Source organism: Rheinheimera marina (assembly GCF_042654345.1).
In the GTDB taxonomy this organism is placed as follows: Bacteria; Pseudomonadota; Gammaproteobacteria; order Enterobacterales; family Alteromonadaceae; genus Pararheinheimera; species Pararheinheimera marina.
On the sequence record NZ_JBHSGB010000005.1, the window covers coordinates 55,641 to 167,461 of the forward strand.

Consider the following 111,821-nt stretch of genomic DNA (forward strand, 5'->3'; position numbering starts at 1 on the left):
AAGCCGGGCCATTGCTTTGTTGCAACAAGAGCGTGAAGTCGACATTGTCTGGACCATGACCTCAAAAGAAAAAGAAGCCAGCTTATTGCCCGTTCGTATTCCGTTAATGAAAGGCTTGGGCGCCTATCGGGCATTGCTGATCCGCCAGGGCAACCAAGAGTTGTTTAGCGAAGAGTTGCCGGTAAAACGCTTTAAGCAGCGTATTCTGGCGCAGGGCCATGACTGGGTAGACACCCAAATTCTGCGCCAGCATAGATTCAGCGTGCAGGCGGCCTCCGATTACCCCACCTTGTTTCAGATGCTGGACAAAGGCCGGGTGGACGCCGTACCGCGTGCCGTCACTGAAATCATCCCTGAATTAAGCCGCTACCAGCAACAAGGCGCCGCATTGGAGGTGGAGCAGCACTGGTTGTTGCATTACCCTGGGGCTGTGTACTTTTTTGTCGCGCCATCACAAGCCACCCTGGCGGCACTGATTGAACAAGGCCTGGAGAAAGCCATCGCCGATGGCAGTTTCGATTTGTTGTTTGTGCAGCATTTTGCTGAGGACATTCAGCAGCTCAAACTCAATGAGCGGCATTTGCTGGAACTGGAAAACCCGCTGCTGCCTGCGGCGACACCGCTTGAACGCAAAGAGCTCTGGTACAAACTTGAGCCAAAGCGGTACACTGAGCTGAACTTGGATCCGATACAGAAATAAACCCGATGGATGTATTTCAGGCCGTACTGTTTTTTGCCTTCTCCGCCACTATTACCCCTGGCCCCAACAATATTATGATTTTATCGTCTGGCCTGAACTACGGCATTCGCGCCAGCATGCCGCATTTATTTGGCATCTGCCTTGGCTTTCCGCTGATGGTGCTGCTGGTGGGTTTAGGTTTTGGTCTGGTGTTTGAACAATGGCCAGCGCTGCATTTTTACATCAAATTAGCTGGTGTGCTGTACCTGCTGTATCTGGCCTGGAAAATTGGCAGTGCCAGCCCGACCCGAATTGAAAGCGGGCATGCCAAACCCTTTGGCTTTTGGCAGGCGGCGGCATTTCAGTGGATCAATGGCAAAGCCTGGATTATGGCTTCAGGTGCTGTTGCGGCCTTTATCTCCCTGCAAAGCCTGCACCCCTTTGGCGATTTATTACAAATTTGCGCTGCCTTTTTGTTGGTGGCTTTTCCTTGCGTCGGGGTCTGGCTTGGCTTTGGTGCCTGGCTGAAACAGTATTTAAATCAGCCACTGTACCGGCGTCTGTTTAATCTGCTGATGGCGCTGTTGCTTGTTGGGTCGGTGTTCCCTGTGATCCAGGAACTGTTACAAGAGGTGCAATGATGAAAGCGATAATTTGCGCGTTACTGCTGTGGTGGGCCGGTTCAGCTTTGGCTGCAGAGGTGGTCTGGCTGGATGTTCGTTCTGTTCAAGAGTTTCAGGCCGGTCATCTGGACGGTGCCTTGAACCTGCCGCATGATCAGATTGAAAAAATCACCACACTGATCGCGGATAAAACAACTCCGGTGAAGTTGTACTGCCGCAGTGGCCGTCGCTCCGCCTTAGCCCTGGAGGCGATGAAAAAGCTGGGTTATACCCAACTGGAAAATGCTGGCGGCTATCAGCAGCTCAAAGCTCAGCATCAACTGGGCTTGCAGGACAAACCGGATGGAGTTTGACGCGAACAGGCCAATTCGTAATGGCAATGACGAGAAGCTGGCACTGGAGCATCAGGCGGCCCGTTATTTTATGCGGGCCTATCAGCGCCGCTTTGCGGTCAAAATGCAGCATATCTGGCATAACGAGCCGGCCAAACCTGATGTGTCCTGTTATTTAGGCGGGCAAAAACTCGATCTTGAAATCGCCCATTTGTACGGCAGCGAAGCCGAAGCTATGCAGTTCCTTGGCCGGCCTTTATCGGCAACTACCCTGCATGAACTTGTAGTATTGCAGCAGACCGAAGTGGCAGATCGTCTGTTAACAGCACTACGCAGGCTGATTCGTAGCAAAGCCAATAAAAGTTATGACAGCCGCCGGGTCTGGCTGGTGATCCGCAATACGCATCCGCAGTGGCAGGCAGACGAGCTAACATTTTGCCCGGCCAAAGTGGCAGTGCCGGCAGGGCACCCCTTTGAACAAATCTGGTTATTGCCGGATTTAACCGCTGAATCCGGCTTAGTACGCTTATGGCCACAATAAATCAGCTGCAACGTATTCATCGTTTTGCGCTTTGGCTGCAGCCCTGGCGTTCGTTATTGCTGCTGTTTGCGCTCTGCGGCCCGCTGGCGTTGGTGCTGCTGTTGATGCAGCCTTACAACGCTGCGCAGGAGTTATGGCTGCAGGTTTGTGTCGCATTGGAAGTCACGTTGTTATTTTTGTTGTTCAGTCATTTTTTAATGCGGCAGTTACCTGTCTGGACTGCGGTGTCCGGTACCTGGCCCCGTTTTAAGCAATGGTGCCACCAAAGCTGGTACCGCGCTTTGGCGTTGCTGTGGTGGTTAATGTTACTGATTTGCCTGTATTTGCTGGCCAAAACGGCAAAAAGCATACTGGCGTTTTATTTAAGTTAAACCAGAGGTTGAATTGTCTTTACGTTGTGATTTATTTTGCGCCGTCGTTGATAACTTTGGCGACATCGGAATTTGCTGGCGTTTGTCCCGCCAGTTGGTGACAGAACACCAGTGGCAGCTCTGCCTGTGGGTGGACGATTTAGTCAGTTTTCAGAAAATTTGCCCCGACGTAGACACCGGATTGACCGATCAGCAGGTGGCTGGCGTTCGTATCCGGCTCTGGAGTAGCCCTTTACCGCCATTGTCTGAAGCAGACAGGCCTGATTTATTGCTGGACGCGCTGGCCTGTGCAGCGCCACAAAGCTATTTGCAGTGGCTGACCCAAGCGGCCATCAAACCGTTATGGCTGAACCTGGAGTATTTATCCGCGGAAGATTGGGTGGCGGATTGCCACGGCTTGCCGTCCCTGCATCCGCAGATTGCGCTGAAAAAGTATTTTTTCTTCCCAGGTTTTACTGACAAAACCGGTGGACTTATTCGTGAACAGCACAAAGTAACGCAATTGGCTGCGCTGACGGCAGACCCGGATGCGCAGCAGCAGTTTTGGCAACGGATAGGCGTCGCGGATGCGATGCAGTACCAACGTAAAATCTCGCTGTTTGCCTATTCGCAGCCGAACATTCAGCACTGGCTTGCGCAACTGGCGCAAGGGCCGCAGTCGCATTTGCTGTTGGTGCCTGAAGGAGTGCTGGCCCGTGAGCTACAGGCGTACTACCCACAACTGGCAGAAGGGCGGATGGACCTGGGGCAGTTATCGCTGCGCATTTTACCTTTTGTGCCGCAGCCGGATTACGATTTGCTGCTGGCCTGTTGCGACATCAATTTTGTCCGTGGTGAAGATTCCATTATCCGGGCGCACTGGGCCGGCAAACCTTTTGTCTGGCAAATTTACCGCCAGCCGGAAAACGCCCACCAGGAAAAACTGCAGGCTTTTTTACAGAAGTTTTTAGTCGGTGCTGCACCGGCCACAGAGCAGGCGATCCGTGGCTTGTATCAGGCCTGGGAGCTGGAGCAGGACATCAGCTTGGCGTGGACAGACTACATGCAACAACTTGAACAGATTCAGTTGCATAGCCTTAACTGGCAGCAGTTTTTAACACGCCAGCAAGATCTTGCCAGCAACCTCGTGCGTTTTGTGGAAAATCAACTTATAATACCGCGCAATTTTTCCTAACAAGAAGATGTTTCAATTATGATGAAGACTGCTCAAGAAGTACGTGCTGGCAACGTGATCATGGTAGACAACGAGCCAATGGTGGTTCAGAAGGCTGAATTCAACAAATCTGGCCGTAACGCTGCTGTTGTTAAAATGAAAATGAAAGGCCTGTTGTCTGGTCAGGGCGCAGAAACTGTGTATCGTGCTGACGACAAGTTCGAACAAGTCATGCTGGACAACAAAGAAGTGACTTACTCTTACTTCGCTGATCCAATGTACGTGTTCATGGACGCTGAATACAACCAATACGAAATCGAAGCGGACAACATGACCGACGCGCTGAAATACCTGGTGCCGGAAATGCCATGTTCAGTCGTATTCTACGGCGAGCGCGCTATCTCTGTTGACCTGCCAACCATCGTTGTGCGTGAAGTGACTTACACTGAGCCAGCGGCTCGTGGCGACACCTCAGGCAAAGTAATGAAAGTGGCTAAAATTGAAACTGGTTTCGAACTGCAGGTTCCTGCATTCGTTGAAATCGGCGACAAGATTGAAATCGATACCCGTACTGACGAGTACCGTAGCCGCGCCAAGTAATTTGGTTGGTTTATTCTGCAAAAGGGCCAGCTCAAACGACTGGCCCTTTTGTTTTATAGCCGTCAACAAGCCTGAATGGACGATAAAGCATGAGCCTGATTTCGACCTCTTTACCTGATGTGCAGTTACGCCTGGCGCAAGCGACTGATGTGCCGGTGATTTTAAGTTTTATCCGCCAACTGGCCGAGTATGAAAAGCTGTCGCACCAGGTGGTCGCTACCGAACAGAGCCTGACCGACACGCTGTTTGGTGCCAAAGCGTACGCCGAAGTGGTGATTGCCGAACATCAGGGCCAGCCGGCTGGTTTTGCCTTGTTCTTCCACAACTATTCGACCTTTTTGGCCAAACCTGGTTTGTACCTGGAAGATTTATTTGTCGCACCGGACAAGCGTGGGCTTGGCCTTGGCAAAGCGCTGATCACTTATCTGGCCAGGCTCGCCGTCGAACGTGATTGCGGCCGGATGGAATGGTCAGTGCTGGACTGGAATCAGCCAGCCATTGATTTTTACCAATCACTTGGCGCTTCGATGCTGGATGACTGGCGTATTAACAGAGTGACAGGCGATAGCCTGATGCAAATGGCTGCGCTTTTTCCAAAAGCTTAACGCTCTGCAGCTTAGGGAGACGCCGGGTAATCCGGATACAGCAGGTAAGGACGGCGACGCAGGCGGAACTGCTGCAGCTCGGCTTGCCAGCTTTGGCGGATTTGTCGTTCGCTCAGGCCCTGTGTCAGCTGTATTCTAAGCGCGTCAGTTCCTGCCAGCTTGTCAAAAAAGGCTGGACTGGTGATCAGCGGTTGACCGGCGTGGCGAAAGGCCTGCTGTGCATCAATCAGGTAACGTAGGGTAAAACCTGATGTCTGTTGCTGCCTTAAGTCCTGGCCATAATGCCGCTGGTCCTGTCCCAAGGGGTTGCTGGCACTGCCTGGGCTTGCGAGCGGCGTAAAGTTAAAATCGCCTAACTTCACTTTGGGATGGCCAAGTTGCTGAAAGGGAGCGGCAGTGCCTCGGCCCACACTAACCTCTGTGGCTTCAAAAAAGCCCAGCGACGGGTAGAGTGCAATTGCTTTGGCATTCGGCAGATTCGGGCTGGGTTTAACCGGCAGTGCATAGGGCATTTCCCTGCGGTACTCTGCCACAGGGATCACTTTGAGCCGCAGCGTATCGGCTTTGTCCAGCCAGCCTTCACCTTTGGCCATCAGCGCCAGCTCGCCCAAAGTCATGCCATGCAGCAGTGGCAGCGGGTAAATGCCCACAAAAGAGCGAAACTCAGGCTTGAGCGTTGGGCCATCCAGATAAGACCCGTTCGGATTTGGCCTGTCGAGCACCCAGACCACAACGCCGGCAGACGCCGCTGCCCGCAGCACATAATGCAGGCTACTCAGATAGGTGTAATAGCGCACGCCAACATCCTGCAGATCAAACAGCAGCACATCGATTCCGGCCAATTGCTCTGCTGTCGGGCCTTTGTGTTTGCCGTACAACGACCAGACCGGAACCGCCAGCGGGGCATAACGGCCGTCTTGCACCACAGCGCCGGCATCAGCACTGCCGCTAATGCCATGCTCAGGCGTAAAAATCGCCTGGATGTTCAAGCCTTGCGTCGGCAGTAAATCCAGCAGGTGACAGCCACCCCATTGCGAACTGGGATTGACCACCACAGCCAATTTTTTGCCTTGCAGTTCGCCCGCCCATTGCTGGTACTGGCCCAAGCCGGTGCGAATCATTTCTGGTTGTGGTGTACAGGCGATCGTCTTTAGAGGGGATAGCAGAAGCCCAATAAATACAAATGCTTGAAGTAATCCGGTTGAAGTTACGCGTGACGATTTTTGTTGATTTTGGTAACCCGTAACCATGAGGGATTTCAGTTCCCACACTGTTTTTGCGCCAGGCTTTACTGATGCATACTGATGGGCGCTGTTAGTGTTCATCGGTCATCAACGCCTCGACCAAAGCGTCCAGCACGGGCCGCCCTTTGTACGACGCATAAGGATGATTCAGCATTGCCACCAGCACCCAATCGCCTTGACCCGGCACTTTCAGGTATCCCGCCAGCGCGACGACATTGCGTAAGGTACCGGTTTTTAGCCGCGCCTGTTGTTTCAGCCCTGGCGCTTTAAAACGGTTTTTCAGGGTACCATCCACGCCCGCCAGCGGCAGGCTGCTGATCAATTCCGGCGCATAAGGCGATTGCCAGGCATGCTGCAACACACTGGCTAACAAGCGTGGGCTGATCCGCTCCTGTCGTGACAGGCCAGAACCATTGTCCAGTACCAGACCCTGGGGTGGCAATCCAATGCTGTGTAACCATTGGGTTAGTTGAGCTTCGGCCTGGGCCTGGCTGTTGTTGCTTTGCTGCTGCGCCAGTGCCAGAAATAGCAGCCGGGTTAATGCATTGTCAGAGTTTTTATTGATGCTGCGAAGCCGCTCCGCTAACGGTGGGTCTTGCTGAGTGGCCAGCAAAACAGAGGTCGCCGGCATCTCTGCGCCTGGCGGCGGGTTGGACGCTTCTATCACCAGCAGCTCAGTCTGACCGCTGATTTGCTGCCAGATTTGCTGCAGCATCAGACGGCTTTGGTCGGCGCGGTTAAACAGCTGGCGGTACAATTGGCGCTGGCAATGCTGCGGGAATTCGCCGCTGACTTTGAGCGCAAAGCCTTCTGGCTGGCGGTTAAGCTGCAGTTTCAGATGGGAGTGATGCCATAAAGCGCAGCTCTGACTGGTCAGCCGGACATCGCTGGCAATAGTGACGCCAGCCATCGCCGGTTGCAGCCGGGCCTCAAAGTGCTGAGCGTCGCTGCTATATTCGAGCAGCGACATGGCCCGCTCTAAAAACAGGGCATCCGGGATCAGGTTGTAATAGGCTTCCGGGCTCTCATCAAAATAACCGGCTTCCAAATCCTGCCGTGCCGGGCTTATCCAGCTACGGTCCAGCCAAAGTGCGGGCATTTGACGCAGACCGGCTTGATAGGCCTGCTGCAGCAGCCACCAGGCTTCAGCATAAGAGAGTTCAGTCGCACCATAACCTTTGAGCACCAGCGGCTGATTTGGCTTGGTAGCAGGAGGGCTGGCCGCACGCAGTTCGGTTTTCGCGCGGTAATCGGTACCAAGCAGCTCCAGTGCAGCAATACTGGTCAGCAGTTTCATGGTGGACGCCGGTTGCATGGCGCGGTCCGGCTGAAAGCTGAGGGTGGCGGACGGATTGTCGAGGGGGGAGGCAATAAAGGCCAGCGCGTCGCTGCTAAAGCCCTGCTGTTGCATAAGCGCCCGGACCTTGAACGGAACCTGAGCAGCGGCGGACGGTGTGGGTTCAGCCGCGCACAGCGGAGCTACTACCAATAGGGCCGACAGCCACTTCAGATGCATCAGACACTCCTGTTAGCCAATCATCCACCAGCCAGCGATCACAAACGCCAGCCAGGCCAAGGCGCCGCAAAATAGCGCATAAGGCAACTGGGTGCGGACGTGCTCCAGTAAGTCACAACCCGACGCCACAGAGCTGACCGCTGTGGTATCCGAAATAGGCGAGCAGTGATCACCCCAAATACCGCCACTTAAAATAGCGGCCAGTACTAAGGACGGCGGCAAACCCAGCATTTCCACTAATGGCATGCCGATTGGGATCAGGATGGCAAAGGTGCCCCAGGAGGTACCGGTGGTGAAAGAGATAATGGCGCCTGCGACAAACAGCATGGCAGGGATCCACATCAGCGGCAGGCTGTCCTGCACAAAGGACGCCACATAAACGCCGGTGCCGAGCTGCTTCATCGCCTGGCCCAGCGCCATCGACAACAGCACGATGGTCACCAGCGGCAGCAGCTCGCTCATGCCTTTAAAGCCCTGGCTGACCAGTTCGTGATGGCCAGCTTTTTTATCCCATAACAACAAGGCATAAGCGACCAGACAGGCCAGGGTGGTAGCATACAAGGCGGCTTTGGCACCTGAGCCGTCGGTCAGGCTGCCGTTACCTGTCCACAGCATAAAGCCCACCATACCGCCCACCAGCGTTAGCAATGGCAGCAGCATGTAGCGTTTTTTACCGGCTGGCTCTTCAATTTCACTGTGTTCATGGTGCAGCTGTTGCAGAGCCAGTTCACTTTGGCGCATGGGCCCATGCACCTTGTCGGTCCAAATGGTGTACAGCACCATCAGCAGGGTGAAAATGGCGTAGAAGTTCAGCACAATACTGCCAATCAGCACAGAGACGGCGGACTCTGGCAGTTGATAATTGCCAAGCAGGCCGAGGATATAAGCACCCCAGCCGTTTAGCAGGACCAGGATACAGACCGGCGCGCTGGTACTGTCAATTACATAAGCCAGCCGGGCCCGGCTCATCTTAAATTTGTCGTACAGGCCGCGTGAGACAATGCCTGCGGTCAATACCGACAGGTTAGATTCAATAAACACCAGGATGCCAATCAGGTAGCTGATGAGGCCGGCCTGGCGTTTACTGCGTGCCACGCCTTTTTGCACCAGGTACTGCACCAGTGCCGACACACCGCCGTAGGCGCGCATATACAGCATCAGGGCGCCAATCAGCAGTGAGAACAGTAAAATACGGCTGTTGTCAGCAGAGCTGGTTACCGTAATCATACGCTCGACTGTGTTCACCGGGGCATGTAGCAGCACGGCCAGCAGACTGTGTTCAGGGTGTTGCAGAAATAACAGGGTTTCAGCACAGGCGATGGCCAGCAATAAGGCCAGAATCACTTCTTTGCGCCATAACACCACAGAAATAGCCAGAATGGCCGGTAACAGGCTGGTCCAGTCGGCCATCTGTTTCTCCTTTCATTTTTGTTCTGTCAGCAGTTTGCCTGAAGCAGGCCGAGGTTGCCAGCGTGAATGCGCTTATCTGACTGATCCTTAGGGTATTTATTGACCAATTACACAGTTACAACTTGTAACTTTTTTCCGAGGTTTGTAATGGTCGACTGATTTATAGTGCAGTCATCAAAAAGGGCTTAGGCTTACCAATAATTTTCGATGGGTACTGATGATGAAAAAACTGACTGTTTCGGCACTAACATTGGCGCTGCTGTGCGGCTTAAGCGCTTGCTCCAAACCCAGTGCGTCGGCAGCGGCGCCAGAAGCTGAGTTACCACTGCAGCTGGTCAGTCAGGACCTGTTACAGCTGACTCAGACCCAACTGGGCTTAGGGCCTATTATTTCGGGCTCACTGCAACCTGTGACCAAAGCAGCGTTAAATGCCGAAGTGTCCGGCATTGTCATGCAGGTACTGAAAGACAACGGCGATGTGGTGCAGCAAGGCGATGTGCTGGCCAAACTGGATCCGACCATTTACCGCGACAAACTGTTGTCGGCGCAAGAAGCGGTGCGCTCAGCCGAAGTGACGCTGGCGCAGGCCAACCGCCAGTTAACACGTATGCAGTCATTATCCAAGCAAAGCCTGGTCACCCAGGAAGGGCTGGAATCGGCTGAAAACAAAGCCAATCAGTCGTTGTCTGATCTGGCTTCTGCCAAAGCCCGCCTGGTTGAGGCCCGTCAGCAACTGGATAAAACCGAAGTGCGGGCGCCTTTCAGTGGCGTGGTCGCGCAGCGTTATGCTTCTGCCGGGGATACGGCGCAGGTTGGCAAAAGCCTGATGTTGCTGATTGACCCCGCCAGTATTCGTTTTGAAGGTTTTATTGCCGCTGACCGCGTCGGTCAGGTCAAAGTCGGCCAGGCGGTGAGTTTCAAAGTGAACGGCTATCAGGGCAAGTTTTTTACCGGCAGTGTTGAGCGCATTAACCCGCTGGCTAACGAAAACACCCGTCAGGTGCAAATTCTGGTGCAGATGGACAAAACCGACGAGCCGTTAGTCGCAGGTTTATATGCCGAAGGCCATATCGAAGCGGAAAACCGTCAGGCACTGATGGTGCCGCAATCGGCACTGGTGAAAGAGGGCGATCACGCTTATTTATGGCAGCTGCAGGACAATGTGCTGAACAAAGTGGCGGTGGAACTGGGCGAACCGGATGAACGTTGGGGCACCCAACAAATTCTGTCTGGCATCAGCGCCGGTGCTACGGTGCTGCGTCACCCGCAAGGGGCATTAAAAGAAGGCGCCAAGGCCCAGCTGGTCCCGGCTGCTGGTGCAGCGGGTCAAACTGCTGTTCAGTCTGGTTCAGGGGTGTAAGCCATGTTTTTGTCTGATTTTAGTATTAAGCGCCCTATGGTGGTGGTGGCGGTCACGCTGGCCATGATGCTGTTTGGTTATTTCGCCATGACCAATCTGAAGACCAACCAGTTTCCCGATGTGCAGCCGCCTGTACTGGTAATGACCATTCCTTACCCAGGCGCATCGCCGGAAACAGTGGAACGGGAAATTCTGAACCGGGTGGAAGATTCGATGGCCACCATTACCGGTATGCGGGAGCTGCGCTCTTATGCGCGTGACTCCAATGCAGTGATTGTCGCTATTTTCGAGTTTGATAAAAACATGATTGAAGCCGCGCAGGAGCTGCGCGACGCGGTGGCTATGGTGCGCGACAAGCTGCCGACTGAAATGAAAGAGCCTTTTATTCAGCGGCAGGACCCAAATGACATGCCGATTTTGTCGCTGGCTTTGTCTGCGACCTCCATTGATGCCATTGAACTGTCGCAAATTGCTGAGCATCAGATTGCCCGTGAAATCCGCGCGGTGCCAGGCGTGGCGCTGGTGAATCTGGAAGGTGAAAAAGAACGCGAGATGACCATTTTCCTGAACTCCAACGCGATGCGCGAAGCCAATGTGTCGGCGATGGAAGTGGTCAACGCGCTGCGGGCACAGAATATTGCAGCCCCTGTCGGCCGGGTGATCAACGGTATGCAGGAGCAGGGTATTCGTATTCAGGGCCGCTTGCGTGATGTGCGTGAATTCGAACAAATGGTGGTCAAACGCAACGGCGACCAGGCCATTCGGTTGTCGCAAGTGGCGCAAGTGGGTGATGGTGCTGCCGAGCAGCGCCGTATCTCTATTTTCAATGGTGTGGCCTCATTGGGTATTAACGTGATTAAAGCCCGCGACGCCTCGACCATTGCCGTCACTGACGAAATTAAAGCCAAGCTTGAGCAATTAAAACAAAGCTTGCCTGCCGACTTTGAACTGGTGGTGGTGCGTGACTCTGGTGAAGATGTGTCAGCCAGCATGCGTAACGTGACCGAGGCGTTGTCCGTGGGCGCTTTGCTGACCATTGTGACGGTGTTTGTGTTTTTAAACAGCTGGCGCTCTACCTTGATCACCTCACTGGCGCTGCCGACCTCGGTGCTGGCGTCTTTTATTGCGGTCTGGATTTGCGGTTTTACGCTGAACTTTATGACCTTGCTGGGGTTGTCGCTGGCGATAGGTATTCTGATTGACGATGCCATTGTGGTACGCGAAAACATTGTGCGTCATATGGAAATGGGCAAAGACAATATGACGGCGGCGCGGGACGGCACCAAAGAAATCGGTATGGCGGTGATTGCCACTACGATGTCGATTATTGCAGTCTTTATCCCTATTGCCTTTATCGACGGCATCACAGGCCAGTGGTTTAAGCCCTTTGCACTGACTGTGGCCTGCTCTGTGCTGGTGTCACTGTTTATCTCCTTTACGCTGGACCCGATGATGTCAGCCTACTGGCATGACCCGGACCACGACAAACACGCCAAACGCCGTGGCATTGGCGCCTTACTGCAAAAATTTAACCTGTGGTTTGACCGGCAGGCCGAGAGTTACTCCCGGGTGATCCGCTGGGCGCTTGGTCACCGCAAATCCATGTGGTTGTTAGCATTCGCCGCCTTTTTTGGCGCCATTGTGGTGCAGGGCAAATACGGTGGTAGCGGCTTTATGCCCGAAACCGACGATGGAGGGGTGATGATTTCGGTGCGGGCTCCTTCAGAAGCCAGCCTGGATTACACCAGCATTAAAGCCGAACAAGCGGCGGCCATGGCGCGCGCCTTGCCTGAAACTCAGTACACTCAGACCACTGTAGGTACCTCAGGTAATATCACCAGGGCGCAGATTTTTGTCCGGCTGAAAAAAGAATATGAGCGCGACCGCTCTTCCCGTGAGATTGCCGCGGAGCTTCGCAGCAAAGTGAAAACTCTGGTTGGCGCTGAATACACGGTGTCGGCTGACTTAAATGGCGGCGGTGGTGACGGTAAACCGTTGCAAATCCAGTTCCGTGGCCCAGACAGTAAAGTGCTGGAAGCGCTGGTGATGGATTTTGTCGGCAAGCTAAAAACCGTGCCTGGCGCCGTTGACGTCGGCTTGTCCGCGCAGGACCCGAAACCAGAGCTGCAAATTGAGTTTAACCGGGGCTTGGCATCCAGCCTGGGCTTGTCAATGGGCGATGCCACCAACGCACTTCGTCTGGCGTTTGCTGGTGCTGAGATTGGTGACTGGATTGATCCGACAGGTGAAACCCGTAACGTCTACGTGCGGATTAAGCCTGAAGAGCGCATGACAGTACAGGACTTAGAGCGTTTGCCGCTGCTGTCGAGCAAAACCGGCGCCATGATCCCACTGGAACAGGTCGCCACCGTATCTGTGGGCAAAGGCCCGGCGGTGATTGAACACTTAGATCGTGAAAGCATGATGGCGGTCAGTGCCAATATCCAGGGCCGTAGTTTTGGTGAAGTGGACGCCGATGCGCGCAAACTGCTGAAGCAGATCCCATTCCCACCAGGTTATGACGTCATTCGTGGCGGGCAGAGCCGTGATCAGGAAGAAGTCTTCGGTGGCATTTTGTCGGCGCTGGGGCTGGCGGTGCTGCTGATGTATTTAATTCTGGTGGTGCAATTCCACAGCTTCCTGGCGCCGGTGTCGATTATGATGTCGCTGCCGTTATCCTTGATTGGTGTGGTACTGGCGCTGTTGATTGCCGGTTCGACCCTGAACCTGATGAGCCTGATTGGTGTGGTAATGCTAATGGGCATTGTGGTGAAAAACGCCATTCTGCTGATTGACTGTGCCCGCAAAAAAGAAGCTGAAGGTTTCAGTCTGGATGAGTCGCTGGTGATGGCGGGGCGTGAGCGTCTGCGGCCTATTCTGATGACCACCTTCGCATTAGTGGCGGGTATGTTGCCGGTCGCTATCGGCTTTGGCGAGGGTTCAGCCTTCTACAAACCACTGGGTATTTCAGTGATTGGCGGGGTGATTACCTCGACCGTACTGACCCTGCTGGTGGTGCCGACCTTCTATGACAGTCTGGAAACGGCCAAACGCAAGTTAAAAGCCCGCTTTAAAAAGCGGGCGGTGACGCCGCAGGCCAGCCACAACAGCGCGCTGGGGTATTAACACCACCCAGTTTTGCCAATAGTGTTATAAAAACAAACCCCGGCTTTTTAGCTGGGGTTTGTTTTTTAATGAGCCGAAAGGTTAGTGACTAAACTGCAGTGCCGCCAGGCGGGCATACAGCTCACTGCTTTGAAGTAATTCAGCATGGGTGCCCTGAGCCACAATTTTGCCTGCGTCCATCACCACAATGCGGTCGGCCGCCAGCACGGTCGCCAGCCGGTGTGCGATCACCAGCGTGGTGCGGTTTTGCGCGGCATTATCCAGCGCCTGCTGCACCTGACGTTCACTTTCAGCATCCAATGCGCTGGTGGCTTCGTCCAACAGCAATACCGACGGGTTACTTAAAATGGCCCGGGCGATAGAAATACGCTGGCGCTGTCCGCCGGATAAACGCACACCTCGTTCACCCAGATAAGTCTGGTAGCCTTCCGGCAATGCCTGAATAAAGTCATGGGCTGCGGCCATTTTCGCGGCCTGCTGCACTTCATGTTCTGTCGCGTCAGGGCGGGCATAACGAATATTATCCAGCACCGAAGCCGCAAAAATCACTGTGTCCTGCAGCACAATACCAAAAGGCTGGCGGGCGTCGGTTAACCGCACGTCTTTTAAATCAGTGCCGTTAAATTTCACCTGGCCGCTTTGTGGGTCGTAAAACCGCAGCAGTAACTGGAACAAGGTAGTTTTTCCGGCGCCGGACGGGCCGACCAACGCAATATGTTCACCGGCTTTGATTTGCAGTGAAAAATTATCCAAAGCCAGGGTGTCCGGCCGCGAAGGATAACTGAAGTTCACCGCGTTAAATTCAATACCGCTGCCTGCCAGGTTGTGTTCCGGTAACGCAAAAGGGAGTGGGTTTTCTTGTTCCAGTACCGGCGATTGCACACTAAGCAGCTGCATTAAACGTTCGGCTGCACCAGCCGCGCGTTGTAAATCGCCCCAGACTTCGGCAATAGCGCCAATGGCGCCTGCGGTGACAACGGCGTACAAAATAAACTGGGACAACTCGCCACCGGTCATTTCATTGGCCAGCACAGCCTGAGCACCGAGCCAGAGCACAAAAGAGATGGCGCCAAATACCAGCACTATAGCTACCAACGTCAGCACCGAGCGGGCACGGATCCGGGATAAAGCTGTGGTAAAAGCGTTTTCAACTGCTGCCGTAAAACGCTGAGTTTCACGCTGCTCCTGCCGGTACGATTGCACCGTTGGGATGGCGTTTAACACTTCACCAGCCACGGCACTGGCGTCGGCAATTCGGTCCTGACTGTCGCGCGACAACTGGCGGACTTTGCGGCCAACCAGCATGATCGGCAGGATCACCAGCACTAAAGTCAGCAATATGTAAGCGGCCAGCTTGGCACTGGTAACAAACAGCATCACCAAACCGCCCAATAACAGGAAGCTGTTGCGCAGGCCCATCGACAAACTGGTGCCAACCACGGCCTGGATTAAGGTGGTGTCTGTGGTGAGGCGCGACAACACTTCACCGGTTTTAGTCAGTTCAAAGAACTGCGGACTCATTTTCACCACATGGGCATAGACAGCACTGCGTAAATCGGCCGTGACCCGTTCACCCAGCCAGGACACATAATAAAACCGCAGCGCAGTCGCCACCGCCAGCAGCACAGACAGAGCAAATAACGCCAGAAAATATTGATCGATATGACCGGCCTGATCGCTGGAAAAACCGGCATCAATCAGATAACGGAATGCCACAGGCAAGGTCAGGGTGGCGACAGCGGCCACAGTCAATGCAATAAAGGTCAGCAGCCATCGGCTGGCATAGGGCGTTAAAAAGGGCAGCAAACTCAATAGCGGGCCTATTTTGTTTTCATGCGCTAAGTTGCCCGGCGCCAATGGTTCAGAGGACGGCTCTGGTGTTACAGCACTCGTGTTGCTCATTTAGACACCTGCCACCATTCGCATCTCCATGCCTACTGCAGAGCCAAGCAGCAGCGCTATGCTGGCAATAAAACTGATGATAAAACCAGGACCGCGGCTTTTCGGGTTTTTGATATAGCTGATTGCATACAAAACCCGGCCAGCCAGCCAGACCACACCCAACAACCCAGCCCAGAGTGGGCTGACATAATGGCTGAATAACCAAAGCGCCGGCAAAAACAGCACCAGTTGCTCCAGCGTATTCATCTGCACCCGATACACCACTTCAAATGCGGCATGGCCTGTGGTTGCGGGGGCCGCCACACCATAGGTCACGCGCGCCTTGCCAACGGCCAGAAAACTATAAACGAATAATAAAAGTGCCAGCACAGTCACCAGTGCAGGAAGATGTAAAGCCATGATAAACCTTCGCTTAGCTAAGGCGGATTGCCTTTGACTGTTATTGGGATGGGTTAGGGCGAAATCAATTGCCCAATAAAGCGGTCACGCGCTCTATGTAGCCTTGGTGCAGGTCATCCGTGCTTTTGTGTATTGCTTTTGCAGAACCGCTTGTTTAAGGTGTCGAAAAATAAGGAGATTAAGATGAAAAAGAAAGATTCAAAGCCAGGCCGGGCACTGGACAAACGGCAATGGAACCGGGAGATGGCAACACTGAAGATGCTGCTGGTGCTGATCCCATTAGTGGTCGTTCTGGTTGGGATAGCTATCGGTACTCTTGTGGCGTATTACCCGCTCAATCAGATGTCGTTCAGCTTCAGCTATCTGTACGCGGTAGCACTGATTATTGCTGGCCTCGGCATGGCCTGCGGTTATCCTGTGATTAAATTAAACCAATTGCTGCGCCAGCAGCCTGTTTAAGCCGAACCAGAGCGCCATGCTGAAACTGAACTGCGATTTAGGCGAAAGTTATTCATTGTACCGGCTGGGCAATGACCAGGCCGTAATGCCTTTAATCGACCAGGCCAATATTGCCTGTGGTTTTCATGCCGGTGACCCTTCGGTGTTACATCAAACCTTGAAACTGGCGATAGCGCATCAGGTCGATATTGGTGCGCACCCCAGTTACGACGATAAACCAGGTTTTGGCCGCCGCTCTGTCAGCATGAGCAGCGAAGAACTGCGTGATTTAATCTGGTACCAGATAGCGGCTGTGGATGGCGTGGCCCGCACTTTGGGTGGGCGGGTCTGTTATGTCAAACCCCACGGCGCTTTATACAACGATATGATGCGCTCGCCACAACTGCTGCAAACCGTGATGCAAGCGGTGGCAGCTTACCATAGCCAACCAGCGCTGATGCTGCTTAGCGACGCCAACAGAGCGCTGCACCAGCAGCGGGCTGACCAGCTGGGGCTAACACTGTATTTTGAAGCCTTTGCTGACCGTCGTTATCAGGTCGATGGCAGCCTGACGCCACGCAGTCAACCTGGTGCTGTATTGACCGAAGCACAGGCACTGGCGCAAGTGCGGTTATTGCTGACTCAAGGTCTGCTCGAAGCGTCTGATGGCAGCAAAATCGCTTTGCAGGCCGACAGCCTCTGTGTGCATGGCGATACGCCGTCTGCTTTAGCCATGCTGCAGCAGATCCGGCAGAGCCTTGGCAGTGATTGAACTCAAAGCCTGTCTGGCGGGTGAGGCGGCGGTCATGCTTTACCTGCAGCAAGCACCAGGGCCTGACTGCCTGAGCACCTTGCATGCCTTTAGTCAGCAACTGCAGCAGCGTTACGCGGATGCCATTCTCGAACTGCTGCCCAGTTACCATTCCTTACTTATTCAGCTTAATCCAGAGCGGCTGGACCCGTTGCAGTTGATGGCTGAACTGCCCAAAGCCATCCCTGAGTACAGCGCTGACGCCACAGGCCGGTTGATTGAATTGCCGGTCTGTTATGGCGACGAGCTGGATGACGGGCCGCTCGATTTAATCGAGGTGAGCCGCTTTACCGGCCTCACCGTGGCTGAGGTGAAGCGGCTGCACCAAAGTCAGACCTATCTGGTGTATGCCATAGGTTTTGCGCCAGGTTTTGCTTACCTTGGCGAGTTACCAGCACCGCTTCGTATGCCAAGACGTGCCACGCCGCGCGCCAGAGTGCCCAAAGGCGCGGTAGCGATTGCCGAGCAGCAGACGGCTGTCTATCCGGCAGCATCGCCAGGCGGCTGGAATTTATTGGGGCTTTGTCCGATACCGCTGTTCCAGCCAGAGCTGGCAGGGCAGGCAGAAGCCATGCCTTTTCGTCATGGCGATCAGGTGCGGTTTTACCCCATCAGCCAGCAGGAGTTTATCCGTCTGGGTGGCGATAGCTGTTGGGCCGAGCTATGACAGGTTTTGTGATTGAACAGCCCGGCATTCTGACCACCTTGCAGGATGCTGGCCGTTTTGGTGCTGGACGTTATGGTCTGACCCAAGGCGGAGCGGCGGACAGTTTCGCTTACCAGGTGGCGGATTTACTGCTGCAACAGCAACCAAGTTGCCAGCTGGAAATCACTTTAGGCGGTTTGCAGTTGCAGGTGCTGCAGCCAATGGTCATTGCGGTCACAGGCGCTGAATTGCCGCTTTGGTGTAACGAAAAGCCGCTCGGCTGGTGGCGCAGCCATCAGCTCAAAGCAGGGCAAAGGCTGCGTTTTGGTATGGCCAGAAGCGGCGTCCGCAGTTATCTGGCGGTGGCTGGTGGCATCCATCTGCCCAAGGTGCTTGGCAGTCACAGCACAGTGCTGCGTGAAGCCATTGGCGGCATTGATGGTAAAGCGATTAAAGCTGGTCAGTTTTTGCCGGTCAAAGCACGTCAACTGCCTTATTGCCTGGCACTGCCAAAAACAAGCTGGCCTGATTACGCTGCGCCCTTAACGCTGCGCTTAGTGCCAGGCTTTCAGGCGGAGCTTTTCAGTGCGGCGCAGTGGCAGCAGCTGACTGAGCAGTCATTGACCGTCAGCCAGGCAGCGGATCGGATGGGTTACCGGCTGCAAGCTGAGCGGCCGCTTGAAATGGATGCAGTATCGCTTTGGTCAGAAGGCACAGTCTATGGCGCCGTGCAATGTCCGCCGGACGGCTATCCGATAGTCCTGCTGAATGACCGCCAGACGTTGGGCGGTTACCCCAAGCCTGGCGCTGTAGTGGCGCTGGATGCAGCCCGTTTGTCACAGCGTCGCGCTGGCCAGGTGTTGCAATTCAGCCGCCTTGATCCCGCCAAATTAGCCGCTGTGCGGCAGCAGCTACAGCATGACTGGCAACAGCTGAGGCTGGAACTTTATTGCTGCTAAGTTTTTTTTATTGCGCTTCGCTATGGTTGCATTACTGTTATAGCGTTGAAAAAGTAATAAAGGAAAAGGACTTATGTGGTTACGACAGTTTAAAATTGGTTCCCGCCTGATGGGGGGATTCGCCGTATTGGGTTTATTGGTGTTGCTGCAGGGCAGCCTGGCGCTGGTCAATATGAAGCAGATGCGAAGCACTGCGGAAGAAATTGAAACCAACATCATTCCAACCCTGAATGCGTTATCCGGTCTCAATATGCAGATGATGCGGGTGCGGATCTTTACCTTTCGATTAATGCAAGCGGAAACCGCAGAGCAGCAACAACAGATCCTGACGACGCTTGAATCAATCAAAGTAGAAGTGGCTGCCGAAGAAAAAGTGTATGAGCCACTGATCTCACTGGATGGCGAGCGCGGCTTATATAACCAGTTTAATGATGCCCGCAGTTTGTACCTGGCTGGCCAACAGCGACTGGTTGAGCAGGTGTTGGCAGGGAATACTGCCGAAGCCAAAAGGATCAGCAATGAAGAGCTGTCCACGCATGCCGACAACATGACCAAGGCCCTGATCGCGCTGAATAAACTGAATACTGAGCATTCAACTTTGCAAACCGAAGTGTCAGGCCGAAACTTCGAAAGTGCCCAATTATTGATTATTTCCGCGATCGTTGTAGCGCTGCTGCTGGCCAGCGTCATTGCAGTAGCGCTGACCCGTAGCATTAACAGGCCCATGCTGCAGGCGGTTGAACTGGCTGAAGTGGTCGCGGAAGGGGATTTAACCCGCACCATCGCCACGGAAGGCCAGGATGAAGCCACTCAGTTAATGGTTGCACTGCAAAAAATGCAGCAGAACCTGCGTGATGCCTTGGCTCATATCAGCTCTTCATCTGCTCAACTGGCCTCGGCCTCTGAAGAGCTCAATTCTGTCACTGAAGATTCCAGCCGCGGTTTACAGCAACAAAACGACGAAATTCAACAAGCCGCCACTGCTATTACCGAAATGAGTTCAGCGGTGGATGAAGTGGCCGCGACTGCCAGCCAGACCGCAGACGCCTCCAATGAGTCGGCAAGGCTGGCGCAGCAAGGCTTGAAACAGGTGAATGAAACTGTGGGGGCGATTGGCCTGATGAATGAAGACGTGGCTCAGACCTCGCAGCTAGTGCAGCAACTGGCGGTACAGGCACAGGATATAGGTAAGGTATTGGACGTGATCCGCGCTATCGCGGAGCAAACCAACTTGCTGGCGCTCAATGCCGCTATTGAAGCAGCACGGGCAGGCGAAGCGGGCCGTGGTTTTGCTGTGGTAGCCGATGAAGTGCGTGGTTTGGCCCATCGCACTCAGGTGTCGACTAAAGAAATTGAAGCCATGATCGCCAGTATTCGCGGCGGGACTGGGGATGCGGTCAATGCGATGCAACATAGCTCAGATAAAGCAGCGCAGGCGCTGCAAGTGGCCAAGGCTGCTGGCGAAGCCTTGTTGGTGATCACCGACCGTATTAACAAGATCAGTGACAGTAACCTGGTGATCGCATCCGCTGCCGAAGAGCAGGCCAAAGTGGCCCGCGAAATAGACCGCAATATCGTGAATATCAGCGACCTGGCAGCGCAAACCGCTGCTGGTGCCAATCAGACCAGTGCTTCTGCCCATGAACTATCGCGTTTAGCCGTCGACCTGAACGGTCTGGTCACCCGATTCAAACTCTGACCATTCTCAAACTTTATTAGTAAAGTGAAAAAAGCTCCCTGCAGGGAGCTTGCTTTTTCGCGGGGCGCCTATTGCGGGCTGGTTAATAACCAGATTTTGCCGTAATGCTTCAGCGCATCGGCACGGTGCTGAGCTTCTGGCCCAACGCCTTGGTACAAATCGATGCGGCCAGGTGTTTTAATGGCTGCGCCTTTATCTTGCGCCAACAACAGCTGGTATTGATGGCGGACCAGTTGCCCCTCAGCGTCCAGCACTGGAATTTGCGCCAGTAACACCGAGCCTAACGGAATGTACGCCGGGTCCACCGCAATGGAGTGCAGTGGCGTCAGCGGCACATTGGCAGCGCCAACAGGCTGGGTGGGACCTTTTTGGAAAAAGGTGTAACTGGGGTTTTGCCGCATCAGTTCACGCTGGCGTTGCGGGTGACGGCTCAGCCAGTCTTTGATAGCGCTCGCGGACATTTGCTCTGGTTTGTATTCACCCATTTCAATGAGTACCTTTCCAAGGCTGCGGTACGGCTGACCATTACCACCGCCATAGCTCAGCAGGTGAAGTTGACCCAGCTCGTCCTGCACCATGCCTGAGCCTTGCACCTGCATAAAAAAGTTATCAATCAGGCTTGCACTGTAAAACAGTTCCAGCCCCTGACCTTGCAAGGCACCGTCAAAATCGATTTGTTCACGGCTTGGGAAAGCGCTGACACCGGTAGGTTTACGGTAAATCGGGTACTTGTACACTGCATCCGATTGGCTTCTGACCTGAAACACCGGCACATAGTAGCCGGTAAATTGCACGTTGCCGCGGCCGTCTTCGCCGGCCAGTTGCCAGGCGGTCATTTTGTTATCGCCAGGTCGTTCCGCCAGCTGCCGTAACAGAGACAGGCTTTGTTGCAGCTGTGTTTTGCTCAGCGTCAGTCCCGGCAAGTTGTAATTGGTGGGCACGGATTTTTTACCAAGGTAAACCAGCTGCTGTTCTATGCCTTGTAATAACTCAGGCGTCAGCCAGTCTGCTTTGACCTCAATGGTGCTGGGCTGGTAGGTGCCGGCCAGCTTGGCTGCTTTGGTGTCCAGCCCATTGTTGCTGAATTGATTGGACTGATGAATTGCGGAGGAGCCGGCACAGCCGGTTAATGCGCTCAAAAAAATCAAAGGAATAATTCGTTTCATATCCGTCTTTTACTACTGAAAGTCAGCAGGCAGTCTAGGGGATTTTGCGCTGGCATGGAATGAATTTGATGGCAAGGCTGCTGCAGCAACAGGTGAATGCGATGCAAAGAGCTGCGCTGGATCAAAGCGGCTGCATGGGTCCCGATGCATACTGCTGGCGCGGTGCCAGAACCACCGCGATACAATAAGGAGCACAACTATGGGTCATCTCGACAGACGTCATTTTTTAAAACTTTCCGCATCCACCTTGATTGGGGTCACCTTAGGCGGTGCGGCCCTCAGGGCTCTGGCGCAAGAACAGGTGAAACCAGATGAACCACTGGCGATGGCAATGAAATACGTTGAAAAGTCAGTGGTGGATGGGGCCAACTGTGGCAACTGCATGCAAGTGCAGGGTAAAGACGGCGACGCCTGGCGCGGCTGTAATATTTTTCCGGGCAAAGTGGTCAATGCCAATGGCTGGTGTGCCGCCTGGGTGAAAAAAGCCTGACCGACTCGTCAGACCACCAAAGACTCTGCTAAGCTGCCCGCCAATGACAGCAATGGAGCAGGTCCGGCATGTGGGAGTCTTTGCTTTATAAACTGATGGGGCGACGTCCGCCTGTCGCCTTGCAGCGTCAGGCGTCGTCTGTATTGCAGCCTGGCTGTTATGGCTATTTCAGCCCGCAGTCCGTCAGCGAACCGGCGTTACCCAATGCTGTTGGCGTGCAGTGGCAGCAGCTGTCGATAACCTCTACAACTGAGCCAGCCCGCCTGGCCGGTCTGTTGATTGATTGCCGTCAACTGCGGCACGTCAGTGAGTTACAGCAATTAATGGCGTTGCAGCAGCAGTTGGCCAGATTGCAAAATCAAAGCCCAATCCTGCTGGTAAATGACAGCGTTCGTGTGCATTGTGCTGAACACAGCGCCTGCCAGTCTGGCTTAACAGGTTTTGTCCGCTCTCTGGCGAAGGAGCTTGGCGGTAAGGCCTGTCGGGTGAACCTGCTCGACCTGGCGGGAGCCGATTGGTCTGCCGCAGAGGCCTCCCTGCAGTTCTTTTTAAGTCCGGCTTCGTGTTACGTCAGTGGTCAACTGCTGCAGCTGAATGCGGCTGAAGCTATGCCGCCATCGTGTGGACACAACAGACCGCTTAGCGGTAAAACGGCCCTGGTGACTGGCGCGAGCCGGGGTATAGGTAAAGCCATTGCAACGCAGCTGGCTGCCGGGGGCGCTTTCGTCATTGGTCTGGATTTGCCTTCAGCCAGCGCGGTGCTTGAGCCGTTGATGCAAAGCCTGCAGGGCCACAGTATCACGCTCGACCTGACGGCAGAAGATGCTCCGGCCGCTTTGCTTGCTGCGCTGGCAGAGCGTCAGCTAAAGCTGGATATTCTGGTGCATAATGCTGGTGTCACCCGTGACAGAACCTTAAAAAATATGACGGTGACCGATTGGCAATTGGTGCTGGAATTAAACCTGGGTGCGCAAATCCGGCTGAACGACGCCTTGCTTGGTTCGGCGCAGTTGGCAGAGCAGGCCGCTTTTGTCAGCCTGTCGTCCATCAATGGGCTGGCCGGTCAACGTGGTCAGTGCAACTATGCCTGTGCCAAATCGGCGTTGACCGGCTATATCCAAAGCATGGCGCAGCGTTATCCGTCGCACCGTTTTAATGCGGTGGCACCTGGCTTTATCCGTACCGACATGACGGCCAAAATGCCATGGTTAATCCGTGAAATTGGCCAGCGTTTTAATTCACTGGGGCAGGCGGGCGAGCCATTGGATGTAGCGCAGGCGGTCAGTTATCTGGCGAGGCCAGACAATAGCGCCTGCAATGCGCAGGTACTGCGGGTCTGTGGTCAAAGTCTGGTCGGCGCCTGAATAACGTCTGTCTGGTTATACGGGGCTTGTGCAGCGCCATTGTTGCGGCGGCGCCCAGTGATGGCGCCACTGTTCAAAATCGGCAGCGGGCATGGGCCTGGCAATACCATAGCCCTGGGCCAACTGACACCCCAGTGCCAACAGCGCTTCGCCATGTTCTGTGGTCTCCACACCTCGGCCACAATGTCCCGTTTAAACTCGTGTGCCAGCACCAAAATGCCTTTGAGGATGGCCAGGTCGTCCGGATCGGTCAGCATATCGCGCACAAAGCTCTGGTCTATTTTCAGTACCTGGGCCGGCAGGCGTTTAAGGTAAGTCAGGGACGAATAACCGGTGCCGAAGTCATCCAGGGCAAAACTGACACCAGCGCGCAGGCAGGCATGCATGACCGCCTGGACATGACTTAAATCATTCAGCGCGCCCGTTTCCAGAATTTCCAGCTGCAACAGTGCAGGGGAGACCTGTTGATAGCGACGCAATAACTGTTGCAACCGGTTGACGAAGTCTGGCTGTTGCAAATGGTAGGCAGAGATATTCACGCTGACGGGCAGCGCCCAGCCTTGTTGCTGCCATTCTGCCAGTTGCTGAATAGCGCGTTCCATCACCCAGTAACCCAGCGTCACACCCAGGCTGTGCTGCTCAATTGCGGGTAAAAATAAACCAGGCGGCACCAGGCCCCGTTCGGGGTGACGCCAGCGGATCAACGCTTCTGAGCCGATCAGTTCGCCGGTACGCATATTTACTTTGGGCTGGTAAAACAGCTCGAATTGCTCCAGCGCCAGTGCCTGGCGGATGTCCTGCAGGGTTTCCTGATGCCCGCGCATACTGCGGGCTTTGTCGACGTCAAACAGGTGGTAGCGGTTTTTACCTTCTTGTTTGGCCTGGTACATGGCGTGATCGGCCTGGCGGATCAGCTGTTCTGCGTCAACTGCGTCTGGCTGGGGTGCGAAGGTAATGCCAATGCTGGCCGACACCGACAGCATCCAATCGTCTATCTGCACCGGGGTGGCAATCTGCGACAATAATTGCTCAATGCGCTGACAGCCTTGCTGGCAATCGGTTTGAGCTGGCAGCAGCAACACAAATTCGTCACCGCCAATGCAGGCCAGGGTTTCATAAGTGGCCAGCTGTTTGCGTAGTTTTTGCGCCATTTGCAGCAGCAGCTTATCGCCTGTGGCATGGCCGTGGCGGTCATTAATTTCTTTAAAACCATCCAGGTCCAGATAAGCAATCGCCAGCCATTCGTCTTTTTCCCGCACATGCAGCAACTGGTGCAGTTGCTGGATCAGCGCGTTACGGTTTGGTAAGCCGGTTAACTGGTCAAACAGAGCTATTTTTTCCAGTTGTTGTTGTTGCTGGTGTTGTTGTGTGATGTCACTGAGCAGCCCGACATAATGCTGCACTTTTTGCTGTTCATCGTGCACCGCGCTAATGGTCATGCTTTGCATATAGTCTTCACCGTTGGCGCGGCGGCTCCAGACCTCGCCAGCCCAATAGCCTTGTGTATGCAGCACCTGCCACATTTGCTGGTAGGTATGCTCGTCCTGGCGGTCTGATTTCAGCAGGCGCGGCGTGCAGTTTTTTGCTTGTTCGGCACTGTAGCCGGTGATCTGACAAAACGCCTGATTAACATCGATAATCAATCCTTCCGGATTGGTGATCATGATGCCTTCCCGGGCATGAGTAAACACACTGGCGCTCAGTCGGAGTTGGTTTTCTGCGTTGTGCTCTACGGTGACATCCCTCGCCGTACCGACGACGCCCAGGCTATGGCCGTTCAGATAAACCGGCGTTTTATAGACATCCAGCCAGCGGGCTTCACCATCCAGCGTTAACTGGCGCTTCAGCTGGTCGGGTTGGTCCATAGTTAACACGTCTTTATCGTGACTGATATGCTGCAGCGCCTGCTCGGGTTCGAACAGGTCGGCATCTGATTTCCCTAAGATCTGCTCAACATTCAGTTGCAGCATCTCAGCGAATTTTCGGTTCACCGCCAGAAAGCGGCCTTGCAAGTCTTTAAACCATACCATCAGGGGTAAACTGTCAAACAGGGCGCGCAGGTATTGCTGTTGTTGCTGCAGTTCAGAAATTAACAGTTGTTGTTGCTGCTCTTGTTGGTGTAAGCGGCTTTCCGTCGCCAGTAACCGGCCAAGAATACTGCCTGGGCGAATATGCTGCGTACGAAGGGGGCGATACGACTGCGTCTGCGCAAAATTTTCCAGGAACACAGCCAGCTCGGATGGCGGTGCACCTAGCAGGCGCTGGTAAAGCAGGCGAATGCGGTAGAGGGTCAGGCAGAGCACAAAAGCAGTGACCATAAAGGCCACCCGCAACCAGAATGCATGGTGGATACTTTGCTGAACCCTCTGTTCGGTGCGGTGGTTTAGTTGCACAAAAGCCTCTGCCAACGGCTGCATAATATGAGTTCTGAGCTGCAGTTGTTCGGCAGAAAGCAGAGTGAACAAGCTGTTCTGTTGTAGTTGCTGACGTTCGGTGCTTGTCAGACCCGGCAGCTCCAATCGGTTCATCAGCTGACGCTCAATACGGATTAATTCTTCCGCACGTTGTTTGGCTGTTGTGACCGCCGTCAGTTCGGCTGAGGTAAAGCCTGCATCCTGCATCAGGGTCAGCAAGGATCGACGCCGGCCCAGCGGCTCTGAAGAGGTTTGCACTTCAGGCATAGCCCAGAACGTTGGCTGTTCAGAGCGGGGGGCCAGGCCATCCCTGACTGCGAGGATTTCGTCATAACGCTGTTTATAGCGAATGTCATTGCTGGCCACGGCTACTAACGCCAGTTGAGTCAATTCGTCGGAGGATTGCCGGAATTCCTGCAGCAGGGCTATCGAAATCACGCGGTTTTCATTGGCCTCGTCGATCTGCTTTTCTGCCCAGACATAAACCACAAACAACAACAGAAAGCAGAGCAACAGCAGGCCAAAGAGCACAAAACAACGGGTTAATGCCCGGCTGGCATAAGAAACAGTGTTGGGCACAATGACTCCACGGCTGACTTCGGGTTGACATTACGGCAAGCTCTTGATAGAGCTGAACTAATAGTTAGTGAGTAGATTCAGGAAAGCAAGTTTCAGCAGCAGAAAGTCGAGATGACGAAAGGAAAGAACATGGCAAGTGAATTTCAGCTGGCGTTAAACCGCTGGCAGCAGCATTGGGCCGGTTTAACTACTGATCAGAAACAGCAGTTGAGGAGCGATGCGGCTGCTGAGGCGCTTGGCCTGGATCAGCAACGCTTCAGTTCGGCGCAAAAAAAGCTATGGCAGCAAGTCCAGGTTGACAAACTGCCTGTCGCTTTACAAATAGCAGGTCGGCTGACGCTGCTGTATCGGGAAATTACCTCACTTCAGGTCAACAGCCAGGCCGCGATGTGGCAACTGGCCGAAAACCTCGTGCCAGGTCAGAGTTTTCGCCAGCAGAGCAGTGCGCTGTATAGCGACCATAAGTTAGTGTTTCAGGCCCCTTCAGCAGATAAAATTCCGGCATTGTTTGACAGCTGGTGCACACGCCAGCCCCGTACCTTGGCCGGTATGGCAGCGAAGTTTCAACACTGGATGCAATTGCAGCCGTTCAGTCAGGGCAACCATCTGTTGGGGCTGCTTTGGCTGAAAGCTGGACTGCGACAGCTGCATCCTTCGTTCTGCGATTTGCCACTGGAGCAGCAATTAAGGAAACAACAATCTGACTATCAGAAGTTGCTGTGGCAACCGCCAGGACAGGAGTGGAGTGACTGGCTTGCGCTGCAACTGCATCAGGCCATTCGTGCGACCTTGCCTGCCGGTGAAGCGCCCAAAGCCGAACGAAACTGGTTTGATACTGAAGACGAGATCATTCGTTATCTGAAAAAAGACAACAGATTAAGTGCCCGTCAGTTGGCGCTGCAACTGGGCTTAAGCTGCAGAGCCATCGAAAAACAGCTGGCCAAACTGAAAGCCCGCGGTCAGTTACAGCGGGTAGGGCCAGCCAAAGGTGGCCGCTGGCTGATCCAGCACTAACGTTGGCTATAGCGCCTTTGTCATAAAGTGTTTGGCTCCGGTAAAAGGGTAATTTTGCTGGGTCCATTGCAGCTGATAGCCGTGGCGTTCGTAAAAAGGTCTGGCCTGAAAATCCAGCGTATCCAGCACCACAAAACGGCAGCCGCGCTGACGCGCTATCTGTTCAGCCTTTTGCAACATCAGGCTGCCCAGCCCCTGGCCCCGTTCTTCCTCCGCCAACCAAAACGATTCCAGATAAAACCACAATCCAAAAGTCCGGCCTGCCAGCACCGCCGTTAACTCGCCTGAAGGAGTCATTTGTTTCAGCCCTAACGGCTGGCGCAAAGAGGCATCCCAGTGCAGGGCGTTAAATTCGGCAATCTTCTGTTTTGCCAACTCAGCCAGTTCAGCGCTGTGTTCTTCAATCAATGTCATAGTCGTTTAACTACTTAATCAAAAAATTTAAAGGGCTAAAATTGATCAATTTGCCCGATGCTAAATAGAAAAGGGGATGCTAGCGTGGTCCGGCAGGGTCTGCAAGCTGTGGCGCGAGCTGATGCATCTGCCTGATCTGGCTGAATTCTCCCAGGCAGACAGTGCTGCTAAGGTAAAAATGCAGCAATAACCAGCAGGGCGTTTAAATTTGCAGCAAACGCACAATGTTTCAGAAAAAATACTTGCAAGCCAATGCGCTGCTGCATAACATAGCCGCCGTTGCCGCAGCAAAGCCTGCCGTAAACGACCTGCGTTCTTAGCTCAGCTGGTTAGAGCACCACCTTGACATGGTGGGGGTCGGTGGTTCGAGTCCACTAGAACGCACCATATTCAAACAAAAACGCCGCTCACTGAGCGGCGTTTTTGTTTCTGCTGTTTATCTGCCTGGCTGGCCAATCAGGCCAGCTATCTCTAGATTCAGTTAAAATCCGCCGCACTGTGCCGCTCCGGCACCTGCTCATGCGGTTCGCCCCAATTGCGGTTGACCTTGATGCCACGTTTAACCGCGGGGCGTTGGTCAATCATTTGCGCCCAGCGCAGCAGGTTGGGGTAGCTCTGCACATCCAGAAACTCAGCGGCACCGTACAGGCGGCCCAGCACTAATGCACCGTACCAGGGCCAGATGGCCATATCGGCAATACTGTAGTGTTCGCCTGCCACGTAGGTATGACTCGCCAGTTGTTTATCCAGCACATCCAGCTGACGTTTGGTTTCCATGGCATAACGGTTAATTGGGTACTCATATTTTTCCGGTGCATAGGCATAGAAATGGCCAAAACCGCCGCCGACAAAAGGCGCGCTGCCCATTTGCCAGAATAACCAGTTCATCACTTCTGCACGTTCAGCCACATCATCCGGTAAGAAGGCGTTAAACTTTTGCGCCAGGTACAGCAAAATGGAACCGGACTCAAACAGCCGGATACCGGTTTCTTCATCAAACAGCGCCGGAATTTTGCTGTTGGGGTTCACCTCAACAAAACCACTGCTGAACTGGTCACCGTCGCGGATACTGATCAGCCAGGCGTCATAGTCAGCAGCGCTGATCCCAAGCTCCAATAACTCTTCCAGCATCACGGTTACCTTGACACCGTTTGGCGTGGCTAACGAATACAGCTGCAGCGCATGCTTGCCTTTGGGCCTGTCTTTCTGATGCGTCGCACCGGAGACTGGTCGGTTAATTGCCGCAAAAGCGCCGCCATTGGCTTGATCCCAGGTCCAGACTTTTGGAGGGGTATAAGTTGTCATCGTCATTCCTTGCTAGGCATTGGTGGGTTTTACTATGGGTATGCGAATGCGCTGTTACAAGTGTCTTGCTGTGACTGAGTTCAGTTATTAGACTGAGCGCTTTTTTGGGGATGGGTGATGCAGCTCTCAGCAGATTTGCGTTCGGTGAAATGGACTGCAGCGCTTCAACAGTTTCCGGCTGAGCTTTATGCCTATACGGACAGTCTGGAACAGATTGATTTGTCAGATAACCAGCTTTCTCAGCTGCCGGAAGATTTGCCTCGCTTTACTCAACTAAAGCGGCTGTTCCTGACCAATAATGCGTTTTGCCATATTCCCAAAGTGCTGGCTGACTGCCCGTCACTTGAAATGCTGAGTTTTAAAGGCAACCAGCTAACGGAGTTTGCCGAGGGCGTGTTGCCAGAAGGCTTGCGCTGGCTGATCCTGACCGACAATCAGTTAGAATATTTGCCACAGGACTTGGGTCGTTACCGTCAGCTGCAAAAGGTTGCGCTTGCGGCCAATAAGCTGAAGGCGCTGCCGGACTCGATGCAGCAGTGCCAGGCGATTGCGCTGATGCGTCTGTCACTTAATCAGCTGGAGCATCTACCAGACTGGCTGTTCCGTTTGCCTAAGCTGGCCTGGCTGTCGGTAGGGGCCAATCCCGCTTGTTTTGCCTCGCCTGCTGAAGCAGAGAATTTGGCGGTTCATCAGGTGTCGCGTTACCAGCAACTGGACTTGTTAGGTCAGGGCGCATCCGGCCAGATTTACCGGGTTGCCGACCTCGAAGACGGCAGCGAATGGGCACTGAAGCAGTTTAAAGGCGAAATCACCACTGACGGCTGCCCGAATGAAGAGCTGTGGAATGCTGTGCGCTGTGCCGGTCACCCCAATTTAATTGGACTGCGTGCCCAAGTGCAGCTACCTGCTGCCAAAGGCCTGGTGATGCAACTGATCCCTGCCGGTTTTACGCCTTTGGGTTTGCCACCGAGTTTTACCAGTATCAGCCGCGATTGTTACGCCGCTGGCTTTACGGTCAGCCGGGCTCAACGCGTGCAGGTTTTGCAACAAGTCGCTTCGGCCATGCAGCATTTGCATCAGCGCGGCGTGTGTCATGGCGACCTCTATGCCCACAATATGCTGCTTGGTCCGGATCATCAGCTGTATTTAGGCGACTTTGGTGCGGCGACTGCGCTTGATTGCCTGACGGAAGCACAGCAACGGGACTTTAAAGCGCTGGATATACGGGCTTTTGGCTATTTAATGCAGGATTTACGGCTTCACTGTGACGGACCCTTGCAGGCAGAGGATCCACTTATTCAGCTTGAAGCACTCAGCCTGAGTTCTGACGCCAACAACAGGCCAGGTTTTGCTGAAATTGCTGAGCGACTTCAAGCTGAGTTGAAATAATTGTTTACGTAGGGCTTTTCAAATTGCAGTTTTTATCGTATTTTTCACTTTAAACCGTTCTAACGCAAAATCAAAGCGCTTTGTAATGCAAGATCAACGGCATATGTTTACAAAGCTGCCATACTGAGCTTGCCAGAAACGGGTAATTCAATTTTATTTGAGGTGACTATGTCCAGTTTTATGAGTTCTGTCGATCAGCGTACCAATATTGTTGGACAAAACAGGCTGGAGTTGCTGATGTTCAGATTGCAGGGCAGCCAACCTTACGGCATTAACGTGTTTAAGGTGCGCGAAGTCATTCAGTGTCCGGACCTGTCCGAATTACCCGGCGCTAACCCCAATGTGCGCGGCATCGCCCATTTGCGTGGCGTCCCAGTGACTGTGATTGACCTCAGCCAGGCGACAGGTGGCAAACGCATCGAAGATTTATCGCACGCCTTTATTCTGGTGACTGAATACAACCGCAACACCCAAGGCTTTTTAGTCGGTGGCGTCGACCGTATTGTCAACGTGAACTGGGAGCAAATACTGCCTCCTCCTCATGGCGCCGGTAAATCACACTATCTGACTGCTGTGACAGAAGTCGATAAAAAGCTGGTGCAAATCATTGACGTTGAAAAAGTGTTTTCTGAGATTTCTCCTGTGGATGAAACCGTCAGCGAATCAGTGAAAGAAAAAGCCAAAGGGCTGGAAGTGCAAAACCTGACCGTGCTGGTGGCTGATGACTCTGCCGTGGCCCGTAACCAGGTGAAACGCGCGTTATCTACAGTGGGCATTCATGTAGAAACCGTCAACGACGGCCGCATGGCGCTGGATTGGTTAAAAGCCAAAGCCAATGAACTGGGCGGCGACATCACACAGGCGGTGCCTTTGATGATCTCCGACATCGAAATGCCGGAAATGGACGGTTACACCCTGACCGCCGAAGTGAAAAAAGACGACCAGCTGAAAAATATTCATATTATTCTGCACTCATCGTTAAGTGGTGTTTTTAATGAAGCCATGGTGCGCAAAGTAGGTGCTGACCAATTTATCGCCAAATTCCACCCGGACGAGCTGGTGTCTGCGGTGCAAAAATGGATGAACGCGGATTAAGTCGAAAAGCTGCTTGGCCAGTAGCTGCAGTTCTCTGCTATCATGCCACGACCAAGGGGGCTGGGCCCCCTGAAACAGTGAAGTGGACCGCATGATTAACTATTTTCGTGTATTAGGCGTCAAAGCAAACGCCACGGAAGACGAAATCAAAAAAGCCTACAAAAGGCTGTCGAACAAATACCACCCCGACAAACTGCGTGATGCCTCAGACGACGAGCTGGAGCAGGCCTCGGTGCAATTGCAGCGGGTGAAAGAAGCCTACGATGTGTTGTCAGACGCTAAAAAGCGCGCCGCATTTATCAAAGATTTAAACAACGTCATAGTCACAGATCCGGCTGCAGCCATGAAAGAGCTGTGGGACAGTTATTATCCGGCTGTCTGAGGTAATCATGAAAAAATTTAGTAATGAACGCTTGGCTCAGCTGAAGGCTGATGCTTTTGAAAATATTGAATCCTACAGTGACCCGGACACCCCCAAAGCGCTGGAGCAATTCACTGCACAAATGAAAAAGGTGCTGCTGGCTGATGTTGAAATGCTGTCCTCCGTGCCTGAATACCTGCCTGTCGCCTTATACGGCAAAGTGAAGTTCAGCCCGCAAGCCAAACTGCAATGGGCTGCCTGGCTAAAAGCCGGCACCGTACCAAGCTGGGATCAGTTTAAAACCACAGTGGCTTTTGGCAACGCCGATTTGCCACTGGTGAAAGCGGTACGAGAGTACGACGAGTTGGTATTAATTGAAGCCGTTGCCGTGCTCTACATGCTGACCTTCCAGGCCAAAGTGGGGGCTGGCTTTGAAGCGGCCCGAGATATGGCAGACGATGAAGAAGAGATGGACGACCGCGGTTACGGGCCGGATCCGGATGACGATGATGGCGAGGACGAGCCGGGTTATGACGATGCTTATGATGAAATTCGCTTTGACCGGGAAGGGCGCTAATGAACAATTTAATTGAAATTACCGTCGCAGAAATCAAAGAACTTGCGGTGGTGGAGCCAAAGCAGGCCAGCAAAAAGTTTGATCTGATTGCCAACACCATGTCGGATGAGCAACTGGTGGAAGTAATTGAGCAGATTGACATTGTGACGCTGACACAAATTAACTCTCAGCATGATTTATCCTTCCCTTCGATTATCTCGGAACTGATGACACCGGAGAAAATCCGTGACATCGTCAGTCAGCAGCCGCTGTACTGGGAAGAGAAAATAAAAAACAATGCTGACGAGCTGAAGCAGCACACCTTTGATTTTCTGACCTATTTAATCCGTACTCAGGATAACGAAGAAAAACAGACTGAAATTCTGGAAGCCATTGCCGAGGATCCTGCCGGACTGTTTTACCTTTGCATTCCCTTTATTGAGCTGTACCGTGGTGAGCAGGACGAAGATGATGATGAGGTGCATGATCTGCTACACGAAGAAGAGCAGGATCTGGAAGAAGCACTGAGTTACAGCGAACGCACCAGCTCAGAACAGGTGCATAGCCTGGGTTATGACGATCCGCGTAGCTTACTGGCACTGATTTTCCAGCTATCGCCGTCAACAGGCGATGCCATTAAAAACCTGATCCGTAATGAAAACTCAGGATGGGAAGCCATTATCAATAAGTTTGCCACTGAGCTGGTGATGCAGGCGAAAGAGAAGAACCAGGCGACGGAACAATACGACGAAGTGGACGATATGTTCAGCTTCCTCGACTAAGGATTGGGAAACAGATGCAGTTAGTACTCCGTGCTCAGCAAGGACCTTTTTTAACCCAGGTGATCCAGCACGGACTGGCACAAGGGCAGCTGTCGGCAGCACAACTGGAGCAAATCAAAGCCAAAGCGGTGTTGATGAGCCTGAAGTTTGCCGACAAATTCTATAACAAATACAAGATGCATTTGCTTGAACAGGCGGCCTTTGACGTCATTGGTGTGGCGAGTCTGGGCTTAGCAGAGCTTTCTGAAAAAGACCATGACAAAGCGCTGGCATTGCTGCAAAGCGCGGATGGTGTGGTCAAAAGTTTTCAGAAAGGCTGGACCTTGCTGGCGCAGGTGACGATAGCGCAGCCGAACCGGCGCTCGCTGTACGGCGACGTCGACGAGCAGTTGCTGCAGGACCTGTCCAGTCCGCCGGATGCGGAAGAATGGGAAGGCTTGAGTCAATACCAACAAGCCCGCACTGAGTCGTTGCGGCGCAATGCGATTTCAGTGGTGAAGCAGCAGTTTTACGTGCAAAGCCAGCTGGACCCATTTGAGCATTTCAGTGTGGAAGACATGATTGCCGAAGTGGTGTTGTACCGCCTGTTTACCGGTGGCGAAAAAGTACGGCAGGATCTGAAAAAACGCATCCGCCAGCTGGAGTTAAAAGACAGCTGGTCCGAACCTACAGTGCTGCAACTGCAGACCGAGCAGGTATTGCTGATGTTGCCTGCCGGCTACGATGACGCGGTGCGTGCAGATTTAGGGGGGAACTTTATTGACGCGCTGCGGCGAACGGTCGATTTTGCCCGTAAATACCAGAAGCTGGCACTGGAGCAGGCGTCGCCGGAAAAACTGGATGCCTTTGAACACAAGCAAGGCCTGGCACAGCCGCTGTTAGGTTGGCCTCAGTACATCGAACTTTAATTGGCTGAGCTGGCAGCACCAGGCGTGGCGCACTGGTGCTGTACCTGCTGCCACCAGGCCACATGCACATGCAGCTGCTGTTTAAGATCCTGCAGCGGTTGGTCAAAACGTTGTTGCAGTGCAGGCCAAAGTGGACTTTGCTGATACAGTGCGCTCAGCAGAGGCCAGAATTGCTGATACGCACCATCCAGCTGCGCCAGCGGCTGCTGAATGCGCGGAATAAACACCTGCGTCAACACCCCTTGCAGTTTTTCCTGATTGCCATGGGCTTTACCAGCCGGACAAAATTGCGCAATTTGCAGCTGCTCTAAGGCTGAATTTGTTTGCTGCAGAAGCCGCAGATGGCTGAACACACTATGCAGCCAGCGGCTCAGATAACCTGACTGGTACAACAGCGCCAAGGCGTCTTCTGCATTCTGTTCACTCAATGCTTGCCATTGCTCTTTTTCCAGCAGTTGCTGTATTCGCTGAAGTTGATGCAGTGCCTGCAGGCTTTCGGTAAGGCCTGGCTGTCCGGATAACGGCAAACCTTCCGCCGCAGGTTGCCATTGCTGACGTAAGGTGGGGTCCAGCATCAGCAGGTTTATCCACTGATTTGGTAGATCGATTCGCTTACGCTGGCTGACCAGCTGCAGCTGGTCGCTCAGTTCAGTACTGAGTAGCCCAGGACGCAGACAAGGCTGAACCTGCTGCAAAAACTTGCTCTCATAACGAAAACGTTGGCTGACACTTTGCACTTTGCCAAGGCTGCTGTTGCGTTCGCCAACCAGCTGATCCAAGCCACAGCGACGCAGCGCCAGCATGTTAAGCAGGCTAAGCTCCAACTCAGCTACGGGCTGGCGTAGCTGGCTGATAGAGGGCAAGGACGTCAACGGCAGCGATGCAACAGGTGGAAACTCAACCGAGGTGACCCGGCTCAGTCGGGTCTGGTAGTCGGCCCAGACCGATTGAACCGGATCGCTGCAGCTAGACAGACTGAGCAGGATGGGAAGCAGAAACAGCGTGCGCCAGATGTTCATTTTCCAGTACCTTCAGCCGTTTTTTCAGGATCAGCGCCAGCAAGACAGCCGCCACCGTCAGACCAATAATAATGCCTATCCAGAAGCCATGCGCGCCCATTTTAGGCACCAGCACATCGGTCAGTCCCAATAAAGTGCCAAGACCAAAGCCAATAGGCCAATACGCGACAAAGGTAATGTAGAACACTGGCTTGGTGTATTTCAGGCCCCGTAAAGCGCAGGCGCAAACCACCTGCACCGCATCAGACAGCTGGTAAAAACAGGCCAACACCAGAATAGAGGCAGCAATACTGATCACCGCCGGGTCTGTACTGTACAAAGACGCCACCACAAAGCGTGCCAGGAAGGTAAGGGTAGCAATGCCAACCGCCATCAGCATGGCCAGCTGCACTGCGGTACTGACGGCTTTTTTCAGCTCTTTAATATCGCGCGAGCCGACCAGATGACCAACCCGAATAGTGGTTGCCAGGCCCATCGACATCGGTAACATAAACACCAGTGCGCTGTAGTTATTGGCGATCTGATGCCCGGACACCACAATGGCACCCAAATGCACAATCAATAGCGGAATACAGGAAAATAATGTCACTTCAAAAAACAGTGAAAACGCGATAGGGGTGCCGATGGCAATGATTTGCCACAACTCTTTTTTGGCGGGTTTCAGGCTGGCTGGCCGCACCATATAAGCTTTGCTGCTGCGACTGCGCAGCGCATAGGTCAACATGGCACAGAACATGGCGCAGTGCACCAGGGCTGTAGCCAGGCCGCAGCCGGCTCCGCCTAGCGCAGGCATACCAAGATGGCCGTAAATAAACACATAGTTGGCCGGAATATTGACCAGCAAGCCGACGAAAGCTATCCACATGGTGGCTTTGGTATTGCCGATGCCCTCAAACAAATTACGCAGCACCATATAACCCGCCAGCGGGTAGATGCCAAAACTAATGTAATGCAGATAATCGACCGCTTTTTGCCGGACTTCAGTTTCCATCTGCAAATAGGACAATGGCTCGCCGATAAACTGCATCGCAATAATCAGCAGCGTGGCCAGAAAAGCCGCCAGATAAGCGCCTTGCAAGGTCGTCGTTGGAATGGCCTGGTGCTGCCGGGCGCCAAAATGCTGCGCGATAATAGGGGTTAACGCCAATAACAGCCCCTGAAAGGTCAAAATAATGGGCAACCAGATGGCCGATGCTACTGCAATAGCGGCCATATCCAGCGCGCTCACCCGACCCGCCATTAACGTGTCGATGACATACATCATGGTTTGGGTGAGCTGAGCAAGAACGATAGGGCCTGAGAGTTTCAGAATGGTTTTGGCTTCAAAGCGGGAAAAAGGTAGCATGATGACTCCAGAAAAATCGCCGCCACCTTACCACAACAGAGGTTTTATGTTTACCGGAATAGTGCAGCGCCAGGTTCAGGTGCAACAAGTTCGCGACCAGGGGACTTTTCGCCAGTTAACCTTAACTGTGCCCGCAGAGTTATTAGCACAATTGGAGCGCGGCGCCAGTATCGCCGTCAATGGCACCTGCCTGACCGCCACCGATTTCGACAGCCAAGCGGGCTGGGTGCAATTTGATGTGATTGATGAAACCCTGCAAAAGACCAACCTCGGTGCCCTGGCGCAGGGCTGCTGGGTCAACTTTGAGCGTTCGCTGAGTTTTGGCCGTGAAATTGGTGGTCACCTGGTCTCAGGCCATGTGCACGGCACTGTGTCTATTCGGGCAGTTGAAAAACAAGGGTTAAACTGCCGTATCGAGCTGGCACTGCCAGACGCATTCCGGCCTTATGTGCTGAGTAAAGGTTTTATCTCTGTGGATGGCATTAGCCTGACAGTAGGCGACGTGACAGACCATAGTTTCTACTTGCATCTGATCCCTGAGACTTTGTCCGTGACCACACTAGGTAAGCGCCAGGCAGGTGACCTGGTCAATATAGAACTTGACCAGCAAACCATCACTATTGTCGATACAGTCGAACGGGTGCTGGCACTGCGCCAAACCAGATAGCATTAGTAATACTGCTCGTCATCGGCGTCGACAAACACCTGCACCTTGTGCCGTACTTCATCAATATGGGTTTGCACATGAATGGGATTGCAGCAATTGCTGCAATCTTCAATATCGTCCTGATCGCCGCCGCTGGCATCAATAGTTACAGTGGTTGGCTGACCACAAAAGGGGCAAAGAATGGTTTTGTTGATAAGTTGCATACAGACCTCAATCACACCGTTCCGAACCTTTTTAGTTTAGGACGAGTTGACGAAAGTTCAGACTTTCTGCTTGGTGTAAGGCTCGCGCCAATGCTACTATTCTGCCCGCAGGGCGTTATTGACGGCTAAGCTGTGCACCATATGATTTTTCGTAGAAGTCATCAACTGGCACGCGCGGCCGCATCAATCCTGCACCACCTTCAACTCCAACTGACCCTTGGTATGGGCCAGCACTGTAAGGAAAACAACATGCCAGTTATTACACTGCCTGATGGCAGCCAACGTTCGTATGATGCACCGTTATCTGTAATGGATGTCGCTAAAGACATAGGCCCTGGTTTAGCCAAAGCCACTATTGCCGGTAAACTGGACGGTGTTCTGGTTGACGCTTGCGAGCTGATCGACCGCGATCTCAAACTGAATATTATTACCAGCAAAGACTTGGAAGGCCTGGAAATTATCCGCCACTCCTGCGCTCACTTGTTGGGCCATGCCATTAAACAACTGTGGCCGAACGTCAAAATGGCGATCGGTCCGGTGATTGACAATGGCTTCTACTACGACGTCGATTTAGACCGTCCAATCAGTGCGGAAGATTTGGCTGCACTGGAAGCCCGTATGCTGCAATTAGCCAAAACCGAATACGATGTGGTGAAGAAGAAAGTCAGCTGGCAAGAAGCCTACGACACCTTTGCGGCGCGTGGTGAAAGCTACAAGATGGAAATTCTGACCGACAATGTCGCCAAAGACGACAAGCCGGGTTTGTACCATCACGAAGAATACATTGATATGTGCCGTGGTCCACACGTGCCGAACATGCGTTTTTGCCAACACTTCAAAATTATGAAAGTGGCCGGTGCGTACTGGCGTGGCGATGCAAAAAACAAAATGCTGCAACGCGTTTACGGCACTGCCTGGGCAGACAAGAAGCAGTTGGCTGCTTATTTGTTGCAGCTGGAAGAAGCAGAAAAACGCGATCACCGCAAAATTGGTAAGCAGCTGGGCCTGTTCCACTGGCAGGAAGAAGCGCCAGGTATGGTGTTCTGGCACAACGACGGCTGGACCATTTTCCGTGAACTGGAAAGCTTCGTCCGTGAAAAGCTGGTCGAGTACGATTACCAGGAAGTGAAAGGTCCATTTATGATGGACAAAGTGCTGTGGGAAAAATCCGGTCACTGGGAAAAATATGCTGAAAACATGTTTGTCACCAGTTCAGAAAACCGCGATTACGCCATCAAGCCAATGAACTGCCCGGGGCATGTGCAAATCTTTAATCAGGGTCTGAAATCCTACCGCGATTTACCGCTGCGGATGGCGGAGTTTGGCTGCTGTCACCGCAACGAGCCGTCAGGTGGCTTACATGGTCTGATGCGGGTACGTGGTTTCACCCAGGATGACGCGCATATCTTCTGTACTGAAGAGCAAGTGCAGGCCGAAGTGGCCAACTGTATCAAGATGGTTTTTGACGTGTACGGTACCTTTGGCTTTAAAGACGTCAAAGTCAAGCTGTCGACCCGGCCGGAAAAACGCATCGGTTCGGATGAAATCTGGCACAAAGCAGAACAAGCTCTGGCGCAAGCGCTGGAGAGCAATGGCATCGAGTACGATCTGCAGCCGGGCGAAGGCGCCTTCTATGGTCCGAAAATCGAATTCACTTTACATGACTGCTTAAGCCGGGCTTGGCAGTGCGGTACAGTGCAGCTTGATTTCGCCTTACCAGGCCGTTTAGGTGCAAGCTTTGTCGCTGAGGGTAACGACCGTCAGGTGCCGGTGATGATCCACCGCGCCATCCTGGGTTCACTGGAGCGTTTCATCGGTATTCTGATTGAAGAATATGCTGGTTTCTTCCCAGCCTGGTTGGCCCCAACTCAGGTTGTGGTGATGAATATTACCGATAATCAGGCCGAATATGCCCAACAATTGGTAAAAACATTCAAATCTCATGGCATTAGAGCAACTTCTGACTTGAGAAATGAGAAGATTGGCTTTAAAATCCGCGAGCACACGCTCCAGCGTGTTCCTTATTTGGTGGTGGTCGGTGACAAAGAAGTCGAATCCGGCGATTTAGCCTTAAGAACACGTAAGGGCGAAGACCTCGGAAAAATGTCAGTTGACGCTTTTGTGGCCAAGCTGACTGAAGAAATTAAAAACCGGGTCTGATTAGTTTAATTCTTGGAGGAACATACCATTAAAGTAGGAAAGAAACCGCTACCAACGAACCGTCCTAACCGGATTAACGAAGAAATCAGTGTACGTGAAGTACGTCTGATCGGGTTTGAAGGTGAACAATTAGGTGTTGTCAGTACTAACGAAGCAATTCGACTGGCAGAAGAAGCAGGATGTGACCTGGTTGAAATCAGCCCAACTGCCGAACCACCTGTTTGTAAGTTGATGGACTATGGTAAGTTCCTGTTCGAAAAGGGCAAAGCTCTGAAAGAACAGAAGAAGAAACAAAAGCAGATCCAGATTAAAGAAATTAAGTTCCGTCCAGGAACTGATGAAGGCGATTACCAGGTAAAACTACGCAACCTGCGTCGCTTCATTGAAGAGGGCGACAAAGCCAAAGTCACGCTGCGTTACCGTGGTCGTGAAATGGCGCATCTGGACATCGGTATTGAGGTTCTGAACCGGATCAAAGAAGACATGGCAGACATTGCTGTTTGTGAGTCTTTCCCGAGCCGGGTTGAGGGACGTCAGATGATCATGATGCTGGCCCCAAATAAGAAGTAATAAGGCTTTCAAGTATATAAAGACGCCGCTTGAAAGAGTGGCGTTTTTTATCGCCTTATTATTCGTTGTCACTAAACAATGCGAGTTAGTAAACTATGCCAAAGATGAAAAACAACAAAGGCGCTGCAAAGCGCTTTAAGAAAACCGGCTCAGGCGGTTTTAAACGTAAACAATCACATCTTCGCCACATCCTGACGAAGAAATCTTCTAAGCGTAAGCGCCACTTAGGTCCAAAAACCTTAGTAGCCAAAGTTGACGTTGCCAGCGTTGCACGTTGCCTGCCATACGCATAAGTCATTAGGAGATTTTAAATGCCAAGAGTAAAACGTGGTGTGACCGCTCGCGCGCGTCATAAGAAGGTTTTAGCGCAAGCTAAAGGTTATTACGGTGCCCGTAGCCGTGTTTATCGTGTTGCCTTCCAGGCAGTGATCAAAGCTGGTCAGTACGCTTACCGTGACCGTCGTCAACGTAAACGTCAATTCCGTCAGCTGTGGATCGCGCGTATCAACGCTGCTTCCCGTCAAAACGGTCTGTCATACAGCCGCTTTATCGACGGTCTGAAACGTGCTTCTGTTGAGATCGATCGTAAGATCCTGGCCGATATCGCTGTATACGACAAAGGCGCTTTCGCTGCCTTAGTTGCTAAAGCAAAAGAAGCTTTAACTGCTTAATTCATTGAGCGAATTTTAAAAAGCACCTTCGGGTGCTTTTTTTATGCCTGTTATTTGCCGTTCTACATGGTGTCGACTTCAGCTAGGGTATTGATTTTTAACAAGAGCTTGGCTTGTGAAGCGCAATAGCTTATAACTAAGCATAAGGTCTAAAAATTCATCAGTTGAGTGGGTCATGCCAGAAGCTGTACTGCAATCCAAAGCGCAAGGTTTAATCTACGGCTTGTTAGCCGGTGAGGTGACTGGGGCTGCATTGGAAAATCTGACAGATACCGAACGCTCTTTACGGTTGGGTGGCAGCCTGGACGAATTGTTGTTGCAAAACAACTGGCACACTCAGCCGGGGCAGGTGACTGACAGCGGCGAGCTGGCGTTGCTGCTTTGCCGTTTACTGGCCCATTACGGCGAGTACCAGGAAGAAGGCGCCTGGCAGGCCTATGAGTACTGGCTGCGGACCGAACCTTTTGCTGTGCCTGAAGAGCTGAAACAAGCCTTGCTTGGCCGGCAAAATGAGGATTCTTTTGCACCGACGCCTTTGGCCCGTGTTGCCCCCATCGCATTGGCAGTGCCGCACTATTCCTTGCCTCAGCTGGCGGCCTGGGCTATGGCGGATACTGCACTGACGCATCCCAATTTACTGAATCAGCAAGTAACAGGGCTGTATGTGATGGCGCTTGGCCATTTGCTGGAGAATGACTGCAGTGCCGATGAGCTGTACCAACAAATAAAAGACTGGGCCTTGCAACTAAAAGTGGACAAACAGATTGTCCGGGCTATAGACCAAGCCTTGTTTATGCCGCCGGAAGATTTTAACACCGCGGAGCACCCAATTTTGGTCAGCCTGCAAAATGCATTATGGCAACTGCTGTATGCAGCGGACTGGCTGGATGGCATCTATGACACCATCAGGCGCGGTGGTGATACTGCGGATAACGCAGCTATTGCCGGTGCATTATTAGGGGCCTGTTATGGCGTCAACGAAATCCCACCGCAGTTGGTGCAGGCCATCAGTCATTGCCGGCCGCTGAAGGGACAATTTGGCGTACGTCGGCCACGGCCTGAGTGCTGCTGGGCCACTGAAGTGGGTTATTTAACACAACAAATTCTGGCAGGCGAAAAAAAACCGGCTTAGCCGGTTTTTTTTTACTCTGTTGATTAGCCTTTGTGGCTGCGATTGCTTTCGCATTCGGCTTTATCGACGCACTCACCATACAAATACAGGCTGTGATGGGTCAGCTTGATGCCATTTTTGTCGGCAATTTCCAGCTGCTTGCGCTCGATATCGTCATCTTCAAATTCGATCACTTTACCGCAGTTCAGACACACCAAATGGTCGTGGTGGTCCATTTTGCTCAGTTCAAATACTGATTTTCCGCCTTCGAAGTGGTGACGGGTGACAATACCGGCGTCATCAAACTGGTTTAATACACGGTACACAGTCGCCAGACCAATATCTTCGCCCAGGTCGAGCAGGATTTTATACACATCTTCAGCACTGATATGTTGATGATTAGGATCCTGCAGAATATCCAGAATTTTAACCCGTGGGAGCGTAACTTTAAGACCTGCTTTACGCAGTTCAGTATTGTGGTCAGACATTGAATGTACCGTTCTTGCTTCAATTTCAAATGATTATAAGGGCATTGGTTTAAGAAGCAAACTCTAAATGGCCAGAAGACAGCAGACAAACGGCAGTCGGCAGGATAGAATTGCTGAAACAGGTCATACCAGAGGAAGCTTATGCGCTGGGCTTTTAAACCCGCAGTGATGCGGCATTTATTAAACTTCTGGCCACCATTTTTCTTTAGTGGCATTAAGGTCGAGATACTGGCCGATGATTACCGGTACTGCAAAGTTGTACTGAAAAACCGGCCCTGGACCCGCAATATTAACAGCAGCCAGTTTGGCGGGTCTATGTTTGCAATGACGGACCCTATTTACCCATTAATGCTGATGGGAGCGCTGGGTAAAGAGTACATCGTCTGGGACAAGCAGGCTGACATCAACTACATCTCGCCAGGACGCAGCAAGCTCTGTGCTGAATTTGTGCTGACGGACGCAGAGCTGGATGATATCAAAGCCAAAACTGCCGAAGGTGAAAAGTATTTTCCTGAATTTGTGGTGCATGTGAAAGACGCAGCCGATCAGTTAGTCTGTGAAGTGAACCGCAAGGTCTATATCCGTAAGAAACCGAAATACCGCTCGCAGCCTTCTACCGAATGATTCGACCAAGAAAAAGGGCAATCAACAGATTGCCCTTTGTTTAATCAGGTAGTGAGCTGCTGTTACCAGCCGCAGCTGCGGCCTTTGTTTTGTTCATCCAGGTAAGTTTTCAGCGGCGCAAAGTAAGCCAGGATGGCTGACGAATCCATCTCTGGTTTACCGGTCAGGCTTTGCAGTGCTTCTTGCCATGGTTTGCTGGCGCCCATTTCCAGCATTTTATTCAGTGCCGTTCCGGCTTCTTTGCTGTTATAGATGGAACAGCGGTGCACTGGGCCAGCGTCCTGCGCTATATCACAAAGGGCTTTATGGAACTGGAACTGTAGAATATGCGCCAGGAAATAGCGGGTGTAAGGCGTGTTGCCTGGCACATGGTACTTAGCGCCGGCATCAAAATCGGCTTCGGTGCGGGCTACAGGTGCGGCTACACCCTGGTATTTTTCACGAAGTTGCCACCAAGCCTGGTTGTACTGCTCTGGTTTAATCTGACCAGAAAACACCTGCCAGCGCCATTGATCAACCAATAAACCAAAAGGCAGGAAGGCGACTTTATCCAGTGCCATTTTCATCAGCAAACCCAAGTCTTTGGATTCGTCCGGCACTTGTTCCAGCAAACCAATTTGCTGCAGGTACTTAGGCGTGACTGACAGCGCAATGGTGTCGCCAATGGCTTCATGGAAGCCATCGTTGGCGCTGTCCTGGTAAAACACCGGTTGGTCTTTGTAAGCGCGCTGATAGAAATTGTGCCCTAATTCATGGTGGATCACCGCAAACTCTTCACCGGTTTTCTGGATACACATTTTAATGCGCAAATCGTCTTTGGCGTCTAAATCCCAGGCGGAGGCGTGGCACACTACGTCGCGGTCACGTGGCTTGACGAACTGTGACCGGGCCCAAAAGGTCTCTGGCAGTGGGGCAAAACCCAAAGAGGTAAAAAAGCCTTCAGCGCCTTTTACCATCTTCAGCTCATCATAGCCCTTGTCAGCCAATAACTGTGTGACGTCATAGCCCGGATCCGAGTTCACCGGAGCCACCAGGTCATAAATATTACCCCAGGCCTGAGCCCACATATTGCCTAGCAGGTGAGCCGGAATAGGTTTGTCTTGCGGTACTTTGTCTGTGCCGTATTTTTCACCTAGCTTAGCTCGGACATGACAGTGCAGGGCGTCATAGAGTGGTTTGACTGCGGCCCATTGTTTGTCGAGTTCAGCGGCAAAGGCGTCTGCATCCATATCGTATTTCGAACGCCATAAAGCACCGGTATCGGCATAGCCCAATTCACGGGCGCCTTCGTTGGCAAGTTCGACCTGACGGACATACAGCGGTTTCATTGGCGCCGCGGTGTCATGCCAGCCTTTCCACATTTCAAGCTGTTCGTCGTAGTTACGTGAACTGGCCATCACGGAAGACATATCGCCGAGTGCCATCACAGTGCCGTCTTCTTTGGTGTATTTACCTTTGCCGTACATTCCGTTCAGTTTGGCTACAATGCCTGCCAGCTCTTCGGTCTTGGCCGGATCTTTGGGCGCAGCTAGGGTCAGTGCCAGCTTCAGTTTGTCCAGCTGGCGACGGGTGTCAGCGTCGACCTGAGTGTCGTTAAAACGGGCGGCTTCATTGGCCATCCGCACCACAGCTTCAGTCATTTTTTGGTTAAATTCTGCAGACAGGGCTTCGGTGTCGTCAGTGATATAGGTGTTGGCTATCCAATCAGCCCGGTTTACCTGCAGCAACAGCTGACGGGTTTCTTCCGAGGCTTTGGCAACAAAGGCTTTGGCTTGCTCGGAGGTTGGTGCAACGTCTGCGCTCCCTTGGGTTTCGTGGTTTTGTGGCGCGGGTTTGCACGCAGCCAGCCCTAAACCAGCTGCGACCAGCACAGCCACCAAGGTGGGTTGGAAAATTGGTTTCATCTCAGTTCCTGGATTCTTGTTATGGATGAAAAGGAAAAAGCACTGCCAGTATTGGTGCAGTCACCAGCTATTGCAAATCTTGATCAAAAGCGAAAGACAAAAAAGCCGGGTTTCCCCGGCTTTTCGTTACAGTGATTCGAGCTCTTTTAAGCTCAGTTCTTCGTAAATTTGCTTGCACCATTGTTTGACGCGCTGCTCTGTCAGTTCTGGCTGACGGTCTTCGTCAATGCCTAAACCCACAAAGTGGTCATTGTCAGCCAGCGCTTTGGAAGCAACAAAGTTGTAGCCTTTAGTTGGCCAATGACCAACGATAATAGCACCTTTAGGCTCAATGATATCGCGCAGGGTGCCCATCGCATCCAGGAAATACTCAGCATAATCTTCCTGATCACCACAACCGAAAATCGCTACCAGCTTGTTTTCGAAATCGATGTTTTCCAGCTCAGGGAAAAAATCGTCCCAATCACACTGTGCTTCGCCGTAATACCAGGTTGGAATGCCGAACAGCAACAAATCATAACTGGCGATTTGTTCTTTCGTGCTTTTGGCAATGTCGAACACGTCAAACAATTGCTTGCCCAGCTCTTTTTGAATCATCTTGGCGATATGTTCCGTGTTACCGGTATCGCTGCCAAAAAATATACCTACAGTAGCCATAAGTTCAGCCTTTTACTTCAGTTGCGTCTGACGCAACGCTTGTTCTAAAACCCATTCTATATAGGCGCTTCGGGTCATCTGCTGCGCTTCTGCGCTTTGACACAACTGCTGATACAGCTGATCCGACACCTTGCACTCTATACGTTTTAAACCCTTGGTTCGATCGCGTTTGATTTGATTACGTTTATTCAGTTTGACCTGTTCTTCTCGCGGCAACGGGTTGGTGCGCGGACGCCCTGGTCTCTTATCATGGGCAAACAAATCAATGGTTGTGCGATCGGTGGCAATCTTCGCCATGAACGCACCTTATTCTGCTAGGAAATATTCAACGACCAGTTTGGCTACAAAAACAGCCGGCGATAAAAACAGCACCAGCCAGACAAAAAACTTACCAAAGCGGGGTGCTTTACTTTTTTTAAGTACATCCCAAATCGCCATCACGATAAAGAGATACAACGCACCCACACCCAGTACTAAACCCAAGGTTTCAAACTGTTCAATACTCATGTTGCAGCAAGCCCGAAAAAAATTGCGCGCACTATAGCACAAATTAGTTGGGAATTAGTTGCATTAAGTCAATAAAAAATCATTGACCAGCTTGGCAAAAGCCGCGGGCTTTTCAGCGTGCAGCCAATGACCTGTGCCCATAATCACTTTGGCTTTGGCGTGCGGAAACAGTGTGCTGATAAGACTCTGATGTTCGCTGAGTAAATAGTCAGAGTCGCCACCTTTAATAAACAAAGTGGGGCCAGGGTAAGGACCAACGGCAGCCGGCGGTTGAAGAATGTCTTCATAACAATTCGCAAGTGCAGCCAGATTAAAGCGCCAGCTAAAGCCATGCTCAGTTTTCTGCAGACTTTTCAGTAAAAATGCCCGAACCCCAGGTTCGGTAATATGATCAGCCAGAATTTGGTCGGCCTGCTGGCGGCTGCTCACAGAGGTTGCAGCCACAGCCGATAAACCGGCAAAAATTGCCTGATGACGCGGCTTATTTAATACAGGTGAAATGTCCGCCAAAATGAGTTTGTTCACCAGTTCAGGTCGGGACAGCGCCAGCTGCATCGCAACCTTGCCGCCCATGGAGTGCCCAAGCACAGCCAGTGGACCTATGCCATAGTGCTGCAGGGTTTCTGCCACATCAGCTGCCATTGCCGGATAAGTCATCTCGTCGCTCCAGGGCGAACGACCATGATTACGCAAATCCATGCTAATGACCTGGTAGTTTTCCAGCTGACGGGCAATCACCCCCAGGTTTTCATAACTGCCAAATAAACCGTGCAACAGCAACACAGCTTGACCCTGACCGGAGATCTCGGTATGTAATAGCATCTGGGATCCTTTTGATTTAATTGGCGTCAGGTTAACAGATCCTGACTATAGCGTCAGGACTGTCAGCTTTATATAATGGCGGCAATTATTACTAAAACGCGGAATAAGTGCATGAAAACCATTGAGATAGACGACGATCTTTATCATTTTATCGCCAGTCAGACACAGGAAATTGGTGAAAGTGCGTCGGATATTCTGCGCCGTTTATTGTTGCAACCCACGACCCAAAGTAGCGAACCTGCCAAAGTCGAAGAAAAGGCGGTGGAGGCGATAAAGCCTGAGAAGGCGGTGGTTGGCTCTGTGTTTGACGTGTTAAGCCAGCAGGATTTGTCTGCTGAGCACAGCGTGGTAGGGCGCTTCCTGTTTATCCTGTCTGCGTTGGCGCGTGCTCATAAAAAAGATTTTGCCAAGGTACTGGAAATCAAAGGGCGCAACCGGCTTTATTTCGGTCGCAGCGAGCACGAGCTACAGGAAGCGGGCAGCAGCACCAACCCTAAACCTATTCCAAACACAGACTTTTGGGTGATCACCAATTCGAATACAACCCGTAAGAAGATGATGCTGACTGAAGTGGCCGGTACTTTGGGTTACAACAGTACGGATGTGGAAAAAATACGCGACTTATTATAAGGAGATTTTGCGATGTCTTTGCACCCACAGGCAGGTCAGATAGCACCAGCCAGCAGTCTGGTGAATGTTGCTCAATTGGTGTCGGCTTATTATGAGTTGACACCAGAACCAAATGAACCCGCTCAGTTGGTGAGTTTCGGCACTTCAGGTCACAGAGGAAGTGCGCTCAGTGCGTCATTTAATCAGTCGCATATTCTGGCCATAGTGCAGGCTGTGGCGGAATACCGCCGCTCACAGGGCATCACAGGCCCCTTGTTCCTGGGCAAAGACACCCATGCGTTATCCGAAGCGGCTTTTGCATCGGCGTTACAGGTGCTGACCGCCAATGGTGTAAAAACCATGATCCAACAAGGGCAGGGCTATACCCCAACGCCAGTGATCTCTCATGCCATTTTGTGTTTTAACAAAGGCCGTACCGACGGGCTGGCCGATGGCTTGATCATTACGCCGTCACATAATCCGCCAGAAGATGGGGGTATTAAATACAATCCTCCGCATGGCGGCCCGGCCGATACCGACGCGACGGATTGGATCCAAAACCGTGCGAATCAGTTGCTGGCCACTCAATTGCATGGCGTGAAGCAGCAAAGTTATGCTGCGGCGTTGCAAAGCCACTACTGCACTGCCTACGACTATGTACAGCCTTACGTCGATGATTTAAAAAACGTCGTAGATATGGCCGCCATTGCCAAAGCTGGCGTGCGTATTGGGGTTGACCCCTTAGGCGGCTCCGGACTGGCGTTCTGGCCTGTGATTGCAAAAACCTACGGTTTAAATATCAGCGTGGTGAATGACCGGGTGGACCCGGCTTTTGCCTTTATGCCACTGGATAAAGACGGCAAAATTAGGATGGATTGCTCGTCCGCCTATGCGATGGCGAATTTAATTCAGTTGAAAGACCAGTTCGATGTGGCCATTGGCAATGACCCGGATTTTGACCGCCATGGCATAGTGACCCGCAGCGGTGGCCTGATGAACCCGAACCATTACCTGGCCGTTGCCATTAATTACCTGCTGAGTAACAGACCCCAGTGGTCGTCTGAGCTGGCTATTGGTAAAACGCTGGTGTCCAGCGCGCTGATTGACCGGGTGACCCAAGGCCGCGGCCGGAAAGTCTATGAAGTGCCGGTGGGTTTTAAATGGTTCGTCGATGGCTTGCATCAGGGCAACATTGCCTTTGGTGGTGAAGAGAGTGCCGGCGCCAGTTTTCTGCGGTTTGATGGCACTGTCTGGTCAACCGACAAAGATGGCTTTATTCTCGGCTTGCTCGCTGCTGAAATGCTGGCAAAGACCGGTGTCGACCCTTACCAGCAGTACCAGGCATTGACCCGCGAGTTTGGCTCGCCATTGTATCGCCGCTTAGACGCCAGCGCTTCAGCTGAGCAGAAAAAGGCGCTGAAATCTCTGGATGTCAGCAGCGTGACGCAAACAGTCCTTGCCGGCGATCCAATACTGGCGGTTCAAACCAAAGCGCCTGGGAACAACGCCAGTATCGGCGGTGTAAAAGTGGTGACTAAAAACGGTTGGTTTGCCGCACGGCCATCTGGTACAGAAAATAGCTACAAGATTTACCTGGAAAGTTTTGTCGATCCGGCGCATTTGCAGCAACTGGAATGCGATGCTAAAGCTTTTGTAGACGACGTGTTTGCGAAGATTTAAACAATAATAAGGCGATGCAATAATCCTGCCACAATTACGTAATTAAATTACGGTGGCAGGAGGGTATTCTGCCGAATCTTGACGAGTGACAAGGGTTTTTGTAATTTTTCTACAATTATTCTTATGACAATAACGGCAAAAGGCCGCAAACCGGGATTTGGCAATGAAAAATCAAGCGAAAAGCCAGTTGGCTACGGGCGCAGTGGCGCATTTACCTACTTCTGATGATTTAAAGAACAGTATCGTCCGTCATTTGCACGGCACTTTAGGTACTGATATCAACAAGGCAAGCCGCCAAGCTTGGTGGAGTGCTACCTGTGCAGCAGTCAATGAATACGTATTCGATGGCCTGCGTAACACCCAACGCACTCACTACGAACAAAACACCAGGGCTGTGCATTATTTCAGCCTTGAATACCTGATGGGTCGTCTGTTCAGCAATAACCTGCATAACCTGGGGGCTTATGATGCTGCCAAACAAGCGCTGGCCGAACTGGGGCTGAATATCGCTGATCTGGAAGATCAGGAAGAAGACATGGCGTTAGGTAATGGTGGCCTTGGCCGCCTGGCTGCCTGTTTTATCGATTCGATGGCTACCTTAAATTACCCTGCTATCGGCTACGGCATTCATTACGAGCACGGCTTGTTCAAACAAGAGTTCTCTGACGGTCGTCAAATTGAGCGCCCGGATAGCTGGCGTGAATATGGCAACCCATGGGAAATTTGCCGTCCAGAATCCGTGCAGGAGATTTCGGTGTACGGTTACGTCGAAACCACCTACGACCTGCAAGGCAAAATGAAGAAGGTCTGGCACCCGGGCCGTATTATCAAAGGGATCCCCTGGGATATTCCTGTCGTGGGGTACCAGGGTAGTTCAGTCAACGTGCTGCGCTTATGGGAATCCCGCGCCAGCGGCTTCTTTAACTGGGACGTGTTTAACTCAGGTGGTTATATTGATGCGTCGCGTGAAAATGTAGAAGCCGAAACTATTTCTAAAGTCCTGTATCCAAACGACGAAACCGATGCGGGTAAAGAGCTGCGTTTAATTCAGCAGTATTTCTTCTGCTCCTGTTCATTGAAAGACATTATTCGTCGTTACAAACGCACCTACGGCGATGACTGGAGTCAGTTTGGTGCTCAAGTCGCTATCCAGTTGAACGACACCCACCCGGCCATCGCCATTCCGGAATTAATGCGTATTCTGGTCGACCGCGCTGAGATGGGCTGGGATGAAGCCTGGAACATCTGCCAGCACGTCTTTGCATACACCAACCACACCTTATTGCCTGAAGCTCTGGAGAAGTGGTCAGTCCGTTTATTTGAAAAAGTACTGCCACGTCACCTGGAAATCATTTACGAAATCAACCGCCGCTTCCTGGTAGAACAGGTCGACGTACTGTGGCCAGGTGACAACGAGAAAAAACGCAAACTCTCCATTATTGAAGAAGGCCATGAGCATATGGTCCGGATGGGGCATTTGTCCGTGGTGGGTTCGTTCCGCGTTAATGGTGTGGCGCAAATCCACTCTGATTTAGTCAAATCAGACCTGTTCCCTGAAATGGTTGCCTTGTGGCCGGATAAATTTACCAACGTCACCAATGGTGTGACCCCACGCCGCTGGTTAAAAGCCTGTAACCCGCGTTTATCCAAATTATTGGATGAAACTGTGGGGGTTGACTGGCCACGCGATCTGAAGCAACTGAAGAAACTGGCTGCTTATGCTGATGATGCACAAATCCAGGACGCTTTTATGGCGATCAAACATCAGAACAAAGCAGATTTAGCCCAGACGGTGAAAGAACTGACCGGTGTCAGCATTGACCCTCACGCGATGTTTGATATTCAAATCAAACGTTTGCACGAGTACAAACGCCAACACCTGAACCTGCTGCATATTTTGGCGTTGTACCGCCGTATTTTGCAAAATCCGGATTACGACATGGTGCCACGCGTGTTCCTGTTTGGCGCCAAAGCAGCACCTGGTTATAAGCTGGCAAAAGAGATTATCTACGCCATCAACAAAGTGGCCGAGAAAATCAACAGCGACAAAAGGGTGAAAAATCGCCTGAAAGTGGTGTTTATGCCAAATTACCGCGTCACACTTGCGGAGAAAATGATCCCGGCTGCAGACGTGTCAGAGCAAATCTCGACGGCAGGTAAAGAAGCTTCCGGCACTGGTAATATGAAGCTTGCACTCAATGGTGCCATCACTGTCGGAACCTTAGATGGTGCCAATATTGAAATTGCCGAAGAGGTGGGCGCAGACAATATCTCTATCTTTGGTTTGACCGTGGACGAAGTCAAAGCGCTGCACGCCAAAGGCTACCACAGCTGGGATTACTACTATGCGGATCCGGAAATCAAAGCCATTCTCGACTGGCTGGAAACTGATTACTTCACGCCAGGCAAACCGGGTGAATTAGGCGCTATTAAACGCAGCCTGCTGGAAGGCGGCGACCCGTATCTGGTACTGGCAGATTTCCGCTCTTACGTCGATGCACATCAGAAAGTGGATGGCTGGTACCGCGACAAAGCGGGCTGGGCGAAAAAGGCCATTTTGAACACGGCCTCTGTTGGCAAATTCACCTCAGACCGTTCGATTGAAGACTATGTGGAACGAGTGTGGAAATTAGAGGCTTGCCCGGTCACGGCGAAGCCATAAGCACGCATTGCTTTTCATTAAGAAAGCCCGGTGATCCGGGCTTTTTTCTTGAGTAAAACAGCAGTGCTACTCAAATAAACCCAAAACCCGCAGGGTTTCGTTGATAAAAATATCGGCCTGATTGCTATGGCTGATGGTAGCCGCACATTCGTCGGTGGTACTGTCGGTATACCAGCCGAATTGCGGGTGGTTGCCGCCGGTAATTTCCACATAAGTGGTGGTTGCTGGCAGGTTATCTGTTGACTCATCAATATCGGCCAGCGTGGTCTGGCAGTCATTGGTGCCGTAGATACTGCTGACAATAGTGCTGCTGTTGGCAATGGAGGTGCTGTCCTGCGGGTAAGAGGCCAGTGACACCAGACCATTGTCAGGATGGTCCGCAACGTAGTCGACCGCCGCAACGCCACCTACAGAGTGTCCACCTACCACAAAGGCTGAACAATGTACCGTGGCATAGCTGTCTTTTTTCGCGTCGTCTGCGGCATCAATTTCGAGCAGAGCGAATCCTAACGGTACTTTCAGAATAAAGCTGATATAGCCCGCTTCTGCTAATGCTCTGGTGTAAGGCGCATAGGCATAAGGACTGACAAAACCACCAGGATAAAAGGCGAAACAGACCGATTTACGCGTAGTGCTTTGCACCGGCAAAAAAACGGATGTAGTCCCATTTATCGTCAACCTGAACAGCATTGTCTGTTTCCATGGCTGTCCAGGCTTCACTCAAAACGGCGCCCTGACCACCTGCACATACACCCCAGGAAGCCAACAGTACAGCTGCTGCACTTAACAAGGTTGTTATTTTCATTTTTACCTCCAATGTTAGGGAATTGCACATACTGCAAAATGTACAAATAATAACCTACATTAGACATGGTGATATAATAATGCATCATTTGGTCTAAATTTTAATCGTCATTTTTAGTTACAAATCAATAGCTGTCATCTGCATTTGCCCCGTTGTAATTCCATCTGATGGCCCCCATTACCTGATGAAGCCTGATAAAGGCGCTTAGAAGAGAAGGAACAAATGAATTTTCAACAGCAAGCCCAACAATGGCAGACCTTATTCAGACAGAAACAGCGAGGCGGTCTGCTAAGTCGAATCCTGCTGTGGCTAATAGCGGGTGTGATGCTGGTGTTTGCGATGGGCGTATTACTGTTTTTGCTGATGCTGAGCTGGCTACTGATCCCGGTATTTTTATACAAACGTCACCAGTTAAAAAAGCGCATGCAGCAGGCTTTTTCCCAGCAGCAATGGCAATCGTCAACCGAGTCCAACGCAACGGGCAGGGTGATTGAAGGCGAAGTGATCGACCGCAAGGATTGATTGGCTTAGTTTTTTTTTCAGGGCGTTCAAAGCAGTTGCCGCGCTCTGATATACTCCGGCACATGCTGATGTCAGGTGTGCCTTATGATCCCGAAGCTCTCCACTGTTGAAAGTCTGGACGCCACAGTCCGGGCTTATCTAGAAGCCTTATCTGCTGCTGGCTTTGCCGGCGATATCGAAACCAGTTATGGCAGCCGCCTGGCGGTCTCTACCGATAACAGTGTTTATCAGCAGCTGCCTGCGGCTGTGGTGCTACCTAAGCATCAGGCGGACCTGGTGTTACTGACCAGCCTGGCGCAAAGCAGCAGCTTTCAATCACTGAAATTTACCCCAAGAGGTGGTGGCACCGGCACCAATGGCCAGGCGCTAACCTCGGCGATCGTTGTTGATTTATCGCGCCATATGCGCGGCATTCTGGAACTGAACCTGGAAGAACGTTGGGTGCGGGTGGAAGCGGGTGTGGTCAAAGACCAACTGAACGCATATTTAAAGCCGCATGGCTTCTTCTTTGCGCCGGATCTGTCCACCTCAAATCGCGCCACTATTGGCGGTATGATTAACACCGACGCATCAGGGCAAGGCTCCTTGGTGTATGGCAAAACCAGCGACCATGTGCTGGAGCTGCATTCGGTGCTGATTGATGGCACTGTGCTGCATACCAAGCCAATGCCAGTAGCCGAAGCCGAACAGCTTGCCGGGCAACAAAATCAGCTTGGTAGGGTGTACCGCCAGGTGCTGACCAGTTGCCGTGAACACCGCCAGTTGATCCTGCAGACCTTTCCGCGCCTGAACCGTTTTCTGACCGGTTATGATTTAGAACACGTCTTTAATGACGACTTAAGTCAGTTTGATTTATCCCGAATCCTTTGCGGTTCGGAAGGCTCGCTGGGCTTTGTCACTGAGGCTCGGTTAAATATTTCGCCTATCGCCAAATACAAATGCCTGGTGAATGTGAAATACGACAGCTTTGAGAGTGCGCTCAGAAATGCACCTTTGATGGTTGCAGCCCGCGCTACATCAGTGGAAACCGTAGACAGCAAAGTACTGAACCTGGCTCGTGCAGATATTATCTGGCATCAGGTGAAAGATTTTATTCAGGATGTGCCAGGTAAAGACATGCTGGGCCTGAATATGGTCGAATACAATGCCGAAGCGCCGGAAGACATGGCGGACAAAATCAGCCAGTTAGAGCAGCAACTGCAGCAGAGTATGGCGAAGGGTGATGCCGGCATTATTGGCTACCAGCTGACCTATGACAATGACGCCATTTCGCAAATTTATGCAATGCGGAAAAAGGCGGTCGGTTTATTAGGCAACGCCAAAGGCGTACGCAAACCTTTACCCTTTGCGGAAGACACCGCGGTTCCGCCCGAGAATCTGGCCGATTATATTCTTGAATTTCGTGCTTTGCTGGATAGCTATGGCCTGGCGTACGGCATGTTTGGTCATGTGGATGCCGGGGTTTTGCACGTACGCCCGGCACTGGACATGTGTGACCCCGAGCAGGAAAAGCTGCTGCGTACCATCTCCGATCAGGTGGTGGCACTGACGGCCAAATATGGCGGCCTGATGTGGGGTGAACACGGTAAGGGATACCGCAGTGAATATGGACCGGCGTTTTTCGGCCCGGTGTTATTTAACGAGTTGCGTAAAATTAAAGCGGCCTTTGACCCGGAAAACCGGGTCAATCCAGGCAAAATTTGTACTCCGTTCGACAGCAACGACCAGTTGGTTAGTGTAGATGACCAAAAACGGGGTTATTTCGACCGGCAAATCCCTGTCCAGGTAAAAGACAGCTTCGACAGCAGCCTGAACTGTAACGGCAATGGGCTGTGCTTTAACTACGAAGAACAGTCGCCGATGTGTCCTTCCAGCAAGGTCACCAAAGACCGCCGTCACAGCCCCAAAGGCCGGGCCGGCCTGATGCGTGAATGGTTACGCCTGATGCAACAGCAGGGTATTGATGTACTGCAGCAAGAACAGCAATTACTTAAAAAATCCTCTGGCTTCAAAGCCTCGTTACAAAAGCTGCGCAACTACAGAGCGAAACAGCAGGGCCAATACGACTTTTCGCACGAAGTAATGGACGCGATGGAAGGCTGCCTGGCTTGTAAAGCCTGTGCCGGTCAATGCCCGATTAAAGTCGATGTGCCGTCGTTTCGCAGTCGTTTTATTCAGTTGTATCACAGCAGATACCCCAGACCTCTGAAAGATTATCTGGTGGGAAATATTGAGCGCAGTGCGCCTTATCTGACCAAAGTGGCGCGGCCAGTGAACTGGCTGCTGCAACGCAGTTTTGTCGCCAAAGTGCTTGAAACCGTGGTGGGGTATGTCGATTCGCCGCAGTTATCCGTGCCATCACTTCAGCAGCGCATTGCCGGGAATTATCGCTTTGATTTGCCAACGCTGCAGGCGCTTAACGCAGAAGAGAAAGCCAAACTGGTGTTTTTGGTGCAAGACCCCTTTACCAGTTTTTATGAAGCAGAGCTGGTCGCTGATGCACTTAAATTGCTTGAAACCCTGGGTTTTTCTCCGGTGTTACTGCCATTTCAACCCAATGGTAAGCCTCAACACGTCAAAGGCTTCTTGCGTGAATTTGCGTCCACGGCAAAAACAGCATCGGAGTTTTTGCAGCAAATTGCCGGCTTTGGCGCGCCTATGTTGGGGCTGGATGCATCTTTGGTGCTGGTTTACCGGGACGAGTACGTCAAAGCTCTAGGTCAACAGCGCGGTGACTACCAGGTTCAGCTGATGCATGAGTGGTTGGTTGAGCAAGCTTTGCCACAACTACCACAAACACAGCAGTTTAAACTGCTGGCGCATTGTACAGAGAAAACGGCGTTACCGGCCACCGAAAAGGCCTGGCAGAAAATATACGCCAAGGCTGGGCTTGAGCTGTCAGCCGTCGCTGTGGGGTGCTGTGGTATGGCCGGAACTTACGGCCATGAAAAGCAAAACCAGCACAACAGCAAAGCCTTGTACCAGATGAGCTGGCAAACACCAGTGCAGCAAATTGGTGCGGCTCAGGTGCTGGTTACCGGCTTCTCCTGCCGCAGTCAGGTCAAACGGATGGAAGGGGTGAAACCTAAACACCCGTTGCAGCAACTGCTTCAGTTGCTGACTCAATCTGCTGCGAAAGCAAGCTGATCACGTCCTGCGCCTTTAGCCTGATACAAAGCCCTGTCTGCCCGGCGGAACAGGGCTGCATAATCCTCGCCCGGACGCCACTGGGCAATGCCGGCGCTTATCTGCAACAGCGGTAATTGGGCCAGCTGATATGTCTGCAACTGGTTGCGAATACGTTGGGTCACTTCGGCTGCTTGCGCCTCGGTGGTTGCCGGTAGCAACAACACAAATTCATCCCCACCAAACCGGCCGATCAGATCGGTCGGCCGCAAATGGCATTGCGCCACTTTGGTTAGCCGTTGCAGTGCTGAATCACCGGCCGCGTGTCCGAATTTGTCGTTGATTTGTTTGAAGTGGTCCAGATCAAAAATGACCAATGCCAATGGCTCGCCGTTGACCTCGGCCAGCCGGACCGCTGACTCGGCTTGCTGCCGCAAGCTTTCTCTGCTTGCAACCTGGGTCAGCGGGTCTATGTAAGCGGCTTGTCGAAGCAGCTGATTATCAGCCACTAATGCAGGGAGCGTCAGGCCAAACAAGGTGTTGGCTGCAATCACAATAATGGCAAACTGATACACCATCACCTGTTCCATCAAGTCAAACCAATGCACAGTAAATACCAGCATAAAACTGGTGAGCGCCAAGGTGGCGACATTGACTAAGGCCGATTCGGTGCAGGCCAGCCACATATGGGGGATCAGCAATAAAAAGATGGCAAAGGTGCTGTATGGAGAGTGACTCCAGTAGGTCAGCAACATGCAGAACGCGACTAAAAGCGCGATGGTGACGAGTTTAGTCGGGTACTGTTGGCTGACGTGCTGTTGGAACAGTAAGCTCATATCCGATAGCCGGAACAGTTTGCTGGGGCTTAACCGAATAAGCAGGCCAATAAACAGCGGGGCAATGACCATCACACCGGCCAAATCGCCAATCCAAAACGGCAACCAGGTTTCCACCAAAGCGCCAGCATCGAGCATCTGCGTCACCACCAGCGCAACCAATACCAGCACACTGGCAGCGAATGAGCTTAAAGCGGCAATCAGCAGAAACAGCAGCACACAAAGCCCAAGATGGCGCTGCATTGGACGAAGTAAGGTGTTTAGTACCCAAGCCCCAAGTGTATAGGGCAATAAGTGGGCTACGCTGAACCAGAGCGCTGCATTCAGGCTTTGAAACAGGGTAAGTGGCAATTGGTAAAACCAGATGGAATAGAAGGTCACCAGGCTTGCAGCTATTGCCAGTGCCGGCAGGGCTTGCAGTCCAAAAACCAATAATGCAGCAAAGCTTAAACCAGCTGCAGGAAACCAGACGCTGGCATGTTGGGTGTATTCCACCAGCCAGCCTAATTTGAAAACCAACAACCAAAGACACAACACTAAGGCTTGTTTGGCCCAAAAGGATGCAAAGTATGAATGAGTAGTGAGAGATAAACTGGACTTTGGTGATTCAAACTTGAATGCCGACAACACCCACTTCATACAGATTAAATCCCACAATTTGGCTGGTGTTTTATAGTGCCAGACAACAAGTGTGCACTGCAATCACATTACCCTTATCAGGTGCAGGGTTATTTTATTGAGTGAAGAGCGACCTTATTGCCTTCGCTGTCAATAAAATGCCCGATAAAACCATGCTCGCCAATGCCGGTTTTCACCAAAGCTACTTGTCCACCGGCGTTGACGACACGTGCCAGAGATTCAGATACGTCCTGACAGGCGAAATACACCAAGGCGCCTGTGATTGATGGATGATAACCAGGCTCTTTTACCAGTGCTCCGGCTGCTCCATTTGCCTGATGGTCAAACGGAAAGGTCGCCATATCACCTTCACCCATTTGCATGCGGCCCAATTGTATTGAGAACACCTGTTGATAAAACGCACAGGCTCTGTCTAAATCTGTTACTGGGATTTCAAACCATCCGACCGGGTTGACTAACGTCATGTTGCTTTCCTTTCCAATGTGGTGTGCAGGGAATCAACACTATAGCTGATGTGACAGGGAAACCGCGAAAGCAAACAGAGAAGGGATTAAAGACCTGGCTTGTCTAAGCAAACCAGATCTTGTAACCGGCATCAGAAACTGGACGTGTCCTGAAATAAACCAACTTTCAGCTCGTCAGCAGTGTAGATTTCACGACCATCGACACTGACAGTGCCTTCGGCAATGCCCATAAAGAGTTTGCGTTTAATCACACGTTTCATATCAATTTTGTAGGTCACTTTTTTCGCTGTTGGCAAAATCTGACCGGTGAATTTCACTTCACCCACACCTAAGGCGCGGCCTTTGCCCGGACCACCGGCCCAGCCCAAAAAGAAACCAACCAGCTGCCACATGGCGTCCAATCCTAAACAACCAGGCATGACCGGATCGCCTTTGAAGTGGCAGGCGAAAAACCATAAATCCGGATGAATATCGAATTCAGCGATGATTTCGCCTTTGCCGTACTTGCCGCCTTCTTCAGAAATATGCACGACACGGTCGATCATCAGCATATTGTCGACAGGCAACTGACTGTTACCAGCGCCAAAAAGTTCACCTTGGCCGCAAGCCACTAAATCTTGTTTTGTAAAGCTATTCTTTGTCATGTATGTTAGATCCATCATCAGGGCCGGGTCACTTTAGCGAACAGTTGTACGCTAAACAAGTCCGATTAGTCGGAGCCGGTACATCGTCAGCCTCAACGCCAATTGTTACGCTGTTATGACAGAACACGAAAAACGACCACTAACCAACGCAGAAAAACAACAACGTTACCGCGAGCGGCAAAAAGGCTCGGGAAAGAAAGAGTTACGCGGCTATCTGACGCCGGAAGCTCTGGCCTGTTATCAGGAGATCCAGGAAAAAACCGACTGGAACGACAGCACCTTACTCAGTAATGCTGTCCGTCTGATGTATGCCGCCCATAAGTTAGGCCAGATTGGCTTACTGAACGGCTGGTTGACCGAGCACAAAAAATAACTTTGGCTTAACCCGAACCAGGGCTTCGGGTATACTGGCCGCCGTTTTGCCACGCGGCGTCAGTTGAGACTTAGTGATGATTTTGTTTGTACGTGATTTAACAGTCATAGATTTTTCCTACCTTTGCCAGCAGCGCGGTTTGCTCGGCGAGAGTTATATCGTGGATGTTGAGCTGCACGGCGAACTGGATCAGATGTCGATGGTGCTGGATTTTGCCCGGGTGAAAAAAAGCATTAAAAAAGCCATAGACGAACTGGTAGACCACAAACTGGCCATTCCAGCCTTGTCTGACGCTACTGATTTAATTCAGGCTCAGCGCTCCGTGGTGAAGTTTCAGTCCGCTCGTGGCCTGATCCAGGTTGCGTCTCCGGCCGATGCCTTTGTGGCTATTCCGGCCGAGCACATCACTATGGAAAGCATCAGCGCTTACCTGACCGAACAAATAAAAGCCTTGTTACCGGACAATGTGTTGCAACTGGTGCTGACGCTGCGCACAGAGCAAGTCAGCGGTTTTAGTTACCACTACACCCATGGCCTGAAAAAACACGATGGCAACTGCCAGCGCATTGCGCACGGTCACCGTTCAACCATTCAAATTTATCAGGACCAGATGTTGTCACCACGGCTGAACAAAACCTGGTGTGAGCGCTGGGAAGATATTTATCTGGGCTCTGCTGAAGATCAATGTGACGCGGCCGCTTTGCGTTATTTGCAGGCCGATCCTCAAGCACTGAATTTCTGTTATGACGCTCCGCAAGGCTACTTTGAAATTTCGCTGCCGGCAGCCATCTGTGAAGTAGTGCCGTGCGACACCACCGTAGAATGCCTGGCCGATTTTATTGCCACTGAGCTGAAGCAGCAATCGCCGACACATCAATTCAAAGTGGTGGCCTACGAAGGGGTTGGCAAAGGCGCAATAGGTTTTTCCTAGAGCCAGCTGAACGGTAAAAAAGCCTGATTATCAAGCAGGCTTTTTTGTTTTCCAGCTCAAATGCCAGGCCATTGCGACAGAGGCAGCTCAGTCTGACTCCACATTCGTTGCCATAACCACGTCAGGCTCTGGCGGTTGAATGCAGGTCTTTGTGCTTGCTCAACCGCAACGATCTGCCATTGCCCTTGCTGAAGTTTTGCGACGACAAAGCGGAAGTTGTAGTAAGGCGCCATCCCCATGCGTAAATCGGTCAGCACCAGTTGCTGCTGCTGTTGTTCCAGTTGGTAAAAGCCGGCGCTGAACCAATCCAATTGTTTCACCGCAGTCAAAGTTGCAAACTGCGTGCGTAGCGCAGAGTCGCGCGCAAAGGCTTGCCATCGAATGGGGTTGTCGCCGTCAAACACAGAATAATAGCCTTCCAGGTACTGGTTCTCTTGCATCACCAGCACCCGCCACAGCGCCGTGTTAAATGGCGTGGCAGTGACCAGTACATGCGCCGATGGCTGCTGCTCTTTAGCAAGCTGCGCTGTGGCTTTTTCACTGACCAGCCATTGAGTGGCTAAACCAAGCAGCAGGTAAACACTACTGAGCGACAACCCATAGAGGTTCCCCCGACTTGCTGGCCTTGCGAGGCAGCTCCCAACACCAAGCAGTAACAACAGGGTGTAAAGCGGGTCAATCACAAACACACTGCCAGTGCCATAAGGTGTGTTGCTAAAAGGCAGCGCCAGCTGAGTGCCGTAAATAGTTAAACTGTCCAGTAGTGGATGGCTGATCAACACGGCGCCAACGGCCAGAGTGAAGCGAACCCACCAGTCAGGCCGACTCCAGTACCTGGCCAGTAACCAGCCAAGCAGCGGCGATAGCAACGCCAGGTAAAACAGCGCGTGCGTTTCTGTTCTGTGCCCCGTCATATTGCTTAACGGGTCGCCTCGCTCAATCAGCACGTCGAGGTCCGGTGCGGTACCGAGTACGGCCCCAAGCACTATGGCTTTGCGGATGCCGATTTGCTTGTGCAGCAACGCCACACTGACGCTGCTACCCAGTGCGATTTGGGTTAATGAATCCATTTACGCCGTGACTCCAAGCCAGTTGTGCACCAATTCGGCATTCTCGGCGTGCAGCATCATTAACGACTCCTTGGCCAGCAGAACGGGGAATTTCAGTTCCAGCAGCCGTTGTCGACGAAACAGATGCAGAGACAGCAGGCTACCTGGTTCAGCGTCTGCCAACACCTGCAACAGGGTCGTTTCATTCACCTTTTTGTGATTAGCTGCGATGATAAGATCCTGCGCCATCAAACCTGCTTGATGCGCTGCAGACCCCACTAACACCTGCTGCACAAGCACAGCGTCGGTCGCCGCGGCTGTCGCAGCGCCCCAATCCCGTGGCGGGTAACTCAGAGTGCCTGGACCTGACCAGTCTTTGCTATGTTGACGGGCACGAAAGGACGCAGCCAGACCAAGCAATGGCAGGCATTGCTTCAGTGGCAAAGGCGCCGTCTGATACACCCAGGCATCCAGCTCAGCAGCAATAGCAGTGCCGGCATAGTCTTGCGTCAGCTCGATAAACCCCTGTTCCTGACTGCCTTGGCCTGACACGCCAAAGGCTTGCCAGGCACGCTGCATCAGCGCTTCCAACGAAAGCCCACTGGCTTGCAGTCTGGCCTGCAGACAAAGGGCTATCAGGCTGCCTTTAAGGTAATAACTGGTCACTGCATTAGGGGCGTTTTCATCCTGCTTATAGTATTTGGTCCAGGCATTAAAACTGCTGTCTGCCACCGACTGCACCGCCTCGGCAGGGACAAGCTGCACTTTGTTGATGTTTTGTTCCAGCAGCCTGAGGTATTGAGGCAAGTCGATCTTTCCGCTGCGGATAAGCGCCAGGTCGTCAAAGTAGGAGGTGAAGCCTTCGTACAGCCACAGCTGAGCTGTGTATTGCTCGGCATGCAACTGATACGGAAAAAATTGCGCTGGTTTGGCCCGTTTGACCCACCAGGTATGGAAGTATTCATGGCTGCACAGGCCCAAAAAGGTCCTGTAAGCGTCAGTGCTTTCTTCTGGCCGCAACGGGTGTGGCAAATCCTGATGACTAAGCAAAAGCAGGGTAGAGTTCATATGCTCCAGGCCGCCATAGCCTTTGTCCGTCACCCAGCTTAAAAACCAGTACTCGGTTAAATCTGCCGGTAAACCGCCAAACACCTCAAGCTGGCGTTGGCACACATCCGTCAGATCCGTGCAAAGCCGAGGCAAGTCCGCCGTCGGTTCACCGGCAAGCACCATGTAGTGGGGGACACCGGCCACATCAAACTGCTGACATTGCAATTTACCCAGCAGCAAAGGGCTGTCGATGAGCTGCTGATAATGGTCCGCATGGTAAAAGCCCTGGCCTAAGAAGCCCGTTTCGGCATCACGGCGCAGTCCTGTAGCGACTTGCCAGTCGCAAAGCCCTGGCGCTGTAATTTCAAGCTCTAGTGAGCATTCAGTCTGGTCTGTCACCGCCAGACAAAGCGCACAAGGATTCAACGCCGCAAGTTGATCGTCCAGGTAATTACCCCGCACCGATAAGTCAAAGGCGTACACCAGATACTCAACCTGTACAGGTAAGCCCCGGTGAGCAAGCTGCCAGCGCTGTTTATCCAGTTGCTGTACCCTTAACGAGCCCTTGGCATCGGACGCAGACAACGGCTGCAGGTGCTTGGCGTAATCACGCACCATATAACTTCCCGGGATCCAGGCCGGCAAACTAAGTTCAGCGGGATCCGCCGATGCTGGGGTGAAGTCAAGCCGCACCCTGACCAGGTGGGCTACAGGGTCTATCAGCGCGATCTGGTAACGGACTTTGGTCATCCCTTATACTCCAAGGTGTTGATTTGGTTCTTTATCACTGGAGTATTGTATGGCCTCTGAAACTATTTTTTCCAAAATAATTCGTCGGGAGGTTCCGGCGACCATTTTGTACCAGGATGAATTGGTCACCGCGTTTAAGGATATTCATCCGAGAGCACCCACCCATATCCTGATTGTGCCCAATGTACTGATCCCGACGGTGAATGACGTGGAAACCGAACACGAAGCGGCTTTAGGCCGGATGTTCACTGTGGCAAGAAAACTCGCTGCTGAAGCGGGCATTGCAGAAAACGGCTACCGGTTGATTATGAACTGCAATCAGCACGGTGGTCAGGAGGTGTTCCATATCCATATGCATTTGGTTGGCGGCAAAGCATTAGGTGCAATGTTAAGCCGTTAATCTAGGCAAAATACTGAAAAATCACTACAATTTGCCTCCAAACCACGCCGGAGATTGTAATGACAGACCAAGCACAAGTTGCTAAACGCATTGAATACGCCCTGACCAGGGTGACAAAAACTGTATTTCCAGGACGCACCAACCACCACAATACCTTGTTCGGTGGCGAAGCTCTGGCTTGGATGGATGAAGTTGCTTTTATCGCCGCTACCCGTTTTTGTCGTAAACCGCTGGTCACCGTCTGTTCGGATCGGGTGGATTTTAAAGAATCTATTCCTGCCGGAACTATTGTTGAGTTGGTTGCCCGTATCGAACACGTTGGCCGCACCAGTATAAAAGTGAATGTCGATATTTTTGTCGAAGACATGTATCACGACGACCAGCACAAGGCCATCTCCGGCAGCTTTACCTTTGTGGCTTTAGGCCCGGATCGCAAACCAACGCCAGTGCTGAGTTAAGCAAGACTTGAGCTTTAGGGTGCCCGGCAGTAAAGTGGTCTGAGTTCCACAACAACAGGGCACCATAATAATGAAAACAGTGCAACAATGGTTCGCTGAATACGGCGAAAGCCATCAAAACCCCACCAATAAACTGATCCACTGGCTGGCCGTCCCGGTGATTTATTTCACTGTGTTTGGCATTTTATGGCAAATCCCAATGCCGTTTAGCCTGTTTGCCGAACAACAAATCACCTGGCCTTTGCTACTGGCAGTGCCGGCACTGGCGTTTTATTTCAGCCTGTCCTTTGCCATTGGTTTGGGCATGACGATTTTTACCACCTTAGTGGTCTGGTTGATCCGCTTGTACCAGGCCGAGGTCAGTCCGGACATTTGGGTACTGTCGGTCGCACTTTTCGTGATTGCCTGGGTGTTTCAGTTTATCGGCCACAAAATTGAAGGCAAAAAGCCATCATTTTTTAAAGACTTGCAGTTTTTGCTAATAGGCCCAGCCTGGTTGCTTGGCTTTATACTGCGTCGACTTGGCGTGCGGTATTAATAGCGTACAGAGCCGCTTGCGACTAACGGAGCTTCTGTCGGGATTAAAGCCCAGCGGAAGCCACTCAAGCACTTGCTGGCTCAGTTACAATAGCCTAGTGTTTTTCCGGACCTGAACTGCCTTGCAAAAATTTTTTGAAGATCGCCATCGTTTGTTCTGGCTTTTGCATTCGCTTGGCTGGGCAGGTTTTGCCTTTATCAGTTACCTGGGCTCTTTATTTCAGGAGCTGCGCTCCGCCTATTGGATAGTGGTCGCGCTGGATGCCTACGCTGGTTGGTTATTGACTATTCCACTGCGTTATCTGTTCCAGCGGATCTGGCATTGGGAGCCTTGGAAAATGCTGCTCAGCCTGCTGCTGTTTGCACTGGCTGTTGCTGCGATCTGGACAGTGTTTCGAAACTTCAACTACTGGGAAATTTACCGGCACGGTTTCAGACCGGACAGCTGGACTCAGTATTTCCGCCAGACCACAGTCGGTTTTTACGTTATTTTAAGCTGGAGTGGCTTGTACTTTGGTATCAAGTACTACCAGACATTGCAACAAGAGAAGCAGAAGTCACTGACCGCCAGCAATAAAGCGCATGAAGCGCAGTTGAAGATGCTGCGTTATCAGCTCAACCCGCACTTTTTGTTTAATACGCTCAATGCAATATCGACTTTGGTCTTATTAAACGAATCCGACACAGCGAATAAAATGTTAGTGCGCCTGAGTGACTTCCTGCGTTACTCACTGTACAAGGACCCGATTAAAAAGGTGCCGTTGCAACAGGAACTTTATGCAGCGAATTTGTATCTGGAAATCGAGAAGGTGCGGTTTTCAGAGCGACTGACCATCATTTATGACATTGACGAAGCGGCTGACGACGCTCTGGTGCCGAGTTTAATACTGCAACCTCTGGTCGAGAATGCGATTAAGTATGCGGTCGCAACTCAAACTGCTGGCGGCAAAATTATGATCGCCGCGCAAAAATTTGGCCATGATCTGCTGATTGAAGTGGCAGACGATGGTCCAGGCATGGTGCTGACGGACGGCTTGCCCAAAGGTGGGGCAGGTGGCGTAGGTTTAGTAAATACCAAAGAACGGCTGGCGGCCTTGTACGACCGTAACTTTTCTTTGGTGTTGACGCATAACCAGCCACGAGGCCTGAAGGTCAATATCCGAATCCCTTTTGAAGTAGAGACGACTGATGAAACAGAAGCTTAAGGTGATAGTAGTCGATGACGAGCCATTGGCTCGTCGTGGCATGCTGGTACGGCTGGCAGACTTCCCGGAACTGGACATCGTTGCTGAATGCGGCAATGGCGATGAAGCAGTACAGAAGATCCGTGACTTAGCACCGGATGCGGTGTTCCTCGACGTTGAAATGCCGGGCCTGGACGGCTTTGGTGTGCTCAAACAACTGCAGCAGATGCAAGTGACGTTGCCCTATGTGATTTTTGTCACTGCGTATGATCACTACGCGTTGAGCGCTTTTGAAGTACAGGCGCTGGATTATGTGCTGAAGCCTGTGGAAAAAGACCGCTTGTCCACCGCTGTCAATAAGCTACTGAAGAACTTTGATGCCCGTGACGATCAGCGCCACAAGGACCAGCTGGCCGCAGTGGTTGCACAACTGACAGGAGAGCAACGTGATCAGATCCTGCAGCGACTGGATAAAGCCGAACCTGTCATGAGCGACAAATACCCGGAAGCGATAAGCATCAAAGACAGTGGCGAAATTACCCGTGTTCCCGTAACAGCCATCGATTGGGTCGATGCTGCCGGTGACTACATGTGTATTCATACCAAAGATGGTCAAACCCATATTTTGCGCCGCACCATGAAAGAGCTGGAACAGGAACTGGACCCGAAATTGTTTGTGCGGGTGCACCGCAGTGCCATAGTCAATGTGAACACTATTGCTAAACTGCAAATGTTGGCCAATGGTGAACATCAGCTGATGCTGACTAATGGTCAGGCGGTTAAAGTCAGCCGCAGTTACAAAGACCGGGTGAAAATGGTATTTAATTCCTGATCTTTATGGAACGAAAAGGGCGCCACACTGGCTAATACCGATCAGATAAGCAGTTTTTATGCAAAAACTGCTTATCTATTCTCGAGTTGGTTCAGCTGCAGCGGAAAAGGCAAAGCCCACGCAGACCCGCCGTGGATATATCCCTATAGGCTCCTGTTCGGCATCCATGCCTCACAGGGTCTGCTTAGTTCTCTGCCTTTCCTCGCCCTGGACGGACTTATCCGCTTCACTGTCTTAGTGAAGGTAAATTCCGATACTGCACCATAAAAAATAATGCCAGTCAGCTTAACTGACTGGCATTAGCCACACTGGCGCCTTTTTTAATGCTCTGTCTGTAGCTAATACTGCGCAACCCGTTGTTGCCAAGCCAGCAAATAAGGGTCTACCTGTTTTTGTTTATCACCGGTTTTGGCCAGTGGATACAACACGGCTTCACCATTCACTTCGCCTGCCATTACCAGATGCGCACCTTGTAGCAGCTGTTCAACCGCATATGCAGCCAGCTTAGTCGCTAAAATACGATCGGCACCGACAGGACGGCCTCCTCGCTGTATATGCCCCAGCACCGACGCCCGGCAATCCACGCCCTGGCGTTCCAGCTCAGCCGCCAGCGCGCTGGCTCCCCCTGGGTACATGGTCTCCGCCACAACAATGATATAACTGCAGCGGCCACGGTACTGCTGTGCACTGCGGATATGCTGAAGAATTTTGTCGGTATCGAGCTCTGCTGCCAGCTCTGGGCAAATAATTTGCTCAGCACCTGCGGCTATTCCAGCGGCCACTGCAAGGTAACCTGTGTGCCGGCCCATCACCTCCACCAGAAAAATACGCTCAAAGGCATCCGCCGTGTCGCGAATTTTATCAATGGCATCCAATGCGGTGTCCAAAGCAGTATGAAAGCCGATGGTAAAATCTGTGCCATCAACATCATTGTCTATAGTGCCGGGTACACCGATTAACTTGCCCTGGTAGTACTGGCTAAGCGCCATTGCGCCACGAAAGGTGCCATCGCCACCAATCAAGACTAAGGCGTCGATAGCGAGCTCGTGGAGTACTGCTGCAATTTGCCTGACGCCGTCATCACTAAACATTGCCTGACAACGGGCGCTTTTAAGTAAAGTACCGCCATGTTGGATTAAATGATTGACGTGATGAGGTGTCAGACTGAAATATTGCTGCTCTAACACACCGTTAAAGCCATATTCAAAGCCGATCACCTCAAGTTCAGCCGCCGCTGCGGTCAACACTACAGCGCGGATAGCGGCATTCATTCCGGGAGCATCACCGCCGGAGGTCAGTACACCAATACGTTTCATCAGTTGTCCCTTTGTGGTTATTGACCCCATCATAGTGAAAGTGCAGAGCAATGCCATGACCTAACGCAAACAACAGTGGTAATTCACAGGCTTATTTACGCTGTTGGCCTGAACTATCACAGACAACTGGATACGGATCGCGGATAATAGCCGCCTTTGAAGCAGGAGCAGTTATGCATCAGTCATCAGGCCGCGTTTGGCTCGGTTTTAGTCTGGCCTTAGTGACCGCCGTCCTTTGGGGCATTTTACCCTTAGCGCTTAAATGGCTGCTTAGCGATCTGACACCCGCATCCGTCACCTGGATCCGCTTTCTGGTAGCGACCGTGCTGGTCAGCATGATGTTGCTGGCGAACAAGCAGCTGCGTTTCAGATTAACACCCAAAGGCTGGATCCTGCTGGCTATCGCAGCCGCAGGGCTGCTGCTGAATTACATTCTTTATTTGTCAGGATTAAGCTACCTGAGCGCAGAAACTGCCCAAGTGCTGATCCAGCTGGCACCATTTTTAATGATGCTTGGTGCCGTCGTTATTTTTAAAGAACCTTTGTTGTTATGGCAGAAGTTTGGTGCTGTGGTGTTGCTGGTAGGCTTGCTGTTGTTTTTTAATGACCGCCTGCTGACACTGTTGCTGGAAGCGTCTGAACAAAGCTTTGGCCTGTTGCTTGTTTTAGTGGCTGCATTCAGCTGGGCGGCTTATGCATTGGCACAAAAGCAATTGCTGATGCAGCTGAAATCGCAACAGGTGATGTGGCTGATTTACCTGGCCGGCGCCATCAGTTTTCTGCCGGCAACAGAATTCAGCGGCTTCAGCCAGTTAAACAGTTGGCAATGGGCGGTGTTGGCGTTTTGTTGTATGAATACAGTGATTGCGTATGGCGCCTTTGCCGAAGCCTTGCAACACTGGCAGGCATCCAATGTCAGTGCAGTGCTGGCCATCACGCCATTGCTGACTATTGCCTTTGCTCAGATCCTGTCGCTCTATACCCCAGCCATAGTGACGGAAGATTTAAATGCATGGGCCTGGCTTGGCGCCGTGTTGGTGGTACTGGGGTCGGCCATGACAGCGCTGGCTCCAATGCTGCGCCGCAGATAATCAAATGAACAATCAAGGAGTAAAATTGTGGCACTGACGGATGAACAATCGCAGCAACTGATGGACGCCATCATTGAAAAGTGTGAAGCCCTGGAACTGGGGCCAGAGGAAATTATCGACGGGTTGGGCAGGGCGCTGTTAAGTGCAACTATTGCCTTTGAAAAAGATTCCGCAGCTATTACGGTGGAAGGTGTCGGCTATTGTGATGTCTTTATTGAGCCTCAGTCAGACTGAGCTCCATCAGCAGACAAAATTCGGCAGACAAAAAAGCCAGTCAGTTGACTGGCTTTTTGCATTCTGCGGCCGTTATGGGATTTGTACAATCTTGCAGGTGTTGGATGCACCAACGGTTTCCATCACGTCACCGTAGGTCAGGATCACTAAATCACCTGATTTCAGCTGAGCAATTTTCTGCACGGCTTCCAGTGCCGCTGAAGACAACTTCTGGCCATGGTTCAGCGTGCTGTCAAAAAACACCGGGTAAACACCACGGTACAACGCCATTTTGTTCAATGTCTTTTCGTGACGGGACAAAGCATAAATGGACTGAGACGAGGTAATGCGGCTCATCAGCTTCGCGGTATAACCAGACTCTGTTAAAGCCACAATAGCTTTAATACCAGTCAGGTGATTGGCAGCGTACATGGCAGACAGCGCGATGGTCTCGCTGACTTCCGTAAACTCAACGTCCATCCGGTGCTTGGATATTTGCACACGAGGGTGCTTTTCTGCGCCGTCACACACCCGCGCCATGGCTTTCACCGTTTCAGTCGGGTATTTACCAGCGGCAGTTTCAGCCGACAACATCACAGCGTCAGTGCCGTCCAGCACAGCGTTGGCAACGTCCATCACCTCAGCACGGGTTGGCATCGGGCTTTCGATCATCGTTTCCATCATTTGGGTGGCGGTGATCACCACGCGGTTCAGCTGACGCGAACGGGCGATAATACGTTTTTGCTGACCAACCAGCTCGGCATCGCCAATTTCTACGCCTAAATCACCACGGGCAACCATCACGGCGTCAGATGCACGGATAATATCGTCCAGCGTTTCGTCGTCAGCAACGGCTTCAGCACGTTCGATTTTCGCCATAATCATGGCATCAGAACCCGCAGCTTTGGCCAGCTCACGTGCCTGACGTAAATCATCACCACTGCGAGGGAACGACACAGCCAGGTAATCCACATCAATGTAGGCGGCCAGCGAAATATCCGTTTTATCTTTTTCAGTTAACGCAGGAGCAGATAAACCACCACCTTGACGGTTGATACCTTTATTGTTGCTCAGCTTGCCGGCGACAGACACTTTAGTGTGAATGCGTTGACCAACCACGTGTTCAACAATTAACTGAATACGGCCATCGTCCAGCAACAGCACGTCGCCAGACTGCACGTCTGCTGGCAGTTCTTTGTAATCGATCCCGACCTGAGTTTCGTCACCTTCGCCTTTAGGTAAGTCAGCATCCAATACAAAGTGCTGGCCTTCTTCGAGCATCACAGGGCCGTTTTTAAAGGTAGACACCCGAATTTTCGGGCCTTGCAGATCACCCAAAATAGCAACGTGCGCACCGGTTTTTGCGGCGGCTGCGCGAACCATTTCAGCGCGTTGTTTGTGATCTTCAGCACTGCCGTGGGAAAAGTTGAAGCGAAAGACAGTGGCACCGCCGAGGATTAATTTTTCGATGGCAGCTTGTGAATTGGTAGCAGGACCCAGGGTGGCGACTATTTTAGTTCTTCTTGGCATTCTAAGGCTCCGATTGAATGGTCAGTAAACTGGTCGGTGTTAGTGTAATGTAATTTTATTACAGAATATAGCCAATTTTTGTGCTTTTGATGGCATCAGACCTGCTGATCCGATCTGTGAAATGGTAATTTGGCTACAGTTCGGCATAAAACTCGGTGTTCTACTTTAGCGCAGTGGTGGATAGGGGTTAAAAAAAGCCCCGACCAGCGGGGCTCTTTGTTTTAACTGTGAAAATCTTTTTTGTCGAAGCGGGAACCGCGCAGACTGTCTTTAACTTTTTTCAGATTCTCGCGGAATTTGGTGCCGCGGCGTAAAGTGAAGCCTGTCGCCAGAATATCAATCAGCACCAGTTGCGCAACACGGGACGCCATCGGCATATACATGTCCGTGTCTTCCGGCACATCCAACGACAACACCAGGGTGCATTCTTTGGCAAGCGGGCTGTCGTAAGCGGTGATGCCAATCACTGTGGCGTCGTTTTCGCGAGCGATGGCGGCAATGTCGCACAGGTTCTTTGTACGGCCGGTATGGCTGATACAAACCACCACATCACCTTCGCTGCTATTAATCGCACTCATGCGCTGCATAACAATGTCATCAAAGCAAACTACAGGGACGTTAAAACGGAAAAACTTGTTCTGCGCATCGTGCGCAACAGAGGCTGATGCGCCTAACCCAAAGAAGGAGATTTTTTTGGCTTGGGTTAACACATCGACTGCACGGTTCACCGTCAGAATATCGACATGCTGACGCGCGGTATCGAGCGCTGCCATGGTGGATTCGAAGATTTTCGCCGTGTAAGCTTCCGGGCCATCATCCTCTTCTACATGGCGGTTGACGTAAGGAGTGCCGTTGGCCAGGCTTTGCGCCAAATGCAATTTAAAATCCGGGAAGCCCTTGGTATCCAGACGACGACAAAACCTGTTTACTGTAGGTTCTGATACATCAGCCATTTTAGCCAGCGCCGCAATACTGCTGTGTATCGTCGTTTGAGGGTTGGCCAGGATCACGTCAGCGACTTTACGCTCTGACTTACTGAAGCTGTTGACGCTATTAATTATTTTTTCCAACACATTCATCGGATAGTCCTGACTTAATGAAACCTTGGTGTACAGCCAGTTGTAACCTTTTCTGTAAGGCAACCAGCGCGCCTTGCAAAGTAGTGATAAAGTTACAACAAAACAGCATATTCGTTGCCTAGGCTGCCTTATTATATGAGAATAGTCAAAACTTTAGCTTGCCTGTAATTTAATTACAACTTATTCGGTTTACATCTGGGCATTGCTCGGCTAGTATGCGGTCAAGTGTTGTAAAATTACATCTAATTAAGGGTCTTCCATGACAACCACAGCACCAACCAATAAAGCCTGCGATCTGATCCTCTTTGGCACCAAAGGCGATTTGGCGCGTCGTAAGTTAATTCCTGCACTTTATCAGTTAGAAAAATCCTCCTTATTAAATGCAGAAAGCAAAATCATCGGTGTTGCCCGCGATGCCATGTCGCTGGATGAATATAAAGAGCTGGTTCGCTTCAATCTCAGCAAATTTGTGAAAGAAGGGGTTGATGCTGATGTTTTGGCGCGACTGCAGGAGCGTTTGGTCTATGTGCAGGTCGACCTGTCAAAAGAAGACGACTATAAAGCACTGAAACAAGTGACAGACCCGAAGAAACGCATTCCGGTCAGCTATTTTGCCACTGCGCCTTCCTTATTCGGCCATATCTGTAAAGGTTTATCCTTGGCGGGTCTTTCTGGCGAGCCGGCTCGAGTGGTGCTGGAAAAGCCAATTGGGCACGACCTGGCCTCTTCCAAAGTGATCAATAATGAAGTCGCCAAGTACTTCAACGAATGTCAGATTTACCGTATCGACCATTATCTGGGTAAAGAAACAGTACTGAACTTATTGGCACTGCGTTTTGCCAACTCTATTTTTGCCGCCAACTGGGACCACAACGCCATTGATCACGTGCAGATCAGCGTGGCGGAGGAAGTTGGGGTTGAAGGGCGTTGGGGTTATTACGATGACGCCGGCCAAATGCGTGACATGGTGCAGAACCACCTGTTACAGGTGTTGTCACTGATCGCAATGGAGCCACCAGCCCGCCTGGATGCCGACAGTATCCGTGATGAAAAGCTGAAAGTATTAAAAGCGCTGCGTCCAATTAACCTGAGCAATGTGCAGGAAAAAACCGTACGCGGGCAGTATGCCTCTGGTTTTGTAGGTGGTCATTCAGTACCAGGTTACCTGGAAGAAGAAGATGCCCGCCCGAACAGCAAAACAGAGACTTTTGTCGCGATTAAAGTGGATATCGATAACTGGCGTTGGGCTGGTGTGCCATTCTACCTGAGAACAGGTAAACGCATGCCAAACAAGGTTAGTGAAGTAGTCATTTGCTTTAAGCCGCAGCCACACAATATTTTCTTCGAAACCTATAAGCAGTTGCCAGCCAATAAGCTGATTATCCGCCTGCAGCCAGACGAAGGTGTTGAAATTCAGATCATGAACAAAATTCCTGGTCTGGGTGAAACCATGCAGCTGCAACAATCCAAACTGGATTTGAGTTTCGATGAAACCTTCAAATCACAGCGTATTGCTGACGCTTATGAGCGTTTATTGCTCGAAGCCATGTTAGGCAACCAGTATCTGTTCGTCCGTCGCGACGAAGTGGAACAAGCCTGGAAGTGGGTGGACGGTATTCTGGATGCCTGGCGCACCACCAACGAGCCGCCAAAACCTTATCAGGCAGGTACCTGGGGCCCCGTCTCCGCTATTTCACTGTTGGCTCGTGATGACAGGAACTGGGACGAATAGTATGAAGATGCAACACTTTGACAGCAGTACGGCACTCAATGACGCCTTTGCCGCGGACATTGCAGCACGACTGCAGCAAGCGATCGAAACTCGCGGTCAGGCGGTGTTCGTCGTTTCGGGCGGCAAAACCCCATTACCATTATTTAAAGCATTGGCGCAGACCGATCTTGACTGGTCAAAAGTGGTTATTACCCTGGCCGACGACCGTTGGTTGCCAGAGCAGCATCCAGACAGCAATGAAGGTCTGGTAAAAGCCAATCTGCTGCAACACAAAGCGGCCGCAGCACACTTTGTCAGCTTATTTGATGCGACCCACCAGGACGACGCATTTGCGGGTTGTGCAGTTATTGCAGAACGTGTCAAAGGGCTTGCCACATTTGACGTGTTAATCCTGGGAATGGGTGAAGATGGCCATACTGCATCTTTGTTCCCGTGCAGCGAGCAAATTCAGGCAGGACTGGCCGACAACGCGCCAGATGTGCTGGCCGTTCAGCCAGCCACAGCGCCTTATCAGCGTATCAGTTTCAGTAAAAAGCGACTGCTGGACAGTCGTCAGATCTATATTCATTTGGTTGGTGAGAAAAAACTGACCGTGCTGCAACAGGCCGAGGCCGGACCGGATGCGTCAGAAATGCCGATCCGCGCCATACTGCAACAGCAGCTGGTACCGGTCACAGTCAATTTTGCGGCGAGTTAATTGAAAAGGCGAGGTTAGAAAATGCATTCGGTGATACAACAGGTGACAGAGAGAATCGCGGCCCGCAGTGAAAAAAGCCGTGCTCTGTATCTCGAACGGATGGAAAAAGCCCGTAGCAAAGGACCACATCGTGGGGCGCTAGCCTGTGGCAACCTGGCGCATGGCTTTGCGGCTTGTAATGCTCAGGAGAAAACCGATTTACGCAGCCTGACCAAAGCGAACATTGGTATTATTTCTTCCTACAACGACATGTTGTCGGCACACCAGCCCTACGAAACTTACCCAGCTTTAATCAAACAAGCGGTTGCTGAAGTTGGCAGCGTGGCACAGTTTGCCGGCGGTGTACCGGCCATGTGTGACGGCGTCACCCAGGGGCAACCGGGTATGGAGCTAAGCCTGCTCAGCCGCGACATTATTGCCATGTCTGCTGCAGTGGGCTTGTCGCACAATATGTTCGACGGTGCAATGATGCTCGGCATCTGTGACAAAATTGTGCCGGGCCTGATGATGGCGGCATTAAGTTTTGGTCACCTGCCATTCGTGTTTGTGCCAGCAGGCCCAATGCCTTCAGGGATCCCAAATAAAGAAAAAGCCCGGGTCCGCCAGCTCTATGCTGAAGGTAAAGTAGGGAAAGACGAGTTACTGGACTCTGAATCCGCGTCCTACCACAGCGCTGGTACCTGTACCTTCTATGGCACGGCCAACTCAAACCAGCTGGTGGTCGAGATTATGGGCCTGCATTTACCAGGTTCATCCTTCGTCAATCCAAATACACCGCTGCGTGATGAATTAACCAAAGCCGCTGCCCGTCAGGTGACCCGTTTGACCGACTTAGGCACTGAATACACGCCAATTTCGCAAATCGTTGATGTGAAAGCTGTGGTGAACGGTATCGTCGGCTTGTTAGCGACAGGTGGTTCGACCAACCACACCATGCACCTGATTGCGATGGCCCGTTCTGCAGGCTTTATCGTGAACTGGGACGATTTTAACGATTTATCCAACGTCACGCCGTTGATTGCCCGTATTTATCCGAACGGTCAGGCCGACATCAACCACTTCCAGCATGCTGGCGGTATGGCGTATCTGATCCGTGAATTGTTAGATGCCGGTTTATTGCACGAAGACGTGCACACAGTGGCAGGTTTCGGCCTGCGCCGTTACACCCAGACTCCAGTGCTGCAAGACGGCAAACTGCAGTGGGTGGATGGACCAACTGAATCAGGTGATGACACTGTACTGTCTACTGTTGCCAAAGCCTTTAAACCTACAGGTGGTGTCACTGTACTGTCAGGCAATATCGGCCGTGGCGTGATCAAAACCTCTGCGCTGCGCTCAGGTACCGAAGTAGTGCAGGCGCCAGCTGTGGTATTTTCCAGCCAACATGAGCTGGACCGCGCCTTTAAAGCCGGTGAGCTGAATAAAGACTGTGTTGTGGTGGTGCGTTTCCAGGGGCCAAAAGCCTGTGGTATGCCAGAACTGCACAAACTGACTCCACCTTTAGGTGTGCTGCAAGACCGCGGCTACCACGTCGCCTTAGTGACCGACGGTCGGATGTCTGGTGCATCAGGCAAGGTGCCAGCCGCTATCCACGTGACTCCTGAAGCCGTTGACGGCGGCGCTATTGCGCGCATCAAAGACGGCGACATGGTATTAGTCGACGGTATCAATGGCGTGCTGAAAGTGATGGTCTCTGATGAAGAACTGGCTGCACGTGAAGTGGCCACCCGCGATATGACAGATGCGCATTGGGGTATGGGGCGCGAGATGTTCGGCGGCCTGCGCACCGTGATTACCGGTGCAGAGCAGGGCGCCTGTAGTTTGTTTAATACCGAGGAGCAGTACCATGGCTAACATGGATGTCCCTTTTGCCATCGTTGCGGATATCGGCGGTACCAATGCCCGTTTTAGCCGGGTGGACCTGGCTAGCCTGCAATTGGATAAAGTTGCTGTTTATCCATGTGCTGATTTTCCGACTCTGGCTGAGGCGTTGCAATTTTACCGTGAACAGCAAGGTTTAACCGCAATTCGCCATGTGGCTATTGCAATTGCCTGTCCTGTCACAGGCGATCTGGTCAAGATGACCAATTTCAGCTGGCAGTTCTCCATTGAGCAAATGAAACAACAGCTGGATTTAGCCGAATTTATCGTGCTGAACGATTTCACTGCTGTTGCTATGAGCTTACCAGCTTTGACGGCCAAAGAGCTGGTGAAAGTAGGTGCTGGCGACGTGCAAAGCGGTAAACCTATGGCAGTGTTGGGTGCCGGCACTGGCTTGGGTGTTGCCCATCTGATCCCTACTCCTGCAGGTTTTATTCCTCTGCCGGGTGAAGGTGGTCACGTCGACTTTACGGCGCAAACTGAACAAGAGTGGTTTATCCAGAACTTCCTCGCTCAAAAATATGGTCATGTTTCTCCGGAGCGCTTGTTGTCTGGCCCTGGCCTGGAAGATTTATACCTGGCGATTGCCGCCTTTAAAGGTCAGCAGGTGGATGCATTGAACGCGGCACAAATTGCCGGCAAAGCGCTGGACAACAGCTGTGAGCTTTGTAGTGCAGTGGTTGCTCAGTTTTTTGCATCCCTGGGCGGTCTGGCCGGCGATCTGGCGTTAACACTGAGCACCTTCGGCGGCGTGTTTGTCGCTGGTGGTATTACTCCTAAGTTACTGGGCTTAATTGAGCACAGCGAATTCAGAAGTCGTTTTGAAGCGAAAGGTCGCTTTAAAGGCTTCAACAGTGGCATCGCCACTTTCGTCGTCACGGCAGAACAACCGGGTTTAACCGGCTGTGCCGTCTACTTAAAACAACATTTGGCGAGTTCACATCATGGCATTTGAAAACTGGCAACTCCAACCTGACGTTCTGTTCGCACAAGGCCCAGTGGTGCCGGTGATTGTGATTAAAGATTTGGCTGACGCTGTGCCTATGGCCAAAGCACTGGTTGCAGGCGGTATCCGGGTGCTGGAAGTGACGCTGCGCACTCCAGTCGCGCTGGAAGCGATTAAATTGCTGTCGCAAGAAGTACCAGATGCCATTGTTGGCGCAGGTACTGTGACGAATGCCAAACAACTGGCTGACGTGATTGCCGCAGGCGCACGTTTTGCAATTAGCCCTGGCTCCACCCGTGAATTACTGGAAGCAGGCAAGAGCAGTGTGATCCCGTTAATTCCAGGTATCGCCAGTATTTCTGAGCTGATGGAAGGCACGACTTTGGGTTATACCCACTTTAAGTTTTTCCCGGCAGAAGCGGCGGGTGGCGTAAAGACCTTAAAATCAATTCACGGTCCGTTTTCTGACATTAAATTCTGCCCAACCGGCGGCATTAATGAGAAAAACTTTAAGGACTACCTGGCACTGCCAAACGTACGTTGTGTAGGCGGCAGCTGGATTGTGCCGGACGACGCGATTAAAACTCAGGATTGGGGCAAGATCACCGACCTGTGCAAGAGTGCTGTGGCCGAAGCCAGCAGCAACTAATCAAAAAAGCCCGGCCATCGCCGGGTTTTTTAATACTGGCAAAGAGGTATCGTTCCACGCCAGGCCACACGCAGATCCTCTCAGCTTGTCACAACTACAGCAGCTAAAGGTTACTTACATCAGGCTTTCTGTCCGCACAGCGGTGTTACGCCATTTCACCAGCGCATATTTTCAGGTAAAGTAGTGCGCAATTCGAAGAGCCGTCCAGACGTCGATTTTATGAGCGGCCGCCGTCCACGTTTTTGCCATCTATTTTCAGTTGTTGCGAAGGAGCAAAGAATGACCACCTATAACTTTTGTGCCGGTCCGGCCATGTTGCCTGTCGAAGTGATGCAGCAAGCCCAGGACGAGTTTGTAAACTGGCACGGTCGTGGCTGCTCTATTATGGAAATGAGTCACAGAGGTAAAGACTTTATTAAAGTGGCGGCGCAAGCCGAGCAGGATCTGCGCGATTTATTGCAAGTGCCGGCCAATTACAAAGTGCTGTTTATGCACGGTGGTGGACGCGGGCAGTTTAGCGCTGTGCCGCTGAACCTGGCCAAACCAGGACTGAGCGCCGATTACATTGTGTCCGGTGCCTGGTCGAAAGCGGCCGCAGAAGAAGCAGCCAAATTCACCCAGTTACAGGTGCAGACCATCACTACCAAAACGGATGACCTGCGCTCGCTGATTGCCCCCTCCGACTGGCAGCTGAACCCGAACGCCAGCTTTGTGCATTTCTGTCCGAATGAGACAGTCGATGGTCTGGAATTTACGGACTTACCGCAAACATCCGCGTCTTTAGTGGCCGACTTGTCGTCCACCATACTGTCACGTCCTATTGATGTCAGCCGTTACGGTGTGATTTATGCCGGCGCCCAGAAAAACATTGGCCCTTCAGGACTGACCATCGCTTTGGTACGCGACGATTTATTGCCCGCCAAAGATGCCGCCATCCCTTGTGTGCTGGATTATCGCCTGTACGCTGAAAACGACAGCATGTTTAACACACCGCCTACCTATGCCTGGTATTTGGCTGGCCTGGTGTTCCAATGGCTGAAACGTACTGGTGGCGTCGAAGCAATGGCTCAGCGTAATCAGCTGAAGGCACAAACGCTGTATTCTTACATCGACCAGAGCGACTTCTACCGTAATGATGTCGCAACAGCCTACCGCTCCTGGATGAATGTGCCATTTTTCCTGGCAGACGAGCGCTTAAACGATCAGTTTGTCTCTGAAGCAGAGCAAAACGGATTGCTGGCGTTAAAAGGCCACCGCATGGTAGGCGGCATGCGCGCCAGTATTTACAATGCGATGCCGCTTGAAGGGGTGCAAACGCTGGTGAGCTTTATGAAAGAATTTGCGCGGGTGAATGGCTGATGAAAACCTTAACATTACAACCTGTGGCCCATGTCGAAGGCGTGGTGCATTTACCTGGCTCAAAAAGCATTTCCAACCGTGCTTTGCTGTTGGCTGCTTTGGCCAAAGGCACCACCCGGATCAGCAATTTGCTGGACAGCGACGACATTCGTCATATGCTGACGGCCTTAACGGCTTTAGGTGTGCAGTATCAGTTGTCTGACGACAAAACCCGCTGCGAAGTGCAAGGCCTTGGCGGCGTATTCCAGCATCCACAGCCATTGGAGCTTTTTTTAGGTAATGCCGGTACCGCGATGCGGCCACTCACAGCGGCACTGGCGGTTTCTAATGTCGATGTCACCTTAACGGGTGAACCACGGATGTATGAACGCCCGATCGGCCATTTGGTCGACGCGCTGGCACAGTGGCAAGCCGATATAGAATACCTGGGTGAAAAAGAGTATCCACCGCTGCGCATTCGTGGCAAAGCGCTGCAAGGTGGCGCGGTGAGCATCGATGGGTCCGTTTCCAGTCAGTTTTTAACCGCTGTGCTGATGACTGCGCCTTTATTGCAAGGGGACAGCAGCATTGAGATTACTGGTGAGCTAGTGTCCAAACCTTATATCGACATTACACTGGCTCTGATGGCGCGTTTTGGCGTGACTGTAGAAAACCAGAATTACCAACGTTTTGTCGTTAAAGGCAACCAACACTACCACAGCCCAGGAGATTTTCTGGTCGAAGGTGATGCTTCATCTGCATCATATTTTCTTGCTGCTGCGGCTATTAAAGGCGGCACCATCAAGGTCACAGGTATTGGTAAAAATGCAGTGCAGGGCGATATCCATTTCGCCGACGCCTTAGAAGCCATGGGCGCTACCGTGGAATGGGGGTTTGATTACATTTCAGTTACTCGTAACCATCTAAAGGGTATAGACCGCGACTACAACGCTATTCCAGATGCAGCCATGACCATTGCGACCACGGCTTTATTTGCCGAAGGACCAACGGCAATCCGCAACGTGTACAACTGGCGGGTGAAAGAAACCGACCGTCTGGCCGCCATGGCGACCGAGCTGCGTAAAGTGGGTGCTGAAGTGGAGGAAGGTTACGACTATATCCGCATTGTGCCGCCAGCACAGCTAAAGCATGCCAGTATTGCGACCTACAATGATCATCGCATGGCGATGTGCTTCTCCTTGGTCGCGTTAAGTGATACGGCGGTAACCATCGAAGACACGGACTGCACCAGAAAAACATTTCCTCAATACTTTGAAGTGTTTAACTCTTTAGTCAAAAACAACGCGTAACCAAGCCGGTTACGCGCTTTCTTCGAATACACCGCGCTTTTTGTCATCTGCTTCTGTATAATGTCGCCGCTTTATGTAGTTTCGACTAATTGATGGAGGCAGAATGCAACAAGCGCCGGTCATTACCATAGACGGTCCAGGTGGTTCAGGGAAAGGCACCATATGCCGTTTAGTAGCACAAAAACTGGGCTGGCACTTGCTGGACAGCGGAGCTATTTATCGCGTGCTGGCTCTGGCTGCCATTCATCACCATATTGACGCCAAAGATGAAGAAGCGCTGCAACCACTGGCTGCTCATCTGGATGTGCAGTTCAGCCCGGATGAAACTGGCGGCACCCGCATTACGCTGGAAGGTGAAAACGTCACTCATACTATCCGTACCGAAGAAGTTGGTTCTGTGGCATCTCAGATCGCGTCGTTACCACGGGTACGTGAAGCCTTGTTACGTCGTCAACGTGCCTTTCGGGAAGCGCCAGGTTTAGTGGCCGACGGCCGCGATATGGGCACCGTGGTATTCCCACAAGCAGAAGTAAAGATTTATTTAACAGCCGACGCGCAAGAGCGTGCCAACCGGCGTTATCTGGAGTTGAAACAAAAGGGCCATGATGTTAACATCGGCGACCTTTTGAGCGAAATCCAGGCTCGTGATGAGCGGGACATGAACCGCGCCGTTGCGCCGTTAAAACCGGCTGACGATGCATACATGCTGGATTCAACGCATAAAACCATTGAACAAGTGTTAGATGAGGTACTGAGCGTTTGTGAACAACGCTTGAACCAGGCCTAGTCGACACTTTGGACAACCAGCGGCAAGGATGTTGTTGGTGAACTTAGCAACCCCATGACACAGGACTGTGCGTGGAGCACTTAACTGAAAAAGTGATTATGACTGAAAATTTTGCACAATTATTTGAGGAAAGCCTCAAGTCTATCGAAACCCGTCCAGGTGCCATCGTTAAAGGTACTGTTGTTGCAGTACAAAAAGACGTAGTTCTGGTTGACGCTGGTCTGAAATCTGAAGCTGCTATCCCAGTAGAACAATTCAAAAACTCTGCTGGCGAAATCGAAGTGAACGTTGGTGATTTAATCGACGTAGCTCTGGACGCAGTAGAAGACGGTTTCGGTGAAACTCTGCTGTCTCGCGAAAAAGCCAAGCGCCATGAATCATGGGTTCGCCTGGAAAAAGCCTGTGAAGAAAAAGCCACTGTTATCGGTGTTATCACTGGTAAAGTGAAAGGCGGCTTCACTGTTGAAGTAGACGGTATCCGTGCATTCCTGCCTGGTTCATTAGTAGACGTTCGCCCGGTACGCGACACGCTGCACCTGGAACACAAAGAACTGGAATTCAAAGTAATCAAACTGGATCAGAAGCGTAACAACGTGGTTGTATCACGTCGTGCCGTGATCGAGTCTGAGAGCTCAGCTGAGCGTGACAGCCTGCTGCAAAACCTGGAAGAAGGTATGGAAGTCAAAGGTATCGTTAAGAACCTGACTGACTACGGTGCTTTCGTAGACCTGGGTGGCGTAGATGGCTTACTGCACATCACTGACATGGCTTGGAAACGCGTTAAGCACCCAAGCGAAATCGTTAATGTTGGCGATGAAATTCCAGTTAAAGTACTGAAATTCGACCGTGAGAAGCAACGTGTTTCTCTGGGTCTGAAGCAAATGGGTGAAGATCCATGGGCCGCTATCGCTTCTCGTTACCCAGAAGGTGCGAAAATCACTGGTCGCGTGACTAACCTGACTGACTACGGCTGCTTCGTTGAAATCGAAGAAGGCGTTGAAGGTCTGGTCCACGTTTCAGAGATGGACTGGACAAACAAAAACATCCACCCATCTAAAGTCGTTAACCTGGGCGACACCGTAGAAGTGATGGTTCTGGAAATCGACGAAGAACGTCGTCGTATTTCTCTGGGCCTGAAGCAGTGCAAAGCTAACCCATGGGAAGAGTTTGCTAAAGGCTTCAACAAAGGTGACCGCGTTTCCGGTAAGATCAAGTCAATCACTGACTTCGGTATCTTCATCGGCCTGGACGGCGGCATCGATGGTCTGGTTCACCTGTCAGACATCAGCTGGAATTCAACTGGCGAAGACGCAGTTCGTGAATTCAAGAAAGGCGACGAAGTGCACGCAGTTGTTCTGCAAGTTGACCCAGAGCGCGAGCGTATCTCTTTAGGTATCAAGCAATTAGACGAAGATCCGTTCAACGGCTACCTTGCTGATAACAAAAAAGGTGCTATCGTTAAAGGCAAAGTAACTGCAGTTGACGCGAAAGGCGCTACTGTTGAGCTGGAAGGCGGTGTAGAAGGTTACATCCGCGTATCTGACATCGCTCGTGAGCGTATCGAAGATGCCACTACTGTGCTGAAAGCAGGCGAAGAAGTTGAAGCTCGTCTGATGGGTGTTGACCGCAAAAACCGCGTAATCAGCCTGTCAATCAAAGCCAAGTTCGAAGCTGAAGAGAAAGAAGCGTTAGAATCGATCAAGCAAGATGATGCTGGTTTCGGTGGTAACGCAATGGCAGAAGCATTCAAAGCTGCTCAGAAATCTGAGTAATTAGATGCTTGTCAGGCCGCCCGGATCCCCGGGCGGCCGTTTTATCAGTTGGAGGGTTCATGACCAAATCAGAATTGATCGAAAAACTGGCAGCTGACTTTTCTCATATTCCAATCAAAGATGTGGAATCATCTGTAAAAGAGATCCTTGAGCAAATGGCAGGGTCTTTAGCCAACAACGAACGTATTGAGATTCGTGGCTTTGGCAGCTTTTCCTTGCATTACCGCGCACCTCGCGTGGGTCGCAATCCAAAAACCGGTGACAAAGTTGAACTGGACGGCAAATACGTTCCTCACTTTAAGCCAGGTAAAGAATTACGTGATCGGGTGAAAGAAAACACCTGATTAATCCTCAAGCCAGACATGGATTGACGCAGTTTTGACCAGAATTCTTTTTAGTATTGTCATTCTCGTATTGTTGCTGGCTGGCCTGATGTTAGCTTCTCTAAACCAACACAGCACTATTCTTAATTACGTCGTAGGGCAAACTGAACTTCGTGTCAGTGAACTTGCCGCGTTGTTTTTGTTACTTGGCTTTGTCCTCGGCCTAGTGCTGTCGTTGCTGTTTATTCTCACGCGCAGAACCCGTCGTTGGTTAAATAAATCTGCTGAGCAGCGCTGACCTCTATGCTGGAATGGTTATTTCTGTTACTGCCCGTTGCCGCCGCGTATGGCTGGTTTATGGGCAGCAACAGTGAACGGCAAAAAGCCTTGAAGGGCAAAGCCTCTGTCAGTAAAAACCTCGCTTCCGGTCTTAACTTCTTACTTACTGATCAAGAAGATAAAGCTATAGAGCAGCTGTTGCAGCTCTTGGATATCGAAGTCGCGACCATTGATACTTATCTGGCACTGGCGAACCTGTTCCGCCGACGCGGAGACTGGGACAAAGCGATTCGTATTCACGAAAAACTCTGCCAACAAAAACTTCCTAAACCTCAGGCGCAGAAGATCCGCTTTGAACTTGCTAAAGATTATTTTCATGCTGGCCTCTACGACAGAGCTGAGCCTTTATTGGCCGATTTGGTTCAGGCGGAAAGCATTCGTGAAGCCGTCATCAAACAGCTATTTCAGCTCTATCTGGCTACGCATGAATGGCATAAAGGTCTCGATTTCCGTGCTGTGGTGGAGCAAACCGACTCACGTTCGTTACGTATTGGGCTGGCAAATTTTCAATGTGAGGCCTGGCAGCAGCAACCGGATACCAACGCAGAGCAATTCCAGCAACTGGCCGAGCGGTACCCACAGGCATTAAGACCCAGATACGAAGCGGCCCGGCGTTATTTGGATCAAGGGCAGGGTAGCGCGGCCCGTCCTTTGCTGCTCAGCATTTTGCAGCAGCGTCCGCAATGGGCGGCAGAACTGCTGCCGTTAGTGGCGCAATCTCAGCCTGCAGCGTCAGACTGGCAGGCGTTATTAACCCAGCTCAGTCAAAAAAATAAGAACATCACGGCAACCTCCATGCTGGCCGAAGCGTATCTGCTCCAGCAGTTACCTGAACAGGCCGAGAAGTTACTGACTGACAAGCTTAAACAGCAGCCCAACATCCGGTTATTCCAAAAATTCATTCAGTTGCGTCTGCGCCAAAGTGAAGGTGAGGTTGCAGCGCAGCTCAGCCAAATAGAACAGATGGTGCAGGCTTATCTCGAAACCAAGGTCCTTTACCATTGCCGCAACTGCGGTTTTAAAACCAAGCAGCCGTATTGGCTTTGTCCATCCTGCAAACAATGGGAAACCGTTGAGCCTTTGCCCGGCATCGATGGCCGTTAAATTTAGAGAGTGTTATGAGTCAGCAAAAGAATACCGTGGTCGTCGCGCTTGATTTCGAACAACAGCAAGCCGCACTTAATCTGGTCAGTCAGTTAGACCCGGCATTATGCCGTCTGAAGGTGGGCAAGGAAATGTTCACGCATTTTGGTCCTGGTTTTGTCACACAACTGCACAAGCGGGGATTCGATGTATTTCTCGATCTGAAGTTCCACGACATCCCGAACACTGTCGCTAAAGCCGTCAAGGCCGCTGCCGACCTTGGTGTCTGGATGGTTAATGTGCACGCCAGTGGTGGAACACGCATGATGTCTGCTGCCAGAGAAATCCTGCAGCCCTATGGTGATAGCAAGCCTTTATTGATTGCGGTCACCGTGTTAACCAGCATGGAGCAAAGCGATTTGACCGAATTAGGCATTCAGCTGACTCCAGAACAACAGGTGTTAAAACTGGCGGGCCTGGCCCAAAAAGCCGGCCTGGATGGTGTGGTCTGTTCCGCTCAGGAAGCCGTGCTGCTGAAACAGCAATTTGGCCAGGATTTCTGCCTGGTGACGCCTGGTATTCGGCCAGCCAGCGCCAGCCAGGACGACCAAAAACGCGTGATGACCCCAGCTCAGGCCATCGCGGCCGGCGTTGATTATATGGTGATCGGGCGTCCTATCACCAAAGCTGCCGATCCGCTGCAAGCACTGCAAGCGATTTATCAGGAATTAGCAATCCGCTAAGGTTTCTTCACTTATTTTGGTGCATTTTTGCACCAAAATAAGTCCTAAAACTGATCGACCAGAAAAATCCAATCAATCTTTTCTTTGATATTCAATCACTTAATTTGTTGGCATTAATAATGCTTTGTTTGGCCAACGGTGTAATCCGTCCTCACAATCAGAGCTCAGACCTCAGGTCTGAAATGGCAACGAAGCCCGGTTTCTGACTGCAGTTTTGCAGTACAGACCGGGCTTTTTTATTTGCGGCATTTTAAAGCGCGCCTTTAAAACACCGCTAAGGATTGAACGATGAAGCAGGGGTTATCCATACTGGTAGTTGGCAACGGCATGGTCGGTCACCATTTCGTTGAACAACTCAAAGCAGCGCAGCCAGAGGCGTCAATCACCGTATTGTGCGGCGAATCACAACTGGCTTATGACCGGGTGCATTTATCCAGCGTGTTCGATGGTGGCAGTCCAGAGGCATTAATGCTGGCGTCTGAGAGCAGTTATCAGCAGCTTGGGATCAACTACCAGCTCAATTGTTGGGTCAGCCAGATTGATCGCCAGCACAAGCGGGTGGTGAGTAAAGATGGCCGGCAGTTCGGTTACGACAAATTGGTGCTGGCGACAGGGTCTTATGCATTTGTGCCACCTATTCCGGGTCGCGAGCAGCCCCATTGCCTGGTGTACCGTACGCTGGATGACCTCAGTCAGATAGCCGAAAGTGCGGCACAGAGCAAAGTCGGTGTGGTGATTGGCGGAGGTCTACTTGGATTGGAAGCCGCAAATGCGCTCCGGAAGTTGGGCCTGCAAACCCATGTGGTTGAATTTGCTCCACAGCTGATGGCCGTGCAGCTGGATGATGCTGGTGGCAAGATGCTGGCACAAAAAATCAGTCAGCTGGGCGTGACAGTGCATTGTGGCAAATCCACTGAACATATAGCTAAAGGCCAGCAATGCCGTTATCAACTGCAGTTTACCGACGGTGATGCACTGGAGACCGATTTGGTGCTGTTTTCCGCTGGGATCCGCCCTTACGACGAGCTGGCCAGACAATGCGGTCTGCAGCTTGGTGAGCGGGGAGGCATTGTGATCAATGACCAGTGCCAAACCAGCGATGCCGATATTTACGCTATTGGCGAATGTGCGCTGTGGCAACAGAGAATTTACGGACTGGTTGCGCCCGGTTACCAGATGGCCAGAGTTGTGGTCAGCCATTTATCCGCTGGCAACTTGCAGTTCAGCGGTGCCGACATGAGCACGAAACTCAAACTGCTGGGAGTTGAAGTCGGCTCTATCGGCGACGCCCATGGCCGCAGTCCCGGCGCACAAAGTTACATCTTTACCGATCCCCGCTTGCAGCTTTACAAAAAACTGGTGGTCAGCGCCGATGGCAAAAAGTTGCTCGGCGCCGTGTTGGTAGGCGACACCAGCCAATACGATCAGCTGTTGCACTACGCCTTAAATGAGCTCAGTTTGCCGAAAAATCCCGAAGCGCTGATCCTGCCGCACGCTGCTGACGCGCTGCCAAAACTGTCGCTGCCCGCAACCGCTACGCTGTGTTCTTGCCATAATGTGTCTAAAGGAGACGTGTTAGCGGCGATCGATCAAGGCTGCTGCGATCTCGCCAGCGTTAAACAATGCACCAAAGCAGCCACCGGCTGCGGCGGCTGTGCCGCTTTAGTCAAATCCACAGTGGACGATGAGCTCCGGGCGCGTGGCGTGGAGGTAAAAAATCACCTCTGCGAACATTTCGCCTATTCCCGCCAGGAACTGCTGCATCTGATACAAGTCGGCCAGATCAAAACCTTTGCGCAGCTGATTGCCTCACACGGAAAAGGATTTGGCTGCGAAATTTGTAAACCAGCAGTCGCATCAATCCTGGCGTCAAGCTGGAACGATTACGTACTTCAGCCCGTTCACGTAGGCTTGCAGGACACCAACGACGCCTTTTTGGCCAATATTCAGAAAGATGGTAGCTATTCTGTCGTACCCCGCATAGCAGGGGGGGAAATTACCCCAGATAAACTCTTGGTGATTGGCCAGGTAGCAAAGGACCTTCAGCTGTACTGCAAAATTACTGGTGGTCAGCGGATCGACTTGTTTGGAGCCCGACTGGAACAACTGCCACAGATCTGGCAACGCCTGGTCGATGCCGGCTTCGAAACCGGCCACGCCTATGGCAAATCATTACGTACAGTGAAATCCTGTGTCGGCAGTACCTGGTGCCGTTACGGCGTACAGGACAGTGTCGGCCAGGCCATTGCCATCGAAAACCGCTACAAAGGACTGCGGGCGCCACACAAAATCAAAATGGCGGTGTCGGGTTGCACCCGCGAATGTGCAGAAGCCCAAAGTAAAGATATCGGCGTGATTGCGACAGAAAACGGCTGGAACCTCTATGTCTGCGGCAATGGCGGTATGCGGCCACGCCATGCGGACCTGTTTGCCACCGATCTGGATACCGAAACGTTGGTGCGTTACATCGACCGCATTCTGATGCTGTATATCCGCACCGCCGACCGGCTGCAAAGAACCTCAGTCTGGATGGAAAAACTGGAAGGCGGTCTGGACTACCTGAAACAGGTGGTGATCCACGACAGCCTCGGCTTATGCCATGAACTGGAGCAGCAAATGAGCCTGTTGGTGGATACCTATGCCTGTGAATGGAAATCCACGCTGCAAGACCCAACCGCCTTGAAGCGTTTCCGTCAATTTGTGAACAGCCCTGAGGGGGACGGCAATATCGTCTTTGTGCAAGAGCGTGAGCAAATCCGGCCCGCCACCGCGGCGGAGAAAAAACAATGGCAACAACAAATTCCGGTGTTAGAACTGACGGAGGAGAACTAAAGATGGCCTGGACAACTGTATGTGCAAAAGAAGATTTGGTCGAAAACAGTGGGATCTGTGCGCTGGTTGCCGGGCAACAGGTCGCCATTTTCCTGCTGCTGATTGAGGGGCAGCAGCGGCTGTACGCCGTCGGCAACTATGACCCTATTGGCGGAGCCAACGTCATGTCCAGAGGTATTCCAGGTTCCGTGGGTGAACAATTGGTCTTGGCCTCACCTCTGTACAAGCAGCAGTTTGACCTGGCCACTGGTCAGTGCCTGCAACAGCCAGAGTACCGTCTGCCTTGTTATGCCATCGGGCTGGAACAAGGCATGGTATCGGTATTCAGCGAGCCACTTCGCATTGAAGAGCGGGCCAGTGCCGCCTGAGGAGCCAACCATGAGCTTACTGAGTTATTTACGTCAGCGACCCTGGCCAGGTCTGAACGGATTTTTTGATCTTTCCGCGTTCAAGAACCAAAGCAGCGCTGCCACTCATGGGGCCGCACCTGGGGTTTATCTGATTGGCACCGGGCCCGGCGATCCGGAGCTTATCACGGTGAAAGCCGATCGTTTGTTGCGTCAGGCCGATGTGGTGCTGTACGACGCCCTGATCCCAGCACAATTGCTTAGCCTGCTGCCACGGCGCTGCCAGCGCATCTATGTAGGAAAAAGAGCAGGGCAGCATGCACTGAAACAAACTGAAATCAACAAACTACTGGTGGAATACGGCCGCTCAGGCGGCGTTGTGCTGCGTTTAAAAGGCGGCGATCCGGCTATTTTTGGCCGGGTCGCCGAAGAAGCTCAGGCGCTGGAGCAGGCCGGTTTGCCTTTTGCCATTATCCCGGGCATTACCAGCGCCAGCGCAGCTTCAGCCTATTCAGGGATTCCGCTGACTTCTCGTGGCGTTGCTTGCTCTGTGCGTTATCTGACGGCGCAGTTTGCAGATCAGGCGCAGTCACCTGACTGGGCAGGCTATCGCTATCTGGCTGCAGGACAAAACCCAACGCTGGTGGTGTATATGGGGCTTGGCCGACTTGGCGAGCTTTGCAGAGGGCTGCGCTCTGTTGGTTGGCCAGCCGACACGGCCATCGCACTGCTGGATAAAGTCAGCACCGCAGAGCAACAACAACTCACCGGTTCACTGGCCGACATTGAACAACGCCTGCAGAAGAACCCATTGCACGGGCCAACGCTCATTGTGGTGGGTGAGGTGGTGAAGCAGCCGATGGCTGTCTCCGCCGCCTTGCTCAGCTGCCCGCCAGAGCAGACTTAAAACACCAAGCCGGAAGCAAATCCTCCGCCATTGCAGAGGATAGGGCCTGCTATTGCCAAAAAAACTGATAACCCCTCAACAGAAAGGAAATTTAACCATGATGCGCTACCCAATGGCCTGTGGCCTGCTACTGACGTTGCCTCCAGTCCAGGCAGAACTGGCCGCCCCAACCGTCAACTATCAGTTCCGTTACCGGCTTGAAAGCGTCGAGCAACACGCGATGACTGAGGACGCACTGGCCAACACCTTATTGTCCAGACTCAGTCTGAATCAAAGTTTCAGCCCGGCATGGTCTGCGGTGACAGAAGCGGATTACGTCACTGCATTGGGTCACTCCGGCTACAACGACAGCGTCAATGGTAAAAACAGCTACCCTCTGATTGCAGATCCTGACGGAGCCGACCTGAACCAGCTCTATGTACAGTATCAGCAAAACGGCCACAAAGTTATATTGGGCCGCCAGCGGATCAACCAGGCGAATGAGCGGTTTGTTGGTGGTTCGGCCTGGCGGCAGAATGAACAAACCTTTGACGCGCTACGCTACCAATGGCAGCTCACTAGCCATTTCAGTCTGGATTACAGCTACATAGGTAAAATCAACCGGGTATTTGGCAGCAAACACCCGCAAGGTGACTGGTCAGCAAATGCCCAGATCCTGCGCGCTGATTACCAGCCACTGGCCAATCATAAGTTCGGTGTTCAGCTGCTTGCACTGGATATACCCGATGCAGCCAGCCAGTCGACGCAGACGGTGCTGATTGATTACAGCTTTAACCACCCATGGTCCGAGCAGGTGCGTCTGCAATTGAACGCCAGCTATGCCAGTCAACAGGACACTGGCGACAATCCGTTAAACTACAGCGCGGACTACCGGGCCCTGGAAGCGTCACTTTTCTACCAGGACTGGATGATTGCGCTGGGTCAGGAACAGCTCGGCAGCGATCATGGCGTGGGTTTCAGCACTCCGTTGGCCACCTTGCATAAATTTCAGGGGTTTGCTGACAAGTTTCTGGCGACACCAGCGCTTGGTGTTCAAGACAGCTACGCCAGGCTTGGTTTTAAATGGCAGCAGCTAGACCTTCAGGCGCATTACCATCAGTTCAAAGCGGCAGAACAGGGCCAGCACTACGGCAATGAACTGGATCTGCAACTGGCCTATAGCCTGAACCCACAGCATCAACTGCTGGTTAAATACGCCGATTACCAGGCTAAAGCGCTGTTTACGGACACGCGTAAGGTTTGGTTGCAGTGGCTGGCGAAGTTTTGATGATATGCAAACACCGAAAGAGGGCTGTCTTTCGGTTTTTGTAACAGGGTTTTGTCGCCGGGCCCTGGCTGCGTTTGTAATGGGTTTACTGGATTAACAAGGCCAGGATCAGCAGCAGCTGGAATACACAAAGTGCCTGCCAGAACGCCAGTGGATGCTGCTGAATTAAACTCACCGGCGCCATAAACTCCGGGTTCGGCTGACGCAGATCATAGAGAAATTCGGACAATAACTGATAACGACTGGCCGGGGATGGCTGCACTGCTTTTTGCAGCGTCTGATCAAGCCACAGCGGCAATTCAGGCCGGTACAGCCGGGCAGACTGATACGACAGGCGGGATTGAGCTTTAGCTGTGGTACAACGCGCCATTGCGGTCCCATAAGGAAATTGGCCCGTCAGTAAGTGGTAGGTTAACACGGCTAACGAGTAGAGATCAGAGCCTTCGTTACCAGCCTCGCCCTGCATATACTCCGGAGCCCGGTACAGAGCCGTGCCTGGTACCTCGCAAGCTGTAGCCATGGTGTTGTCCAGTCCAGCCAGCTTTGCCGAGCCGTAATCAATCACCACCACCAGTCCCTGATGGTCAATCATCACATTTTCGGGGCGCAGATCCTGATGCAGGATTTCACTGCGGTGCAGACTTTGTAATGCGCGGCCCACTTGCTCAATCAGTTGACGGACCTGTTCAAGTGGCGCTTTGGGGTGGTCCTGCAGCCATTGGCGTAAACTCTGGCCCTCAATAAATTCAAACAGGCTGTAAAGCGCGGTGCGGCTATGACCACTGGGGGCCGCTTTCAGTAAATGCCGGCTTTGCACCCGTCGTGCTATCCATTCTTCCCGTAACAAACGCTCCAGTTGCTCAGGTTGTTCGCTATGCTCGGTTGATGGCGCTTTCAGCAAATAGCTGCGGCCATCCTGCTTGCAATACACCTGGTACACAAAGCTGCGAGAATTTTGCTGCACTACCTGCGTCACCTCGAAGCCATCCAGCTCATCACCGACCGCAAGTGCAGGAGGCAAGGGCAGGTGGTCATTCGGCTGATAAGGTTTACTGGCGCGGCGGTCTACTGCGTCCACGACCACCAGTTGCAGGCTAATGTTGTCTGTCGCTCCGTTATCCAGTGCGAGCTGAGCCAACTGGTGGGCAGACTCTGTCGGATCCAGCTGGGAGTCCGTTAAAGCACGAAGCAAATCGGCTGGGGTTAATGCATCAAAGAGTCCATCTGTGGCCAGCAATAACAGGTCGCCAGGTTGCAGCGTTAAGCTGTTTTGCTCCGGCTCGAGGCGCTGATCCAGGCCCAAAGCCTGACTCAGATAACTTGCCTGACCTTGCCATACCCGGTGGTCTCGGGTCAGCTGCTCCAACTGTCGGCCCCGCAACAGGTACATCCGGCTGTCACCAATGTGTAACCAATAGGCTTGGTCTCGCCTGAGCACCAGGCTGGTAAAGGTACAGAGGTAACCTTTTTCAGGTTCCAGGCTATAACCGGATTGCCGGTTCTGAGACACCAGCCATTGATGGCAGGCCTGCACTACTTGCCGGCAGCTATGCGGCACGGACCAAGCATCATTGGTACAGTAATAGTCTTGCAAAAAACTTTGAATGGCGGTCTCGCTGGCCACCTGGCTCACCCGGCTGCTGCTGACACCATCAGCCACAGCCAGCGCAATGCCTTTGGTCGCCAGCACGGTGCCCTGAGGCAATACTGCGCCATAACTGTCCTGATTCACCGCCTTACAGCCAGCAGTACTGTACTGGCCAAGGCGGATACTCAACGTCATTTCGCGTTAACCAGACCAGAGCCGGTAGGTGCGGTGTGGCTGGACAACTGGCGTTTGGGCGCTGTTTTGTAATGCGTGCTGTATAAAGTCAAGCCGGTAAATGCCAGGCCACCCACCAGGTTACCCAAAGCCGTCGGAATTTCATTCCAGAGCAAATAATCCATCACTGAAAAATCGCCGCCCATCATCATGCCAAATGGGAATAAAAACATATTGACGACAGAGTGCTCAAAACCCATAAAAAAGAACAGCATGACTGGCATCCACATGGCAATCACCTTGCCGCTGACATGGGTGGATACCATAGCGCCAACCACGCCCATAGACACCATCCAGTTACATAACATGCCACGCAGAAAAATGGTCATCCAGCCAGCTACACCATGTTCGGCATAACCTAAAGTACGTGCTTCACCCACACCGGCCAGCTTCTCGCCAACGGGCCCGGCTTCGGTATGAAACCCCATCGTAAGCACAAAGGCCATCATGGATGCGACTGTCAGCGCTCCGGCAAAATTACCGCAGAACACCAGACCCCAGTTTCTGAGTACACCTTGCACTGTCACTCCAGGACGGCGGTCCAGTAAGGCGAGGGGAGTTAACACAAAAACCCCTGTCAGCAAATCAAAGCCCATCAGGTACAACATAATAAAACCAACAGGAAAGAGTACTGAACCCAATAAGAAGGAGCCGGTTTGCACGGCAACTGTCACAGCAAACACGGCTGCCAGGGCTAGAATAGCGCCGGCCATATAAGCACGGATCAAGGTATCCCGTGTCGACATATAGATTTTACTTTCTCCGGAGTCGACCATTTTGGTGACAAACTCGGTTGGTATTAAGTACGCCATGTTCTGTTCCTCTTTGTTGCATCTCGGGTTGTCTGGCAATCAGGCAAAAAAAAACGTCCGGACTTGCCGTTGCCAGCAAATCTCGGACGCCTTTGTCCTGTAGCCAATTCTGTAGTGACCTCTGAATAGTCAGAGAACGGGCAGCAAAAATAAGGCCACAATAAATAAGCCACTGTTTTATTTATGTATTAACCAATTGCACACCCAATAACTGGATCTGTATTCACTGGGTTTGAGCCAGTTCTGTGCAGAATTGCACCAGAATTGACCGCTGCAATGCATTCAACAAACGCTTATTCGACGTTTACTCAATAATAATGCGGCCTGCTTGCCAGCTGAAAAAACTGGAACGGCCATTGCTTCGCGTCCAATAAGGGCATTTAGGGCAGGGCCGCATGATTAATTCGGACACTTTTCAGTTTTTGCTGGCTGCAAAACAGGCGGAAATAAAGGTTTTGCAACAGCTCGGTGCCAATTGCGAGCTGGTGAGTCTGGTCAGTGAACTGGTGCATCAGCTACAACGCGAACGGGGGATGAGTAATCTGTATCTGGCTTCAGGTTCAGCATTGTTCGGCAAGGAGCGGCAAGCCCAGTTGGTCGCTGTCACGCTGCAGGAGCAGAGCCTCAGGCAAAGGCTACAGCAACATTACCTGCATAAATCCGATGCCCGCAATAGCAGCAGGTTGCTTAGTTCAGTTTCGATGGCACTACTGGCGATGGATGATTTGGCAGCGCTTCGCGAGCAAATCAGCCTGCAAAAAATAAGTACTTTGGCTTCCACCCAAGCGTTCAGCCGCTTAATCCACAGCTGGCAGACTGTGGTATCTGAAGCGGCAGATATTGCCAGCGATGCTGAGATTTGCCGATTATTGGTGGTTCTGCAGCATTTAATGCGGTTAAAAGAACTGGCCGGACAAGAACGAGCCTGGGGCAGCATTGGCTTTGCCAAAGGCGATTTCAGCGCAGATTTACGGGAACGGCTAAGTGAGCTGGACACAGCGCAGCGCCAGACCACCGAGCAACTGCTGCAGTCAGCCACCGCTGAATTAGCACAGCAGTGGCACGCTCAGGAAGGCAGCCAAGGCAGTAAAGACCTGACGCAGCTGCGTTTAATGCTGCAACAATTTACCGACCAGAATTGCACTGTGCCGGCAATTGCAGATATTTGGTATCAACTGGCCACCGAACGTATGGACCAAATGCAGCTGTTGCAAAACGAAATTACCGGGCAATTACAGCGGCAGGCAGCAAGCAAACTTATCGAAGCAAAACAGCAGCTTGACCAGTATCAGCACAAATTAAACCTGCCAACACAGCATGACAAAACGCTGATCCACAGTGTGTTGTTTGACCCGGCAATGCCAGGCTTGTATGGCGATGCATCCATTGAACAGCACAGGCTAGAGCCAGCCGGCTTTTCATTCTTATATCAGCTACTCAACGAGCAAGCGTCCCATATCAACAGAATTCAGGCTGAGCTTGCCCAGGTGAAAACCAAAGCAGAAGAACACCGCGTCCAACAACGCGCAAAGATGTGGTTGATGCAGCACCAGAACATCACAGAACCCGCCGCACACAAATTACTGCAACAGCAAGCGATGAGCCAAAACTGCACAATGACAGATATCGCCAGGCAATTGCTGCAAACAAACTAATACGCAGTAGGGCTGGTATTTGGGTGTTGCCGATAAAACTGCAGCATCTAATTTAACATAATGGAAATTAGTTTAACGGTGATTCACTGGGAAAGCGCGTAAATACAGGGCATTAGCGGAAGTGGGGCGGTGACCGTTGAACAGTTTGATCCGGTGCAGGCCGCCCAAAAAAGCACCTTAAGCCACCATCTGAGACAGCACTTTCGTGTCCATCTGGCCGCTTTTTCTAACCTCTTCCCAAAAAATTACCATTGTTTCATTGCCGCGTTTTGATTCGCGCTCGATATGGGCGTCAGCCAGCACCGCTAAAGGGTTTTGGTCGAGTAGGTAGGCGATTTTTATGGCGAGGTCATCATCCATTACGCGGTCAGTTTTCCTGTATTGACTAATCCTAGCTGTGCTTTCACCAAGTTTTTTAGTCAGCTGGTAATCCGTAGCCAATAAATACGCGGCTTTCACCGCATCAAGATAATCAACGGTTTTCATTTTTCGTTCCCCCAAGAACAAATGTCACTGTGAATTCTAGGCTCATAGCTAACAGCCAGCAACTAACCAACAGCTGTTTAATTTTAAACGGCTGTTGGCTAACATCTGTTCGCGCTCCAGTTCTGCCGCCTGGCGTTCCCCCAAGAACAAAACCAAGCCCAAACTTCTGCGCAAATTCCCTACGGGCGGCCAGTTGGTTCCTAAGTTTCCGGCTGGCTTAGCCCGACCTACTGTAGGGGTAGGGCTGGGAGGTCAAACAACCTGAAATTTAGGAGCGTCCTATGACAGCGCCCATGTATGGATATACAGTACTTTCCGAAAATGAACCCAATCTGAAGGCTTCAATCCAGAACGCCTTAAACGCTTTGAATGAATTGGCCACCCAGGCCAGCAACAACCCAGAGGCGTTGTTAAGTATTCAAAACGCCATTACCAGCATTAAGGGCTGCGCCCTGCACAATGCAATAAGCCCCGAACAAGCCCAGCGCAACGCCACACACCTGGACCGAATTAAAGCCAAGTTTCGCAAACCTGCGCCTGTTGCAGTTACACCACGTTTGCCTAACCGTCTGATGGGGTTGCCGTTATGAGCCTGTCTGCATTTGAAAACAGCCTGAGCGCTGTACTGAAAGAATTGGCCGCCATGCCAAAACCAACCACCAAAAGCGTGTATTACCACTGCCTGCACGGCTTTGTACGTGGCTTTGTGTTTGCCCAAGCCTGGCACATGGGAAAAACCGATTGGTGGGATAACCAGCTAGAAAATTCAGATTTAACACGGCATGCCAGCCAAGCCGCTGCCGTGTACGTGGCCGAAATGGGCGTAGGGCAAGAGGCCGCCGACCATTTTATTGAAGGGTACACCACTGGCTATATGGAGGCTGTGGATTATGACGGCCCGTCGTCTGACATGGCCGGATTTATGACCTATGCGAAGAGTTTTAGCCAGGGTTACCAAGCCTACTGCACCCGTATGGGCCAGGGCGGTGCCGCATGAGAGCCATTCGCACCGTACAACCCACAGCCCAAACCATGTTATTTGTGCAGCGCCTGCTGCTGGCTGGCGTAGAAATGCTGCCGCCAGCGGCCAGGGCGCAGCAACTGCAAGCCGCCACAGTGCCAATGAAAGCCGCTTTTTTGGTGCGCCCGACCCATAAAGCGGTGTTCAGCCGCATTAGCGCCGAACGCATCAGCCACCTGCAACGCCTGATAGCAGGCCGGAGGTTACCCGCATGAGCAAACCCAGACACAATACACTGCAAGGCGGCGAAGTTTTTGGCCGGCTGACCGTTATTTCATACAGCCACACAACCAAGCGGCGTGATGGCACGGCGGGTGAGCGGGTAATGAACTGCCGTTGCAGCTGTGGCAACACCAAAAAAGTGCGGTCCAGCAACCTGCGCTGGGGCAATACCACCAGCTGCGGCTGTTTTCAGTCAGAACAGATCATTAAAAACAACCGCCAGCGCGAACGGAAAGTGCAGGGGGTGGCAGCATGACCGCCATCGAAAAGGTGAGGGAGTACAACGCCAAACTGGCAACAGTCATGTTGCAGCGGGCGCAGCAGTACCAGACAGGGGAGCTGACATTATGATTGGCTCTTTTAACGTGGAATGCCCAGGCTGCGGCGTGTTGCTGACCGAAGACAACGCTGGCGGTTACCGCTGCTACTGCGCCACCTGTGTGGATGCAATACCACAAATGCCACAAGCCCACGCTGGCACCGGGTTTCAGCTGGTCGGCCAGTACCCGCATTTTTCATGGCAGCCGGTTATTGAGCTGCCAGCAGCTAAGCGGGGGCAGGCATGAACAAACCATTCTTAAAATGGGCAGGCGGTAAGGCCAAACTGGCCGAGCGCATCAGCGCCACACTGCCAAAAGCCCGCGTATTGGTGGAGCCATTTGTAGGTGCCGGGTCGGTGTTTTTAAACACGGATTATGAACACTACATACTGAGTGACATTAATCCAGACCTGATCAACACCTTCACCCAGTTGCAACAGCAGCCAATGGCCTTTGTAAAAGACGCCTCAGCGCTGTTTGTTGCAGCTAACAACACGGATGCCGCGTTTCGGCAGTTAAAGCAGCGGTTTAACACCACCGCCGACCTGTACGAAAAAGCCATGCTGTTTGTGTACTTAAACCGCCACTGCTTTAACGGCCTGTGCCGTTACAACAAAAGCGGCCAATTCAACGTGGCCTTTGGCAAGTACAAAGCCCCGTATTTTCCAACCGCAGAACTGCTGTGTTTTGCCGACAAGCTAAGCCGTGCCGAGCTGCACTGCCGTGGCTTTGAAAAGGCATTCAGCAACCTGCCCAGTGACAGCGTTGTGTATTGCGATCCGCCTTATGTGCCAGTCAGTTCCACCGCCAACTTTACCGCCTATTCAGAGGAAGGCTTTGGCCTGGTAGAGCAGCGTTATCTGGCGCATTTGGCCCACAAATGCAAAGTGCCGGTGGTTATTAGCAACCACGACACCGGCTTAACCCGCGCTTTGTACCAAGGGGCTGAATTCCAGTCGTTTGAAGTGCAGCGCAGCATTTCGCAAGACACAGAGAACCGGGGCAAAGCCCTGGAATTACTCGCAGCGTTTCAGCCACAGGAGCAGGCAGCATGAGTTTCATTAATTACCGCGTAGCAGCAGGCCATGCCGTGGCCGTGCTGAAAAACCAGTTAGCCGCAATCATCGTCATTGCCCCCGTAGGCTATGCCGGCGGCGTAGTGCATGAGCGCATTGGCACCGTACAGCTGGGCCGCATCGACCCAGAGGCAGAAAGCGCTGCATTTCAGTTCCAGTGGCAAGACGAAGACGGCACCGCCGAAACCGTTGTAAACACCGACGAAGAAATAACCATGTGCCTGCGCCAAGACCAGCGCCACCTGCTGGAACAGTTCGCACCGCCAGTACAAACCACGTTTAAGCATGGGGGTAAAGCAGCATGATTACAGGCAGCACCATGACAGCCCAAGAGGCTGTAAACCTTCACACCGTGGCCGCCTTAGTGGGCCGTCAGTGCGTAGTGGTTGGGCAGGTATTAGGCAACGGTGAAGCCAAGCTGATATTTGGCGAAATTGTGGATCCAGAAGACTGCGTAATAGACGAACAGCAGGGGGAACTGCTTTGCGTGGAGTACCACGAGAACGACGACTGGCACTTAGAACTGCTACAGCCACAAGCCCCGTTGGTTTTGTTGGAGGTGGCACAATGAAACGAGCCGCCTTTTTCGCCGTCTGCCTGGTTGCAGGCGTTGCCGGTGCCGCCGCCAGTTCGGTGGTAGCACCAAACCACCACACTACCAGCGCAGAGTACTGCGCAGAAGAACTGGTATCACGCCGCGTAATTGACGGCCGCCTGCAAGAGCAGCGCAGCTGCAAAAGCTGGGTCGGCTGGCCTATAGAGCTGAGCGGCCAATAACCATGCACTTGAACCATTCCTTACAGCGTGATCAGGAACGCTTTGTTACCAACATGCTTCGGGGGTTGCCTCATTCGTTTACGGCGCCCCTGTTGCCGTTGGCCAATGCGGCCAGAAACGAACCAACCGTTGAAAACAACAAAGCCTTTCGCAAGGCAGCCACCAAAAAGCGGCAGCAGTACAGCCGCAAAATGGCCTACCTGCAAGGCTGGAAAATACCGGCCAAAGTGATCAACACCAAAGAGCGCACCCGCGAACTGGCCCAGCAACTGGCCAGCCAGTGTTATTCGGATATGTGCGAAGTGGCCGAAGAGTTCGAAAACGAAGATTTCGACGTGTCGCTGGTGGCCACCTATGACAGGGTGCGCGAACTCAGCCTGCTGCGTATGCCGCACATTCAGCCACCGCTGGCCGATTATCAGGTGCCAGAAACCATGGAATGCGCCTTGCTGCGCCTGAAGTGCGAAAAGTGGTGGACTCGCAAGCTGCTAAAGCTGCGCAAGCAGCACCTGGAAACGCTGGAAATACTGGTGGGAAAAGTAGGGCGGGAAACCAGCCCATACGCCAGCAGCAAAGCAGTTTCTGAGTTTGTCCGCGACAAAGAAGCCCAGCGCCGCTGGGCGGAATCGTTGTTGCTGATTAACGAAGCAGGCGACGAACTGGCACTGATTAACGCCATTGAAGCGTCCGTAGCCAACCCAGAAAACGCCAGGGCGGAACTGATGAAACGCATTCGCGGCATTGAGGAACACGCCGACGAACTGGGCTTTGTGCCGGTATTTTTAACCCTGACCGCGCCGTCACGGATGCACCCCAGCAGCCCGAAGTGGGACGGCAGCACACCACGCGACACCCAAAACTATTTGGTAGACGTATGGGCAAAGGCCCGCAGCACGTTAAACCGCTGCGGCTTTCATTATTTTGGTGTTCGGGTAGCAGAACCGCATAAAGACGGCGCGCCGCATTGGCACATGCTGCTGTTTACGCACCCGGCCGACATTCGCACCATGTGCCGGATCATCCGCCGATACTTTTGCCGTGAAGATTTAGACGAGCTAATGCTGCGGTTTAAAAACCGCAAAGCGCTGCGCAAAAAATGGCGCAAGGCGCGGCAGCGCTGGGGATTAGCCAAACACAACGGCTACAAAGTGGCCGAGCCACGCAAGTTCTACATGCCATTTCAGCCGCGCTTTGACGCGGAATTTATCGACCCAAGCCGCGGCAGCGCCGCTGCCTACATTGCCAAGTACATCAGTAAAAACATTAACGGCCACGAAGTGGCGGATCTTATCGACAAGGAAACCGGAAAAACACTGGGCCAGGGCGTGTGCAACGTGAAAACATGGTCCAGCGTGTGGTGCATTCGGCAGTTTCAGTTTCAGGGCTGCGACCCTATCACCGCCTACCGCGAAATCCGCCGGGTGCGCGAAGCCTTTGCCGACGAACACATGCACGAGGTTGAAAAGCTGCGGGCAGCGGCCGACAGCAACAACTTTATTGATTTTATCCGCGCCATGAAAACCATCAGAACGGATCTGCAGTATGAGTACACACCATATGGCAACGCCTACGGCGAAGCCACCAAGCGGGTGAAGGGGTTAGCGGTTTGCGGGATCACGGTTTGCACCCGGCCTCACAAGTGGGTCATGCGCCGAAAGGCGCAAAAAGTCGGCGCAGCCGACAAGTCTTGGACTTGTGGCATTAACTGTACGCCCCCAGCTTTCGGGCCATCCCACGGTCAAAACGGCCCGAATACCGGAAAAAATGGGGCAGCTACAGGTTTGCCGCACCCAACGCCGCCAGCCAAAGCCGATTTACACGGCATTGACGCCGAGGCCATGGCCCTTTTGAACCGTGGCTATACGGTGGTAATTAGCGGCCAGCGCTGGAAACTACGCCACGGCAGCCTGGAACAACTACCAGACCCGCCGCACCCAAGCGGCCGGGTCAATTACATTGTCAAAATGCGCGGCGGCAGCGCGTCGGGTAAACCCAGGGCGGCCCCATGAATTACCTGACGCAAGGCGGTGAAACCGCAGAACGGCTAAACCTGCTGCTGGCCCTCACCAAAATTACCAGCGACGACGTAAAAACCGCGCTGGCCGACTACCTGGTGACAGGGTTGTCAGACGCCACAGCCGCAAACCTGAACGGCCTGAGCCATTCCAACCTGAAGCGGGCGCTGGCCAAGCTGCAAGCCGTGGCCGCCACGGTGGAAAAAATAAAAGAGCTGGACTGGCGGCATTTAAAAAACGCCGGAAAAAATCAGTTAACTGAGTAGTTTTAACTGTTCAACTGGAAAAAATGAGGTCGTCGCCATGCGAATACTGTGTACCGTGTGCCATAAAAAAGCCGTCATCGGCAAAACAGACCGGATCACCGTAGGCGTGGCAAACCTGTATTGCAGCTGCACTGATCCTGAGTGTGGCCACACCTTTGTGGTGAATGTGTCATTTAGCCACACGCTGAGCCCGTCGGCCAAAAGCGCCACCGAAGTGGTGGCGGCTTTAGCCAGGGCATTATCGCCAACGCAGCGGGCGCAGTTGCAGCGCGAGCTCAATTTTTAGGCCACCCCTGACAACTCCATTAAAGGAAAATTGACATCACCACACCGCCCGGTCTATGCTCGTGTTGCTGGCCACATTGCCAGCCAGGCTGGACACCTGAAAAGACGAGAGAGCATAAACCGCGCTCAGCGGTTTTTTTGTTACTGCTATCTATTGCCCATTTTTAGACGGGCTAGATAGGGGCACCGCAAGGTGCGCCAGTTTGCTCTCGTGTACTGGTTGTCCAACCCTGTCTAGTCCGTCGCCTCAGCTTGGACACTGTCGCGGCGGGTATTCAACCCAAAGTGAGAGCTAAACCATGAACAATTCAACTATTGCCGAAGCCTTATTGCTCGACCCAAGCAGCGCCACACCACAACAGGCGGGCAGCGCCTTAGAACAAAGCCTTACCGCCATTGATATGCTGGGCACCTTACTGCAAGGCCGCGCCGAACCACTCACACCAGAACAGCTGGAAGTGGTAGGACAACTCATAAAAGAAACCGCCATGCTGGGCCTGTGCGCCTATATGCGACAGGGAAAAATATCTGTTTGAGCGCTTGCACAATAGGGTTGTTGTAACTACAATAACCCTATTGAAATAAACCAGCAGGAAGCAAAAGTGAAAGTAACCTACGACGAAGCAAAGAACGCCAAAAACATCAATGAGCGCCAGTTATCCTTTGCCAACGCCGTAGACTTTGAATTTTCAACCGCACTGATCAGTAAAGACGACCGTAAAAACTACGGTGAGGACCGTTATTCAGCGCTGGGCCTGTTGCATGGCCGTGTTCATGCACTGGTATTCACATTCACAGCTGATGGCATCCGAGTGATCAGCTTTCGCAAAGCGAACAAAAGAGAGGTGCAAAAGTATGGCAACAGCAAATAGACCACTGACCACCGAAGATGGTGAGTTACGTGAAGACCTGACCGACAAAGAATTAGACCAGTTCCGGCCAGCCGCCGAAGTGCTGCCAGCCCATTTGTTTGAACAGCTGAAACAACTGAATAAGGGCGGCCGCCCAGTGTCGGAAAACCCGAAAGTGTCTACCACTATCCGGTTTGATGCCGATGTAGTGAACGCCTTTAAGGCCACAGGCAAAGGCTGGCAAACCCGCATGAACAACGCCCTGAAAGAATGGCTGGCAACGCACTAAAGCTACGGCTTAATTAAATTAGGTGACTTATGTATTTTTCAGTGGGTATTGAGACACCAAACGACGACACAGAGGCCTATAGCCTGGTGGTGCCAGCGCTGTGCATAGGGTCGTACCGCTGCTACAGTGCCGCCGATACTGAAAACGACATTGCAGCCATGGCAACCGAAGCTATTCAGTTAATGCTGGAAACCATGAAGGAAGACGGATTTCCAGTGGCTGAGTTAAGGGATTCAGGCAAGCTAACTTACAGGCAGCTCGCCGATTACCAAGACTGTGACAACTGGCTGTTGTTGCATGTGGATGTTTCAGCGTTTATGAATTAAAACAAAGGCCGGAAATCCGGCCTTTTGCTTATGCGTTAAGCTGGCAGCTCCACGCATAACGCATTACTGAGGCTTCGCCTCACCCGTCGTTAAATCAAACACCAGTTTCAGGTGCTTTGACACCTCAGCGTCACGCGCCACTGCGTCCACCATAATGTTAATCAGCGGGCGGGTTTCGCTTTTAAAATACACCGTGTCGTATTTGGTCGGGTCGCCAAGGCCAGCGGTGTTCACCGGGATCATGCCGCCCAAACCAGCAGGGAACCGGTGGGCGTTAAAGACGTCCTGGGCGCTGACCGACTTCACGCTGGCAAACTCGTCTTTGCTTTCAAAGTTACCAACCGGAATAATTTGAATGCCTTTTTCTTTGCCGTTGGGAATATTCACAAACAGCGACCGGAAGTTGCCCACGCCTTTGCTGTCCTGAATTTTTTGTTTCAGTTCAGCCTCTGTTGTCGGGTCCAGATTCGGGTCGGTGGCGTACATGATAAAACCCATGTGGGCGCCATTAATGTAGTACTTGCGCCGGAACAGCGTAGCGTCTTCACTCAGCATGGCCGACTGCAGGCCGCCCAGGTAATCAGGGCAACCGTACACCTGCTGCACCGGGTCGTAAATTTGCAGCCAGATAATGTCCTTGGGCTTGTAGCGGCGGATCTGGTTGTCGCGCTCCAGCACCGCACAGCCACCGTCAGCGGTAACGCGGCACCGATACGCAGGCAGCGGGAACAGCCGCAGCACCTGGCCAAAGCCGTTGCGTATTTTCAACAGTGGCACGTCACCAAACTGGATCAGGTTCAAAAAGGCCGCGCCCACTTCTTGCGCACTCATGCCGCCCGACTGGTAACGGGCCGCCGCCATATTGGCGCGGCTTTGCAAAATACCACCGTGCTGGGCGTTTTTGCGCGGCAGGTTGGCCAGCAGCTGCCGGTCAATAGGTGGTTCCCAGTACTCGTGGTACTCGTTGAAATACAACGAGTCGTAATCGGTCAGCCAGGTTTTGGGCATCACGGCTTCAGGCAGGCTGAATACAACAGTGCTGGCAGTGGCTTTAGTGCCGGCTGTTTCTTCGGTGGTGGTTAGTGCTGGATGGCCCATGATGATTTTCTCTGGTGTTGATGGGTTAAAGGTTCGTTGATCACGGCGTGAGCCGTGGCAAAAAATACGTCGGCATGGCCGGTAGTTTGGTCGCGGCTGGCTTTAAAGGTCATGGCACCGCCGCTGTCGGTCATGGTGCGGCGAATCGCCAGGCAGCTCATGGCAATGTCTTTGTGGCTGGCGTCCCACTCAATGCGGCCGCCCTCGATCACCTCCACCATTTTTAACACCAGCCTGGTTTTACTGCCCACGCTGTAATGAATGGCGGTCGCCTCGCGGGGGTAAAGCGTGGTCAGGGAGTCGAACACCCCAGCGCCAATGCCGGTGGTGTCCACGCCAATGTAGGTAACGCGATACTTTGCATAAATTTTCTGAATTTCGGCCACATGGTGGCTAAAGTTCAGGCCGCGCCAGTAGTGTTTCTCCAGAATACGGAATTTCTCGCCGCTGTTGGCGGGCGGTGCCACCACCACCAGCGTGGCGTTGTCGCGGGTACGGCTGGGGTCGTAGCCCAGCCACACCTCGCGGTTACCAAAGGGCCGGGGCGCTGCTGGTTTGTGGTCCTGCCAGTGGGCAGAATCCACCATGCAGCGCTCCAGGTCGGTGAATTTGAATATGCTGAGCGCATCATCCACAAATACGCACATAAACAGGTTGGCAAAATCGTCGGCGTTGTATTCGTCGCGCAGCTCGTCCAGGTCGAACAGTTCACAGCCGCCTGCTATGGCGTCTTCAATGGTCACCACAAAGCGCCATTGCTTATCCGGGCATAAACGGCCGCCGTCGCGCAGTGCGTCAAAACTGGGGAACTCTATGTTTTCCCGCTCTGGTTTGCCCTGGCGCCAGTGGTCGCCGGTCCAGAACGAATACGCCGGGTGTGCCTTGGTGCTGGGGGTTGAAAAGTAGGTTTTCCGCCATTTTTTGTGGGTAGCCATGGCACTGGCCAGCTTGTTCAGCTCGTCAAACTTACCTATCCAGAAATACTCGTCAATGTACACATGGCCGTGGTAACTCTGCGCCGTTTTGCTGTTGGTACTTAAAAACCTCAGTTCAGCGTCACCATGCGCGGTGTGCAGCACAATTGGGTTGCCGGACAGCTCAATTTCAAAAAACTGCTGAGCAATGGCAATAATGTAGCTGCGGAATACTTCGGCCTGGCTGCGGCTGGCGGAAAGGAATATCTGCGGGTCGCCGGTCAGTGTGGCCTGTTCAAAGGCTTCACCGGCAAAATAATAGGTGGCACCAATTTGGCGGCTTTTGAGTATGTCGCGTATGCGTTGGTGCAAATTCGCGTGCATGGTTTTCTGGTAGCCAAACAGCGTGTCGTGCCACACGGCAAAATCTTCTGCGGTCAAGTGGCTAACATCGTTTTTCTTTTTCCGGCCTTTGCGTGGCTTGCCGTCTTTATCGTCTGCTGCATGGCCAGCGGCGGAACGTTTGCCGGCGGGCTGGGTATCGCCGCCACCAGCGGCCGCAATGGCTTCGCGGTGCATGGCTTCAATGCGCTGTTTTTTCAGCTGAACGTGCTTGCCGATCAGCATGTCAAGTTCTTTAATCTGGTTCTGGGATTTGTCCGGTATGTCGGTTAACAGCACAATGCGCCGGGCAATGGCTTCGTCTATTTCTTCTTCCCGCAGCAGGTCACGCCAGCCGTATTTGTCGGCCCAGTGGTAAATAATACGGGCGTTGGGCAGGGCCAGGTCGTCGCGGATCTCGTCTGGGGTCCAGCGTTTTAAATACAGACGTTTTGCCGCTTCTCGAAGCTCTGGGGAGTAGGCCATAAATACAGAAAATTGCCGGAAGGTTGATTACACTGGCCCCAGTGTATGGCCTGCACAAATGGCATAAACAAAGATATTTTCCAAACTATTCCGAATATCAAAAAATCGGAACTCACCAGAAATTCACGCCGTGATAACCCGTTGCCATGGGCTTAAGCTGTTCGCAAATCGGCAGTTTTAAGACAGAGCGGGTACATGCCAAAGCAAACAGGTTGGGTCATTGTGGCCACAGAAGGCGCCACCATCGACAAGCGCATTATTTCAAAGCAGTGGATCCAGGATATGGCCGACACCTATTCGGCATCTGAATACACGGCGCTGATCTGGCCTGAGCATTTCCGCAGCACCTGGGGGCCGTTTGAAGGCAAAAACTGGGGCACGGTAGACGAACTAAAAGCCGCCGTGGTAGATGGCGCGTTACGGCTGTTCGCCAAACTCACCGGCAACGATTACCTGCTGGCTGCCAACAAAGACGGCCAAAAGCTGTTTATGTCCATTGAGCCAGACCCAGACTACAAAGGCACAGGCAAAGCCTATTTAACTGGCCTGGCTGTCACCGATTCACCAGCATCCACTGGCACCACACGGCTGAAGTTCAGCGTGGGTGAGCGTAGCCATGACGTTGAAGTCAGCCAACTGGAAGCGCTGTTAAGCACCGATTTCATCAAAGAAGAAACCACCGAAGGACAAGCCAAGGAAAACGGCCTGTTTGCCGCTCTGCAGAACCTTTTAAACAAATTCAAAACGCCAGAACCGGCAACCGACAAACCCGAGGTAAACCCCATGGATAAAGAACAGTTCGCGGCCCTGATGGGCAAAATTGACGGCATTGACAAAAAAGTCGGTGAGCTGGAAGGCAAAGTAAATGAATTCAGCAAAAAGCCTGAAGCCGTCGCCAGTACAGGTGCCGACACAGGCGCAGATACTGGCAAAGAAAAGCCAGCCGACAAGCCAGAAGAAAAACAGGCCGCCATTACCGCTGAGCAGTTCAGCCAGCTGACGCAATCCATCACCAGCCTGACTGCCAAAGTGGATGGCATGGACACGCAGTTTAAAAAGCTGGCCGGTGAAACCGCAGGCCAGGAACCGGACAAGGCAGGCCAGGGCCAAGCCTACGCCGTCGTTTAATCGCTGCCAGTCAGCTTAAACCACCGTCAAAAATTAGCAGCGAGAACAACACATGAACCTGACGAAATTAGCCACAGCATGTATTAAGGCGTACAGCGCACAACTGGCAAAAGCCTATGAAGTAGAAAACACCAGTGAACAGTTTGCTGTCACAGGCCCGATGGAAACCCGCCTGAAAGCCGCCTTGCTGGATTCATCCGAGTTTTTACGCATGATCACCACGCTGGACGTGGACCAAATTAAAGGCCAGGTGGTCAGCGTCGGGAATACCGGCATTGCCACAGGCCGTAAAGCCGGTGCCCGTTTTACCAGCGGCCAGGGCGTGGACGGTAACCAATACGAGTTACGCGAAACCGATTCCTGTGCCTATGTAGACTGGGGCACGCTGGCCGTATGGGCCAATGCGGGCACCGAACAGCAGTTTATGAAGCTTATGAGCGAAAACGCGACGCAGCGTTTTGCCCTGGACATTCTGCGCGTTGGTTTTAACGGCACCTCAGCCGCTGCCAACACCGACCCAGACGCCAACCCGTTAGGTCAGGACGTGAATATCGGCTGGCACCAGTTGGTCACCACCAACGCGCCGGATCAGATCATGACCGACGACATTTACTTTAACCCGGACGCTACTGGCGAGCTGGCCGACGGTGAATACAAAACGCTGGATGCCATTGTGACTGAGCTGCGCTTAACGCTTATTCCAGAGCAGCTGCGCAACGACCCGCGCTTAGTGGTGCTGGTGGGTAGCGACCTGGTAGCCGCAGCACAAATCAAGCTGATGAACCAAGCCGACAAACCCACAGAGCGCGTGGCAGCCTCGCAAATGGATAAATCCATTGGCGGCCTGCGGGCGTATACGCCGCCGTTTTTCCCAGGTAAACGCCTGGTGGTAACACTGCTGTCAAACCTGCACTGCTACACGCAAAAAGGCACCCGTTCGCGCAAATCAGAAAACGTGGAAGACCGCAAACGCTGGGAAGACAAATACTGGCGTTATGAAGGCTACGCAGTGGAAGACTACGAAGCCTATGCAGCGGTGGACGAATCGGCCATGAACATTGGTCCGGCTCCAGCGCCATAACCAAAAAAGATTGAACGCCGGGTGTGAAAGCACCCGGTAAGCCAGAGCAAAAAGAAGGAATGCCCATGGGTGCCATTGCCAACTTTAAAAAACGCCGTGACGCTGAGCGCCGCGAAAAGGCGCAGCCACAGCAACCCGCTGAACAGGCCAGCACTGAACTGCAGCAAGCCGCTGCTGAGGTGGAAGGCGCAGCCGATCAGGTGAATGATGCAGCTGGTCAAGTGGCAGGTGCAGCGGACGAACTGGCTGACACAGCGCAGGCTATTGGTGATGCCACGGCCGAGCTGAAGGAAGCCACTGCAGAGTTAAAAAAGCCGTCGGCGGGGCAAAAATCCTCGCCTGGCGCGAAAGCAGGCAAGCAGAACGTCAACTCGAAAAAGTAAGGCAGACCGGCAGCGCTGAGTATGCACCCAGCCTGCACCTGCAACTGATTGAGCTGGACAACGATTTAAAGCGCCTGAAAGACCTGGACAGGCGCAGCGACAAAATAGCCCACAAACGGGACGTGTTACTGCCCAAGTGGTTGCCGATAGTGGACGACTACCTGAAGGCTGCCAGCCAGCCAAAAGGCAGGCTGAACGACCACCCGATTTTCGCCTGGTGCGTAGTGTGGCTGTTTGATGTGGGCGAACTGGGAAAAGGCATTGATATGGCCTTTAAAGCCATAGAGCTGGGCCAGCCAATGGCTGGGGCCATTAAGCGTAAATGGCCAGGCTTTGTGGCAGACACCGTGTTTGATTGGGCTGAACAGCAGGCCGAACTGGGCCACAGCGTAGAGCCGTATTTCAGCAGGGTGTTTAACCAAGTAAAGGCACAGTGGAAGCTGCCAGAACCGGTTAGCAGCAAGTTTTACAAATTCGCCGGGCTGCAGCTGATTCGCAGCGCGACCGGTGAAGTAACACCAAGCCATGTGGGTGACGTAGAGCGGCTAAAAGAAGCCGATCGGCTGCTGGAAAAGGCTGCCGAGCTTTACCAACACGCACAGGTAAAAACAGTCCGAGCCAAAATTGCCATGCGTTTAAGGGCGATAGAGGCGGGGACAGGTTAAAGGCTCCAACCCTCCAGTGCGCTAACCGAGCGGCTAACAGGCGACTGTTAAAACCGCAGTGACGTTAACCGCACTGAACCTATTAACGAGTGAGTGAGGCAGTGCAATGAGCGGTTTTGGTTTTGAGTCACCAGCACAGGCAAGCGTTGTTATCGACGCCGCCAGCGGCTGGCCAGAACTGTCTACCGGCGAATTTCGCCAGCACCGCCGCATTCCTGAATTTTTTGAAGAGGCGGTAATTGCCGACTCACTCAACCGCAGCGTAGCGGAAATACAGCTGCAGATTACCGAGTTTTTGAAACTGGCAAGCGCTGACAAGGACGTCACTTTTACCCTGGGTGCAAACCTCGCTCCTGAATTCAGTGAGCAGCAAATCAGTATTTACCGGGGCGCGGTGTATGCCCGTTCCCATGCCGATTTGCTGGGGTATTTTTCTGCCGTGGACCAAAAGGAAGCCGGCAACAACAAAGCGCAGGACAGCGCACAGCAGGACGCCATTTTAGCCCAATCTAACCGCGCAATCCGTCTGCAGTTAGGCCAAGGCCGTGCCGGAGTGCATACCCTATGAGCCAGACCAAAACCCAGCTGCAGCAAGTCACCGAATTTTTACTGGCAGGCTTAACCCCTTTTGTGAAAGCCAACCAAATTGACGCCTGGCAAGAGAACGGCCAACTGATCATCAGCTCTGAAGATTTAGGCGACGGCGGCTATCGCATTGCTAAGTGGAAACACAACGCGGTGATTGCCTTTGAGAAGTTCCCACACAAAAAAGTGAATCCGTACAACCTGCTGGCCATGCTGGCAGCGTTTTTACACGACAGCGGATGGCCGCGTGACCAATTCGGCCTGAGCGATCCCACGCTGGATATTGACCCGAACAGCGCAGACAGCGTGTTGGTGTTGGTTGAAATTGAACTGTTGGACGACGTGGATTTAATACCAGACGCCAGCGGCCCCGTGTTGTTTATGGGCAACCGCTACCGCGTGGCACTGGTGCCAGTGAACGTGGCCGAAACGGTGGACGTGCAGGTGCAAACAGGCGGTGACGCATGAGCGCCCCGCAACTGGTCATTACCCCGAACAAAGAGCAGGCACTCAGCCTGAAAATGCAACTGACGTTACTGGCCCTGCCAAAAAACAAACGGACCCGCATTTTCAAAACGCTGGGCCGCTATGAAAAACGCCTGGCCGTGCAGCGCATTCGCACCCAAACCGATGTGAGCGGTGCGCCATTTGCTGAACGTAAAAAGCCTAAGAAAGGCAAAAAAAACCGACTATTGCAGCGCATGGCTAAAACGCTGGAACCCTTTGTAAAAAACGGCGACAGGTTAGAACTGAAACACAAATCGCCTGCTGTAGGCCGCGTGGCGGCCCTGCATCAGGAAGGCGGCAACGAAACCATGACCGCCGGCCACATGGTGCGAATTCACCGTAAATCGACCAATTACGATGCGCCATGCAGCCGGGGCGCTGCCAAAGCGCTGGTGGCTGCCGGGTTTAAGGTGCGAAAAGCCAAAAGCAAGCGCTACCGCAAAGCCACAGTGAATGAAACCCAAGGCCTGATGAACCAAGACCAGGCCAGTTTGATCCTGCGCAAGCTGCGCGGTAAAGACCCAAAACAAAGCTGGGAAATTCCAGTACCGGCCCGCTCATTTTTGGGCGATTCGGCAGACAACGTGCAGCAGCAGCTGCTGAGCATTATTGAACAAATTAACAAAGGCAAAAGGGGCTGAAAATGTCACTAGGTAAGGTAACAGTTAACAATTTGAATCAGGGCCAGGGTGATGTTGCAGCCATTGAGCGTCATTTTCTGTTTGTCGGTTTAGCAGGTGCAGAAGGCGAAGAAAGCCAGCTGTTTAGCGTGAATGCGCAAACGGATCTGGAAGACCTGTTAGCCGCAAGCCCATTGCGCACACAGTTAATTGCAGCACAGCTGAACGCTGGCCAGAACTGGACAGCAGCAGTTTACCCACTGGCTGACGATGAAGACGTGTTTGACGCCATCACCGCCGCAAACGAAGTGCAGAGCTTTGAAGCGGTGGTGTTCTGTGACGATAGCACCGATGGCGCCGCACTGAACGCGAAGCACGACTATCTGGAAAGCCTGAAAGCCAGCCACGGCCGCTTTGTGTTTGGTATTGCTGCCACTCCAGGCATTGCCGCATTACAAACTTGGACACAATACGAAACGGCTGCCGTCGCAATTCAGGCGGGTATTGCAGCGCACCTGATCATGGCAGTGCCGCAACTGCATGGCAACAACGTAGGTGTTTTAGCCGGCCGTTTATGCAATCGCTCAGTCAGCATTGCCGATAGCCCAATGCGTGTGGCCACAGGTGCCGTGCTGGGCCTGGGCGCAGCGCCGGTAGACAGTGCAGAGAAACCGCTGGCACTGGCCACGCTGAACACGCTGGCCGAAGCACGTTTAAGTGTGCCGCAGTGGTACCCGGATTTAGAAGGCATTTACTGGGCAGACGGCACCACGCTGGACGCCGCAGGCGGCGACTACCAATACATTGAACACCTGCGCCCGGTGCATAAAGCCAGCCGCGAAGTGCGTATTTTGGCGATCCGCCGCGTTGCCGACCGCCAGCTGAACTCAACGCCAACCAGCATTGCACTGAACACGGCCTATTTTATGAAGCCGCTGCGCGCCATGAGTAAGGCCAGCCAGATTGGCAACACCTTGTTCCCAGGTGACATTCAGCCACCGCAGGATGGCGACATCAG

The 111,821-nt window shown here is 52.3% G+C and carries 120 protein-coding genes and 1 tRNA gene (2 of these 121 cut by a window edge); 88 read left to right on the forward strand and 33 right to left on the reverse strand.

All coding sequences use genetic code 11. From position 1 onward, the window contains the following. From ACFO3I_RS04335 to ACFO3I_RS04370, 8 genes are all read left to right on the forward strand, one after another. Positions 1-700 carry the 3' portion of a substrate-binding periplasmic protein gene (locus tag ACFO3I_RS04335; RefSeq protein WP_377332059.1) on the forward strand. The gene continues 194 nt to the left of window position 1, outside the view, so the window shows 700 of its 894 coding nt (coding positions 195-894); its start codon lies beyond the left edge, outside the window; the stop codon is at positions 698-700. Positions 701-705: 5 nt separating this feature from the next. Then, complete coding sequence (locus tag ACFO3I_RS04340; protein ID WP_377332061.1) at positions 706-1,320, forward strand: LysE family translocator; 615 nt, start codon at positions 706-708, stop codon at positions 1,318-1,320. Continuing rightward, positions 1,317-1,655 (forward strand): rhodanese-like domain-containing protein, encoded by a 339-nt coding sequence (locus ACFO3I_RS04345; RefSeq protein ID WP_377332062.1) that lies wholly within the window; start codon positions 1,317-1,319, stop codon positions 1,653-1,655. Before ACFO3I_RS04340 ends, ACFO3I_RS04345 begins: the two co-directional genes overlap by 4 nt. Then, on the forward strand, positions 1,645-2,175 hold the full coding sequence (locus ACFO3I_RS04350) for a hypothetical protein (protein ID WP_377332063.1): 531 nt from the start codon (positions 1,645-1,647) through the stop codon (positions 2,173-2,175). The genes ACFO3I_RS04345 and ACFO3I_RS04350 overlap by 11 nt, the downstream gene beginning before the upstream one ends. Next, positions 2,163-2,546, forward strand: coding sequence for a hypothetical protein (locus ACFO3I_RS04355; RefSeq protein ID WP_377332064.1), 384 nt, complete (start codon positions 2,163-2,165; stop codon positions 2,544-2,546). Before ACFO3I_RS04350 ends, ACFO3I_RS04355 begins: the two co-directional genes overlap by 13 nt. A gap of 13 nt (positions 2,547-2,559) precedes the next feature. Continuing rightward, a complete protein-coding gene (earP, locus tag ACFO3I_RS04360) occupies positions 2,560-3,720 on the forward strand; it encodes an elongation factor P maturation arginine rhamnosyltransferase EarP (protein WP_377332065.1) in 1,161 nt (386 codons plus the stop codon). 18 nt (positions 3,721-3,738) lie between these two features. Next, a complete protein-coding gene (efp, locus tag ACFO3I_RS04365) occupies positions 3,739-4,299 on the forward strand; it encodes an elongation factor P (RefSeq protein WP_465269131.1) in 561 nt (186 codons plus the stop codon). Between the two features lie 89 nt (positions 4,300-4,388). Beyond that, entirely contained in the window at positions 4,389-4,904 is a 516-nt protein-coding gene (locus tag ACFO3I_RS04370) for a GNAT family N-acetyltransferase (protein ID WP_377332067.1), read from the forward strand. Positions 4,905-4,915: 11 nt separating this feature from the next. Here the strand turns inward: ACFO3I_RS04370 and ACFO3I_RS04375 are convergent, their stop codons facing one another. The 3 genes from ACFO3I_RS04375 to ACFO3I_RS04385 all read right to left on the reverse strand — a co-directional run bounded on the left by ACFO3I_RS04375 (position 4,916) and on the right by ACFO3I_RS04385 (position 9,074). Next, entirely contained in the window at positions 4,916-6,025 is a 1,110-nt protein-coding gene (locus ACFO3I_RS04375) for an exo-beta-N-acetylmuramidase NamZ family protein (RefSeq protein WP_377332068.1), read from the reverse strand. Positions 6,026-6,218: 193 nt separating this feature from the next. Beyond that, entirely contained in the window at positions 6,219-7,664 is a 1,446-nt protein-coding gene (gene dacB / locus ACFO3I_RS04380) for a D-alanyl-D-alanine carboxypeptidase/D-alanyl-D-alanine endopeptidase (protein ID WP_377332070.1), read from the reverse strand. A 12-nt stretch (positions 7,665-7,676) separates the two neighbouring features. Further along, the gene (locus tag ACFO3I_RS04385; protein ID WP_377332072.1) at positions 7,677-9,074 is read right to left on the reverse strand and encodes a Na+/H+ antiporter NhaC family protein; all 1,398 of its coding nucleotides are present in this window, start codon (positions 9,072-9,074) and stop codon (positions 7,677-7,679) included. Between the two features lie 220 nt (positions 9,075-9,294). On the opposite strand from ACFO3I_RS04385, the gene ACFO3I_RS04390 reads away from it, so the two are divergent. Beyond that, positions 9,295-10,434, forward strand: coding sequence for an efflux RND transporter periplasmic adaptor subunit (locus ACFO3I_RS04390; protein WP_377332074.1), 1,140 nt, complete (start codon positions 9,295-9,297; stop codon positions 10,432-10,434). Between the two features lie 3 nt (positions 10,435-10,437). Further along, positions 10,438-13,560 (forward strand): efflux RND transporter permease subunit, encoded by a 3,123-nt coding sequence (locus ACFO3I_RS04395; protein WP_377332076.1) that lies wholly within the window; start codon positions 10,438-10,440, stop codon positions 13,558-13,560. A gap of 81 nt (positions 13,561-13,641) precedes the next feature. Here the strand turns inward: ACFO3I_RS04395 and ACFO3I_RS04400 are convergent, their stop codons facing one another. Both ACFO3I_RS04400 and ACFO3I_RS04405 read right to left on the reverse strand, forming a co-directional pair. Next, positions 13,642-15,462: an ABC transporter transmembrane domain-containing protein gene (locus ACFO3I_RS04400; protein WP_377332078.1), complete on the reverse strand. Its 1,821-nt coding sequence runs from the start codon at positions 15,460-15,462 to the stop codon at positions 13,642-13,644. Further along, positions 15,463-15,861 carry an MAPEG family protein gene (locus ACFO3I_RS04405; RefSeq protein WP_377332080.1) on the reverse strand — a complete coding sequence of 133 codons (399 nt, stop codon included), beginning with the start codon at positions 15,859-15,861 and terminating at the stop codon, positions 15,463-15,465. Between the two features lie 183 nt (positions 15,862-16,044). Here ACFO3I_RS04405 and ACFO3I_RS04410 point away from each other — a divergent pair, with 183 nt between their 5' ends. The 5 genes from ACFO3I_RS04410 (at position 16,045) to ACFO3I_RS04430 (ending at position 20,414) form a co-directional block, all read left to right on the forward strand. After that, on the forward strand, positions 16,045-16,320 hold the full coding sequence (locus ACFO3I_RS04410; RefSeq protein WP_377332081.1) for a hypothetical protein: 276 nt from the start codon (positions 16,045-16,047) through the stop codon (positions 16,318-16,320). Between the two features lie 16 nt (positions 16,321-16,336). Continuing rightward, a complete protein-coding gene (locus ACFO3I_RS04415) occupies positions 16,337-17,071 on the forward strand; it encodes a 5-oxoprolinase subunit PxpA (protein ID WP_377332083.1) in 735 nt (244 codons plus the stop codon). Continuing rightward, positions 17,064-17,777, forward strand: coding sequence for a 5-oxoprolinase subunit PxpB (gene pxpB / locus ACFO3I_RS04420; protein ID WP_377332085.1), 714 nt, complete (start codon positions 17,064-17,066; stop codon positions 17,775-17,777). Before ACFO3I_RS04415 ends, pxpB begins: the two co-directional genes overlap by 8 nt. Next, positions 17,774-18,715 (forward strand): 5-oxoprolinase subunit C family protein, encoded by a 942-nt coding sequence (locus tag ACFO3I_RS04425; protein ID WP_377332087.1) that lies wholly within the window; start codon positions 17,774-17,776, stop codon positions 18,713-18,715. Before pxpB ends, ACFO3I_RS04425 begins: the two co-directional genes overlap by 4 nt. Positions 18,716-18,788: 73 nt before the next feature. Beyond that, positions 18,789-20,414: a methyl-accepting chemotaxis protein gene (locus ACFO3I_RS04430; protein ID WP_377332088.1), complete on the forward strand. Its 1,626-nt coding sequence runs from the start codon at positions 18,789-18,791 to the stop codon at positions 20,412-20,414. 68 nt (positions 20,415-20,482) lie between these two features. On the opposite strand, the gene mltA is transcribed toward ACFO3I_RS04430, so the two are convergent. Then, entirely contained in the window at positions 20,483-21,580 is a 1,098-nt protein-coding gene (mltA, locus tag ACFO3I_RS04435) for a murein transglycosylase A (protein WP_377332089.1), read from the reverse strand. Positions 21,581-21,779: 199 nt separating this feature from the next. Between mltA and ACFO3I_RS04440 the strand changes: the two genes are divergently transcribed. Together ACFO3I_RS04440 and ACFO3I_RS04445 are read left to right on the forward strand one after the other, a co-directional pair. Beyond that, positions 21,780-22,070, forward strand: coding sequence for a high-potential iron-sulfur protein (locus ACFO3I_RS04440; RefSeq protein ID WP_377332091.1), 291 nt, complete (start codon positions 21,780-21,782; stop codon positions 22,068-22,070). A gap of 68 nt (positions 22,071-22,138) precedes the next feature. Next, positions 22,139-23,434: an SDR family oxidoreductase gene (locus ACFO3I_RS04445; RefSeq protein WP_377332093.1), complete on the forward strand. Its 1,296-nt coding sequence runs from the start codon at positions 22,139-22,141 to the stop codon at positions 23,432-23,434. On the opposite strand, the gene ACFO3I_RS04450 is transcribed toward ACFO3I_RS04445, so the two are convergent. Continuing rightward, on the reverse strand, positions 23,413-26,427 hold the full coding sequence (locus ACFO3I_RS04450) for a putative bifunctional diguanylate cyclase/phosphodiesterase (protein WP_377332095.1): 3,015 nt from the start codon (positions 26,425-26,427) through the stop codon (positions 23,413-23,415). The two genes, ACFO3I_RS04445 and ACFO3I_RS04450, sit on opposite strands and share 22 nt — an antisense overlap. Positions 26,428-26,556: 129 nt before the next feature. Between ACFO3I_RS04450 and ACFO3I_RS04455 the strand changes: the two genes are divergently transcribed. Next, entirely contained in the window at positions 26,557-27,441 is an 885-nt protein-coding gene (locus tag ACFO3I_RS04455; protein ID WP_377332096.1) for a winged helix-turn-helix domain-containing protein, read from the forward strand. A 6-nt stretch (positions 27,442-27,447) separates the two neighbouring features. On the opposite strand, the gene ACFO3I_RS04460 is transcribed toward ACFO3I_RS04455, so the two are convergent. After that, a complete protein-coding gene (locus ACFO3I_RS04460; RefSeq protein ID WP_377332097.1) occupies positions 27,448-27,855 on the reverse strand; it encodes a GNAT family N-acetyltransferase in 408 nt (135 codons plus the stop codon). A gap of 310 nt (positions 27,856-28,165) precedes the next feature. On the opposite strand from ACFO3I_RS04460, the gene ACFO3I_RS04465 reads away from it, so the two are divergent. Beyond that, positions 28,166-28,242 (forward strand) — tRNA-Val (locus ACFO3I_RS04465). Positions 28,243-28,332: 90 nt separating this feature from the next. Here the strand turns inward: ACFO3I_RS04465 and yghU are convergent. Beyond that, entirely contained in the window at positions 28,333-29,160 is an 828-nt protein-coding gene (yghU, locus tag ACFO3I_RS04470; protein WP_377332099.1) for a glutathione-dependent disulfide-bond oxidoreductase, read from the reverse strand. 117 nt (positions 29,161-29,277) lie between these two features. On the opposite strand from yghU, the gene ACFO3I_RS04475 reads away from it, so the two are divergent. From ACFO3I_RS04475 to atcC, 6 genes are all read left to right on the forward strand, one after another. Continuing rightward, positions 29,278-30,549, forward strand: coding sequence for a protein kinase (locus tag ACFO3I_RS04475; RefSeq protein WP_377332100.1), 1,272 nt, complete (start codon positions 29,278-29,280; stop codon positions 30,547-30,549). A 168-nt stretch (positions 30,550-30,717) separates the two neighbouring features. Beyond that, a complete protein-coding gene (locus tag ACFO3I_RS04480; RefSeq protein WP_377332101.1) occupies positions 30,718-31,644 on the forward strand; it encodes a chemotaxis protein CheV in 927 nt (308 codons plus the stop codon). A 91-nt stretch (positions 31,645-31,735) separates the two neighbouring features. After that, positions 31,736-32,026, forward strand: a complete 291-nt coding sequence (gene atcJ, locus ACFO3I_RS04485; RefSeq protein WP_377332102.1) for a cold adaptation protein ActJcold adaptation protein ActJ — start codon at positions 31,736-31,738, stop codon at positions 32,024-32,026. Positions 32,027-32,033: 7 nt separating this feature from the next. Then, positions 32,034-32,582, forward strand: coding sequence for a cold adaptation protein AtcA (gene atcA / locus ACFO3I_RS04490; protein ID WP_377332104.1), 549 nt, complete (start codon positions 32,034-32,036; stop codon positions 32,580-32,582). Next, positions 32,582-33,343 carry a cold adaptation protein AtcB gene (gene atcB, locus ACFO3I_RS04495; protein WP_377332105.1) on the forward strand — a complete coding sequence of 254 codons (762 nt, stop codon included), beginning with the start codon at positions 32,582-32,584 and terminating at the stop codon, positions 33,341-33,343. Before atcA ends, atcB begins: the two co-directional genes overlap by 1 nt. A 14-nt stretch (positions 33,344-33,357) precedes the next feature. Beyond that, positions 33,358-34,251: a cold adaptation protein AtcC gene (gene atcC, locus ACFO3I_RS04500; RefSeq protein ID WP_377332107.1), complete on the forward strand. Its 894-nt coding sequence runs from the start codon at positions 33,358-33,360 to the stop codon at positions 34,249-34,251. On the opposite strand, the gene ACFO3I_RS04505 is transcribed toward atcC, so the two are convergent. Next, positions 34,248-35,270 carry a DUF3080 family protein gene (locus ACFO3I_RS04505; RefSeq protein ID WP_377332108.1) on the reverse strand — a complete coding sequence of 341 codons (1,023 nt, stop codon included), beginning with the start codon at positions 35,268-35,270 and terminating at the stop codon, positions 34,248-34,250. The genes atcC and ACFO3I_RS04505 overlap by 4 nt on opposite strands. After that, positions 35,218-36,615, reverse strand: a complete 1,398-nt coding sequence (locus ACFO3I_RS04510) for an MATE family efflux transporter (RefSeq protein ID WP_377332109.1) — start codon at positions 36,613-36,615, stop codon at positions 35,218-35,220. The genes ACFO3I_RS04505 and ACFO3I_RS04510 overlap by 53 nt, the downstream gene beginning before the upstream one ends. Here ACFO3I_RS04510 and ACFO3I_RS04515 point away from each other — a divergent pair. After that, a complete protein-coding gene (locus ACFO3I_RS04515; RefSeq protein ID WP_377332110.1) occupies positions 36,614-37,282 on the forward strand; it encodes a riboflavin synthase subunit alpha in 669 nt (222 codons plus the stop codon). The two genes, ACFO3I_RS04510 and ACFO3I_RS04515, sit on opposite strands and share 2 nt — an antisense overlap. 2 nt (positions 37,283-37,284) lie before the next feature. Here the strand turns inward: ACFO3I_RS04515 and ACFO3I_RS04520 are convergent, their stop codons facing one another. After that, the gene (locus tag ACFO3I_RS04520; RefSeq protein ID WP_377332112.1) at positions 37,285-37,485 is read right to left on the reverse strand and encodes a CPXCG motif-containing cysteine-rich protein; all 201 of its coding nucleotides are present in this window, start codon (positions 37,483-37,485) and stop codon (positions 37,285-37,287) included. Positions 37,486-37,734: 249 nt separating this feature from the next. On the opposite strand from ACFO3I_RS04520, the gene thrS reads away from it, so the two are divergent. From thrS to ACFO3I_RS04545, 5 genes are all read left to right on the forward strand, one after another. Then, positions 37,735-39,645, forward strand: coding sequence for a threonine--tRNA ligase (thrS, locus tag ACFO3I_RS04525; RefSeq protein ID WP_377332114.1), 1,911 nt, complete (start codon positions 37,735-37,737; stop codon positions 39,643-39,645). A 12-nt stretch (positions 39,646-39,657) separates the two neighbouring features. After that, positions 39,658-40,215 (forward strand): translation initiation factor IF-3, encoded by a 558-nt coding sequence (gene infC, locus ACFO3I_RS04530; protein WP_465269132.1) that lies wholly within the window; start codon positions 39,658-39,660, stop codon positions 40,213-40,215. A gap of 95 nt (positions 40,216-40,310) precedes the next feature. Beyond that, positions 40,311-40,508: a 50S ribosomal protein L35 gene (rpmI, locus tag ACFO3I_RS04535; RefSeq protein WP_377332116.1), complete on the forward strand. Its 198-nt coding sequence runs from the start codon at positions 40,311-40,313 to the stop codon at positions 40,506-40,508. An 18-nt stretch (positions 40,509-40,526) separates the two neighbouring features. Beyond that, positions 40,527-40,886: a 50S ribosomal protein L20 gene (gene rplT / locus ACFO3I_RS04540; RefSeq protein WP_337843531.1), complete on the forward strand. Its 360-nt coding sequence runs from the start codon at positions 40,527-40,529 to the stop codon at positions 40,884-40,886. Between the two features lie 175 nt (positions 40,887-41,061). Then, a complete protein-coding gene (locus ACFO3I_RS04545; protein ID WP_377332117.1) occupies positions 41,062-42,018 on the forward strand; it encodes an ADP-ribosylglycohydrolase family protein in 957 nt (318 codons plus the stop codon). Between the two features lie 23 nt (positions 42,019-42,041). Here the strand turns inward: ACFO3I_RS04545 and fur are convergent, their stop codons facing one another. Beyond that, a complete protein-coding gene (fur, locus tag ACFO3I_RS04550) occupies positions 42,042-42,485 on the reverse strand; it encodes a ferric iron uptake transcriptional regulator (protein WP_377332118.1) in 444 nt (147 codons plus the stop codon). Between the two features lie 141 nt (positions 42,486-42,626). On the opposite strand from fur, the gene ACFO3I_RS04555 reads away from it, so the two are divergent. After that, positions 42,627-43,109 carry a DUF4442 domain-containing protein gene (locus tag ACFO3I_RS04555; protein WP_377332120.1) on the forward strand — a complete coding sequence of 161 codons (483 nt, stop codon included), beginning with the start codon at positions 42,627-42,629 and terminating at the stop codon, positions 43,107-43,109. Between the two features lie 62 nt (positions 43,110-43,171). Here the strand turns inward: ACFO3I_RS04555 and ACFO3I_RS04560 are convergent, their stop codons facing one another. The 5 genes from ACFO3I_RS04560 to ACFO3I_RS04580 all read right to left on the reverse strand — a co-directional run bounded on the left by ACFO3I_RS04560 (position 43,172) and on the right by ACFO3I_RS04580 (position 46,999). Further along, complete coding sequence (locus ACFO3I_RS04560; protein ID WP_377332121.1) at positions 43,172-45,013, reverse strand: M2 family metallopeptidase; 1,842 nt, start codon at positions 45,011-45,013, stop codon at positions 43,172-43,174. Positions 45,014-45,139: 126 nt separating this feature from the next. Beyond that, the gene (gene fldA / locus ACFO3I_RS04565) at positions 45,140-45,670 is read right to left on the reverse strand and encodes a flavodoxin FldA (RefSeq protein WP_377332122.1); all 531 of its coding nucleotides are present in this window, start codon (positions 45,668-45,670) and stop codon (positions 45,140-45,142) included. 12 nt (positions 45,671-45,682) lie between these two features. After that, positions 45,683-45,967 (reverse strand): LexA regulated protein, encoded by a 285-nt coding sequence (gene ybfE / locus ACFO3I_RS04570; protein ID WP_377332124.1) that lies wholly within the window; start codon positions 45,965-45,967, stop codon positions 45,683-45,685. Between the two features lie 9 nt (positions 45,968-45,976). After that, positions 45,977-46,177: a DUF2788 domain-containing protein gene (locus tag ACFO3I_RS04575; protein WP_377332125.1), complete on the reverse strand. Its 201-nt coding sequence runs from the start codon at positions 46,175-46,177 to the stop codon at positions 45,977-45,979. Between the two features lie 63 nt (positions 46,178-46,240). Further along, positions 46,241-46,999, reverse strand: coding sequence for an alpha/beta fold hydrolase (locus ACFO3I_RS04580; RefSeq protein WP_377332127.1), 759 nt, complete (start codon positions 46,997-46,999; stop codon positions 46,241-46,243). A gap of 111 nt (positions 47,000-47,110) precedes the next feature. Between ACFO3I_RS04580 and seqA the strand changes: the two genes are divergently transcribed. The 3 genes from seqA (at position 47,111) to ACFO3I_RS04595 (ending at position 51,950) form a co-directional block, all read left to right on the forward strand. Further along, a complete protein-coding gene (seqA, locus tag ACFO3I_RS04585; RefSeq protein ID WP_377332129.1) occupies positions 47,111-47,629 on the forward strand; it encodes a replication initiation negative regulator SeqA in 519 nt (172 codons plus the stop codon). A gap of 12 nt (positions 47,630-47,641) precedes the next feature. After that, entirely contained in the window at positions 47,642-49,288 is a 1,647-nt protein-coding gene (gene pgm, locus ACFO3I_RS04590) for a phosphoglucomutase (alpha-D-glucose-1,6-bisphosphate-dependent) (RefSeq protein ID WP_377332131.1), read from the forward strand. Positions 49,289-49,451: 163 nt separating this feature from the next. Continuing rightward, positions 49,452-51,950, forward strand: coding sequence for a glycogen/starch/alpha-glucan phosphorylase (locus ACFO3I_RS04595; RefSeq protein ID WP_377332132.1), 2,499 nt, complete (start codon positions 49,452-49,454; stop codon positions 51,948-51,950). A gap of 66 nt (positions 51,951-52,016) precedes the next feature. Here ACFO3I_RS04595 and ACFO3I_RS04600 read toward each other — a convergent pair whose 3' ends face one another. Further along, complete coding sequence (locus ACFO3I_RS04600; RefSeq protein ID WP_377332133.1) at positions 52,017-52,592, reverse strand: alpha/beta hydrolase; 576 nt, start codon at positions 52,590-52,592, stop codon at positions 52,017-52,019. Next, positions 52,573-52,755, reverse strand: a complete 183-nt coding sequence (locus ACFO3I_RS04605) for a hypothetical protein (RefSeq protein WP_377332134.1) — start codon at positions 52,753-52,755, stop codon at positions 52,573-52,575. The genes ACFO3I_RS04600 and ACFO3I_RS04605 overlap by 20 nt, the downstream gene beginning before the upstream one ends. A 222-nt stretch (positions 52,756-52,977) precedes the next feature. On the opposite strand from ACFO3I_RS04605, the gene ACFO3I_RS04610 reads away from it, so the two are divergent. Together ACFO3I_RS04610 and ydiJ are read left to right on the forward strand one after the other, a co-directional pair. Then, positions 52,978-53,277: a hypothetical protein gene (locus ACFO3I_RS04610; RefSeq protein ID WP_377332135.1), complete on the forward strand. Its 300-nt coding sequence runs from the start codon at positions 52,978-52,980 to the stop codon at positions 53,275-53,277. Between the two features lie 84 nt (positions 53,278-53,361). Beyond that, positions 53,362-56,424: a D-2-hydroxyglutarate dehydrogenase YdiJ gene (gene ydiJ / locus ACFO3I_RS04615; protein ID WP_377332136.1), complete on the forward strand. Its 3,063-nt coding sequence runs from the start codon at positions 53,362-53,364 to the stop codon at positions 56,422-56,424. Here the strand turns inward: ydiJ and ACFO3I_RS04620 are convergent. From ACFO3I_RS04620 to fabA, 3 genes are all read right to left on the reverse strand, one after another. Next, positions 56,400-57,878, reverse strand: a complete 1,479-nt coding sequence (locus tag ACFO3I_RS04620; RefSeq protein ID WP_377332138.1) for a GGDEF domain-containing protein — start codon at positions 57,876-57,878, stop codon at positions 56,400-56,402. The genes ydiJ and ACFO3I_RS04620 overlap by 25 nt on opposite strands. A gap of 89 nt (positions 57,879-57,967) precedes the next feature. Beyond that, positions 57,968-58,342, reverse strand: a complete 375-nt coding sequence (locus ACFO3I_RS04625; RefSeq protein ID WP_377332140.1) for a VOC family protein — start codon at positions 58,340-58,342, stop codon at positions 57,968-57,970. A gap of 131 nt (positions 58,343-58,473) precedes the next feature. Next, complete coding sequence (fabA, locus tag ACFO3I_RS04630) at positions 58,474-58,986, reverse strand: 3-hydroxyacyl-[acyl-carrier-protein] dehydratase FabA (protein WP_377332142.1); 513 nt, start codon at positions 58,984-58,986, stop codon at positions 58,474-58,476. Positions 58,987-59,101: 115 nt separating this feature from the next. On the opposite strand from fabA, the gene ACFO3I_RS04635 reads away from it, so the two are divergent. Then, entirely contained in the window at positions 59,102-59,359 is a 258-nt protein-coding gene (locus tag ACFO3I_RS04635) for a hypothetical protein (protein WP_377332143.1), read from the forward strand. A 76-nt stretch (positions 59,360-59,435) separates the two neighbouring features. After that, a complete protein-coding gene (locus tag ACFO3I_RS04640; RefSeq protein WP_377332144.1) occupies positions 59,436-60,290 on the forward strand; it encodes a 6-pyruvoyl trahydropterin synthase family protein in 855 nt (284 codons plus the stop codon). 56 nt (positions 60,291-60,346) lie between these two features. On the opposite strand, the gene ACFO3I_RS04645 is transcribed toward ACFO3I_RS04640, so the two are convergent. Both ACFO3I_RS04645 and ACFO3I_RS04650 read right to left on the reverse strand, forming a co-directional pair. Beyond that, positions 60,347-61,360: a metal-dependent hydrolase gene (locus ACFO3I_RS04645; RefSeq protein ID WP_377332145.1), complete on the reverse strand. Its 1,014-nt coding sequence runs from the start codon at positions 61,358-61,360 to the stop codon at positions 60,347-60,349. Continuing rightward, positions 61,361-63,139 carry a M61 family metallopeptidase gene (locus tag ACFO3I_RS04650; protein WP_377332146.1) on the reverse strand — a complete coding sequence of 593 codons (1,779 nt, stop codon included), beginning with the start codon at positions 63,137-63,139 and terminating at the stop codon, positions 61,361-61,363. Positions 63,140-63,188: 49 nt separating this feature from the next. Here ACFO3I_RS04650 and hinT point away from each other — a divergent pair, with 49 nt between their 5' ends. The 5 genes from hinT (at position 63,189) to ACFO3I_RS04675 (ending at position 66,550) form a co-directional block, all read left to right on the forward strand. Further along, the gene (gene hinT / locus ACFO3I_RS04655) at positions 63,189-63,539 is read left to right on the forward strand and encodes a purine nucleoside phosphoramidase (protein ID WP_377332148.1); all 351 of its coding nucleotides are present in this window, start codon (positions 63,189-63,191) and stop codon (positions 63,537-63,539) included. A gap of 59 nt (positions 63,540-63,598) precedes the next feature. After that, on the forward strand, positions 63,599-63,997 hold the full coding sequence (locus ACFO3I_RS04660; RefSeq protein WP_377332149.1) for an acyl-CoA thioesterase: 399 nt from the start codon (positions 63,599-63,601) through the stop codon (positions 63,995-63,997). A gap of 70 nt (positions 63,998-64,067) precedes the next feature. Then, complete coding sequence (locus ACFO3I_RS04665; protein WP_377332151.1) at positions 64,068-64,535, forward strand: Mpo1 family 2-hydroxy fatty acid dioxygenase; 468 nt, start codon at positions 64,068-64,070, stop codon at positions 64,533-64,535. Between the two features lie 121 nt (positions 64,536-64,656). After that, the gene (locus ACFO3I_RS04670) at positions 64,657-65,739 is read left to right on the forward strand and encodes a sensor histidine kinase (RefSeq protein WP_377332153.1); all 1,083 of its coding nucleotides are present in this window, start codon (positions 64,657-64,659) and stop codon (positions 65,737-65,739) included. Then, on the forward strand, positions 65,723-66,550 hold the full coding sequence (locus ACFO3I_RS04675; RefSeq protein ID WP_377332155.1) for a LytR/AlgR family response regulator transcription factor: 828 nt from the start codon (positions 65,723-65,725) through the stop codon (positions 66,548-66,550). The genes ACFO3I_RS04670 and ACFO3I_RS04675 overlap by 17 nt, the downstream gene beginning before the upstream one ends. A gap of 338 nt (positions 66,551-66,888) precedes the next feature. Here ACFO3I_RS04675 and ACFO3I_RS04680 read toward each other — a convergent pair whose 3' ends face one another. Beyond that, entirely contained in the window at positions 66,889-67,866 is a 978-nt protein-coding gene (locus ACFO3I_RS04680) for an ATP-dependent 6-phosphofructokinase (RefSeq protein ID WP_377332157.1), read from the reverse strand. A 173-nt stretch (positions 67,867-68,039) separates the two neighbouring features. Between ACFO3I_RS04680 and ACFO3I_RS04685 the strand changes: the two genes are divergently transcribed. Further along, positions 68,040-68,957: a DMT family transporter gene (locus ACFO3I_RS04685; protein WP_377332159.1), complete on the forward strand. Its 918-nt coding sequence runs from the start codon at positions 68,040-68,042 to the stop codon at positions 68,955-68,957. 27 nt (positions 68,958-68,984) lie between these two features. Then, a complete protein-coding gene (locus ACFO3I_RS04690) occupies positions 68,985-69,191 on the forward strand; it encodes a hypothetical protein (RefSeq protein ID WP_377332161.1) in 207 nt (68 codons plus the stop codon). 72 nt (positions 69,192-69,263) lie between these two features. Here ACFO3I_RS04690 and pyk read toward each other — a convergent pair whose 3' ends face one another. Continuing rightward, positions 69,264-70,700: a pyruvate kinase gene (gene pyk / locus ACFO3I_RS04695; RefSeq protein WP_377332163.1), complete on the reverse strand. Its 1,437-nt coding sequence runs from the start codon at positions 70,698-70,700 to the stop codon at positions 69,264-69,266. Positions 70,701-70,921: 221 nt separating this feature from the next. Next, entirely contained in the window at positions 70,922-71,779 is an 858-nt protein-coding gene (locus ACFO3I_RS04700; protein ID WP_337843502.1) for a MurR/RpiR family transcriptional regulator, read from the reverse strand. Positions 71,780-72,038: 259 nt separating this feature from the next. Between ACFO3I_RS04700 and zwf the strand changes: the two genes are divergently transcribed. From zwf to ACFO3I_RS04785, 17 genes are all read left to right on the forward strand, one after another. Beyond that, entirely contained in the window at positions 72,039-73,511 is a 1,473-nt protein-coding gene (zwf, locus tag ACFO3I_RS04705; protein ID WP_377332165.1) for a glucose-6-phosphate dehydrogenase, read from the forward strand. Between the two features lies 1 nt (position 73,512). Further along, positions 73,513-74,208 (forward strand): 6-phosphogluconolactonase, encoded by a 696-nt coding sequence (gene pgl / locus ACFO3I_RS04710; protein ID WP_377332166.1) that lies wholly within the window; start codon positions 73,513-73,515, stop codon positions 74,206-74,208. Positions 74,209-74,229: 21 nt separating this feature from the next. Continuing rightward, positions 74,230-76,062, forward strand: coding sequence for a phosphogluconate dehydratase (gene edd, locus ACFO3I_RS04715; RefSeq protein WP_377332168.1), 1,833 nt, complete (start codon positions 74,230-74,232; stop codon positions 76,060-76,062). Next, entirely contained in the window at positions 76,055-77,044 is a 990-nt protein-coding gene (locus ACFO3I_RS04720) for a glucokinase (RefSeq protein WP_377332170.1), read from the forward strand. Before edd ends, ACFO3I_RS04720 begins: the two co-directional genes overlap by 8 nt. Next, the gene (locus ACFO3I_RS04725; RefSeq protein ID WP_377332172.1) at positions 77,034-77,684 is read left to right on the forward strand and encodes a bifunctional 4-hydroxy-2-oxoglutarate aldolase/2-dehydro-3-deoxy-phosphogluconate aldolase; all 651 of its coding nucleotides are present in this window, start codon (positions 77,034-77,036) and stop codon (positions 77,682-77,684) included. The genes ACFO3I_RS04720 and ACFO3I_RS04725 overlap by 11 nt, the downstream gene beginning before the upstream one ends. A gap of 279 nt (positions 77,685-77,963) precedes the next feature. Beyond that, positions 77,964-79,043 (forward strand): 3-phosphoserine/phosphohydroxythreonine transaminase, encoded by a 1,080-nt coding sequence (gene serC / locus ACFO3I_RS04730; RefSeq protein WP_377332174.1) that lies wholly within the window; start codon positions 77,964-77,966, stop codon positions 79,041-79,043. Beyond that, entirely contained in the window at positions 79,043-80,332 is a 1,290-nt protein-coding gene (gene aroA / locus ACFO3I_RS04735) for a 3-phosphoshikimate 1-carboxyvinyltransferase (protein ID WP_377332176.1), read from the forward strand. The genes serC and aroA overlap by 1 nt, the downstream gene beginning before the upstream one ends. A gap of 103 nt (positions 80,333-80,435) precedes the next feature. Continuing rightward, the gene (gene cmk, locus ACFO3I_RS04740) at positions 80,436-81,119 is read left to right on the forward strand and encodes a (d)CMP kinase (RefSeq protein ID WP_337843494.1); all 684 of its coding nucleotides are present in this window, start codon (positions 80,436-80,438) and stop codon (positions 81,117-81,119) included. Between the two features lie 98 nt (positions 81,120-81,217). Beyond that, on the forward strand, positions 81,218-82,891 hold the full coding sequence (rpsA, locus tag ACFO3I_RS04745) for a 30S ribosomal protein S1 (RefSeq protein ID WP_337843534.1): 1,674 nt from the start codon (positions 81,218-81,220) through the stop codon (positions 82,889-82,891). An 8-nt stretch (positions 82,892-82,899) separates the two neighbouring features. After that, positions 82,900-83,235, forward strand: a complete 336-nt coding sequence (gene ihfB / locus ACFO3I_RS04750) for an integration host factor subunit beta (RefSeq protein WP_337881038.1) — start codon at positions 82,900-82,902, stop codon at positions 83,233-83,235. A gap of 88 nt (positions 83,236-83,323) precedes the next feature. Further along, positions 83,324-83,512: a lipopolysaccharide assembly protein LapA domain-containing protein gene (locus ACFO3I_RS04755; protein WP_377332179.1), complete on the forward strand. Its 189-nt coding sequence runs from the start codon at positions 83,324-83,326 to the stop codon at positions 83,510-83,512. Between the two features lie 5 nt (positions 83,513-83,517). Further along, positions 83,518-84,657, forward strand: coding sequence for an N-acetylglucosaminyl transferase (locus ACFO3I_RS04760; protein WP_377332180.1), 1,140 nt, complete (start codon positions 83,518-83,520; stop codon positions 84,655-84,657). A 14-nt stretch (positions 84,658-84,671) separates the two neighbouring features. Then, a complete protein-coding gene (pyrF, locus tag ACFO3I_RS04765; protein WP_377332181.1) occupies positions 84,672-85,379 on the forward strand; it encodes an orotidine-5'-phosphate decarboxylase in 708 nt (235 codons plus the stop codon). 288 nt (positions 85,380-85,667) lie between these two features. Beyond that, positions 85,668-88,211, forward strand: coding sequence for a nitrite reductase large subunit NirB (gene nirB, locus ACFO3I_RS04770; RefSeq protein WP_377332182.1), 2,544 nt, complete (start codon positions 85,668-85,670; stop codon positions 88,209-88,211). 2 nt (positions 88,212-88,213) lie between these two features. Further along, the gene (gene nirD, locus ACFO3I_RS04775) at positions 88,214-88,579 is read left to right on the forward strand and encodes a nitrite reductase small subunit NirD (RefSeq protein ID WP_377332183.1); all 366 of its coding nucleotides are present in this window, start codon (positions 88,214-88,216) and stop codon (positions 88,577-88,579) included. A 10-nt stretch (positions 88,580-88,589) separates the two neighbouring features. Beyond that, the gene (gene cobA, locus ACFO3I_RS04780; RefSeq protein ID WP_377332185.1) at positions 88,590-89,465 is read left to right on the forward strand and encodes a uroporphyrinogen-III C-methyltransferase; all 876 of its coding nucleotides are present in this window, start codon (positions 88,590-88,592) and stop codon (positions 89,463-89,465) included. A 97-nt stretch (positions 89,466-89,562) separates the two neighbouring features. Continuing rightward, positions 89,563-90,732 carry an alginate export family protein gene (locus ACFO3I_RS04785; protein WP_377332187.1) on the forward strand — a complete coding sequence of 390 codons (1,170 nt, stop codon included), beginning with the start codon at positions 89,563-89,565 and terminating at the stop codon, positions 90,730-90,732. An 85-nt stretch (positions 90,733-90,817) separates the two neighbouring features. Here ACFO3I_RS04785 and ACFO3I_RS04790 read toward each other — a convergent pair whose 3' ends face one another. Beyond that, complete coding sequence (locus ACFO3I_RS04790; RefSeq protein WP_377332188.1) at positions 90,818-92,515, reverse strand: bifunctional protein-serine/threonine kinase/phosphatase; 1,698 nt, start codon at positions 92,513-92,515, stop codon at positions 90,818-90,820. Then, positions 92,512-93,366, reverse strand: coding sequence for a formate/nitrite transporter family protein (locus ACFO3I_RS04795; RefSeq protein WP_377332190.1), 855 nt, complete (start codon positions 93,364-93,366; stop codon positions 92,512-92,514). The genes ACFO3I_RS04790 and ACFO3I_RS04795 overlap by 4 nt, the downstream gene beginning before the upstream one ends. Before the next feature lie 395 nt (positions 93,367-93,761). Between ACFO3I_RS04795 and ACFO3I_RS04800 the strand changes: the two genes are divergently transcribed. Continuing rightward, positions 93,762-95,021 carry a nitrate- and nitrite sensing domain-containing protein gene (locus tag ACFO3I_RS04800; protein ID WP_377332192.1) on the forward strand — a complete coding sequence of 420 codons (1,260 nt, stop codon included), beginning with the start codon at positions 93,762-93,764 and terminating at the stop codon, positions 95,019-95,021. 177 nt (positions 95,022-95,198) lie between these two features. On the opposite strand, the gene ACFO3I_RS04805 is transcribed toward ACFO3I_RS04800, so the two are convergent. Continuing rightward, positions 95,199-95,507, reverse strand: coding sequence for a hypothetical protein (locus ACFO3I_RS04805; RefSeq protein WP_377332194.1), 309 nt, complete (start codon positions 95,505-95,507; stop codon positions 95,199-95,201). A gap of 281 nt (positions 95,508-95,788) precedes the next feature. Here ACFO3I_RS04805 and ACFO3I_RS04810 point away from each other — a divergent pair, with 281 nt between their 5' ends. From ACFO3I_RS04810 to ACFO3I_RS04885, 16 genes are all read left to right on the forward strand, one after another. Then, positions 95,789-96,097, forward strand: coding sequence for a hypothetical protein (locus tag ACFO3I_RS04810; RefSeq protein WP_377332196.1), 309 nt, complete (start codon positions 95,789-95,791; stop codon positions 96,095-96,097). Next, a complete protein-coding gene (locus ACFO3I_RS04815; protein WP_377332198.1) occupies positions 96,094-96,504 on the forward strand; it encodes a hypothetical protein in 411 nt (136 codons plus the stop codon). The genes ACFO3I_RS04810 and ACFO3I_RS04815 overlap by 4 nt, the downstream gene beginning before the upstream one ends. Beyond that, positions 96,501-96,743 carry a hypothetical protein gene (locus tag ACFO3I_RS04820; protein WP_377332200.1) on the forward strand — a complete coding sequence of 81 codons (243 nt, stop codon included), beginning with the start codon at positions 96,501-96,503 and terminating at the stop codon, positions 96,741-96,743. Before ACFO3I_RS04815 ends, ACFO3I_RS04820 begins: the two co-directional genes overlap by 4 nt. After that, positions 96,740-97,006, forward strand: a complete 267-nt coding sequence (locus ACFO3I_RS04825; RefSeq protein ID WP_377332201.1) for a hypothetical protein — start codon at positions 96,740-96,742, stop codon at positions 97,004-97,006. Before ACFO3I_RS04820 ends, ACFO3I_RS04825 begins: the two co-directional genes overlap by 4 nt. 91 nt (positions 97,007-97,097) lie before the next feature. Continuing rightward, a complete protein-coding gene (locus ACFO3I_RS04830) occupies positions 97,098-97,316 on the forward strand; it encodes a hypothetical protein (protein ID WP_377332203.1) in 219 nt (72 codons plus the stop codon). After that, a complete protein-coding gene (locus tag ACFO3I_RS04835) occupies positions 97,313-98,125 on the forward strand; it encodes a Dam family site-specific DNA-(adenine-N6)-methyltransferase (protein WP_377332204.1) in 813 nt (270 codons plus the stop codon). Before ACFO3I_RS04830 ends, ACFO3I_RS04835 begins: the two co-directional genes overlap by 4 nt. Further along, positions 98,122-98,451 carry a hypothetical protein gene (locus ACFO3I_RS04840; protein WP_377332205.1) on the forward strand — a complete coding sequence of 110 codons (330 nt, stop codon included), beginning with the start codon at positions 98,122-98,124 and terminating at the stop codon, positions 98,449-98,451. Before ACFO3I_RS04835 ends, ACFO3I_RS04840 begins: the two co-directional genes overlap by 4 nt. 14 nt (positions 98,452-98,465) lie before the next feature. Next, positions 98,466-98,717: a hypothetical protein gene (locus ACFO3I_RS04845; protein ID WP_377332206.1), complete on the forward strand. Its 252-nt coding sequence runs from the start codon at positions 98,466-98,468 to the stop codon at positions 98,715-98,717. Then, positions 98,714-98,923 (forward strand): hypothetical protein, encoded by a 210-nt coding sequence (locus tag ACFO3I_RS04850; RefSeq protein WP_377332207.1) that lies wholly within the window; start codon positions 98,714-98,716, stop codon positions 98,921-98,923. Before ACFO3I_RS04845 ends, ACFO3I_RS04850 begins: the two co-directional genes overlap by 4 nt. Positions 98,924-98,925: 2 nt before the next feature. Further along, positions 98,926-100,932, forward strand: coding sequence for a replication endonuclease (locus tag ACFO3I_RS04855; RefSeq protein ID WP_377332209.1), 2,007 nt, complete (start codon positions 98,926-98,928; stop codon positions 100,930-100,932). Next, positions 100,929-101,204: a PapB/FocB family fimbrial expression transcriptional regulator gene (locus tag ACFO3I_RS04860; RefSeq protein WP_377332211.1), complete on the forward strand. Its 276-nt coding sequence runs from the start codon at positions 100,929-100,931 to the stop codon at positions 101,202-101,204. Before ACFO3I_RS04855 ends, ACFO3I_RS04860 begins: the two co-directional genes overlap by 4 nt. A 37-nt stretch (positions 101,205-101,241) precedes the next feature. After that, a complete protein-coding gene (locus ACFO3I_RS04865; protein ID WP_377332212.1) occupies positions 101,242-101,490 on the forward strand; it encodes an ogr/Delta-like zinc finger family protein in 249 nt (82 codons plus the stop codon). A gap of 298 nt (positions 101,491-101,788) precedes the next feature. Beyond that, positions 101,789-102,025, forward strand: a complete 237-nt coding sequence (locus tag ACFO3I_RS04870) for a hypothetical protein (RefSeq protein WP_377332214.1) — start codon at positions 101,789-101,791, stop codon at positions 102,023-102,025. A gap of 66 nt (positions 102,026-102,091) precedes the next feature. Further along, positions 102,092-102,361 (forward strand): BrnT family toxin, encoded by a 270-nt coding sequence (locus tag ACFO3I_RS04875; RefSeq protein WP_377332215.1) that lies wholly within the window; start codon positions 102,092-102,094, stop codon positions 102,359-102,361. Continuing rightward, the gene (locus tag ACFO3I_RS04880) at positions 102,345-102,629 is read left to right on the forward strand and encodes a BrnA antitoxin family protein (RefSeq protein ID WP_377332216.1); all 285 of its coding nucleotides are present in this window, start codon (positions 102,345-102,347) and stop codon (positions 102,627-102,629) included. Before ACFO3I_RS04875 ends, ACFO3I_RS04880 begins: the two co-directional genes overlap by 17 nt. Positions 102,630-102,658: 29 nt before the next feature. Further along, the gene (locus ACFO3I_RS04885; RefSeq protein ID WP_377332217.1) at positions 102,659-102,955 is read left to right on the forward strand and encodes a type II toxin-antitoxin system HicB family antitoxin; all 297 of its coding nucleotides are present in this window, start codon (positions 102,659-102,661) and stop codon (positions 102,953-102,955) included. Between the two features lie 63 nt (positions 102,956-103,018). On the opposite strand, the gene ACFO3I_RS04890 is transcribed toward ACFO3I_RS04885, so the two are convergent. Both ACFO3I_RS04890 and ACFO3I_RS04895 read right to left on the reverse strand, forming a co-directional pair. Continuing rightward, positions 103,019-104,053 (reverse strand): phage portal protein, encoded by a 1,035-nt coding sequence (locus ACFO3I_RS04890; protein WP_377332219.1) that lies wholly within the window; start codon positions 104,051-104,053, stop codon positions 103,019-103,021. Next, positions 104,035-105,834, reverse strand: a complete 1,800-nt coding sequence (locus ACFO3I_RS04895) for a terminase large subunit domain-containing protein (protein ID WP_377332221.1) — start codon at positions 105,832-105,834, stop codon at positions 104,035-104,037. Before ACFO3I_RS04895 ends, ACFO3I_RS04890 begins: the two co-directional genes overlap by 19 nt. A gap of 195 nt (positions 105,835-106,029) precedes the next feature. Between ACFO3I_RS04895 and ACFO3I_RS04900 the strand changes: the two genes are divergently transcribed. The 8 genes from ACFO3I_RS04900 to ACFO3I_RS04935 all read left to right on the forward strand — a co-directional run. Then, positions 106,030-106,962, forward strand: coding sequence for a GPO family capsid scaffolding protein (locus tag ACFO3I_RS04900; protein ID WP_377332223.1), 933 nt, complete (start codon positions 106,030-106,032; stop codon positions 106,960-106,962). A gap of 52 nt (positions 106,963-107,014) precedes the next feature. Next, positions 107,015-108,043 (forward strand): phage major capsid protein, P2 family, encoded by a 1,029-nt coding sequence (locus tag ACFO3I_RS04905; protein WP_377332225.1) that lies wholly within the window; start codon positions 107,015-107,017, stop codon positions 108,041-108,043. A 65-nt stretch (positions 108,044-108,108) separates the two neighbouring features. Next, positions 108,109-108,426, forward strand: a complete 318-nt coding sequence (locus ACFO3I_RS04910; RefSeq protein WP_377332227.1) for a hypothetical protein — start codon at positions 108,109-108,111, stop codon at positions 108,424-108,426. A 53-nt stretch (positions 108,427-108,479) separates the two neighbouring features. Next, complete coding sequence (gpM, locus tag ACFO3I_RS04915) at positions 108,480-109,091, forward strand: phage terminase small subunit (RefSeq protein ID WP_377332518.1); 612 nt, start codon at positions 108,480-108,482, stop codon at positions 109,089-109,091. 106 nt (positions 109,092-109,197) lie between these two features. Beyond that, positions 109,198-109,659, forward strand: a complete 462-nt coding sequence (locus ACFO3I_RS04920; protein WP_377332229.1) for a head completion/stabilization protein — start codon at positions 109,198-109,200, stop codon at positions 109,657-109,659. Beyond that, a complete protein-coding gene (locus ACFO3I_RS04925) occupies positions 109,656-110,144 on the forward strand; it encodes a phage tail protein (RefSeq protein WP_377332231.1) in 489 nt (162 codons plus the stop codon). The genes ACFO3I_RS04920 and ACFO3I_RS04925 overlap by 4 nt, the downstream gene beginning before the upstream one ends. Then, positions 110,141-110,824, forward strand: coding sequence for a phage virion morphogenesis family protein (locus ACFO3I_RS04930; protein ID WP_377332232.1), 684 nt, complete (start codon positions 110,141-110,143; stop codon positions 110,822-110,824). The genes ACFO3I_RS04925 and ACFO3I_RS04930 overlap by 4 nt, the downstream gene beginning before the upstream one ends. Before the next feature lie 2 nt (positions 110,825-110,826). Then, a protein-coding gene (locus ACFO3I_RS04935) for a DUF2586 domain-containing protein (RefSeq protein ID WP_377332234.1) crosses the window boundary here: on the forward strand, positions 110,827-111,821 show its 5' portion. Its footprint extends 109 nt past the window's final position; only the first 995 of its 1,104 coding nucleotides appear in the window; the start codon lies at positions 110,827-110,829; its stop codon lies off the right edge, out of view.

Bases quoted from the DNA above. Each gene is read 5' to 3' on its own strand.
- ACFO3I_RS04340 (WP_377332061.1), top strand. From the start codon at position 706: ATGGATGTATTTCAGGCCGTACTGTTTTTTGCCTTCTCCGCCACTATT.
- ACFO3I_RS04345 (WP_377332062.1), top strand. From the start codon at position 1,317: ATGATGAAAGCGATAATTTGCGCGTTACTGCTGTGGTGGGCCGGTTCA.
- ACFO3I_RS04350 (WP_377332063.1), top strand. From the start codon at position 1,645: ATGGAGTTTGACGCGAACAGGCCAATTCGTAATGGCAATGACGAGAAG.
- ACFO3I_RS04355 (WP_377332064.1), top strand. From the start codon at position 2,163: ATGGCCACAATAAATCAGCTGCAACGTATTCATCGTTTTGCGCTTTGG.
- efp (WP_465269131.1), top strand. From the start codon at position 3,739: ATGATGAAGACTGCTCAAGAAGTACGTGCTGGCAACGTGATCATGGTA.
- ACFO3I_RS04370 (WP_377332067.1), top strand. From the start codon at position 4,389: ATGAGCCTGATTTCGACCTCTTTACCTGATGTGCAGTTACGCCTGGCG.
- ACFO3I_RS04375 (WP_377332068.1), bottom strand. From the start codon at position 6,025: ATGATTCGCACCGGCTTGGGCCAGTACCAGCAATGGGCGGGCGAACTG.
- dacB (WP_377332070.1), bottom strand. From the start codon at position 7,664: ATGCATCTGAAGTGGCTGTCGGCCCTATTGGTAGTAGCTCCGCTGTGC.
- ACFO3I_RS04385 (WP_377332072.1), bottom strand. From the start codon at position 9,074: ATGGCCGACTGGACCAGCCTGTTACCGGCCATTCTGGCTATTTCTGTG.
- ACFO3I_RS04390 (WP_377332074.1), top strand. From the start codon at position 9,295: ATGAAAAAACTGACTGTTTCGGCACTAACATTGGCGCTGCTGTGCGGC.
- ACFO3I_RS04395 (WP_377332076.1), top strand. From the start codon at position 10,438: ATGTTTTTGTCTGATTTTAGTATTAAGCGCCCTATGGTGGTGGTGGCG.
- ACFO3I_RS04400 (WP_377332078.1), bottom strand. From the start codon at position 15,462: ATGAGCAACACGAGTGCTGTAACACCAGAGCCGTCCTCTGAACCATTG.
- ACFO3I_RS04405 (WP_377332080.1), bottom strand. From the start codon at position 15,861: ATGGCTTTACATCTTCCTGCACTGGTGACTGTGCTGGCACTTTTATTA.
- ACFO3I_RS04410 (WP_377332081.1), top strand. From the start codon at position 16,045: ATGAAAAAGAAAGATTCAAAGCCAGGCCGGGCACTGGACAAACGGCAA.
- ACFO3I_RS04415 (WP_377332083.1), top strand. From the start codon at position 16,337: ATGCTGAAACTGAACTGCGATTTAGGCGAAAGTTATTCATTGTACCGG.
- ACFO3I_RS04425 (WP_377332087.1), top strand. From the start codon at position 17,774: ATGACAGGTTTTGTGATTGAACAGCCCGGCATTCTGACCACCTTGCAG.
- ACFO3I_RS04430 (WP_377332088.1), top strand. From the start codon at position 18,789: ATGTGGTTACGACAGTTTAAAATTGGTTCCCGCCTGATGGGGGGATTC.
- mltA (WP_377332089.1), bottom strand. From the start codon at position 21,580: ATGAAACGAATTATTCCTTTGATTTTTTTGAGCGCATTAACCGGCTGT.
- ACFO3I_RS04440 (WP_377332091.1), top strand. From the start codon at position 21,780: ATGGGTCATCTCGACAGACGTCATTTTTTAAAACTTTCCGCATCCACC.
- ACFO3I_RS04445 (WP_377332093.1), top strand. From the start codon at position 22,139: ATGTGGGAGTCTTTGCTTTATAAACTGATGGGGCGACGTCCGCCTGTC.
- ACFO3I_RS04455 (WP_377332096.1), top strand. From the start codon at position 26,557: ATGGCAAGTGAATTTCAGCTGGCGTTAAACCGCTGGCAGCAGCATTGG.
- ACFO3I_RS04460 (WP_377332097.1), bottom strand. From the start codon at position 27,855: ATGACATTGATTGAAGAACACAGCGCTGAACTGGCTGAGTTGGCAAAA.
- yghU (WP_377332099.1), bottom strand. From the start codon at position 29,160: ATGACAACTTATACCCCTCCAAAAGTCTGGACCTGGGATCAAGCCAAT.
- ACFO3I_RS04475 (WP_377332100.1), top strand. From the start codon at position 29,278: ATGCAGCTCTCAGCAGATTTGCGTTCGGTGAAATGGACTGCAGCGCTT.
- ACFO3I_RS04480 (WP_377332101.1), top strand. From the start codon at position 30,718: ATGTCCAGTTTTATGAGTTCTGTCGATCAGCGTACCAATATTGTTGGA.
- atcJ (WP_377332102.1), top strand. From the start codon at position 31,736: ATGATTAACTATTTTCGTGTATTAGGCGTCAAAGCAAACGCCACGGAA.
- atcA (WP_377332104.1), top strand. From the start codon at position 32,034: ATGAAAAAATTTAGTAATGAACGCTTGGCTCAGCTGAAGGCTGATGCT.
- atcB (WP_377332105.1), top strand. From the start codon at position 32,582: ATGAACAATTTAATTGAAATTACCGTCGCAGAAATCAAAGAACTTGCG.
- atcC (WP_377332107.1), top strand. From the start codon at position 33,358: ATGCAGTTAGTACTCCGTGCTCAGCAAGGACCTTTTTTAACCCAGGTG.
- ACFO3I_RS04505 (WP_377332108.1), bottom strand. From the start codon at position 35,270: ATGAACATCTGGCGCACGCTGTTTCTGCTTCCCATCCTGCTCAGTCTG.
- ACFO3I_RS04515 (WP_377332110.1), top strand. From the start codon at position 36,614: ATGATGACTCCAGAAAAATCGCCGCCACCTTACCACAACAGAGGTTTT.
- ACFO3I_RS04510 (WP_377332109.1), bottom strand. From the start codon at position 36,615: ATGCTACCTTTTTCCCGCTTTGAAGCCAAAACCATTCTGAAACTCTCA.
- ACFO3I_RS04520 (WP_377332112.1), bottom strand. From the start codon at position 37,485: ATGCAACTTATCAACAAAACCATTCTTTGCCCCTTTTGTGGTCAGCCA.
- thrS (WP_377332114.1), top strand. From the start codon at position 37,735: ATGCCAGTTATTACACTGCCTGATGGCAGCCAACGTTCGTATGATGCA.
- rpmI (WP_377332116.1), top strand. From the start codon at position 40,311: ATGCCAAAGATGAAAAACAACAAAGGCGCTGCAAAGCGCTTTAAGAAA.
- rplT (WP_337843531.1), top strand. From the start codon at position 40,527: ATGCCAAGAGTAAAACGTGGTGTGACCGCTCGCGCGCGTCATAAGAAG.
- ACFO3I_RS04545 (WP_377332117.1), top strand. From the start codon at position 41,062: ATGCCAGAAGCTGTACTGCAATCCAAAGCGCAAGGTTTAATCTACGGC.
- fur (WP_377332118.1), bottom strand. From the start codon at position 42,485: ATGTCTGACCACAATACTGAACTGCGTAAAGCAGGTCTTAAAGTTACG.
- ACFO3I_RS04555 (WP_377332120.1), top strand. From the start codon at position 42,627: ATGCGCTGGGCTTTTAAACCCGCAGTGATGCGGCATTTATTAAACTTC.
- ACFO3I_RS04560 (WP_377332121.1), bottom strand. From the start codon at position 45,013: ATGAAACCAATTTTCCAACCCACCTTGGTGGCTGTGCTGGTCGCAGCT.
- fldA (WP_377332122.1), bottom strand. From the start codon at position 45,670: ATGGCTACTGTAGGTATATTTTTTGGCAGCGATACCGGTAACACGGAA.
- ybfE (WP_377332124.1), bottom strand. From the start codon at position 45,967: ATGGCGAAGATTGCCACCGATCGCACAACCATTGATTTGTTTGCCCAT.
- ACFO3I_RS04575 (WP_377332125.1), bottom strand. From the start codon at position 46,177: ATGAGTATTGAACAGTTTGAAACCTTGGGTTTAGTACTGGGTGTGGGT.
- ACFO3I_RS04580 (WP_377332127.1), bottom strand. From the start codon at position 46,999: ATGCTATTACATACCGAGATCTCCGGTCAGGGTCAAGCTGTGTTGCTG.
- seqA (WP_377332129.1), top strand. From the start codon at position 47,111: ATGAAAACCATTGAGATAGACGACGATCTTTATCATTTTATCGCCAGT.
- pgm (WP_377332131.1), top strand. From the start codon at position 47,642: ATGTCTTTGCACCCACAGGCAGGTCAGATAGCACCAGCCAGCAGTCTG.
- ACFO3I_RS04595 (WP_377332132.1), top strand. From the start codon at position 49,452: ATGAAAAATCAAGCGAAAAGCCAGTTGGCTACGGGCGCAGTGGCGCAT.
- ACFO3I_RS04605 (WP_377332134.1), bottom strand. From the start codon at position 52,755: ATGAAAATAACAACCTTGTTAAGTGCAGCAGCTGTACTGTTGGCTTCC.
- ACFO3I_RS04610 (WP_377332135.1), top strand. From the start codon at position 52,978: ATGAATTTTCAACAGCAAGCCCAACAATGGCAGACCTTATTCAGACAG.
- ydiJ (WP_377332136.1), top strand. From the start codon at position 53,362: ATGATCCCGAAGCTCTCCACTGTTGAAAGTCTGGACGCCACAGTCCGG.
- ACFO3I_RS04620 (WP_377332138.1), bottom strand. From the start codon at position 57,878: ATGAAGTGGGTGTTGTCGGCATTCAAGTTTGAATCACCAAAGTCCAGT.
- ACFO3I_RS04625 (WP_377332140.1), bottom strand. From the start codon at position 58,342: ATGACGTTAGTCAACCCGGTCGGATGGTTTGAAATCCCAGTAACAGAT.
- fabA (WP_377332142.1), bottom strand. From the start codon at position 58,986: ATGACAAAGAATAGCTTTACAAAACAAGATTTAGTGGCTTGCGGCCAA.
- ACFO3I_RS04635 (WP_377332143.1), top strand. From the start codon at position 59,102: ATGACAGAACACGAAAAACGACCACTAACCAACGCAGAAAAACAACAA.
- ACFO3I_RS04640 (WP_377332144.1), top strand. From the start codon at position 59,436: ATGATTTTGTTTGTACGTGATTTAACAGTCATAGATTTTTCCTACCTT.
- ACFO3I_RS04645 (WP_377332145.1), bottom strand. From the start codon at position 61,360: ATGGATTCATTAACCCAAATCGCACTGGGTAGCAGCGTCAGTGTGGCG.
- ACFO3I_RS04650 (WP_377332146.1), bottom strand. From the start codon at position 63,139: ATGACCAAAGTCCGTTACCAGATCGCGCTGATAGACCCTGTAGCCCAC.
- hinT (WP_377332148.1), top strand. From the start codon at position 63,189: ATGGCCTCTGAAACTATTTTTTCCAAAATAATTCGTCGGGAGGTTCCG.
- ACFO3I_RS04660 (WP_377332149.1), top strand. From the start codon at position 63,599: ATGACAGACCAAGCACAAGTTGCTAAACGCATTGAATACGCCCTGACC.
- ACFO3I_RS04665 (WP_377332151.1), top strand. From the start codon at position 64,068: ATGAAAACAGTGCAACAATGGTTCGCTGAATACGGCGAAAGCCATCAA.
- ACFO3I_RS04675 (WP_377332155.1), top strand. From the start codon at position 65,723: ATGAAACAGAAGCTTAAGGTGATAGTAGTCGATGACGAGCCATTGGCT.
- ACFO3I_RS04680 (WP_377332157.1), bottom strand. From the start codon at position 67,866: ATGAAACGTATTGGTGTACTGACCTCCGGCGGTGATGCTCCCGGAATG.
- ACFO3I_RS04685 (WP_377332159.1), top strand. From the start codon at position 68,040: ATGCATCAGTCATCAGGCCGCGTTTGGCTCGGTTTTAGTCTGGCCTTA.
- pyk (WP_377332163.1), bottom strand. From the start codon at position 70,700: ATGCCAAGAAGAACTAAAATAGTCGCCACCCTGGGTCCTGCTACCAAT.
- ACFO3I_RS04700 (WP_337843502.1), bottom strand. From the start codon at position 71,779: ATGAATGTGTTGGAAAAAATAATTAATAGCGTCAACAGCTTCAGTAAG.
- zwf (WP_377332165.1), top strand. From the start codon at position 72,039: ATGACAACCACAGCACCAACCAATAAAGCCTGCGATCTGATCCTCTTT.
- pgl (WP_377332166.1), top strand. From the start codon at position 73,513: ATGAAGATGCAACACTTTGACAGCAGTACGGCACTCAATGACGCCTTT.
- edd (WP_377332168.1), top strand. From the start codon at position 74,230: ATGCATTCGGTGATACAACAGGTGACAGAGAGAATCGCGGCCCGCAGT.
- ACFO3I_RS04720 (WP_377332170.1), top strand. From the start codon at position 76,055: ATGGCTAACATGGATGTCCCTTTTGCCATCGTTGCGGATATCGGCGGT.
- ACFO3I_RS04725 (WP_377332172.1), top strand. From the start codon at position 77,034: ATGGCATTTGAAAACTGGCAACTCCAACCTGACGTTCTGTTCGCACAA.
- serC (WP_377332174.1), top strand. From the start codon at position 77,964: ATGACCACCTATAACTTTTGTGCCGGTCCGGCCATGTTGCCTGTCGAA.
- aroA (WP_377332176.1), top strand. From the start codon at position 79,043: ATGAAAACCTTAACATTACAACCTGTGGCCCATGTCGAAGGCGTGGTG.
- cmk (WP_337843494.1), top strand. From the start codon at position 80,436: ATGCAACAAGCGCCGGTCATTACCATAGACGGTCCAGGTGGTTCAGGG.
- rpsA (WP_337843534.1), top strand. From the start codon at position 81,218: ATGACTGAAAATTTTGCACAATTATTTGAGGAAAGCCTCAAGTCTATC.
- ACFO3I_RS04755 (WP_377332179.1), top strand. From the start codon at position 83,324: ATGTTAGCTTCTCTAAACCAACACAGCACTATTCTTAATTACGTCGTA.
- ACFO3I_RS04760 (WP_377332180.1), top strand. From the start codon at position 83,518: ATGCTGGAATGGTTATTTCTGTTACTGCCCGTTGCCGCCGCGTATGGC.
- pyrF (WP_377332181.1), top strand. From the start codon at position 84,672: ATGAGTCAGCAAAAGAATACCGTGGTCGTCGCGCTTGATTTCGAACAA.
- nirB (WP_377332182.1), top strand. From the start codon at position 85,668: ATGAAGCAGGGGTTATCCATACTGGTAGTTGGCAACGGCATGGTCGGT.
- nirD (WP_377332183.1), top strand. From the start codon at position 88,214: ATGGCCTGGACAACTGTATGTGCAAAAGAAGATTTGGTCGAAAACAGT.
- cobA (WP_377332185.1), top strand. From the start codon at position 88,590: ATGAGCTTACTGAGTTATTTACGTCAGCGACCCTGGCCAGGTCTGAAC.
- ACFO3I_RS04785 (WP_377332187.1), top strand. From the start codon at position 89,563: ATGATGCGCTACCCAATGGCCTGTGGCCTGCTACTGACGTTGCCTCCA.
- ACFO3I_RS04790 (WP_377332188.1), bottom strand. From the start codon at position 92,515: ATGACGTTGAGTATCCGCCTTGGCCAGTACAGTACTGCTGGCTGTAAG.
- ACFO3I_RS04795 (WP_377332190.1), bottom strand. From the start codon at position 93,366: ATGGCGTACTTAATACCAACCGAGTTTGTCACCAAAATGGTCGACTCC.
- ACFO3I_RS04800 (WP_377332192.1), top strand. From the start codon at position 93,762: ATGATTAATTCGGACACTTTTCAGTTTTTGCTGGCTGCAAAACAGGCG.
- ACFO3I_RS04805 (WP_377332194.1), bottom strand. From the start codon at position 95,507: ATGAAAACCGTTGATTATCTTGATGCGGTGAAAGCCGCGTATTTATTG.
- ACFO3I_RS04810 (WP_377332196.1), top strand. From the start codon at position 95,789: ATGACAGCGCCCATGTATGGATATACAGTACTTTCCGAAAATGAACCC.
- ACFO3I_RS04815 (WP_377332198.1), top strand. From the start codon at position 96,094: ATGAGCCTGTCTGCATTTGAAAACAGCCTGAGCGCTGTACTGAAAGAA.
- ACFO3I_RS04820 (WP_377332200.1), top strand. From the start codon at position 96,501: ATGAGAGCCATTCGCACCGTACAACCCACAGCCCAAACCATGTTATTT.
- ACFO3I_RS04825 (WP_377332201.1), top strand. From the start codon at position 96,740: ATGAGCAAACCCAGACACAATACACTGCAAGGCGGCGAAGTTTTTGGC.
- ACFO3I_RS04830 (WP_377332203.1), top strand. From the start codon at position 97,098: ATGATTGGCTCTTTTAACGTGGAATGCCCAGGCTGCGGCGTGTTGCTG.
- ACFO3I_RS04835 (WP_377332204.1), top strand. From the start codon at position 97,313: ATGAACAAACCATTCTTAAAATGGGCAGGCGGTAAGGCCAAACTGGCC.
- ACFO3I_RS04840 (WP_377332205.1), top strand. From the start codon at position 98,122: ATGAGTTTCATTAATTACCGCGTAGCAGCAGGCCATGCCGTGGCCGTG.
- ACFO3I_RS04845 (WP_377332206.1), top strand. From the start codon at position 98,466: ATGACAGCCCAAGAGGCTGTAAACCTTCACACCGTGGCCGCCTTAGTG.
- ACFO3I_RS04850 (WP_377332207.1), top strand. From the start codon at position 98,714: ATGAAACGAGCCGCCTTTTTCGCCGTCTGCCTGGTTGCAGGCGTTGCC.
- ACFO3I_RS04855 (WP_377332209.1), top strand. From the start codon at position 98,926: ATGCACTTGAACCATTCCTTACAGCGTGATCAGGAACGCTTTGTTACC.
- ACFO3I_RS04860 (WP_377332211.1), top strand. From the start codon at position 100,929: ATGAATTACCTGACGCAAGGCGGTGAAACCGCAGAACGGCTAAACCTG.
- ACFO3I_RS04865 (WP_377332212.1), top strand. From the start codon at position 101,242: ATGCGAATACTGTGTACCGTGTGCCATAAAAAAGCCGTCATCGGCAAA.
- ACFO3I_RS04870 (WP_377332214.1), top strand. From the start codon at position 101,789: ATGAACAATTCAACTATTGCCGAAGCCTTATTGCTCGACCCAAGCAGC.
- ACFO3I_RS04880 (WP_377332216.1), top strand. From the start codon at position 102,345: ATGGCAACAGCAAATAGACCACTGACCACCGAAGATGGTGAGTTACGT.
- ACFO3I_RS04885 (WP_377332217.1), top strand. From the start codon at position 102,659: ATGTATTTTTCAGTGGGTATTGAGACACCAAACGACGACACAGAGGCC.
- ACFO3I_RS04890 (WP_377332219.1), bottom strand. From the start codon at position 104,053: ATGGGCCATCCAGCACTAACCACCACCGAAGAAACAGCCGGCACTAAA.
- ACFO3I_RS04895 (WP_377332221.1), bottom strand. From the start codon at position 105,834: ATGGCCTACTCCCCAGAGCTTCGAGAAGCGGCAAAACGTCTGTATTTA.
- ACFO3I_RS04900 (WP_377332223.1), top strand. From the start codon at position 106,030: ATGCCAAAGCAAACAGGTTGGGTCATTGTGGCCACAGAAGGCGCCACC.
- ACFO3I_RS04905 (WP_377332225.1), top strand. From the start codon at position 107,015: ATGAACCTGACGAAATTAGCCACAGCATGTATTAAGGCGTACAGCGCA.
- ACFO3I_RS04910 (WP_377332227.1), top strand. From the start codon at position 108,109: ATGGGTGCCATTGCCAACTTTAAAAAACGCCGTGACGCTGAGCGCCGC.
- ACFO3I_RS04920 (WP_377332229.1), top strand. From the start codon at position 109,198: ATGAGCGGTTTTGGTTTTGAGTCACCAGCACAGGCAAGCGTTGTTATC.
- ACFO3I_RS04925 (WP_377332231.1), top strand. From the start codon at position 109,656: ATGAGCCAGACCAAAACCCAGCTGCAGCAAGTCACCGAATTTTTACTG.
- ACFO3I_RS04930 (WP_377332232.1), top strand. From the start codon at position 110,141: ATGAGCGCCCCGCAACTGGTCATTACCCCGAACAAAGAGCAGGCACTC.